The following is a 113,811-nucleotide window of genomic DNA, read 5'->3' as shown; positions in this document are numbered from 1 at the left end:
GAAATACAAGCTTAGACCAGGATCTACAGAGTGTTATGCCAGCAGGGGATGCCGCTTCGTCTATTATCTATTTATAACTCCCACTTAAGGAATACTATGCATATTCGAAAAGGATTAAGTACAGACCTCGCCCGCCTTGAATGTTGTGATTTTTCTTTCAAGGTTGATGAGATTGCCAGAGAGCCATTTCTCAATGGTGATTTGCATATCGAGGCGCTGACCGAACCTTATCTTAAAACCTATGAACTTGATCTCCAGACGCTGGAAAATCATTGCGTTAATCCGGATTCAATATTTCTTATCGCCGAAACGGATGACGGTGAAATCGCCGGTTTTATTACCGCGTCCTGCAACTGGAATAAATTTATTTCGGTGGATTACATTGCCGTGGAGCGTTCAAAACGCCGTACGGGCGCGGCGCACAAGCTGATGTCCGCCACCCACGTCTGGGCGCGAAGCCTCAATGCGCCCGGCTTACGGCTGGAGACGCAGAACGTTAATGTTTCTGCCTGTCAGTTCTATCGTCACTATGGATTTATTCTGGGCGGTTACGATCGCTATCTTTACAACGCCCTGCCGGAAAAAGATGAGGTCGCCCTTTTCTGGTATTACATGCTGGCTTGAGAAAATATTTTATATCCGCTACCGGAAGATAGATTTGTCTGAATTTGTCAATTTTGCCCGCTTACGTTTAATTAACGACTAATCTTGGAATTCACTATTAAGGAGGCCGGTATGTCTACAGGAAATAATCACACGCTGCATTACCCTCGTCCACCGTTTGCTGAACAACCGCAAAGGGCCCCCGGGCTGGCATCGGAAATGAAGCCAATACCGGATCATGGTGAAACAAGTTATATCGGGTCAGGAAAACTGGCAGGAAAAAAAGCGCTGATTACCGGCGGTGATTCCGGAATTGGTCGCGCGGTAGCGATCGCCTATGCCCGTGAAGGTGCAGATGTGGCTATTGGCTATCTCCCGGAAGAGGAGTCCGATGCGGCATCGGTCATTGCGCTGATTCGGGCCGAAGGCCGTAAAGCGGTCGCCATTCCCGGCGACATTCGCGTGGAGTCGTTCTGCGATACGCTGGTGGAAAAAGCCGTCGCGGAACTGGGTGGCCTGGATATCCTGGTGAACAACGCTGGACGCCAGCAGTACTGCGAATCGATCGACGATCTCACCACGGCAGATTTCGACGCGACGTTTAAAACCAACGTCTATGCCCCCTTCTGGATCACTAAAGCTGCGCTGCGCCATTTGCAGGAAGGCGCCGTGATCATCAACACCACTTCCGTTCAGGCGTTTAAACCGAGCGCGATCCTGGTGGACTATGCGCAGACCAAAGCCTGTAACGTGGCCTTTACCAAGTCTCTGGCTCAGCAGCTGGGGCCGCGTGGCATTCGGGTGAATGCCGTCGCGCCAGGTCCATACTGGACGCCTCTTCAGTCCAGCGGCGGTCAGCCGCAGTCCAAAGTTCAGAAGTTCGGGGAAGATACGCCCCTGGGCCGACCGGGCCAGCCGGTTGAAATCGCACCGCTGTATGTGCTTTTTGCCTCAGATACCTGCTCATACGCCTCCGGACAAGTATGGTGCTCTGACGGCGGTACCGGCGTGCTGTAAAGCATCCTCTCAGACCTATCCATTTCATGGATAGGTCACATTCACTTCCCTGCTGTTCTCAAAAATCTCAGTTGAACTATGATGAACTTACTATTGAGGAGCCCATCATGTTTACTGTGAAAAAACTTGCGTTATCAACCCTGTTGACCGGTTCGGTTTTATTCTTTCCCGCGATCCACGCGGTGGCCAGCGTTCCGCAGCATGTGGTGAAACAGCAGGCCGGCGGCTACAGCGTTCAGGTTGGCGATACGATTGTCACCGCCTTTACGGACGGCAGCGTGCCGCAGGACCTGCACGCCTTACTGCGCCGGACGACGGCGGAAAATACCGATGCGTTACTGGCCAAAAACTTCCAGGCCAATCCGGTGGAAGCATCGATTAACGCGTTCTATATCGCTATGCCCGGCCACAAAATTCTGGTGGACACCGGCTCCGGTCAGCTCTTTGGCCCCGGCAAAGGCGGGCGGCTGATTGAAAGCCTGGCGACGCAGGGTATCAGGCCGCAGGACATCACCGATATCCTGATCACCCACGCGCACTCCGATCATGCAGGCGGCCTGGTCAAAGACGGTCAGCGCGTATTTACCCGCGCACAGGTGTATGTCGGCAAACCGGATATCGATTTCTTCTTTAACGACGAGAACCAGAAAAAATCTGGCTATGACCAGAACTACTTCGACGTCGCGCACAAGACCTTAAAGCCCTATCTGGATGCCGGAAAAGTGAAGACTTTCTCCGGGACGGAACAGCTTCTGCCGGGCATCAGCGGTACGGTTCACCCGGGCCACACCCCAGGGTCCGCGTTCTACACGCTGGAGAGCAAAGGTGAAAAAATTACCTTTGTCGGCGACATCATTCACGTTGCCGCGGTTCAGTTCCCACAGCCCAACGTGACGATTGCTTACGATGAGGATCAGGACGGAGCCGCCCGGGTACGCAACGCAGCGTTCGCTGAGTTTGTGAAAAACAAAGATCTGATTGCGGCGCCACATCTGCCTTTCCCCGGGATCGGGTATGTGAAGAAAGGTGAGCGGGAAGGCTACGCGTGGGTTCCGGTGACCTATACCAACCGGGACGCCCAATAAGAGAGTCTCTGCGTCCCAGGCTAAATATTTCAGCCTGGGACCGCTATCTCACGCCCAGGGCCCCGCGGCCGGGTATTAACCAGCCGGCGAAATCTGTTCGGCCCTGCGCTCAACCTGTCAGACAGCCAGCCATTTTTTTGCGTTCGCTTTCATATTCGCTTCTAGTTCACTGTCACGCGTGGCAAATACGCGGCCGAGGGGAAAACCGCTTTGTTCCAGCAGATAAGCTAGCGCGGCATATTCCCGCGGATAGTTGGCAGCAATTTTTGAATCAATCTCAACCGGGCCCAGCGGAAAGGTGAAAATACCCATGTCGTAGATGCTCTGACGATGGAACAGCTTCCATACGCCCTCTCTCTTTTCTGCCAGATCGTAGAAACGATTGTGGCATTCGCATCCAATATTAAGTTTTATATTTTCAGCGATGATCATCGCATTGGTTTCAAGAATCGCTTTGTCGCCGCGGTCGTTAAAAGTGACGACGGGCGAGCCAATCATATGTTTTGTGCGCAAATCTGAAGCGCCCATACGCATGGAACCCTCGACAAAATCGCTCGCGAGCCCTTCGAACCAGGTAATTTCGATTGTGCCGTCCGGATGAAAAAGATTACGCAGCTGCTCCCATTCGCCCAGGTCGCGGTGCATCCAGCCATTCATGAGGTCGTTAAGATCCTGACGGTCTTGCAGTTGGTGAGTTTGCATTGTTTGGTTCCTGTTTGAGTTGATGCGTTCAGTTTGGCCGTGAAGCGGTTTATACTCAAATATATATATTTTACTAAACAATCATTTTTAATGATGAATCAGGGTGGCAATGGAACTCCGGCACTTACGCTATTTTTTGGCTGTTGCAGAAGAAGAGCATTTTGGACGCGCGGCTGAGCGACTCAATATTGTTCAGCCTGCGCTCAGCATGCAGATTAAAGCCCTTGAAACCGAGTTAGGCGGTCCGCTGTTTATCCGCACCAGCCGTCGTGTGGAACTTACTGAGGCCGGATCGCTTCTTCTCAGCGAAGCCAGACTGATGCTGGAACAGATGGAACACACGCGTCTGGCAGTCCAGCGTGCGATACGGGGAGAGACAGGGCGTGTACGGGTCGGTTTTGCCGGTAACGCCATTTTTAGTGGCAAAATGATTACCGATGTACGTCGCTTCCGTAAAACCCATCCGGATGCAGAAGTCACCATTCAGGAAATCGCTCCCCAGAAACAGGTAGCTGCGATCCTCGCAGGGCATATTGATGTCGGTTATACACCGGATAACAGTACGACAGCCGATCCGCAGATCAGGGTGCAGAAAACCGGAAATTGGGAGATGATAATCGCAATGTGTGACGATCATCCCTTAGCCATCCATCCGCACCTCTCCGTTGAAATGCTCGCCGGTCATCCCCTGGTCCTGTACGACGCGCATGACGCCAATGAAAATCTGACTGTGCTGCTGGCGCAGCAGCTCGGGGATGGTTTTTGCGTGGCACATCGTTCAAGCAGTACGCTAAGCGTTCTGGCATTTGCCGCAGCCGGGCTCGGTCTGGCGCTGGTTCCCGCCCCCCTGCAACAGGTGCAAATACCCGGACTGATTTACCGCAACCTGAATGCTCAGGTGCTGACCGCAAATCTGGTCATGATCAGCCGCATGCAGGAGCCAGGTAATGCAGTGACTGCTTTTCTGGCAATGGCTAACCTTCCCTGTTGAACAACGGTAGCAAGCTATGACGCACAATAAGATGCCCTCCTCCGATATGGATATGGACCTGATCCTGACGCTGGATGCGTTACTCAGGGACCAGAATATCACCCATGCGGCCGCGCGGCTGGGCATCAGCCAGCCAGCGATGTCTGCCCGCCTTGCGCGCCTTCGCGTGTTGTTTGGTGAGCCGCTGTTTGTCCCTTCCCCACACGGACGTGGGGTGTTACCGACGCCGCGCGCCGAGGCGTTAAGGCCGCAGGTCGCGACGGTTTTGCAGGGGATATCGGCGATGCTTGAACCCACCACGTTCAACGCGCAGAACAGCAACCGCACCTTTGTGATTGCCCTGCACGAAAACCCGGCGCTGATGCTGGGGGCTGAATTGCAAAATCAGATTAGCAATGCGGCACCAGGCATCCGTCTGCGTTTTGCGCTTCCCGAAACCCCGCTGCTGCCAGCGCAGATGGAAAATGGCGATGTGGATATTTATGTCGGCGTTAATGCGGTAGCGCACGATGCATGGGTCAGACGTAAGCTGTTTGACGATGAATATGCCACCGCCCAGCGTAAAGGCCATCCACGCGGTACGGGGCCGATGGATCTGGAAAGCTATTGTAGCCTTTCCCACCTGGTGGTTTCATCCGAGGGCGACCCGTTCGCAGGCTTTGTCGATCAGCATCTGGCGGGGCTTGGCCACCAGCGTAACGTGGTGATGTCGACGCAAAGCTATGCGATGGCGCCTGCGATTGTTGCCGGTACCGATTTGCTCTGCACCCTACCCAGACGCATGTTGCTACGGTTCACGCAAACGCTTGATATTTTTCCGCCGCCGCTGGATCTCCCGCCGATCGTCATCGGTATGTACTGGCACCCGAAAAACAGCCAGGATCCGGCTAACCGCTGGCTGCGAGAACAGCTTCTTCAGGCCGCCGGACGTCAGGTACGATCGAGGATGCTCATCAATTTTTTCAGGACCTCAGATCGAATAATCCGGTGGCAAACCAGCGTCAGCTCGCTCTCCCGGAGTCGGTCAAGAATATCCACAAAGACGACGTTTTGTACGCATATCGCCTTCGCTGAAGCTGGCAGCATGGCGATGCCAAACCCTGCCGAGACGAGACTTATCACCGTGGGGACATCGGTGGCATTTTGCACAACGTCAGGCTGTATGCCCGCGCTGTGGCAGGCATCATAGAAATATTGCTCCAGCCCCATCCCCTCCGGGTCGCGCAGGGCGATCCACTTCTCCTCTTTCACCGACGCAAGCGTCAGCGCGGCGGAGCCCGCCAGGCTATGTTGACGAGGTAAGGCCAGCACGGCCTTTTCCGTTGTAAATGGACGGCTTTGCAGATCGTCAGGCAATAGCGGTAACGGGGCACGAATAATGGCCACATCCAGCTGGTTGCTTTGCACGCCGGTATAAAGGGTTTGCACGTTACCCGTCATCATGGAAAGGCTGATGGCGGGCCATTTCTCATGTAAAAGCCGCAGCGCGGCGGGCAGCTTACTGTCGAATATCGCACTTGAAACACATCCGAGATTCAGCACGCCCTGTTCCCCTCTGGCCGTCTGTCTGGCATCCAGAATCGCCTGATCGGTCATTAAAATCGCGACTCTGGCTTTACTGAGAAATGCCTCACCGGCTGGCGTCAGCGTCAGGCGACGATTCGCCCGGCTAAAGAGCAAGACCCCAAGACGATCTTCAAGCGTTTTTATCTGCTGGCTCAGCGCTGGCTGCGCCATGTTAAGGCGCTCCGCCGCCCGATGCATGTGAAGCTCTTCCGCCACCACGATGAAATTGCGCATCAGTCGAAACTGCATACCATGCCTTTATTATTGATAATAAAATTCATATTAAAATAGCATAAATGATGCAATTGATAGCCCTCTTCGTCCGGTTAAGAATGGAAGCCTTCATCCGAGGAGGGAAATATGAAAAACCACATCAACGATCTCAGAAGTGCTATCGAACTGCTCAAACGCCATGAAGGTCAATACCTTGAAACCAGCCATCCGGTCGATCCTGACGCGGAGCTGGCGGGTGTGTACCGGCATATTGGTGCTGGCGGCACGGTAAAACGTCCGACGCGCATTGGCCCGGCGATGATGTTTAACGCTATTAAGGGATATCCCGACTCGCGTATTCTGGTCGGAATGCACGCCAGCCGCGAGCGGGCGGCGCTCCTGTTGGGCTGCGAGCCCTCTGAACTGGCAAAACATGTCGGCCAGGCCGTGAAAAACCCGATTGCTCCCGTTGTGGTTCCGGCGGCACAGGCGCCGTGTCAGGAACAGGTATTTTATGCCGACGATCCGGACTTCGATCTGCGTAAATTACTTCCGGCACCGACCAACACGCCGATAGATGCCGGTCCGTTCTTCTGTCTGGGGCTGGTGCTGGCAAGCGATCCGGAAGATGCCTCACTGACCGATGTCACTATTCACCGTCTCTGCGTGCAGGAGCGCGATGAGCTCTCCATGTTTCTTGCCGCGGGCCGCCATATTGAAGTGTTCCGTAAGAAAGCCGAGGAGGCGGGCAAACCGTTGCCGGTCACGATCAATATGGGTCTCGATCCCGCTATCTATATTGGCGCCTGTTTCGAAGCCCCTACCACGCCCTTCGGCTACAACGAGCTGGGTGTCGCCGGCGCGTTACGTCAGACCCCCGTCGAGCTGGTGCAGGGTGTGGCCGTAAATGAAAAAGCGATAGCGCGTGCGGAAATTATCATCGAAGGCGAACTGCTGCCGGGCGTGCGTGTAGAAGAAGATCAGCATACCCACACCGGGCACGCGATGCCGGAATTTCCCGGCTACTGCGGGGAGGCTAACCCCTCCTTACCGGTAATCAAAGTGAAGGCCGTCACGATGCGTCATCAGGCGATCCTGCAAACCCTGGTAGGACCGGGCGAGGAGCACACCACGCTGGCCGGTTTGCCAACGGAGGCCAGCATCCGTAATGCGGTCGAAGAAGCCATCCCCGGTTTTCTGCAAAACGTCTATGCGCATACCGCTGGCGGCGGCAAGTTCCTTGGCGTATTGCAGGTGAAAAAACGCCAGCCCTCTGACGAAGGGCGTCAGGGTCAGGCGGCACTCATCGCGTTAGCCACCTATTCCGAGCTTAAAAACATTATTCTCGTCGACGAAGATGTGGATATTTTCGACAGCGACGACATCCTGTGGGCGATGACCACCCGTATGCAGGGCGATGTCAGCATCACCCATCTGCCGGGGATCCGCGGACACCAGCTCGATCCGTCTCAGGCCCCGGACTACAGCCCCTCCATTCGTGGCAACGGGATCACCTGCAAAACGATTTTCGACTGTACGGTGCCCTGGGCGCTTAAGTCCCGCTTTGAGCGTGCGCCCTTTATGGAGGTAGACCCGACGCCATGGGCGCCTGAACTGTTTAAAAAATAGCGTTAACCGGAAAATCTTCTTCACCCTTCACGGGCTGAGGGTTTCCCACAAAATAATGCCTGCACAGACGGCCCCCTCTCCCTTGAGGGAGAGGGCTGGGGTGAGGGGGAACATACGGCGCTGGTGGTCATTCCGTTCACTTAGGGCATCGCTGAAAGCCCTCAGTTTTTCTGAGGCAACGTTATAGCTTTTTCTTTCAAATTACTGGGTAACCCTCTCCTTCACGGGTGAAGAACCTCACGCTGAAATTGCCGCGTCCCCTGCTTTCTTGTAACCTTTGAGCGTTTATCACATCCCCATAAAAAATGAGACTACCGGACGCCTATGACAGCACATATTTCCAACGATCCTTTGCATGGCGTCACCCTCGAAATGCAGGTAAACGCGCTGGTTGCGCGATATGGCTGGAATGAACTGGGCAACCGAATCAAAATCAACTGTTTTCGCAAGGACCCGAGTGTTAAATCGAGTCTGAAGTTCCTGCGCCGCACCCCATGGGCGCGGGCGGAAGTTGAAGCCCTCTACCTCGACTCTCTTCACGATGACGGTAACGGGGAACAGGACGAACCGGCGTTTAATCCCTGGACGGATAGCCGGACACCCAGGAGCTAACACGCAAATGATGCGACACGTAAAACGGACTGGCGCGCTGCTTGGCTGCGCGCTTTTACTGGTAAGTTGCACTTCCAAACCACCCAAATCACTCGTTACCCCGCTGCCGCAGGCGAAACCTCTACAGCAGACTAACGAACCCATGCGCGGGATCTGGCTGGCGACCGTCTCCCGTCTCGACTGGCCTCCCGTGTCATCGGTGAATGGCCGTAGCGCGGACCAGCGTATCGCCCAGCAACAGCGGGCGCTGACGGACAAGCTCGATAAGCTGAAAAAACTTGGGATCAACACCGTCTTCTTTCAGGTAAAACCGGACAGTACGGCGCTGTGGGCCTCTAAAATACTGCCCTGGTCAGATACCCTGACGGGGACTATCGGGGAAGATCCCGGTTACGATCCGCTTCAGTTTATGCTGGATGAAGCGCACAAGCGCGGGATGAAGGTTCATGCCTGGTTTAACCCGTACCGCGTTTCCACCAACACGAAGCCGTCGACCATCGCCGCGCTTAATCGCACCTCGTCGCTTCATCCTTCCAGCGTGTACGTCCAGCATCCGGAGTGGATCCGCACCTCGGGGGATCGTTTTGTTCTCGACCCGGGCATTCCCGACGTGCGGGACTGGATAACCCAGGTGGTGATGGAAGTGGTAAATCACTACCCTGTCGACGGCGTTCAGTTCGATGACTATTTTTACACCGAGACGCCGGGGTCCACCCTGAATGATGCCTGGACCTTCAGGCGCTATGGCGAAGGATTTGCGTCAAAAGCGGACTGGCGTCGACACAATACGCAGCAGTTGATTGTGCAGGTTTCAAGGGCGATCAAGCAGGCTAAACCTGAGATCGAATTTGGCGTTAGCCCGGCGGGGGTCTGGCGCAATCGCTCCTTCGACCCGGCAGGCTCGGACACGCGCGGTGCCGCAGCCTATGATGAATCCTACGCTGACACGCGCAAATGGGTACAGCAGGGTTTACTGGATTACATTGCGCCGCAGATCTACTGGCCCTTCGCCCGCGACGCGGCACGTTACGATGTGCTGACAAAATGGTGGGCTGACGTGGTGAAACCGACCCATACCCGCCTGTATATCGGGATCGCGTTCTACAAAGTGGGCGCGCCTTCCAGAAACGAACCGGACTGGACGGTGAACGGCGGCGTACCGGAGCTGAAAAAACAGCTCGACCTCAACGATTCACTGCCAGACGTTAAGGGCACCATCCTGTTCCGTGAAGACTATCTTAACCAGCCGCAGACGCAGGAGGCAGTAAATTACCTCCGGGGACGCTGGGGTAGTTGACTGAAAAAAGGCAGAAACGACCTGTTTCTGCCTTTTTTTTACGGCTTCGGCCCGAACATCGCCTCAAGCTGTTTTGCGTCTGGCATACCCACGACCTGTTGCAGTTCGTTTTGCTCATTCAGGTAATAAATAGCCGGTGTGGCATTCGCGCCAAGACTGTCCATTAGCGTCTGGTGATTTTGCAGGATCTCAACGGTTTCCCGGGAAGCCGCAGCTTCAGGTTTCGGCAGCTTTTTCCCGCCGGACAGCTCGTACGTTTTCCAGGCCGACACCGGATCTTTCGCATTCAGGATCGCGGAGGCGTTACGCCCGCTGTTTGGGTTAAGAAATGCAACCAGCAGCGTATTGAGCTGAACCTTGCCAGCCTTCACCCACGGCTGCGCTTCAGCCCAGAACTGCTTGCAGTACGGGCAGAACGGGTCGGCAAAGACGAAGACTTTGCGCGGGGCACTCTCCGCGCCCTCTTTCAGGGGATGCGCCGCATTGAGCTTTTTCCACATCTCGCGGCCCATCGGGGCGTAGATCTCTTTCTGGAAAAAGGCCTCGCTGAGGTTGGTTCCTTTCTCATCATAAAGATAACCAGACACGACGTGCTTTCCGTCAGGGGTCAGAAAGAGCGTCACGCCCATGTCCTGATATTTCCCCAGCCACGCTGGCGCGCCGCCGGGGGCGTCAATTTTCTTGATGATTTTGATGTCCTGCTGTTCACTGAAGTGCTTCACCACATCCGGAAGCGACTCCTCTGCCCTGACCAGCCCTGAAACCATCAGAGCAGAGAGTAACAGCACCTTTTTCTTTGCTAACCGTTGAAGCATAACGACCCCTTTAAAATATTGTTTTTCAGAGTGGTCGAAGTTTATTGTCCTGTCAACGCTTCATAAATATCCTTGAGGCGACTACGCAAAAATCGCACGGCTTTGTGTTTGCGGGATAATAACGCCTGCACACTGTCGCCTGTTTCCTCTGCCAGCATCTTCATGCTGTAGCCCTCAAATTCCGTTTTTTCAAACACCTCGCGCTGAGGTGGCGGCAGTTCCGACAGGGCTTGCCCCAACTCTTCCCATAGCAGCATGTTGAGATACTCTTCCTCCGGCGTTTGCGGTACGCCGAATAACGTTTCTGCAATCTCCTGCTCCGGAAAGTCCTCGTCATCTGCTGTCAGGTACCCCGGCAGTGAAACCTCGTGCTTTTTTCGCGCCCGGTCGATCATCTCATTTCGTGCGGCGCGAAACAGCCAGGCGGCGACGTTCTCGACCGGTTGTTCCACTTTCATCAACTGCCAGGTCACTTCCTGAAGAATATCATCGACATCATCACGAACCGCAGTCCGTCCGCGAATGAAGGCTTTTAGCCGCGCGCGGCAGGCATTGAGTGCCGAGATCAGTAATGATTCCCCCGCCTCACCGGCTTTCATATCGCTCACTCGGCTTCCGGCGCTTTTGCACCGTTATCATCTCGCTTTTCATCCCGGCCATCGTGCCACCGGCAATGACCGTGGCGCCCAAATCCCGCCCGACGCTGCTGAATGAAGGCCTCACGTTGTTCGGGGCTCATATTCATCCATTGTTCGTGCATACGGCGGTGCGCACCGAACATGCCCGGACGGAAACCCAGCCCACCGAAAAGAATGCGGCTCAGCAGCAGGATCCCCAGCGCCTGCCAGAAGCCAATGGCTTTAACCCCCAGGATGGCCGGGAGCAACGCGTTCCACAGGGACATGACCAGCAGGCCAAGCACCACGAACAGGACTGCGCCAATCACGATGCCCTTACCCATACGATGGCGGCCCAAACCACGCCCGTGACCTTTTCCGTGCATATCAAAATTTCTCATGTGTACCTCGTTTATGTTGAATGATTATGGTCTCTGATGAGGTAGACGGATGAGGAGCAGAAATATTGCCGGGGAAAGATAAAATTTATGTGATAGCGGCTTTGTACGGATAACAGTAATGGCTGAAGGAGATTGTGCAGCGGCTACATGCAGACATTAAAAAGGCTCCCTCAGGAGCCTCTCTGAACATCACGCCGTAGCAGGCAAACTAAAGCTCGAGATACTCTGGGACAGCTGCTGCGCCTGCTCCTCCAGCGAGGCGGCGGCGGCGGCGGATTGCTGCACCAGCGCCGCGTTCTGCTGGGTCACACCGTCCATCTCCGTTACGGCCTGCCCAACCTGACCAATCCCGCGGCTCTGCTCTTCTGAGGCAACCGAAATCTGTTCCATCAGCGTATGCACTTTATTCACAGAGCTGATAATAGAATCAATCACCTCTCCCGAACGATTCACCAGTTGTGCACCGTTTTTCACGCTGGAAACAGACTGGGCGATAAGGCTTTCGATATCTTTCGCCGCCACCGCGCTTTTTTGTGCCAGGGTGCGCACTTCACTTGCTACCACGGCAAATCCTCGCCCCTGCGCGCCAGCACGCGCCGCTTCAACGGCCGCGTTTAGCGCCAGAATATTAGTCTGGAAAGCAATGCTGTTGATGACGCTGGTAATGTCTTCAATACGCTTCGAATTGGACGCGATAGTATTCATCGTTTCGATGACTTCACGGGTTACCGCTTCACCGGTATGGGCATTTTTCACGGCATCCTGCACCAGCTTACCGGCCTGGAAAACGTTGTCGGTGTTATTCGCCACCGTCGCGCTCAGCTCTTCCATGCTGGCGGCCGTCTGGGTCAGGGCCGAAGCCTGTTGCTCGGTACGGGAGGCCAGGTCGATATTGCCGGAGGCAATTTCCTGCGCCGCATGCGTCACAGTGTGGCTGGCATCGCGCACCTGAGAAATGGTGGAGAGCAGCGCCTGGCGCATCTGCTCCATCGAGGACATCAGGTGATCGATTTCATTCCCGGAATCACGCTTGATCGGTACCGGTACGTCCAGCTTCCCGGCCGCAATCTGGCGACAGTGCTCGCGCGCCAGGTTTACCGGCGCAAAGACCACGCGTTTCATCAGCAGGCTGACGGCGAAGATCACCACCACGAACAGCACCGCAATGCAGGCGATAATAACCAGACCCGACACGAAATTATGGCTCGCATCCTCGTTCAGCGTTTTGGCGTACTTCTGGTGAACGGAGAGAACCTGATCGAGCACAATTTCATATTGGCGATCGAGTCGAGACACCACGGGAATAAGAGCGTTGAACCGCGACACATCGTGAGCGGCGGCAGCGGCGATGAGAGGCGCCAGTCCCTGGTTACGGTAGTTTTGCCACGCCTCCTGGTAGGCAGTGACAAGCGGGGCTTCGTCCGGCAAACGCGGCGAGGCCATAAACGCCGAAAATGCACTATCGGCTTTGGTCAGCGCCTCTTTAACCGAGGCCAGTTTCGCAGACGGGTCGGTAGCGTCCCCCGCTTCCACCATTTTCACATACTCCATAACCCTGACGCGCAGGGTTCGGCTGTGGTTAATGGGATCAATAATGGACAGAACCACCTGAATTTCTTTGTTCACATTATCCAGCGAAGTATTACTTTTAATGATGAGCCCAACGCTGGTGATAGTGCTGGCCACAAAGAAGAAAAGCAGGGAAAACAGGATAATCAGGGATGATTTTTTCAACGACATAACACACCTCAGGGATATAATTTCCCTTTGGTTATCGGCTGAATCCAATCTTTAATTAATTAAAGTTATTGATGTCACCCTCAGACGTTACCCTGTCACTCTACGGCCTTGTATCGCCGTTGCAGGGTGGCATCCAGCTTACGCTGGATCGGCTCCGGCGTTTCCCCTTCAATCAGTTTGCCAATCAGATCAAAGCAGTGCCAGGCGAGCTGGCGGTTATCCTGACGAACGGTATCGACAGGAATGGTCAAAGAATCATAGAGATAGTGATCGTCAAAGCTGGCCAGACGCATATCGCTTTGCAGCAGATTATGTTGCCCCATATAGCGCAACACCCCTTCCAGCAGACCGCAGGCGGCGGTAAAAAGGGCTTTTGGCGGGCGGCCCAGGCGTGCGCAAAGCTCGGCAAACATTTCGTAGCCGGAGCTCGGATGGTAATTACCATGAATGATCCACTCCGGACGTAACTCGACGCCAGCGTCACGCAGCCCCTGCTTAAACCCTTCAAGACGGTCACGCGTCGGGGAAAGCCGCGGCTGACCGCCGAGGAAGTAGAACTCATCCGGATGCTGGCGCGCGATGTCGGCCACCAGCGTGGCGGTTGGGGTAATTGAATCGGTGAGAACCAGCGGCAGAGAACTGTCGTTCATATGACGATCAAAAAGCACAACGGGCAACTGTTCGCTCAGCTTTTGATAGTCCGCGTCGTTGAGCATGCTGGAGGCGACAATCAGCCCGTCCACCTGGCGGGCCACCATGTTATTGACCACCACCGTCTCCTGGCCCGGATTTTCATCGCTACAGGAGATCAGCAGCTGAACACCCGCCTCGCGGCAGAGGGTCTCCAGCTCATGAGAAAAAACGGCAAACCCGTAGTTGGTGATTTCCGGCACCACCAGACCAATGGTGTGGCTGCGGTTGTCCCGCAGCGAACGGGCGTGAATGCTGGGCTGATAATGATGTTCTTTGGCAATCGCCAGCACACGCTCGCGTGTCTCCTCCGCCACCCGAAGCTCTTTGCTGCGGCCGTTCAGAACCAGGCTGGCGGTGGCTTTTGATACCCCCGCGAGCTCCGCGATATCTTTAATGGTGACGCGTTTTGTTTTTCTCACAACGACTTAGATCCGGCTGCCAAAACCTCTATTCTATCATGCAGCTGCGCAGCGACCAGTAGCGTAATGTGATATCGGACGCACCTTCGAAGCGTACCTGGGCCGGATGGTCAGGAAAATAGCGGCTGCTCATGACGCCTTCACCGTGATTGATGAAAATTTCGACGCTGGAACAGTCGCACAGCACGCGTAAATGATGAACATTGCCCTGCCAGTAGCGGGTCAGCGTGTCTGTGGTTTTCAGACTGGCGCGTTCCAGACGGATCCCCTCATCATCCACAATCAGCCGCAACGCGCCGGCAAAATCCACGTTCACGCTCGATGCGCTCAGTTCGAACTCAAGACGCGCTCCCGCCAGCACCGGGGCATCGCTGGCGCGTCCCTGCCAGAGATGTTCATCCTCGCGCAGCGTTTCCAGCTCACGGACGGGGGTTTGCCAGAGCTTACCGTCGCGGTAGCGCAGCTCGCGAGGACAGGTCATCTGGTGGATCCAGCCGTGCGCCCGCGTAGGCTGGAGCATCTCTTCGCCGTCCGGCACGCCCATCCAGCCGATGAGGATGCGGCGGCCATCTTCTGCCACCGTGGTTTGCGGCGCGTAAAATTCGAAACCGGCGTCAAGCTCATGCAGCTCGCCGTGCGCAAATGCAGGCGTTTGATAATCAAATGCCCCACTCATCCAGACGGCCGGATAGGTATTGAGATAGCGATGCGGTTCGCGCGCCAGCCCCTGCGGGCAGCAGATCAAGACGTGTGTGCCATCAAGCTCAAACAGATCCGGGCACTCCCACATATAGCCCGCGTCCGTGAGTCCGTTGACGCCGTGACCGGCGATTTCGCTGCAGGACGCCCAGATGTGTAAATCGGCTGACGTAAACAGCAGCACCTTGCCGCGCTGCTGTCGATCCTGCGCGCCGAGCACCATGTACCACAGCCCGTCATGCCACCATACTTTCGGATCGCGGACGTGCCCGGTGTACCCGTCCGGCAGGGGCAACACCGGTCCCAGTTTGGCAAACGTGCCATCGTCATTTTGCACCGCCAGACACTGCCAGGCGGTGCGGCCGCCATCGTCAAACTTAACGTTGCCGGTATAGCACAGGGTCAGCACGCCGTTGTTATCCACGGCGCTGCCGGAGTAACAGCCATTGCGGTCATACTCTTCGTCAGGCATCAGCGCCATTGGCTCGTGCTGCCAGTGCACCAGATCTGCTGAGCTCCAGTGCCCCCAACACTTGTAGCGATGATCGCAGCCCAGCGGGTTCCACTGATAAAACAGATGGTAGCGCCCGGCAAACCAGATAAACCCGTTCGGATCGTTCATCAGCCCTGTCACCGGCGCGGGATGCCACTGCGGATAGTGGCTGTCCGCCAGCGCACGCGGCTGGCCTTGCATAACGGCCTGCAACACGGCAGGCCAGCGGGAAGATAAGGTCATTATTCAGAGTCCGTTTTATATTTCAGCAGCAGAGAGACGGTGAACGCCACACCAAAGGCAATCACCATGCCGATAATATAGTTGAGCAGCGAGCTGGCCTGGACAATCGCCATGCCGGGAAGCGCCGTCAGGCCAACGGCGGTCATGTAGACATGCACCGACACCACCCAGGCACCGCCCGCCGCACCACCGATCAGCGCCGCGATAAACGGCTTCACAAAACGCAGGTTGATGCCAAAAATTGCCGCTTCGGTGATGCCCAGCATCGCGGAAAACGCCGACGGTAAGGTAATGGCTTTGATTTTGGCATCGCGGGTTTTGAACCACACCGCCAGACACGCCCCGCCCTGCGCCACGTTCGCCATCGCCCAGATCGGCAGCAGGAAGTTAACGCCAATCGACGGATTACCCAGCAGCCCGGCCTCAATGGCGTGGAAGCTGTGGTGAATGCCGGTAATGACAATCACCGAATAGAGCCCACCAAACAGCAGCCCGGCCAGCCAGCCCGCGTGGGCAATCAGAGTGCTAAGAATGAAGGAGATCCCGTCGCCCAGCGCGCGTCCCGCCGGGCCAATAATCAACAGCGCAATGAAGCCGGAGATAATGACGGTCAGGAACGGCGTCAGGATCAGATCTAACGCATCCGGGATCGCCCGGCGCAGCTGTTTTTCCACAATGCTCATAAACCACACCGCCAGCAGCACCGGGAAGACGGTTCCCTGATAGCCAATCATGGCGATTTCAAGACCGAAGAAGTTCATGGTGTGGAAGCCGGACGCTACGCCCCAGGCGTTGGTCAGCGCCGGATGAGTCAGGATGCCGCCGAGCGTTGCCCCCAGATACGGGTTGCCGCCAAACTCCCGCGCGGCGGTGAAGCCAATCAGGATCGGCAGAATAATAAACGCCGCCGAGCTGCACATATCCAGCATGATATAGAGCGCGTTATCCGGATTAACCCAGCCGTAGGTTTTAACCATCCCCAGCAGGCCCATCAGCAGACCCGAGGCCACGATCGCCGGGATAATTGGCACGAAGATGTTGGAGAGCAGACGCGCGATACGCTGGAACGGGTTCAGCTTGCGGGCCGCAATATCCGCCGCTTCCGATTTACTGGACTCGCTAATCCCTGCCGCCTGAATAAACGCGGCGTAAACCTTATTCACCACCCCGGTGCCGAAGATTACCTGCATCTGCCCGGCGTTTCGAAAACAGCCTTTCACGCCTTCAACCTTGCCGATAGCCTGCTGGTCGGCAAGCGCATCATCGACCAGCACCAGACGAAGGCGCGTGGCGCAATGTGCCGCGCTGGCAATGTTCTCTTTGCCACCGAGCAGCGGAATAAGCTCGCGCGCAATATGATTAAAATCCATAGATACCTCTTCCTGACCTCTTTTTATGGTGTTCGAAACGCCCCCGCGATGCGGGAGCGTGAAGGGTTAAAACCAGGTTTCCATCTGCACCCCAAAGTTCCATTCCCCGCCCGCGTTGAAGCCGCTGCTGCCAAAGGCGTCATCGCTGGCGTAGTTATCCAGCCTGCTGCTCCAGTCCATCCAGGTGGCGAACAGGCGCAGCTCCGGACGGCTGAAGAAATCGCCAATTTTGCCCGCCTTTAACGTCGGGGCGAAGGTCAGCTTGTAGAAGCTACCGTTAACCGCATTGCGATCCTTGTAGCCTTCCGGGCTTAAATCCATGTACTGATAGCTGCCTTCGAACGCGAGGGAGAAATTCTGGGTCACCTCTTTGATCAGACGCGTATTGAGCGTGACCCACTCGTAGCTGTCGCCCTTCACGTAGCGGTCCTTACTGCTTTGCGCCAGCACGGCGGGCGCAATGTGCCAGCCACCGCCCAGCGGCGTGACACCGTAACTTGCAAAACGCCAGGTATCGGCTTCTGACAGCAGCGCGCCGTCTGAACCAATGCTTTTCACCTCGGCGCCCAGACCGTGGCCGTAAAGCAGCGCCGTTTTGGCGGAACCTTCCCGCAGGCCGTAGAAGCTCTCGTTATGCAGACCAACCAGCGCATGTACCCCGTTATTGGCCGCGTCGGTTTTAATCGGATCGCCGTTGCTGTCCTTACGGTCGTCATTATCTTTTGCCCGTAAGCCGCTGACCATCATCTGCACCGGCCCGGCGAAGTGATTCATGCTGAGGATGTAGTTCTGAACGTTGTTGTCGATCTCCTCTTCGCTGCCGAAGTTACGGCCATAAAGGGAGAAGTTACTGCGCAGCGTATCGTTCCACTTCACGTCGTAGACGCCGCCGCCGGTCCCGGCGAGAAACACCACGTCGGAATCCAGCCAGTGAATGTCGAAGTTGTCGCGGTCAAAACGCTTACCCGCCCAGAAGGTACTGCCCTTCAGCGCACCGGTAAAGTCCGGCAAATTGCCCAGCTCGGCAAAGGCCTGACGAATGTTCAGGTCGCTGCTGTCTGCCGACCAGTCGTTATAGGTTTTCTGACCGTCGGCCAGCATCGCCTTAAAGCGCGTCGTCGCACCATTCTCCAGCGTCTGTTTGTGCTCAACATTCAGCTCAACGTAGGTATCCGCTTCGTTCCCCAGACGCCCGATGGCCCCGCCGGTTTCCCCGGCGGGCGTCAGATAAGGGCCGCTTTTGCTGCTGGAGGCCGCGTCGTTCATCAGCAGGCCGGAACGGGCGTAACCGTGAAATTCAAAACCGCCTGTCCGGTCGGCTTTTTCTTCCAGCACCGTAGTACGTTGCGCCACCGCCTGTGTGGAGGTCTGCGCTTCCTGCTGCGCAGCCACCAGCTGCTGTGTTTTCTGTTCCGCTGCCGTGGCGCGCTTTTCAGCAACCTGCGCGCGGGTTTCCGCCTCCTGCAAACGCTGCTCCAGCGCTGCCAGGCGCGCTTCGATACGTGTCATATCCGTCTGGGCAAAAACAGAGGTACTCCCGGCCAGCATGCCTATCATCACGGCAAGTCTGCGTTTTTTATACATTTTGTCGCATCCCTAATAACTATCGGTGAAAGTGCTAAATTGCTAAACCGGTTTAGGCTGATGATACTAAACCGTTGAATTTTGGATCGGCAACGTTTTTTGCTAAACCGTTTTAGTAAGTGTGATCGAGGCGACAATTCAGGCCGCCGACCGGAGGCCTGGAGAGGTGAATTACAGTTCGTGATGATAAGGCAGCGCGGTCATTGCCCCTTTTGCGGTTGTTGCCAGCGCCCCACAGCGCTGCGCCAGCGTGATGACCTCTGAGAGACGGGCCTGGCCATCACGAGCCAGACCGAACAGCAGCCCGGCGACGAAAGCATCCCCCGCGCCGGTGGTATCAATGCATTCCACGGGTGATGCAGGATAGTGCGTCAACGCGCCTTTCTGCCAGGCGGTTACGCCCTCTTTTCCCTGCGTCACCAGCACCAGCCTGGCCGGACAGGTGCGCATCAGCGCCGCCAGCCCCTCATGGACCTGCGCATTTCCGGTTAAGAACGCCAGCTCTTCCACCGAAATTTTCACCACATCTGCACAGGCTAATGCCCGCTCAAGACACTGACGCAGCTCGACTTCATCATGCCAGAGATCGGCGCGGATATTGGGGTCAAAGCTGACAAATCCCCCCGCCATTCTGATAGCGGACATCGCCTGAAACGTCGCGGAACGGCTGGGTTCGGCGCTGAGCGCGATAGAGCAGACGTGCAGCCACTCCCCGGCGCGGAATGGCGGGAGATCGGCAGAGTCGAGGAATAAATCAGCGCTCGGGCGAACCATAAAGGTAAAGGAACGTTCACCGTCGTTATCGAGATCCACCACCACCGTGGAGGTGCGATGCTGCGGGTCCAGGCGCAGCCATTCTGTATTAACCTGCTCATCCGCAAGCGTTTTTTGCATAAAACGCCCGAAGGGGTCGTCGCCCACCCGGCCTATAAAGGCGCTTCTGCCGCCCAGACGTGCAACCCCTACCGCGACATTGGCCGGTGCGCCGCCAGGACATTGCAGCAGTTTGCCCTCTCCGTCGGGCAACAGATCCACCACGGCATCGCCAAGTACCCAGATCGTCTCCATATCACCTTCTTAGCTAAATCATGTTAAACCGGTTTAGCTATTTAAGCACAGGCAGGGTGTCGGGGAAATATGGCGAGGGAAAATTTGCTTAACCCACCCGATGGGGCCAGTGGATATCACCTACGCCATTGAGCTGCGGGCGGGCGAACAAAAAGCCCTGGAAGCGGCGAATACCGACGGATTCAAGCCAGCACCACTCTTCTATCTTCTCAATGCCTTCTGCGACCAGCGTAATCTCCAGATCGGTGCAGCAGCTGATTATCGACTTCACAATCGCCTGCTTGGGCCCGCTCAGGTGGATATCGCTGACGATCTCTCTGTCGATTTTGAGCTTATCCGGTTGAAACCGGGTGAGCAGTGAAAGACCAGCATAGCCGGAACCAAAATCATCTATCGCCAGCCCAACCCCTTCCGCGCGCAGCTGTTTAATGGCGCTGTTAAACTGGTTAAAGCCGGAAATCATCTCGCTCTCAGTGACTTCAATGACCACCTGCTCAGGCTGTAGATTGTACTTTTTGATCTGCGTTACCAGGAACTCTACCGCGCCCGGCACGTTAACCAGCGACATTGGCAGCAGGTTCACCGCCAGTTTGTGGCTGCCGATGCCGAGCTTTTGCGCCAGGGCAAAGGTCCAGGCTTTGGTTTGCAGGTCGACTTCGTAAATCTGTTCACGATCGAGACTACGGAAGAAATGCTCCGGGCTGCCGCCGTCGTTTCCGCGTATAAGCGCTTCGAGAGAACTGATTTTGCCTTCGGACGGCTCGACAATGGGTTGCAGCGCAAACTGGCAGGGCTGTCCCGCCAGCAGACCTAACCCTTTACCAAACGGCGCGCGCTCTCGCGAAAGCGTCCATTTATCAGGCTCATAGTCCGAAGCGGGTGGGATAGCGGTTTTGCCGGTGATAAAGGTCTGAATAAATTTGAAGACCCGATCCTCAGAAGTCAGATAGCTTTCCAGCTTGCTGTAATGCAGAACCGACGCCAGAACCGCTTTCGGGGTCTGAACGTCCAGGTCAAACAGCAGCATTCCCACGTCTTCGAAACGTCTGCGCGGGCCGTAATCGCGCATCAGCTCCACCACGCCGGTATGCCGGTCATCCGCACGGATGGTGTTAAAAAGCGCGACGACGCTCTGTTCCGTGCCTTCGAGAATTTGCAGAACGTCACGTCCACGGGAGAGAAGAATGCCTGAGATGCCCTGCTCCGTATTACGGATCCTGGCCTGTTCAACCAGCGCGCTTAACGCTGCGGAGGTGCAGGTTAAGCTCAGCTGGCTTCGATAAATAAGAGTTGTCAGCACAGAAACGGGGTCCGGTATGGGGTATACGCCTGAACGGTACTGTTTAACACAGTTCCCCGGTGTGACCTAATCTATTCCACGTCGGGCTTAATTCTCCCCGATACGGCTGTCGATCCGCGTCTGCATATAATCGTAGAACGGATTCGACGTCACCCGCATCAGCGCATCTTTGCCGACGCTCAGAACCGATGTTTCTCCCCACAGGGCTATCGTCCCCAGGCTGATACCGTAGTGGTTTTTCACCTCAGGATAGCGGCCATACAGATCGTCATCAGGCGGGAACGGAATAGCAACATGCGACAGGGAATAAACCTCCTGCGGATACGCGACAGACAGCGGCATCACCGTTTCCCGGGTGCTACCCGCTGGCGTTGTCTTTGCCACCATATCAAACCTGTCGGGGCTGGCATTGGTCACAATTGTGACACTGTAACGCCTTTTTGCCTCGGGCAGCAGGTCAGCCACCGCCGTCCAGGATGATGGCCTGAACAGTGGACGGAAACTCCCGGCCTGGTTGATATCAAAAACTACCAGTTCGCTGCCGTTTGCCGGAAGCTGGTCAAACAGCCCGCTAACCACGGCGCGGGTACTGACCGTTGAATCCATGACCGACTGAAACGCCAGTACCGGCGGAAGCTGCGCCAGTTTGTGATCATGAACATCGCGGTTTATCTGCTCATGCAGCGCCTGGGTAAGCAGCCAGGACTGACGTGCTGCATTCACCGGGAACGAATTGTATTTATAAGGATTATATTCCGGCGAAATATTGAGCCACGCGGCTTTGGCAAACGCCGGTAACATGGCCGGTAGCCCGGCGAATCCGGCAAAGCGCGCAAACGCCGTGACGCCAATCATCGGTGAGAGCAAAACGATCTGCTGAGGTTTACGCAGTTCAGGCGCATCAAGAGCGTCGAGGGCGTATTTCATCGCCAGCGCCCCGCCGTTGGAGTAGCCCACCAGATGCAGGGGGAGATCGTTCCCCGTCAGGCGTGTCGCTTCACGAACCGCAAGGCGCGATGCGGCCAGCCACGCCTCCCAGTCAACGTCTGTCAGGGCACCCGGCGCCGTGCCGTGTCCGGGCAAACGAGGCACTACGGCCACAAAGCCGTGCTGTTGATAATTCTCTGCCAGATGCCTGACGCTGTAGGGCGAGTCCGTCAGACCGTGCAGCAATACCACCGCCCCGCGCGGCTTTCCGGCAGGCATCAGCACGAATGACCGGTTTGCATCCGGGGAAAAGTGTCCTGGCCACACCAGGCTCTGGCGGTAATAACGGTTCAGCGGCGTGCGCTCTGCGGGGGTGACTTTCGCCGTCACCTCAGCATCGAGAGCGGTGAAGATGGCGTTTTCCCGCGCGACATACGCTGCGAAGGTCGCGTTATCCATCTCCTGCACGGACATTTCGTCAGCCCGCCAGGTGTGCCAGTGATGCAGGGCCGGCCCCTGCTGCGAAAGATAAACCCGCACCGCCAGCAGCACGAGCACAATGATCCCGATGACCATCGCTATTTTTTTTGCGAGAGCCATCAGGCGCACGCTGACCCGCCAGGGCAAATTCGCCATGTGAGGCTCCCTCCCTTATCCACAGAGCGTTTATCTTACCAAAAAATGTGAAGAGGCTGACGTATTCACCAAATAGATACCGCTCAGGCCGGACACTGCACCAAAAGTGAACTACGCTGCACAAATGTTGAGCATCTGTTAAACAAATATTGCATTAACTTTGCTGCACAGCGCGTTTTCGCCGCAATGTGAACATGGCACGCGTCCTGCATTGTTAATCCGGTAACAGAAACCCGGCCTTTGACAGCCAGTTAACAGCGAGGCGGTATGACGACCAAACCTGAGGTGTTGAGCCGTATCGAAGCGACCTTTAGCCAGCTCACCCCGAGCGAAAAGCGGGTGGCAAGCTGGATGCTGGCGCACGTCGGGCAGATCCCCTTTGAAACGGCAGAGAGCGTGGCACTGGCCACGGCAACCAGCGGGATCACCGTCGGACGCTTTCTGCGCAAGCTGGGCTATCGCAACCTGGACGACGCCAAAAAAAGCCTGCGCGATCCCCACCAGCCCTGGGGCATTAACGAGCGTCTCGACTCCTGGAAGCAGCAACAGCCGCTGTCGGGTCGCCTTCAGCACTCCCTGTCGCTGGAGGTGGACGCCATTGCCCATGTCTACCAGCTGGCGCAAAGCGAAACGTTCAGGCAGGTGGTCCAGCAACTTACCCATGCCGACGCCGTCTTCGTGCTGGGGATCCAGTCCACGCGCGGGATCGCCAATGCGTTCTTCAGCCATCTGGAGTATCTGCGCCCGCGTGTGAGCTATTCCGAAGGGCTCTCCGGTAGCTGGGTGGAGTCTCTTAACTCCGGCTTTGCGAACCCGTATATCGTGCTGACGGATACCCGCGCCTACTCCGCCATTGCCCGCCAGTACTGCCGCGTGGCGAGCGAAAAAGGCCTGGCGATGGCGCTGATCACCGATATCTGGTGCCCGTGGGCGCGGGATTATCCGATTGATTTACTCCAGGTGAAGACCGATACCGGCCATTTCTGGGATTCGCTGGCGCCGGTGAGCTGTCTCTTCAACCTGCTGCTGTCGGGCGTTGTGGAGGCGCTGGGCGATGCGCTGCCGGAACGTCTGGCAATCAACCGACAACTACAACAAGAGTTTGGTCAATTTGAACGCTAAAGGAGCGGAGCTATGCCTGAAGAGAGTCAACTGATTGATGTGGCGAAAACCTTTCCCACGCTGCATATCGATCTGAAATACGCGACCGCCGATAACATCACTGGCCGCCCGATCTACCAGCACGCCGCGTGCCTGTTGCATACGGATGCCGCCACCGCGCTGGCGAAAGCGATCAGCATCGCCGCGCTGGCCGGTCTGAAGCTGGTGGTTTACGACGCCTACCGCCCCCAGCAGGCGCAGTCGCAACTCTGGGATGCCTGCCCCAATCCGGAATACGTGGTGGATGTCGCAATTGGCTCTAACCACAGCCGGGGCACCGCCATTGACGTCACGCTGATGGATGAACACGACAACGTGCTGGATATGGGCGCCGGGTTTGACGAAATGCACGACCGTTCTCATGCCTGGCACCCTTCCGTTCCGCCCGAGGCGCAGCGAAATCGTCTGCTCCTGAACGCCGTGATGTACGGCGGCGGTTTTGTGGGCATCAGCAGCGAGTGGTGGCATTTCGAACTGCCGAACGCCGCCAGCTACCCGCTGTTAGATGACCAGTTCGCCTGTTATCCGACCACACACTCACTCTAATTCTGGAGCCCGGCCATGAAAACTACGCTGCTTACAACCCTGATTGCCGCTACGCTCGCCCTGAGCGCCCCTCTCGCGCTGGCGGCGGTGCCAAAAGATATGCTGGTGATTGGGAAAGCTGCCGATCCGCAAACGCTGGATCCGGCGGTCACTATCGATAACAACGACTGGACGGTGACCTACCCCTCGTACCAGCGTCTGGTGAAATACAAGCCAGGCACCACGGAGGTGGAAGGCGATCTGTCGACGGGCTGGAAGGCGTCAGACGACCAGAAAGAGTGGACGTTCACCCTGGCAGATAATGCAAAATTCTCCGACGGCACGCCGGTGACCGCCGAAGCGGTCAAGCTGTCGTTTGAACGTCTGCTGAAAATCAACCAGGGACCTTCCGAAGCGTTCCCGAAAGATTTGAAAGTGGACGCGGTGGATGAGCATACGGTGAAATTCACCCTCAGCCAGCCGTTCGCCCCGTTCCTCTACACGCTGGCCAATGACGGCGCGTCGATCGTAAACCCGGCGGTGCTGAAAGCCAATGCCGCCGACGATGCGCGCGGTTTCCTGGCGCAAAACACCGCGGGTTCCGGACCGTTTATGCTGAAAAGCTGGCGGAAAGGTCAGCAGCTGGTGATGGTGCCCAACCCACACTGGCCGGGTGAAAAGCCGCACTTCAAGCGCGTCTCGGTGAAGATTATCGGTGAAAGCGCCTCGCGTCGCCTGCAACTTTCCCGTGGCGATCTGGATATCGCCGACGCCCTGCCGGTGGATCAGCTTGCTGCCCTGAAGCAGGAAGGCAAAGTGGCCGTGGCGGAATACCCGTCCCTGCGGGTGACCTACCTCTATCTGAACAACAGTAAGCCTCCGATGAATCAGGTGGATTTGCGCCGCGCGGTCTCCTGGGCCACCGATTATCAGGGGATGGTGAAAGGCATTCTCAGCGGGAACGGCAAGCAGATGCGCGGCCCGATCCCGGAGGGCATGTGGGGCTTCGATGCGAACGCCATGCAGTACAGCTTTGACGAGGCTAAGGCCAAAGCGGCGCTGGAGAAAGTCACCGATAAACCGGCCAGCCTGACGTTCCTCTACTCCGATAACGACCCGAACTGGGAGCCTATCGCCCTCTCCACGCAGGCGAGCCTGGGCAAGCTGGGGATTAACGTCAAGCTCGAGAAACTGGCGAACGCCACCATGCGCGACCGCGTCGGCAAAGGTGATTATGACATTGCGATTGGTAACTGGAGCCCGGACTTCGCTGACCCGTACATGTTCATGAACTACTGGTTCGAATCGGACAAAAAAGGGCTGCCGGGTAACCGCTCATTCTATGAGAACAAAGAGGTCGATGCATTGTTGCAGGCGGCACTGAAAACCACCGATCAGGCGGAACGCACCAAAGATTACCAGCAGGCGCAGAAAGTGGTGATTGACGAGGCGGCTTACGTTTATCTGTTCCAGAAGAACTACCAGCTGGCGATGAACAAAGAGGTCAAAGGCTTCACCTTTAATCCGATGCTTGAGCAGGTCTTTAACATCGCCACCATGAGTAAGTAACGGCCCACGCCGGGGGGAAGTGTATGACGTTCTGGAGCATCGTGCGCCAGCGCTGCTGGGGGTTAATCCTGGTGGTGGCCGGTGTCTGTATTATTACTTTTATTATTTCACACCTGATCCCCGGCGATCCGGCCCGCCTGCTGGCCGGTGACCGCGCCAGCGATGAAATCGTGCAGGGCATCCGCCAGCAGCTGGGGCTGGATCAACCGCTCTATATTCAGTTTGGCCGCTATGTAGAGGCGCTGGCGCACGGCGATCTGGGCACCTCCATTCGCACCGGTCGCCCCGTTGCGGAAGATTTGAAAGCCTTTTTCCCCGCCACGCTGGAGCTGGCCTTCTGCTCATTGCTGCTGGCGCTGGTGATTGGCGTGCCGCTGGGCATTTTATCGGCGGTGTACCGTAACCGCTGGCTGGATCACCTGGCGCGACTGATGGCGATGACGGGCATCTCGACGCCTGCCTTCTGGCTGGGACTGGGGGTAATCGTTCTGTTCTACGGGCAACTGCAAATTCTGCCTGGCGGCGGCAGGCTGGACGACTGGCTCGATCCGCCTGCCCACGTTACCGGCTTTTATCTGCTGGACGCCCTGCTGGAAGGCAACGGCGAGGTGTTTTTCAACGCCCTACAGCACCTGATTCTACCCTCCCTGACCCTGGCCTTTGTGCATCTGGGTATTGTGGCGCGTCAGGTGCGTTCCGCGATGCTGGAGCAGCTGAGCGAGGATTATATTCGTACCGCCCGCGCGAGCGGGTTGCCGGGCTGGTACATCGTGCTGCGCTACGCCTTACCCAATGCCATGATCCCCTCCATTACCGTGCTCGGGCTGGCGCTGGGCGATCTGCTGTATGGGGCAGTCCTTACCGAAACCGTGTTTGCCTGGCCGGGAATGGGAGCCTGGGTGGTGACCTCCATTCAGGCGCTGGACTTCCCTGCCGTCATGGGCTTCGCGGTCGTGGTATCGCTGGCCTATGTCTTCGTCAATCTGGTGGTGGATCTGCTGTATCTGTGGATCGACCCGCGAATCGGGCGCGGAGGTGCCGAATGATGTTAACTCAGGAAACGCCCGTCCCCGTCAGCACCGCCAAACAGCGCATCAACTGGGCAAAGCTGTTCTGGATGTTACGCAAAAGCCCGCTCACGTTGATCGGCGGGGTGATTATGATCGTGATGCTGCTGATGATGGTGGTCTCGCCGTGGATAGTCCCGCACGATCCGAACGCGCTGGATCTGACCGCGCGATTGCAGGCGCCTTCTGCCCAGCACTGGTTTGGCACCGATGAGGTGGGCCGGGATCTGTTCAGCCGCGTGCTGGTGGGCAGCCAGCAGTCCATCACGGCGGGGCTGGCGGTGGTGGTGATTGCGGGCGGCATCGGTTCTCTGCTCGGCTGTTTGTCCGGCGTACTCGGCGGACGCGGCGACGCCATCATTATGCGTATCATGGACATTATGCTCTCCATCCCCTCGCTGGTGCTGACGATGGCGCTGGCCGCCGCGCTCGGCCCAAGCCTGTTTAACGCGATGCTGGCGATTGCGATTGTACGCATTCCGTTTTACGTGCGGCTGGCACGCGGGCAAACGCTGGTGGTGCGCCAGTTTACCTACGTACAGGCCGCCCGCACCTTTGGCGCGTCGCGCTGGCACCTGATCAGCTGGCATATCCTGCGTAACGCCCTGCCGCCGCTGATCGTACAGGCGTCGCTGGATATCGGCAGCGCCATTCTGATGGCCGCCACGCTGGGCTTTATTGGATTAGGCGCGCAGCAACCCACCGCCGAATGGGGCGCGATGGTGGCCGTGGGGCGTAACTACGTGCTTGACCAGTGGTGGTACTGCGCGTTTCCGGGGGCGGCAATTCTGATCACGGCAGTTGGGTTTAATCTGTTTGGCGATGGTCTTCGCGACCTGCTGGATCCCAAATCAGGAGGGAAGCAGTCATGAGTGATTCCGTATTATCAATTGAAGATTTGCACCTGAGCTTCCCCATTTTTCGCGGTGACGTCCACGCGCTCAACCACGTTTCGCTGGAGATTGGCCGGGGTGAAATTGTCGGCGTGGTGGGCGAATCCGGCTCGGGAAAATCGGTCACCGCGATGCTGGCGATGCGCCTGCTGCCGGAAGGCAGTTACCATATTCACCATGGACGGGTCACGCTCCTCGGGGAAGATGTCCTGAACGCGTCGGAAAAACAGCTTCGTCAGTGGCGCGGCGCCAGGGTGGCGATGATTTTTCAGGAGCCGATGACGGCGCTCAACCCCACGCGCCGGATTGGCAGGCAAATGGTGGAGGTGATCCGCCAGCATCAGTCGCTTTCCCGCCGCGACGCGCAGCAGAAGGCGATCGCCCTGCTGGGCGAGATGCAAATCCCGGATGCGGCACAGGTGATGGATCGCTATCCGTTTGAGCTTTCCGGCGGCATGCGCCAGCGGGTGATGATCGCCCTTGCCTTCTCCTGCGAGCCGGAGCTGATCATTGCCGATGAGCCGACCACCGCGCTGGACGTGACCGTTCAGCGTCAGGTGCTGCGTCTGCTGAAACACAAAGCGCGCGCCAGCGGGACGTCGGTGCTGTTTATCAGTCACGATATGGCGGTGGTGTCGCAGCTTTGTGACCGGATGTACGTTATGTACGCGGGCAGCGTGATCGAAAGCGGCAGCACGCAGACCTTGATCCACCATCCTGTGCATCCCTATTCGATTGGCCTGCTGCGGTGTGCCCCGGAAAATGGTGAACCGCGCGAGATCCTTCCGGCCATTCCCGGCACGGTGCCTAACCTCAGCCACCTCCCGCGCGGATGTGCTTTTCGCGAGCGCTGTTTTGCTGCCGGAGCGAAATGCAGCGAAACGCCGCGCTTAATTTCCACGGGTGCAGAAGGCCAGCAGGCTGCCTGCTGGTACCCACAACAGGAGACACGCCATGTCTGAGGTACTGCTGGAACTGGATAGCGTGCATGTGAATTTTCCTGCGCGCAAAAACTGGCTGGGGCGCGTGACGGAGCAGGTACACGCCCTCAACGGCATGGATCTCCGGATCCATCGCGGCGAAACGCTGGGCGTTGTGGGGGAATCTGGTTGCGGAAAGAGCACGCTGGCGCAGCTGCTGATGGGCATGCTCAAACCGAGTACCGGTGCCTGTCAGCGCGCGAATGCGGCAGGCGGTATGCAGATGGTATTTCAGGACCCGCTCTCGTCCCTCGACCCGCGTTTACCCGTCTGGCTCATCATTACCGAGCCGGTGTGGATACAGCAACGCCGCAGCGAACGGGAGCGTCGTCAGCTGGCTGAGACGCTGGCGCAGCAGGTGGGCATTCGGGCGGAATATCTTGATCGCCTGCCGCATGCGTTTTCGGGTGGACAGCGCCAGCGCATCGCTATTGCCCGGGCGCTCTCTTCGGATCCGGACATCATCGTGCTGGATGAACCCACCAGCGCGCTGGATATTTCCGTCCAGGCGCAGATCCTCAATTTGCTGGTTGCCCTGCAACAGCAGCGAAATCTGACCTACGTGCTGATCTCGCACAACGTCTCGGTGGTCCGTCACATGAGCGACCGGGTGGCGGTAATGTATCTGGGGCAGATCGTGGAGCTGGGTCCGGCGGACCAGGTGCTGGGCAAGCCACGGCATCCGTATACGCAGCTGCTGCTTGACTCCGTTCCCCGTACCGGAGAACCGCTGGACGAAGATCTGGCATTACGCAAAACCGATCTCCCCGGTAATCGCCGCCTGCCCGATGGCTGCTACTTCCGCGACCGCTGCCCGCTGGCAGATGAAGGATGCGAACGGCCGCAGCCGCTTCAGCCCGCAGCCGGAGACCGAAGCGTACGCTGCTGGCGTAACCGCTAGATTTGCGCCATCCCGCCATCGACAAACAGCTCCGTGGCGTTTATAAAGCTGGCGGCATCGGACGCCAGAAACGCCACGGCTTTTCCGACTTCGCCCGGCGCGCCCAGGCGACCCAGCGGCACCTGGGCCGCCAGCGCATCGTATAATCCCTGACGCTGTTCTTCGGGAACCAGATCGCCAAGACCGGGCGTTTTCACGGGGCCAGGGCTGACGACGTTGACGCGTATCCCGCGGCCCTGTAAGTCCAGCGCCCAGGAGCGGGCAAAGTTACGCACGGCGGCTTTACTGGCGCTGTAGACGCTAAAATTCGCCGTCCCCTTAATTGAAACCGTCGATCCGGTGAGGATAATGGATGAACCAGAGGAGAGTAGCGGCAGCGCTTTCTGGACGGTAAACAGCACGCCGCGCACGTTGGTGGCAAAAATCCGGTCAAACTGCTCCTCGGTGATGGCGCCCAGCGGCAGCATGTCGCCGCCCCCGGCGTTGGCGAACAGAATATCGAGTCGTCCCTCTTCTTTAGCAATCTGCGCGTAAACCGCATCCAGATCGGCCATTCTGGAGACGTCCGCGCGGATAGCTACCGCCGCCGCGCCAATGTCTGCCCGCGCGGCATCCAGTTCGGCCTGACGACGTCCGGTGATATAGACCTTCGCTCCCTGCGCCGCCAGCTCCTGTGCCGTTGCGAGACCAATACCGGTGCTGCCGCCGGTCACCAGAGCGATTTTTCCTGCAAGCGTTGTATTCATACTCATAACCTTCTGTTGTGATGTAAAAGAGGAGCGTTTGCCCGCGTCAGGCAGACTTTAGATCTTGCGGGATTCGTGATAAACGGGCAAAAATGAAAATGAATTTTCACAGCAGGAAATAATCAGAGGAGATCTGTGTGGATCAGCTAATGGCAATGCGCGCCTTTACGCGGGTGGTTGAATCCGGAAGCTTTACCCGAGCGGCAGACTCCCTGAACATGCCGATAGCTACGCTGAGTAAGCTGGTAAAATCACTTGAAGCGCACCTGGAAACACGGCTGCTGCATCGTACTACGCGCCGGGTGGTCACGACGGCAGAAGGCATGGAATACTACGAGAAAGCGCTGCGGGTATTAATCGATATAGAGGACATTGATACCGCCTTTCGCGCATCGTGCTGCACGCCTAAAGGCCATTTGCGTATCGACGTGGGGGGGTCAACCGCCCGGGACGTGTTGATCCCCCTGCTGCCGGATTTTTTTCAGCGCTACCCGGACCTGCGCATCAACCTGGGGGTAGCCGACCGTCCGGTAGACTTAATCAGTGGAAACGTAGACTGCGTGATCCGCGGCGGCCCGCTGGATGACTCTTCGCTTATCGCCCGGCATATCGGTGACGCCCGGATGATAGCCTGCGCGACGCCGGGCTATCTTAAGACTCACGGCATCCCTGCCTATCCGCAGGAGCTGCGCAACGGCCATAAGCTGATTAGCTACCTTTCCCCCGTTACCGGACGCGCATTCCCGTTTCGGTTCCTCGATCGGGGTGAACCGCTGGAGATCAGCGTTCCGCACCATCTTGGAGTCAATGAAAGCAACGCACACCTGGCCGCGGCGCTGGCGGGTTTAGGGATTATTCAGACGTTTGGCTATGCTGCGAGAACGCATCTGGAAACGGGCGCGCTGGTAGAGGTCCTGAGCGACTGGCGTCCTAAGGCGTATCCTTTTCACGTAGTCTATCCACAGAGTCGGCATTTAACACATCGCCTGAGAGTGTTTATTGCGTGGCTTGCCGAGGTCTTCCCTGCGGCGGTGAAAGGTTAGCCGGGCATTTGCCCGGCCAGATATCAGTTCAGTTTGTAATCCAGCGTGATTTCGGCTTTCAACAGCTGCGACACCGGACAACCCGCCTTCGCTTTCTGAATAATGCCGTCAAACTGCTGCGGATCGATACCCGGGACCGTCACCTTGCTTTGCAGCGCCACTTTGCTGATGGCAAAACCACTGTCGGTTTTATCCAGCGAGACATCCGCCGTGGTATCGATGGAATCGGCGGTATAACCCGCTTCGCCCAACATTAGCGACAGGGCCATAGAGAAACAGGCCGCGTGCGCTGCGCCAATCAGCTCTTCCGGGTTGGTCCCTTTTTCGCCCTCGAAGCGGGTGTTAAAGCCGTAAGGTTGCTGGTTAAGGACGCCACTTTCTGTTGAGACCGTCCCTTTGCCGCGTTTGATGTCGCCAGACCAGTGTGCTGAACCGTGCTTATGAATCGTCATTCTTGCTCTCCTTTTGGCTTACAAAGGGATAAGTATAGGACGCATAATCCATTTTGCAGGGAAGACAGATTAGTCCGAGCGCGTGGCAAGGTGGTTTGCCAGCGCGTCGAGGAACACACGCTGCGCCGCAGGCTGATAGTCTCGCGACTGATAAATACCAAAAATACCGATTGGTTTTGGCGTAAAGGCGCTGAGCACCGGCACCAGGCTGCCCTGCCGTAGCGCCGCGTCAGCCTCGCGCTCGGGCAGCATGGCAATACCACAGTGGTTTATCGCCGCCTCCATCAGCAGTGACGAGATGCTGGCGCTGAGATTGCCGCTGACCGCTGTCGTGATCGGCTCCCCTTCGGGCGTCAAAAAACGCCACGACTGACCGGCAAAAAAGCTGTAATGCAGGCAGTTGTGCCGGGCTAAATCCTCCAGCTGCTCTGGAACGCCCCGGCTGGCAAGGTAGTGCGGCGAAGCGCAAAGTACGGACCGACACTCTCCCAGTCGGCGGGCGATCATGCCCGGTTCGGGGTTATCGGTGATGCGGATCGCCACGTCAATTCGCTCGCCCACCAGGCTTACCGGATGGTTATTAACATCCAGCTCAATGCGCAGCTGAGGGTAACGCTGCAACAGATCGGGCAGCACCGGAGCGATAATCTGCATCGCGGTGAAATGCGCGCAGGCGACGCGAAGCGTGCCTGAGGGTAAATCCTTCACTGACTGATCTTCAATTTCCTGAGAAATTTGCGAGAGCGTACGCGTCTTTTGCAGGACCTTCTCTCCCGCCGCCGTCAGCGTCAGCTTGCGGGTGGAGCGGTTCACCAGCCGCGCCCCGGCCCACTTCTCCATCTGCTCCAGATAACGGCTCACCATCGGACGGGAGATCCCCAGCGCCCGCGCCGCCGCGCTTAAACTCCCCAGCTCACAGATGCGGTTGTACACCTGGGCGGCAATAACGCGATCCATTTTGACCTCCATTTGCTCGATTTATGAAACTAAGCATCTCCTGTTTCAGGAATTCTGGCAAATGAAGAGATCCGTACAATAGAGACTTTCCTGAAGAACAGAGAGATGACCATGACCATCGCCCGCCTTGCTTTGCTGACAACCCTTTTCACTCCGGCCGTCTTTGCCGCGCCGTTGACCGTTGATACGTACAACCCGCAGGAAAAAGGCATTTTTGCCGTTTCTTCCACCCTGGTGTCTGGCCCGAAAGAGGCGGTACTGTTTGACGCCCAGTTCAGCGTGAAAGATGGCGAAGCGCTGGTAGAAAAAATTCGCCACAGCGGTAAAACGCTGAACAAAATCGTGATCACTTCCGGCGATCCGGATTTCTATTTCGGCCTGCAACCGCTGGTGAAAGCCTTCCCTAATGCCAAAGTTGTCGCCACGCAACAGGTGGTGGACCATATCAAGGCCACAAAAGACGCGAAGCTCGCCTTCTGGGGGCCACAGATGAAAGACGGCGCGCCGACGCAGCTCTACGTGCCGCAAGTGCTTGCCTCAACCACCTTTATGATTGACGGTGAGAGAGTGAATATTGAAGAGCCTGAGAGCTATGCGGCGTATGTCTGGATCCCATCCGCAAAAACCATCCTCGGCGGCACGGGCGTCTCATGGGGCATTCACGTCTGGACGGCAGATACCCAAACGCCGGAAAACCGCAAACAGTGGCAGCAGACGCTGGATAGCATGGCAGCCCTTAAGCCCGAACACGTTATTCCGGGCCACTACCTGGGGACACCGCCAGCAGGTACCGGCGCTATCGACTTTACCCGTCGCTATCTACAGCAGTTTGAACAGGCCCTCACGGCAGATAAAGCGTCAACCGGCGTCATCAACACAATGAAAAAACAGTGGCCGAATCTGGCGGAAGCCAGTTCGCTGGAACTGAGTGCCAAAGTGAATACCGGCGAAATGAAGTGGTAATAGCCTGATTATCTCCTGCTATATTTAAATTTTTTATAGCAGGAGTTAACTATGCCATCTTCAGTAAGGGGCATCGACCATATCGGTATTACGGTGCCCGACATTGAAAAAGCCACCCTATTTTTTGAACGCGCTTTCGACGCCCAGGTTTTATATCATTCTGTCGATGCGCAAACCGATAATATTGATCAGCCCGCCCAGCAGCACACCTTAAAATTATTTCCCGGCACAAAAATTCACGCCATTCGCATGCTCGTCATGCCCCACGGACCCGGCATAGAACTTTTCGAAATGCATGGCCCTGAACAGGGAATGCCCGCCCGCGCCAGCGACTTTGGCCTCCAGCATTTTGCTGTTTATGTTGATGATTTTGATAAGGCGATAGCCGCTTTCACCGCTGCTGGCGGGGAGATGTTTACCGCGCCAAAGCCGCTCACGTTTCCGGATGAGCAAGGTGAAGGTAATGCTTTCTGCTATGGGCAAACCCCCTGGGGCAGCATTGTAGAGTTGATTTCCTGGCCAACGCCCATGCCTTATGAAAAAACGACAAATTTACGCCGCTGGAAACCCTGAATTTTATTTCTGTGCTACGGGAGATGATATTTTTATTTCCAGGACGAATCTGAACCACAACGGCGAAAATATTTGCCAATCTGAATGCGAATTACGATTTTGCACGCCGTAACATTAAACAGACAACGACACGGAGGCAGCATGTTTACTTATTACCCGGCACATACCACAGCAGCACAACCCGAACTCGTTAACGCGATTGCGCAGGGTCTCCAGGTGGAGCACGGTGTTGTTACCGAAGATGACATTTTGATGGAACTGACCAGGTGGGTGGAAGCCACAGACAATGACATCCTCAGTGACATCTACCAGCAAACCATCAACTATGTGGTCAGCGGGCAAAATGCACCTTTGTAAAAACCTGCTAAGCTGGATCTGCAACCTAAGGGGTTACATTTCGTTTGCGTGAGCAAACTTGTCCTTAAAACTATCAACGGGATTGAGGAGTTAATATGAAATCGAACCGTCAGGCACGCCACATTCTGGGACTGAACTACAAGCTCTCTAACCAGCGCAAAGTGGTTATTGAAGAGGGGAGCGAAACGCAAGTGACCCACGCCACCGGCAGGAAACGTCAGGCAGGCAAGTAAGTTCCAGTACGAAATCCACAACACCATCGGTTACCCCGGTGGTGTTTTTGTTTATGTGTTGCGGTAATTAATATTTAGCTCCTTTATAATACCGCCCGACCGCACCCCGTAGCACAGGCCAGAAAGATGACAAACAGCAGTGTCAGGGACGGATCTTCTTAAAAAGAGTGAGTGACATGGACAACAAACTGAAAAAACATCGTTCCCTTTATATTCCTTACGCCGGTCCGGTTTTACTGGAGTTTCCCCTTCTGAACAAAGGCAGCGCCTTTAGCATGGAAGAGCGCAGCAGCTTTAACCTGCTGGGTCTGCTGCCTGAAGTGGTTGAAACCATTGAAGAACAGGCGGAACGCGCCTGGATCCAGTATCAGGGCTTTAAAACCGAAATCGATAAGCACATCTACCTGCGTAATATCCAGGACACGAACGAAACCCTCTTCTACCGCCTGGTGCAGAACCATCTCGAAGAGATGATGCCCGTCATTTACACCCCAACCGTCGGCGCGGCGTGTGAACGCTTCTCAGAGATCTACCGACGTTCCCGCGGCGTGTTCATCTCCTATCAGAACCGTCACAACATGGACGACATTCTGCAAAACGTGCCTAATCACAACATCAAGGTGATCGTGGTAACCGATGGCGAACGTATTCTGGGCCTTGGCGACCAGGGCATTGGCGGGATGGGGATCCCCATCGGTAAGCTCTCGCTGTATACCGCCTGCGGCGGGATCAGTCCGGCCTACACCCTGCCGGTGGTGCTGGACGTAGGGACCAACAACCAACAGCTGTTGAACGATCCGCTGTACATGGGCTGGCGTCACCCGCGCATTACCGACGACGAGTACTATCAGTTTGTTGATGATTTCATCCAGGCCGTGAAGCACCGCTGGCCGGACGTGCTGTTGCAGTTCGAAGACTTCGCACAGAAAAACGCCATGCCGCTGCTGAACCGCTACCGCGATGAGATCTGCTCGTTCAACGATGACATTCAGGGCACTGCGGCAGTGACCGTGGGGACGCTGATTGCCGCGAGCCGTGCGGCAGGCAGCCAGCTCAGCTATCAGAAAATTGTCTTCCTGGGTGCAGGCTCCGCAGGCTGCGGCATCGCCGAGCAAATTATTGCCCAGACCCAGCGCGAAGGCTTAAGCGAAGAGCTGGCTCGCTCCCGCGTCTTTATGGTGGACCGTTTTGGCCTGCTGACCGACGGTATGCCAAACCTGCTCCCGTTCCAGACCAAACTGGTGCAGAAGCGTGAAAACCTGAAAAACTGGGATACGGATAACGAAGTGCTCTCGCTTCTTGACGTGGTGCGCAACGTGAAGCCGGACATTCTGATCGGCGTATCCGGGCAGACCGGCCTCTTCACGGAAGAGATTATTCGCGAGATGCACAAGCACTGCGAACGCCCTATCGTGATGCCGCTGTCTAACCCGACTTCACGCGTGGAGGCAACGCCGCAGGATATCATCGCCTGGACAGAAGGTAAGGCACTGGTCGCGACCGGCAGCCCGTTTGATCCGGTGCTGTGGAAGGACAAACTCTATCCCATCGCACAGTGCAATAACTCCTATATCTTCCCGGGTATTGGTCTGGGGGTTATCGCCTCCGGCGCGTCACGCATCACCGACGAAATGCTGATGTCCGCGAGCGAAACGCTGGCAGGTCACTCACCGCTGGTGAATAACGGTGAAGGCCTGGTACTGCCGGAGCTGAAAGACATTCATAAAGTGTCCCGCGCAATTGCCTTCGCGGTAGGCAAAATGGCGCAGCAGCAAGGCGTCGCGGTGAAAACCTCTGCCGATGCGTTGCAGCAGGCGATTGACGATAACTTCTGGATGCCGGAATACCGTAGCTATCGTCGTACTTCTATTTAAGCATTGCCCCTCACCCAGCCCTCTCCTCAAAGGGGAGAGGGCTGGGTGAGGGGAATATACGGCACCTCCCACTAGCCAAACCCATTTTCCCCCGCTACACTCCCTTCATCCATTAACCTACTGAATATATAAGGAGGCCAATTATGCTGTACTGTGAAATTTTCAATGTTTCACATACATTTGGTGATCGCACCAGCTCAAGCGTTATCGGTATCGTGCTGCGATAACTTCTGCTTGAGCGAAGACACCAACCCCTGAAATCCCTTCTCTCGGGCTTACTGAGTTATCGTCAGCGATGTTTGACGAGGCATAAACATGCCTGTAACTCCTGGGTAAGCAACAATGAGCACTTTACTCACTGCACATTCTTTACGCGTTGATACAGCGTTCGGCACGCTCTTCGACTCTCTCTCCTTTACGTTGAAAAAAGGCGATCGCATCGGCCTGCTGGGTGATAACGGCTGCGGAAAAAGTACGCTGCTGAAAATCCTCGACGGGACGCAGTCCCCTGCTGCCGGAACCGTTTCACTGGCGGGGCATTGCCTGCTGGCGCGCGTGGAACAACATCTGCCGGAGACTCTTGATCCCCTGACCATGCTGGATGCGGTGCTGGCGCAGCTGCCGATCGGTGAGCGCGACAGTTTGCGCTGGAAAGCCGAGTCGCTGCTGGCCGGAATGGGCTTCACGACGCAGGAAACGGCGTTAACCTCCGCCACGCTGAGCGGCGGCCAGCATACGCGGTTGCTGCTGGCACGAGCGTTGATAAGCGATCCGGATCTGCTGCTTCTGGACGAACCGAGCAACCACCTTGACCTGCCGACCCTGCTGTGGCTGGAGCAGTTTCTACAAAACTGGTCCGGCAGCTTTGTGCTGGTCTCACACGACAGGCAACTGCTGGACGCGGTAACCAACGGCAGCTGGATCCTGCGCGATAAAACGCTGCACGCCTTTGCCCTTCCCTGCACTGCCGCCCGTCTGGCGCTCGACGCAAAAGACGAAAGCGATGCGTTGCGCCATAAGGCAGAGCAAAAAGAGATCGACCGCGTCACGGCCAGCGCACGGCGTCTCGCGAACTGGGGCAAGGTCTATGACAACGAAGATCTCTCCCGTAAGGCTAAGCAGATGGAAAAACAGGTCGAACGCCTGAAAGAGACCCAGACGGAACTGACGGCGGGAAGCCCGTGGACCTTAACCCTGCGCGGGGACGCGCTTCGGGCCGACCGCCTGCTGGAAATGACTCACCTCGGCGTCCCCCCGGCGCCGGGTCTGCCAGACCTGTTTACTCTCGACAGCGCGCGGCTGAAGAGCGGCGATCGCGTGGCGATTGTGGGTCGTAACGGCTGCGGAAAATCGTCGCTGCTGAAGCTTATCTGGCGACATTTTCGCGACGAGATCGCGGACGAGCGGCTTAAGCGTCATCCGCGCGTCTCACCCGGCTACTACGACCAGACGCTGCACCAGTTGCCAGACGATGCGGCGCTGCTTGATGCGCTGGAGCCTTTCGCGCCAGATCCGCAGACCCGTAAAATGGCGCTCATCAGTGCCGGGTTCCCGTGGGCGCGTCACGGGCAAAAAGTCAGTACGCTGAGCGGCGGGGAACGTTCGCGCCTGCTGTTCGTCGGCCTGACGCTTGCCCGTTATAGCCTGCTGATGCTGGATGAACCGACCAATCATCTGGACATGGAAGGCAAAGAGGCGCTGGCGGAAACGCTGCAACAGTTTGAAGGCGGAGTGCTGCTGGTGAGCCACGATCGTCAGTTAATTAGCCAGAGCTGTAACCGCTTCTGGCTGATTGAGGACGGCAGGCTGAGCGAATGGCACGATGCGGAGGCGGTGTTTGAGCGTCTGCGTGAGGACACCGGTCCGGTTGTACCTGAAGCGTCGAAGGCCGCATCGAAGGCACCCTCTTCAGCGTCTGACGATCTGCTCGAACGCCTGGTTGCCCTGGAAACGCTGCTGGAAGAGGATTTGGCGCGTAAGCCAAAACACCAAAAACCGCAGTTACAGGCGCAATGGCGAAAAGAGATTAAGGTCATAGAAGCGCAACTGTAAATCTGAGCCCGGCGGTGGCGTCGCCGGGCCAGTGTTTTTCACCCCAATTTATGAGGGGTACAGCCTTTTCTTAATCCGAAAATGCATCAAATAATGACATTATGTTGCGGTTGCCTTGCATTACAGCGCCAAAGTATTAATCCTTAATGGGTAATCAGACCTGCTATGCAGATACTCATCATGAAAGGAGAAACACATGAAGGCTGCTGTTGTCACTCAGGATCATCAGGTTAATGTCACAGAAAAAACCTTACGCGCGCTCAAACATGGTGAAGCGCTGCTGAAGATGGAGTGCTGTGGCGTTTGCCATACCGATCTCCATGTTAAGAATGGCGATTTTGGCGACAAAATCGGGGTGATCCTCGGCCATGAAGGGATTGGTATCGTCAAAGAGATTGGTCCTGGCGTCACGTCGCTAAAAGTAGGCGATCGTGCAAGCGTGGCGTGGTTCTTCGAAGGCTGTGGCCACTGCGAATATTGTAATACCGGCAACGAAACGCTGTGCCGTGACGTGAAAAACGCGGGTTACTCCGTTGACGGCGGCATGGCGGAAGAGTGCATCGTAACCGCGGATTACGCGGTTAAAGTTCCGGACGGACTGGACTCTGCGGCGGCCAGCAGCATCACCTGCGCCGGGGTCACCACCTACAAAGCGGTAAAAGTCTCTGACATCAAACCCGGCCAGTGGATTGCGATCTATGGCCTGGGCGGTCTGGGCAACCTCGCGCTGCAATACGCCAAAAATGTCTTCAATGCGAAGGTTATCGCCATTGACGTGAATGACGAGCAGCTGAAGCTCGCTGCCAGCATGGGCGCAGACTTAACCGTGAACTCCCGCAGTGAAGATGCGGCAAAAGTGATTCAGGAGAAAACCGGCGGTGCACATGCGGCGGTGGTGACGGCGGTAGCGAAAGCGGCCTTCAACTCTGCCGTTGACGCAGTACGCGCCGGTGGCCGCGTGGTGGCTGTTGGCCTGCCGCCGGAAGCGATGAGCCTGGATATTCCACGTCTGGTCCTGGATGGGATTCAGGTAGTGGGTTCCCTGGTGGGTACCCGTCAGGATCTGCTCGAAGCCTTCCAGTTTGCGGCTGAAGGTAAGGTGAAACCGAAAGTTACAATGCGCCCACTGGAAGATATCAACGCCATCTTCAAAGAGATGGAACAGGGCCAGATCCGTGGCCGTATGGTGATTGATTTACGTTCTTAACCGCGGTGGCCGGGTAGCGGCTTTGCCCTGCCCGGCTTTTCACGTGGACGAACGGCGATCGGAAATCCATTCCTGAACCTCGATCTGGAACGTGTCCGGCGCTTTTCGATACATCTTCCGCGCAAGATCCAGGATGGTATGACGTCCTAACTCCTCTTCCATCCGCTGCTGCGCACTGTCCATGACCGAGCGCACCCCACACGGGCCGTTACAGACCCAGGCAGGTGGCGTTTCATCAAACACCGCCAGGCGCTGACGCACTTCCCGACACTCAAACATATTCTTCTCGCCGTCAATGGCATGCGCCACTTCCAGCACGCTGATCAGCTCTGCCGGACGCGCCAGCCGGAAGCCTCCCCCTTTGCCTTCGGTGCTGATGACCAGCCCCGCGCGTGATAAACGGGTGAAGATTTTTCCAAGATAGTCGTACGGCACGCCCTGCAAGGCCGCCATCTCCCGGACGCTCATCTCACGTTCATTGCCTTTTGCATCCACCATACACATCAGGCTATGAATGCCATATTCCACACCAGAACTGTAAAACGCCATGGCTCACTCCGGGTCATTGTTCGCTGCATTATAACGATTTTTAACTCAGAAAGAAGTTGTCGCAGTTAACTCCGACAAGTATAGTGGCAGTTATGTCAGACATACAGCCTGACGCACTAAAGGATCGAGTATGAAAAAGCAGATTTTAATTGTGGGTAGTGGGTTTTCCGGTATGTGGGCTGCGGTCAGCGCCGCGCGCCTTTCTGCTCTGGCGGGTAACAATAGCCTCAGCATTGCCGTGCTGGCCCCTGTTGCGGAGCTACGCGTTCGCCCACGCTTTTATGAAGAGAACGTGTCGACGATGGTCGCGCCGCTGACCGAACTGTTTGCTGAGCTGGGTATCGCCTTTATTGCGGGCGAAGCACAACGTATTGATACCTCGTCTAAAACCGTTTTGTATCGCGATTCAAACGGCGCGATTGCTGACGTCGCCTGGGAACGTCTGATCCTCGCAACCGGTAGCCAGACTAAACGTCCTCCTGTTGCCGGTCTGGCTGAATACGCCTTTGATATCGACCAACTCGACTCCGCCAGATTATTCGAGCAGCATCTTGATTCGCTGGTTTCGCGCCCCTCCACCCCGGAGCGTAATACCGTGGTCGTGTGTGGCGGCGGCTTTACCGGCATCGAACTGGCAACGGAACTCCCTGCCCGACTCCGTACTCGCTTCGGCGCTGATACAAAGACTAAAGTAATCGTAGTTGAAAGAGGTGCAACCATCGGCGGGCGTTATAGCGAGGCGCTGCGTAACACAATTGAAGAAGCAAGCAACGCGCTCGGCGTTGAATGGCGTTTAAACAGTGAAATTGAAGCCATCGATGCCAGCGGCGTAACGCTGAAAAACGGAGAGCGGATTGCCAGCGCCACTGTAGTGTGGACGGCAGGGGTAGAAGCTAACCTCCTCAGCCTGCAAATTGACGGGGAACGCGATACTCAGGGACGGCTGATCGTCAACGACACGTTGCAGGTTCCTGCGCATCCTGAGGTTTACGCGACGGGTGATATGGCGCACGCCAAAACGGACGATGCGGGCAACACGGCGCTGATGACCTGCCAGCACGCGATCCAGCTGGGGAAATTCGCCGGACACAACGCGGCGGCCAGCCTGTTAAATCTGGAGCCGTACCCTTACCGTCAGGTGAACTACGTCACCTGTCTGGATTTAGGTGGCTGGGGCGCGGTATACACCGAGGGCTGGGAACAGCGCGTTAAATCCGTGCGCGAGGAAGGCAAAAAGATCAAAGTCGCCATCACCAACGAACTGATTTACCCGCCAGCAGCAGACAAAGCGGTCGCTTTTGCCGCCGCTGACCCGCTGGCGAAATTCGTTTAGTCCCCTCCTGCGCCCGCGACCAGCGGGCAAAGTGTGCAATCAGGCCAGCGCACCTGCGTTGGCCTGACGCTTTTTGGCACATAAATAACCATACATCAGCAGAGAGGTCATCGCAGAGAAGGATAAAATCGCGGCCGGCAGCGTGACATAGCTCCAGCTAAAGCCGAGCGTAATCATCAATCCACCGAAATACGCGCCAATTGCGCTGCCGAGGTTAAACGCCATTTGCCCGCCTGCGGCCCCCAGCATCTCGCCGCCTTTCGCATTTTGCAGCAGCAGAATTTGCAGCGGCGCAGAGAGCGCAAACAGCCCGGCGCAGCAGACAAATCCCATGACCAGTGAAGCTGTTTTAAGCTCGCCAAAGGCAAACAACGCCAGCAGCGAAGCCACAATCACCAGGTCGGTGGTGGCAGCAATGCGCAGCGGGCTAAAGCGTGACGACAGCTTGCCGCTGAAGACATTTCCCAGCACCATGCCCAGCCCCATCAGCATCATGATCGCGGTCATGACGCCCTCAGAAAAGCCTGACACGTTGACCATAAACGGCTTCACGAAGCTAAACCAGGCAAACACCCCGGCATTGCCAAACATCGTAGCGGCAAAAATCAGCCACGGTTCCGGTTTCTTCAGGAAGTGGAATTGTTCTGCCAGCCGGGTGGTTGTCGTGTCGTGAATGTCAGGCACCCACAGCAGAACAGACAGGATCACCAGCGCGTCAAAGACCGCAATCAAAAAGAAGGTGTAACGCCAGTTAAATTCATGTCCCAGCCACGTCCCGAGCGGCACGCCAAGCAGGTTGGCAACGGTCATCCCGGCAATCATCCCGGCCACAGCGACCGTCACTTTACCCGGCGGCGCGATTTTTGACAGGATTATCGCCCCCACTCCGAAAATCGCGCCATGCGGAAAACCAGAGATTAAGCGCCCCGCCGCCAGCCCTACATAGGAGTCAGAGAAGGTAAAGAGTGTGTTACCGACGACGCACATCGCCACCAGAAACAGCAGCGTTGTTTTCAGCGAAAATTTGCTGGAGAACAGCGCCACAATCGGCGCGCCGATCACCACGCCAAAAGCGTAAAACGAAATCATATTTCCGGCGGAGGGAATCGAAATGCCCGTATCATGAGCCAGCTCGGTCAGCACGCCCATAATGCCAAACTCAGCCATCCCCAGGCCAAAGGTACCCAGTGCTAACGAAAAAATTGTCTTTTTCATACCGCGACCACTGTTAAAAAATATGCAGCGTGCATTATTGATTAAACTTGTATGGTGAACCAGTTCAAATCAGATTTCTGACACATTAATCCATTCATTCAGGCCGATTACACTCTTAGTACGGCCTCGATCCCACGACCGGATACAAAGGGAGACCCACCATGGTCAGTAAGAAGAAAACCCATGTTGTTGATGATGTCGTTAAAAACGCGCCGCTCAAAACCAAAGCGTACGAGCAAGAGCTTCGCCGCCTCCATGTTGAACTGGTTAAGCTCCAGCAATGGGTAGTCGCCAAAGGGTTAAAGGTCTGTATTGTTTTTGAAGGGCGAGACGGCGCCGGTAAAGGCGGCGTCATCAAAGCCATCACCGAACGCGTCAGCCCTCGGGTGTTTCGCGTTGTTGCGTTACCGGCCCCCACCGATAAAGAGAAAAGTCAGCTCTATTTTCAGCGTTACGTTCCCCATCTGCCCTCTGCCGGGGAAATCGTTATTTTTGACCGCAGCTGGTACAACCGCGCGGGCGTGGAAAGAGTCATGGGTTTCTGTACCGAAGAGCAGGCCGAAAAATTTCTTGATGGAACGCCGGTAATGGAAAAAGCGATGGTCGATGCCGGGATCATTTTGTTGAAATACTGGCTTGAAGTAACGCCAAAAGAGCAGGAGCGACGCCTGCGCGATCGCATTAATGATGGTCGCAAGATCTGGAAGCTGTCTCCAATGGATATTAAATCTTTCAATCTGTGGGATGAATATACCCTCGCCCGCGACGCGATGTTTAAAGCGACCGACACCGCCTGGGCGCCGTGGTTTGTGGCGCGCTCAGAAGATAAAAAAAGGGTGCGGCTGAATATTATTTCGCATCTGCTTTCCCAGATCCCCTATAAAGAAATTCACGTAGACAAGGTGGATTTACCGAAACGCAAGATCGGCAAAGTGAAGCCTACATAATATCCCTTCCGGTATATTGCAGAGCAATTTTGATATTACTGGAAGACGGCTCGCATAATGTTGATTACCAGGGGAAACAGTATTGTTTTTTGTTGGCTGCGGTTGATAATGACCGCACCAACAAAGGAGAAAACATGAAATCGAACCGCACAGAAAGATGTGTTACAACAAAGCCTTTTACGGGGAAAAAGCCTCGCCCACTCTCTACAACAGCAGAGCACAAGCGACAGCATCAACAGGATCAGGGATTTATTAAAGCGATGAATGAATTAACGGCCAAAGCAGGGCTATTATCGGATGACCCTCATTTTGGAGGGCTTTGATGTGTTTTCAGTTTGACGTTTATCGCAACCCATCAGACAGAACGCGTGAATATCAGCCCTATTTTATGATTATTCAGCACGATTTTTATGACGACTTATCAACGAGACTTATTGTACCGTTAAGCTATCACAATCATTTAAGAGGACATTCAAACGCTGCAACGCCACTGGTGAACATTGAATTCCAGACATATTTCCTTAATACAGCCAACATCACACACGTGGAGACAAAGAAACTTAATAATAAGAATTATGTATGTAATCTGCGCAGTGCAAGAAGTAGTGTTCTTGCAGGAATTGATGCGTTAATTACCAATACGTAGCTCAGAGCCGCGCAAGTGCAGCGCCGCCGGACAATGCCGACGGCGCGAGGTTTACTTCAACCCTTCCGAACTCTCTTTTTGCGCTTCAAGACGCTCGACGTCCCGATACCAGCGCGGATGGTGTTTTTGCGCCCAGCGGCGGCTCACCTTCCCTTCAATCATGCCTTTAATCGATCCTTTCACCCAGAAGGCCATATACATATGGATCAGGATGGCGTGGATCAGAATAATGGCCGAGGTCGCGTGGATCAGCAGTGCGTAGCGCACCACCTGGATCGGGAAATATTGGGCAAAATACGGACGCCAGATAATCACTCCGGTCACCAGCAGCACGAAAATCATACTCATGATGGTCCAGAACATCATCTTCTGCCCGGCGTTGTATTTGCCCACCTTCGCGACTTTATGCTCGTTGCCTTTCAGAACCTCAACAATCCCTTTAATCCAGGGAATATCCTGCTTGTCAGGGATGTTGTGATGAACGAAACGCACGAACATAAACATCAGCACCACGAAAATCAGCACGCCGAAGAACGGATGCAGAATGCGCCCCATCTGCGGTGTCCCGAAGGTTTCCGTGAGCCACTGTAGCGTCGGGAAGAAGAACGATATGCCGGATACCGCCACCAGGAAGAAGCAGATGACCACCGTCCAGTGACAGGCGCGATCGACAAATTTTGTGCGCACTATCATTTTCGACTTACTCATGATGCTCCTCCTCGTCGTCATCCACCTCTTTATTCGGCCCGATACCGATGTAGTGATAAATCAGCCCGGCAAAGGTGGCGATAAAGCCCGCCGCTGAGAGCGGCTTAAGCGCCCCTTTCCAGAGGTTGATCGAGGTATCGATCGCCGGATCTTTCGGCAGATTGTGATACAGCTCCGGCTGGTCATTGTGGTGCAGAACATACATGACGTGCGTACCGCCCACGCCCTGCGGGTTATAAATCCCGGCCTTGTCATAGCCGCGCGCTTTGAGCTTATCCACCCGCTGCTGCGCCACTTCCAGCATCTCTTTTTTGGTGCCGAAGTGGATCGCCCCGGTAGGACAGGTCTTCACGCAGGCAGGCTCCTGGCCGACGCTGACGCGATCGACGCACAGCGTGCATTTATAGACCCGGTTATCCTCATTATTGAGGCGCGGGATATTAAACGGACAACCTGCAATACAGTAACCGCAGCCGATGCAGTTATCCTGCTGGAAGTCGACGATCCCGTTGGCGTACTGAATGATTGCCCCGGCAGACGGGCATGCCTTCAGGCAGCCCGGATCTTCACAGTGCATACAGCCGTCTTTACGGATCAGCCACTCCAGCTTGCCATTCTGGTCGGTTTCGCTAAAGCGCATCACCGTCCAGGACTTGGCGCTCAGATCAGCAGGATTGTCATAGACACCAACGCAGTGCCCCACCTCGTCGCGAATATCGTTCCACTCCGAGCAGGCCACCTGGCAGGCCTTACAGCCCACGCAGGAGGAGACATCGATCAGCTTGGCGACTTCTGCCTTGTAATCCCGCGCACGAGGCGCGGGCGTTATCGGGTTGGTCGCGGAGCGTTTAATAATGTCTTGTGTTTCCATCGCCATTTAATCGCTCCTTACGCTTTCTCGATGTTGACCAGAAACGCTTTATACTCCGGCGTTTGCGAGTTTGAATCGCCGACGTTTGGCGTCAGGGTATTGGCGATGTAGCCTTTCTGCGCTACACCTTCAAAGCCCCAGTGCAGCGGTATACCGACGGTTTCCACCTGCTGGCCATGCACGTTCAGCGTTTGCAGACGACGGGTGACCACCGCCACCGCGCGAATAAAGCCGCGCTTGCTGCTGACCTTCACGCGATCGCCGTTGGCAATGCCTTTCGCCTTCGCCAGGGTTTCGCTTATCTCCACAAACTGTTCCGGCTGCGCGATGGCGTTAAGCCGCGCGTGCTTGGTCCAGGTATGGAAATGCTCGGTCAGGCGGTAGGTGGTGCCGACATACGGGAACTTGTCCTTTTTACCTAAACGCAGCACGTCGTCTTCATAGATGCGTACCACCGGACTGGAGACCACATTCGGGTGCAGCGGGTTAGTGCCGAGCGGCGTTTCCATCGGCTCGTAGTGTTCCGGGAACGGCCCTTCCGCCAGTTTGTCGATAGCAAACAGACGTCCCAGCCCTTCCGGCTGCATGATAAACGGCCCGGTGTTGCTGCCCGGCGCGGCGGTGTTGAAGTCCGGGATATCGTTCCCCGTCCACTTCGTGCCGTTCCACTCGATCAGCATGCGTTTCGGATCCCACGGCTTACCGTTCACGTCTGCGGAGGCACGGTTGTACAGTACGCGGCGGTTTAACGGCCACGCCCATGCCCAGCCCAGGGTATTGCCCAGGCCTGACGGATCGGCGTTATCGCGATTGGCCATCTGGTTACCCTGCTCCGTCCAGCTGCCGGTGTAGATCCAGCAGGAAGAGGCCGTGGTACCGTCGTCACGCAACAGCGCGAAGCTATTGAGCAGCTGTCCTTTCTTCGCCACCAGATTACCGTTGGCATCGTACAGGTCGGCCAGCGCCACGCCGTTGTTCTCTTTTGCCACCTCTTCGGACTCAGGATGATCCGGCTGCTTGTAGTTCCAGCTCATCTTCAGCAGCGGCTCAGCGCCTTTGCCGCCTTCGGCGCGGTACATCTCGCGCAGACGATGGTAAATCCCGGCCAGAATTTCGCCGTCATTACGCGCTTCGCCGGGCGCATCCTGACCTTTCCAGTGCCACTGTAGCCAGCGGCCAGAGTTGGCAATTGAACCGTCCTCTTCCGCAAAGCAGGTCGACGGCAGGCGGAACACCTCGGTCTGAATCGCTGCCGGATCGACATCGTTTGATTCACCGTGGTTCTGCCAGAACGTAGACGTTTCGGTGACCAGCGGATCGATAACCACCATGTACTTCAGCTTGCTCAGGCTGCGAACGACTTTGTTTTTATCCGGGAATGACGCTACCGGGTTAAAGCCCTGGCAGATGTAACCCGTGACGTCGCCCTTATCCATCATGTTGAAATACTTGATGACATCGTAAGCCTGGTCCCATTTCGGCAACCACTCAAAGCCCCAGTCATTCTCTTTCTGCGCCGCGTCGCCGTAGAACGATTTCATCAGACTGACGGCAAACTTCGGATAGTTACTCCAGTAGTTCACCTGGTCCGGACGCGTCGCTTTTGGCGTGTTGGCGTCAAGCCAGCTTTGCCAGTCGGTCTGCTTCTCGGACGGCAGGGTCAGGTAACCCGGCAGGCTGGTCGACAGCAGGCCGAGGTCGGTTAAGCCCTGAATGTTAGAGTGCCCGCGCAGGGCGTTCACGCCGCCACCGGCCATCCCCATGTTGCCGAGCAGCAGCTGGATCATCGCCATGGTACGGATGTTCTGCGCGCCCACGGTATGCTGCGTCCAGCCCAGCGCGTACAGGAATGTAGTGGTTCTGTCGGCGGCACTGGTGGAAGCCAGCACTTCACATACTTTCAGGAAGTCCGCTTTCGGCGTACCGCAGATGTTTTCCACCACGTCCGGCGTATAGCGGGAAACGTGCTGTTTCAGCAAGTTCCACACGCAGCGCGGATCGCTCAGGGTCTCATCGCGTTTCGCGTAGCCGTTTTCGTCGAACTGATAGTTCCAGGACGATTTATCGTACTGACGTTTCCCGGCGTCATAGCCGCTGAAGAGGCCATCTTCGAAGGCGAAATCTTCCCTTACCAGCAGGCCGGCATTGGTGTAATGCTTAACGTATTCCGCGTTAATTTTGTTATTTTCGATCAGGTACAACAGCACGCCGGACAGGAACGTGATGTCCGTACCGGAGCGGATCGGCGCATAGATATCAGCCACCGATGCCGTACGCGTAAAGCGTGGATCGACGACAATCAGCGTCGCATCGTTGTTGTTTTTCGCTTCCATCGCCCAGCGGAATCCCACCGGATGGGCTTCAGCGGCGTTACCGCCCATTACCACCACGACGTTAGCGTTTTTGATATCAACCCAGTGGTTGGTCATCGCACCGCGACCAAATGTTGGAGCAAGACTTGCTACCGTTGGTCCGTGTCAGACGCGCGCCTGGTTATCAACCGCCAGCATGCCGAGGGAGCGCACAAATTTTTGCGTCAGCATGCCGGTCTCATTACTTGCCGCAGAGGCACACAGCATCCCGGTGGAGGTCCAGCGGTTTACCGTGATGCCCTGCTCGTTCTTCTCAATAAAGTTGGCGTCGCGATCCGCTTTCATCAGTTTTGCAATTCGGGAGAAGGCTTCGTCCCAGGAGATACGCTGCCAATTGTCAGAGCCCGGCGCACGATATTCCGGGTAGCGCAGACGGTTTTCACTGTGGACGTAGTCCAGCAGCCCCGCCCCTTTCGGGCAAAGCGCCCCGCGGCTCACCGGATGGTCCGGGTCCCCTTCAATATGATAAATCGCTTCTTTGGCGTTCTTTGCGCCATCACCCAGGCTATACATTAATAGCCCACAACCCACGGAGCAGTATGTGCAGGTGTTACGGATCTCTTTCGCGCGCAGCAGTTTATAGTTGCGTGCCTGAGCCAGCGCCATTTTGGGAGCGAATCCCAGCATTGCGGCTGTTGTTCCGGCCATACCGCCCGCGCAGATTTTAAAAAATTGTCTGCGGCTGACGTCCATTGCTGTCCTCGTTATCTGATAAGACTTCGCGCCGCAAACTAACAGCAAAGCCCCTGTTTTTTTTGCGTCAAATCAAGGTCGCCAGACTTCGCCCCCTTAATAGTCACTGCCGGTACGATTTGCTAATCCTTTTGGGTTAACAGGCTCTTTGAAAATTCGCCAGGTGAAGCAAATAGATGCTATAAGTTTTCCCTTTGATTTTTAGAAGACTGGCAGGGTAATGGACAGAAAAAGAGCAACGCTGACAGGCCTGGCGGCCATATTGTTGTGGAGCACCATGGTGGGTCTCATCCGCAGCGTCAGTGAAGGACTGGGCCCGGTGGGCGGCGCGGCGATGATTTACACCGTCAGCGGGCTGTTGTGTCTGGTGACGGTGGGTTTTCCCGATCTTCGGCGTTTTTCCACGCGCTATCTCATTGCGGGCAGCATCCTGTTTGTCAGCTATGAGATGTGCCTGGCCCTGTCGCTAGGATATGCCGCGACGCGTTCACAGGCGATTGAAGTCGGTATGGTCAATTATCTGTGGCCAAGCCTGACGATTGCGTTCGCGATTTTGTTCAACGGGCAAAAAACCACCCTGTGGGTGATCCCTGGGCTTCTCATCTCGCTGTTGGGGGTGTGCTGGGTTTTAGGTGGCGAAAACGGTCTGCAACTGAATGACATCATGCAGAACGTCGTTTCCAGTCCGCTAAGTTATGGGCTGGCGTTTGCTGGCGCTTTTATCTGGGCCGCCTACTGCACCGTCACCAGCAAGTATGCCAAAGGGCAAAATGGCATTACCCTTTTCGTCCTGCTGACCGCCCTGAGCCTGTGGGTCAAATATGCCGTCAGCGATCAGCCTGAAATGGTGTTCAGCGTCCCGGTTGTGGTGAAGCTATTGATGTGTGGGGTTGCGCTTGGCTTTGGCTACGCCGCCTGGAATATCGGTATTCTTCACGGTAACGTCACGGTGCTTGCGGCTGTCTCTTATTTCACGCCAGTTCTTTCCGCCGCACTGGCGGCTATTCTGCTGAGTTCTCCGCTTTCACTCTCATTCTGGCAAGGGGCATTGATGGTGTGCGCCGGATCGTTACTGTGCTGGTATGCCACCCGCAAATAGCATTTTTATTTTTGCCGGGTACCGAATATGCCCGGCAAAATATTAACAATATTTTAATATGTGATCACACCCTCGAATATAATTCGTAACATTAGAGAGTAATTAAATTTCTGTATAGAGTGCTGTCAAAAAGCCAGAGTTGTTGTGGAAATTGACATAAACTGACAACGCAGGTAATTAATTCAGCGCAAATATTCCCGCGCTATATAGCACTAAGTGCAATAGTTTATTTCTGAATATTTCTCTTAAAAAACAGGTTCTGGTTTCCCGAGAAGTTTATAATCAACTGTTTTAAAAAAGGTTATCCTGCCACATGCTTTGACATTCCCTGCCAAACCCTTTTAATCCCACCAAAAAACTAAAACGTCCGACAACTATTTACAGCCATATTATCTTGATTGGTTAATAATCACTTTATGTCTATATATTAACCTGATTGGCCGATTTAAGGGCAATTTATCCGATCAGGATCACACTAATTGAAATTATCTTTAATATTTTGAAACTTATTATTGAAAGCAGTCTACGGAATTTTAAAAATAGTCTGCCATTGACGATAAGCCTCGTTTAAAAATCGCTCAGGTGGCTTAGGAAATACCTAAATAAAATTATAAGGATTATTTAAGATGAAACTTAAATTAGTTGCAGTGGCAGTGACTTCCATGTTGGCAGCTGGCGTTGTTAACGCGGCTGAAGTTTTTAACAAAGACGGTAACAAACTGGATCTGTACGGCAAAGTTACTGGTCTGCACTATTTTTCTGATGATGCTGGTAGCGACGGCGACAAAACGTATGTTCGTCTGGGCTTCAAAGGTGAAACTCAGATCAACGATCAGCTGACCGGATACGGTCAGTGGGAATATGAGTTCAAGGGCAATCGCTCTGAAGCTCAAGGTTCCGACGGCAACAAAACCCGTCTGGCGTACGCTGGTCTGAAATTCGATGAATTCGGTTCCTTCGACTACGGTCGTAACTACGGTGTGGCTTATGACATCGGCGCGTGGACTGACGTTCTGCCAGAGTTCGGTGGCGATACCTGGACGCAGACTGACGGCTTCATGACCGGCCGTACCACTGGCGTTGCAACCTACCGTAACACCGACTTCTTTGGTCTGGTTGACGGCCTGAACGTGGCTGCTCAGTACCAGGGTAAAAACGACCGTGACGATATCACCGAATCCAACGGTGACGGCTGGGGTCTGTCTTCTACCTATGAATTCGACGGCTTCGGTGTGGGTGCGACCTACGCGAAATCTGACCGTACCGACCGTCAGGTTCGTGCTGCAAGCAACCTGAACGCCGGTGGCGAAAACGCAGAAGTCTGGGCTGCTGGCCTGAAGTACGATGCGAACAACATCTACCTGGCAACCACCTACTCTGAAACCCGCAACATGACGGCGTTCGGTAACGGTCACGTTGCCAACAAAGCGCAGAACTTCGAAGTTGTGGCTCAGTACCAGTTCGACTTCGGTCTGCGTCCGTCCATCGCTTACCTGAAATCCAAAGGTAAAGACATCGGTTCTTATGGCGACCAGGACCTGGTTGAATACGTTGACGTTGGCGCGAGCTACTACTTCAACAAAAACATGTCCACCTATGTTGATTACAAAATCAACCTCGTGGATGACAGCCAGTTCACCAAAGATGCCAAAGTGGCTACCGACAACATCGTAGCTGTAGGTCTGACCTACCAGTTCTAAGATCTGTTAGTTCAAAAGGCCAGCCCTCGCGGCTGGCCTTTTTTATTACTGCTGCCCTCCGACCTTCGCCAGACTAAACCAGATCCCGACCGCCAGAATCAGCAGCATGCCTCCCGCACTGCCCAGGGCCACGCTGTGCGAGGTGATGAACGCGGTTTTCGCCGCCGTCATCACCGGCTCGGCCAGCGACGGCGTCAGCTCCTGCGCCACCTTCATCGCTTCACCGATGGACGACGAGGCTTTATCGGTCAGCGACGCGCTCAGCCCCTGCGGCAGTACAATAGACGCCGAAAAGCTGCGGGTTAACAGCAGACCGAAAATGGCGATACCCAGACCAGCACCCAGCTCGTAGGACATGGTTTCGATCGCGCCTGCGGCGGCCGCTTTCTCTTTCGGCGCGGCAGCCATGATCGCTGACGTCGATGCCAGCAGTGCGCTGGCGGCACTGAAACCCAACAGCACCATCAGGCTCCACGCCTGCCACTGTTGGGTGCTGAAATCGAGCGTCGACAGGCCGATAAAACTGACCGCGCTAAGCCCCATGCCTCCGGCCGCGACAATGCGCAGCCCCAGACGCCCGACCAGCACGCCCGCGATCGGCCCGCTAAATCCGCTCGCCACCATCACCGGCAGCATAAATATCCCTGCTTCAAACGGCGTAAAACCATGCACGAACTGCAACTCCTGCGCCATCAGCAGTTCAAAGCCCACCAGCGCAATCATGGCGGTCATCGCCATGACCACGCCGCTTAAAATAATGCGATGGCAAAACAGGCGCATGTCGATCATCGGCACGCGCGCGCGTAGCTGGATACGGACGAAGATAAACAGCATTACCGCTCCGGTAAGCAGCGTACAGGCCACCATCCACGGCGACAGCACCCCTTTCAGGGCGGTTTTGGCGCTATAGACCAGCAGTAAAATCGCCACAATCAGCATAATGGCATGGCTCATATTGAGCGGCTGCTCGGGCCGCCCCTGCTGAGCAGGCACCAGGCGCGCAGCAAGCGAAACCACGATCAGCACGATCGGCACGTTAATCAGGAACACCGACCCCCAGTAAAAGTGCTCCAGCAGCATGCCGCCAATCAGCGGGCCAAACGCCGCGCCGCCCGACCCAACGGCAGCCCAGACGCCGAGGGCGATATTACGGTGCCGCACGTCAATAAACAGGGTGCGGATCCCTGCAAGCGTAGCCGGAATGATCATCGCCGCGCCAATCGCCAGCGACGCGCGGGCGGCAATCAGCCAGCCCGCGGACGGCGCAAAAGCCGCCGCTAACGATGACAGGCCAAACAGCACGCTGCCGATCATCAGCAGGCGCTTAAAACCTATGCGATCGCCCAGCGCGCCCATCGGCAGCACCATTCCCGCCATCACCAGCGAGTAAATATCAATAATCCACAGCAATTCGTTGCCGCTGGCACCCAGCGTCATGCTCAATGTTGGCGCCGCCACGTGCAGCACCGTCGCGTCAATCGCCACCGGGATATACACCAGCACGATAATCACTAACGCTAACCACTGACGAAACATAAATTTCCTTTTCAGTTAAAAACTGGACGCATGTCCAGAATGCGATCCTACGTAAAGTTGAACACTTGTCCAGCTCTTTGTTACACTCGTTTCGTTGCCATTGAGAGTGAGAAATTATGCGTTATCTGAGCAAGGACGAGCGGCGGGAAGAGATCCTCCAGGCCGCGATGCGCGTGGCGCTGACCGAAGGATTCGCGGCAATGACCGTGCGCCGCATCGCCACCGAAGCGGGCGTCGCCACCGGGCAGGTGCATCACCACTTTGCGTCGGCGGGCGAGCTAAAATCGCTGGCGTTTGTCCGGCTGATCCGCGATTTGCTGGATGCTGAAATCGTTGGCGAAAACGCTGGCTGGCGCGAGCGCCTGCATGCCATGCTCGGCAGCGATGACGGCGGGTTTGAGCCCTACATTCGACTGTGGCGGGAGGCGCAAATTCTCGCCAGCCGGGATAGCGATATCAAAGGCGCCTACGTTTTGACTATGGAGATGTGGCACCAGGAAACGGTCGCGATTATCCGCGCTGGGGCGGAGGCCAACGCCTTTACGCTTGCTGACCAGCCGGAAAATATCGCCTGGCGTTTAATTGGTCTGGTATGTGGCCTGGATGGCATATACGTATTAAATATGCCTGAAATGGACGACGCGGCATTTAATAAGCATCTGGATAAACTTATCTCCCTCGAATTGTTTTAATACTCCCATCGGGGTATTAATTTCCGCAAATAGTTACAATTAGTAACACATAAAGCGAACCCTGATTCCCATTCCAAACTCAGGGATTCGCTTTTTTATCTATCCTTTCAGATGTATCCCATAACATCCAAAAATTTCTACAAACTGCCGAAAGGTATCTTTCTGTTTTCACTTCTTTTTTCTCTCCATTTGGGTAAGCAAGAGGGTGATATGTCACATCAAAGCGAGAAGAGTAATCAGCATCTGTTGAGTAACTGGAAACCGGAAAACGCGCAATTTTGGGAGAATAAAGGGAAACATATCGCACGTAGAAACCTGTGGATTTCCGTGGCGTGTTTGCTTCTCGCGTTTTGTGTATGGATGTTGTTTAGCGCTATTGCGGTAAATCTTAATAAGGTCGGATTTAATTTCAGCACCGATCAGCTTTTTATGCTAACGGCATTACCTTCTCTTTCCGGCGCGATATTACGTGTCCCCTACTCTTTTATGGTGCCGATATTTGGCGGACGTTACTGGACCGTGTTAAGTACCGTTATCCTGGTCGTACCCTGTGTCTGGCTTGGGATCGCCATCCAGAATACCGCCACGCCTTACTGGGTCTTTATCATCATCGCACTGCTGTGCGGTTTTGCCGGCGCCAACTTCGCTTCCAGCATGGGAAACATCAGCTTCTTCTTCCCGAAAGCCAGACAGGGCAGCGCGCTGGGCATTAACGGCGGGCTGGGTAACCTGGGCGTGAGCGTGATGCAGCTGGTTGCGCCGCTGGTGATTTTTCTGCCGATGTTTACCTTCCTCGGCGTTCACGGCGTCCCCCAGGAGGATGGCTCGACGATGTGGCTGGCGAACGCGGCGTGGATCTGGGCGCCGCTGCTGATTCTTGCTACCCTTGCGGCGTTTTTTGGCATGAACGACATCGCCAGCTCGAAAGCGTCCATTGCCAGCCAGCTTCCGGTGCTTAAGCGCTTTCACCTCTGGCTGCTGAGCCTGCTTTATCTGGCAACCTTCGGCTCGTTTATCGGTTTCTCGGCAGGCTTTGCTATGCTGTCGAAAACCCAGTTTCCGGACGTAAATATCCTCCACCTCGCCTTCTTTGGCCCGCTGATCGGCGCTCTGGCGCGTTCGGCTGGCGGAATGATTTCAGACAGGCTGGGCGGCGTACGGGTGACGCTGATCAACTTCGTTTTTATGGCCATCTTTAGCGCCCTGATTTTCCTGACGCTCCCCGGGTCTGGTTCAGGCAGTTTTATGGCCTTCTATCTGGTCTTTATGGGCCTGTTCCTCACCGCAGGCCTGGGCAGCGGCTCGACCTTCCAGATGATCGCGATTATCTTTCGCCAAATCACCCTCGACCGCGTGAAAAAACAGGGCGGGAGCGACGAACAGGCACAGCATGAAGCGGTGACCGAAACGGCTGCCGCGCTGGGCTTTATCTCTGCCATCGGTGCGGTAGGCGGGTTCTTTATTCCCAAAGCCTTTGGCACATCCCTGGCGATGACCGGTTCCCCGGTGGGCGCCATGAAAGTCTTCCTCGTGTTTTACATCGTCTGCGTGCTCGTCACCTGGCTGGTGTACGGCCGCAAATCCTCACAAAAATAATAACTACCTCTTCGCCGGAGCGTGATGTCTCACCCTCCGGCCATGCTATCGAAGCAGGAGAAATGTCATGAGCAAACTGTTGGACCGCTTCCGTTACTTCAAAACAAAAGGCGACAGTTTCGCCGATGGGCACGGGCAGGTGTACCACACCAACCGCGACTGGGAGGACAGCTACCGTCAGCGCTGGCAGTTCGATAAAATTGTGCGATCCACCCACGGCGTTAACTGCACCGGCTCCTGTAGCTGGAAAATTTATGTCAAAAATGGCCTGGTAACCTGGGAAACCCAGCAGACCGACTACCCGCGCACCCGCCCTGACCTGCCTAACCACGAACCGCGCGGCTGCCCGCGTGGCGCAAGCTACTCCTGGTATCTCTACAGCGCCAACCGTCTCAAGTACCCGCTGGTACGCCGCAGGCTGATCGAACTCTGGCGCGAGGCGCTGGCGCAGCATACCGATCCGGTGCTGGCCTGGGATGCCATTCAAAACGATCCGCAGAAAGCGCAGAGCTACAGGAAAGCGCGCGGAAAAGGCGGTTTTATCCGCTCAAACTGGAAAGAGCTTAACCAGCTGATTGCTGCCGCCAACGTCTGGACCATCAAAAACTACGGCCCGGATCGGGTAGCCGGTTTTTCCCCCATCCCGGCGATGTCGATGGTCTCTTATGCCGCCGGTACGCGCTATCTCTCCCTGCTCGGCGGCACCTGCCTGAGCTTCTATGACTGGTATTGCGATCTGCCTCCGGCGTCGCCGATGACCTGGGGCGAACAGACCGACGTGCCGGAATCGGCGGACTGGTACAACTCCAGCTATATCATTGCCTGGGGGTCGAACGTGCCGCAGACGCGCACCCCGGACGCCCACTTCTTTACCGAAGTGCGTTACAAGGGCACCAAGACCGTCGCCATTACGCCGGACTTCTCGGAGGTGGCGAAGCTCAGCGACCAGTGGCTGGCCCCCAAACAGGGTACCGACAGCGCCCTTGCCATGGCGATGGGCCATGTGATCCTTAAAGAGTTCCACCTTGATAATCCGAGTGATTACTTCCTTAACTATTGCCGCCGCTACACCGACATGCCGATGCTGGTCCTGCTGGATGAACAGGCTGACGGTCGCGTGGTGCCGGGCCGCATGCTGCGCGCGTCGGATCTGGCCGACGGGCTGGGTGAAACCAATAATCCGGAGTGGAAAACCATCGCCTTTGACGTGGCCGGTAATCTGGTGGCGCCGAATGGTTCCATCGGCTTCCGCTGGGGTGAAAAAGGCAAATGGAACCTGGAGTCGCTGGCTGCGGGACAGGAAACCGAGCTGACGCTTTCCCTGCTCATCACCCACGACAGCGTGGCAGACGTGGCCTTCCCTTACTTCGGGGGCAACGAGAATCCGCATTTCCGCAGCGTGAAGCAGGAGCCGGTGCTGACGCGCCGCGTACCGAGTAAAACCCTGACGCTGGCCGACGGCAGCCAGAGACGCGTGGTTAGCGTGTACGATCTGGTGCTCGCAAACTACGGCCTCGATCGCGGTCTGGAAGACAGTAACGCGGCGACAAACTACGCCGAGATAAAAGCCTATACCCCGGCCTGGGGCGAACAAATTACCGGCGTCCCCGCTTATCTGATAGAAAAAATCGCCCGTGAATTTGCCGACACGGCGCACAAAACTCACGGTCGTTCGATGATCATCCTCGGGGCCGGTGTGAACCACTGGTACCACATGGACATGAACTACCGCGGGATGATCAACATGCTGGTCTTCTGCGGCTGCGTCGGGCAGAGCGGCGGCGGCTGGTCGCACTATGTCGGCCAGGAAAAGCTGCGCCCGCAAACCGGCTGGCTGCCGCTGGCCTTCGCGCTGGACTGGAACCGTCCGCCGCGCCAGATGAACAGCACATCGTACTTCTACAACCACGCCAGCCAGTGGCGCTATGAGAAGCTCACCGCACAGGAACTGCTTTCTCCCCTTGCAGACGCATCGAAGTTTACCGGTCACCTGATTGATTTCAATGTCCGCGCCGAGCGCATGGGCTGGCTGCCGTCGGCTCCACAGCTTAATCTCAACCCGCTGCACGTTAAGGCCCGGGCGGACGCCGCCGGCATGTCGCCGCAGGACTACACCGTTCAGGCGTTAAAATCGGGCGATATCCGCTTCGCCTGCGAACAGCCGGATAACGGTAAGAACCACCCGCGCAACCTGTTTGTCTGGCGTTCTAACCTGCTTGGCTCGTCCGGGAAAGGCCATGAATACATGCTGAAATACCTGCTTGGCACCGAGAGCGGTATTCAGGGTGAGGATTTAGGCTCAACGGACGACGTGAAACCTGAAGAGGTGGAATGGCAAACCGCCGCCATTGAGGGCAAGCTGGATCTGCTGGTGACGCTCGATTTCCGTATGTCCAGCACCTGCCTGTTCTCGGATATCGTCCTGCCCACCGCCACCTGGTATGAAAAAGACGATATGAATACCTCGGACATGCATCCGTTTATTCACCCGCTTTCCGCAGCCGTTGACCCGGCGTGGGAGTCCCGCAGCGACTGGGAGATTTACAAGGGCATCGCCAAAGTCTTCTCTGAGGTGTGCGTCGGACATCTCGGCACCGAAACTGACGTGGTGCTACAGCCGCTTCAGCATGACTCCCCGGGGGAGCTGTCGCAGCCTTTTGATATTCTGGACTGGCGCAAAGGCGAGTGCGATCTGATCCCCGGCAAAACGGCACCGAACATCGCCGTGGTCGAGCGTAACTACCCGGAAACCTACGAGCGCTTTACGGCCCTTGGGCCGCTGCTGGACAAGCTCGGTAACGGCGGAAAAGGCATATCGTGGAACACCCAGAACGAGGTCGATTTCCTCGGCAAGCTCAACTACGTCAAGCTCGACGGCCCGGCGAAAGGTCGCCCGCGCATCGAGACCGCCATTGACGCTTCAGAGGTGATCCTCGCCCTTGCGCCGGAAACTAACGGTCAGGTCGCGGTCAAAGCCTGGGAAGCCCTCGGCGAACTGACCGGACGCGATCACACTCATCTGGCGCTGAACAAAGAAGATGAGAAAATCCGCTTCCGCGATATTCAGGCGCAGCCGCGCAAAATCATCTCCAGCCCGACGTGGTCCGGCCTTGAGAGCGAGCACGTCTCCTATAACGCAGGCTATACCAACGTTCACGAGCTGATCCCGTGGCGCACGATTTCGGGCCGCCAGCAGCTGTATCAGGATCATGCCTGGATGCGCGCCTTCGGGGAGAGTCTGGTGGCTTATCGTCCACCGATTGACACCCGCAGCGTTACCCATATGCGCGAAATCCCGCCGAACGGATTCCCGGAAAAAGCGCTTAACTTCCTGACGCCGCACCAGAAATGGGGCATTCACTCCACCTACAGCGAAAACCTGCTGATGCAGACCCTGTCGCGCGGAGGGCCAATCGTCTGGATCAGCGAAACCGACGCGCGCGAGCTGGGCATAGAGGACAACGACTGGATCGAAGCTTTTAACGCAAACGGCGCCCTCACCGCCCGCGCGGTGGTCAGCCAGCGCGTGCCGCCGGGCATGACCATGATGTACCACGCTCAGGAGCGCATCCTGAACATTCCGGGGTCAGAAGTAACCGGACGGCGCGGCGGGATCCACAACTCGGTCACCCGCGTCTGCCCGAAACCGACCCACATGATCGGTGGCTACGCGCAGCTGGCGTACAGCTTCAACTATTACGGCACCGTCGGCTCGAACCGCGACGAGTTCATCATGATCCGCAAAATGAAAAACATTAACTGGCTGGACGGCGAAGGTCGGGATCAGGTACAGGAGGCGAAAAAATGAAAATACGCTCACAGGTTGGCATGGTTCTGAATCTCGATAAATGCATTGGCTGCCACACCTGCTCGGTCACCTGTAAGAACGTCTGGACCGGGCGCGAAGGGATGGAATACGCGTGGTTCAACAACGTCGAAACCAAACCGGGTATCGGCTATCCGAAAAACTGGGAAGATCAGGATGAGTGGCAAGGCGGCTGGATCCGCGGTATTCACGGCAAGCTGACCCCGCGCCTCGGCGGCAAAATGGGCGTGCTGTCGAAGATTTTCGCTAACCCCGTCCTGCCGCAGATTGACGATTACTATGAACCCTTCACCTTCGATTACCAGGATCTGCACCGCGCGCCAGAGGGCGATCACCTCCCTACCGCCCGCCCGCGCTCGCTGATTGACGGCAAGCGAATGGATAAAATCGAATGGGGGCCCAACTGGGAAGAGCTGCTGGGCGGCGAGTTCGAAAAACGCGCCCGCGACCGCAATTTCCAGAAGATCCAGAAGGAGATGTACGGCCAGTTTGAAAACACCTTCATGATGTACCTGCCGCGCCTGTGCGAGCACTGTCTGAACCCCAGTTGCGTCGCCACCTGCCCGAGCGGCGCGATTTACAAGCGTGAAGAGGACGGCATTGTGCTGATCGACCAGGACAAATGCCGCGGCTGGCGTCTGTGCATCAGCGGCTGCCCGTACAAGAAAATCTACTTCAACTGGAAGAGCGGCAAGTCAGAGAAGTGCATCTTCTGCTACCCGCGCATTGAGTCCGGTCAGCCGACCGTCTGTTCGGAAACCTGCGTCGGGCGCATCCGCTACCTTGGCGTGCTGCTGTATGACGCGGACCGTATCGAGGAGGCCGCCAGCACCGAGCATGAGACCGACCTGTACGAGCGCCAGTGCGACGTGTTCCTTAACCCGAACGATCCGGCGGTGATTGAGGAAGCGCTGAAACAGGGTATTCCGCAGAACGTCATCGACGCGGCACAGCGTTCCCCGGTTTACAAAATGGCGATGGACTGGAAGCTTGCCCTGCCGCTGCATCCGGAATACCGCACCCTGCCGATGGTCTGGTATGTGCCGCCGCTGTCACCGATTCAGTCCTACGCGGACGCGGGTGGTTTGCCGCAGAGCGACGGCGTGCTGCCTGCTGTCGAAAGCCTGCGCATTCCGGTGCAGTACCTGGCAAACATGCTCAGCGCGGGCGATACCGGTCCGGTGCTGCGTGCCCTGAAGCGCATGATGGCGATGCGCCACTACAAGCGTTCCCAGACCGTGGAAGGCGTGACCGACACCCGCGCCATCGAAGAGGTCGGCCTGACGGAAGACCAAGTAGAAGAGATGTATCGCTACCTGGCGATTGCCAACTACGAAGACCGCTTCGTGATCCCGACCAGCCACCGCGAAATGGCGCGCGACGCCTTCCCGGAGAAAAACGGCTGCGGCTTCACCTTTGGCGACGGCTGCCACGGTTCCGACACCAAATTCAACCTCTTCAACAGCAGCCGCATCGACGCGATCAACATCACCGAAGTGCGCGAACACGGGGAGGGAGAGTAATGCAGATCCTCAAAATCATCGCGCTGCTCATTGAGTATCCCGATGAGTTGCTGTGGGAAAACCGTGACGAAGCGCTTTCCCTGGTGGAACAGGACGCGCCCATGCTGCTGCCGTTTGCGCAGCAGCACCTGAGCGCCCCGCTGCTGGATAAGCAGGCCGAATGGTGCGAAGTGTTTGAACGGGGGCGCGCAACCTCGCTACTGCTGTTCGAACACGTTCACGCCGAGTCCCGCGATCGCGGTCAGGCGATGGTCGACCTGATGAGCCAGTATGAGAAAGCCGGGCTCCAGCTGGACTGCCGCGAGCTGCCGGACTATCTGCCGCTCTATCTGGAATATCTCAGTATCGTCAGCGATGACGAGGCGCGTGAAGGGCTGCAAAACGTCGCGCCGATCCTGGCGCTGATTGGCGGCCGGCTGAAACAGCGCGAGGTGGCACATTACCAGCTGTTTGACGCCCTGCTGACGATGGCCGGTACACGGCTTTCCAGCGACAGCGTGGCGAAGCAGGTGTCTGGTGAAAAACGGGATGATACCCGTCAGGCGCTGGACGCCGTGTGGGAAGAGGAACAGGTGAAGTTTATCGAAGACAACGCCACATCGTGCGACAGCTCGCCGATGCAGCAATATCAACGACGCTTTAGCCAGGACGTCGCGCCGCAGTACGTGGACGTCAGCGCCGGAGGCCCAAAATGACACATTACCTGAACGTGTTTTTCTATGACATTTATCCGTACATCTGCGCCACCGTGTTTTTCCTTGGCAGCTGGTTGCGCTACGACTACGGGCAGTACACCTGGCGCGCCTCGTCGAGCCAGATGCTCAGCAAGCGCGGTATGAACTGGGGCTCTAACCTGTTTCATATCGGGATTTTGGGGATCTTCTTCGGGCATTTGTTCGGCATGTTAACTCCGCACTGGATGTACGCCTGGTTTTTACCCATCGCGGTTAAACAGCAGTTAGCCATGATTGCGGGGGGTATTTGCGGGGTGCTGACGCTGGTTGGCGGGTCGATGCTGCTGATCCGCCGCTTGTTCAACCAGCGGGTGCGTGCCACATCCACCACGCCGGATATTATCATCATGAGTATCCTGCTGCTTCAGTGCATCCTTGGGCTGTCGACCATTCCTTTCTCCGCCCAGTATCCTGACGGAAGCGAAATGATGAAGCTGGTCGGCTGGGCGCAGGGGATCGTGACGTTTAAGGGAGGCTCGTCAGAAATGCTGAGCGGCGTCGCACCGATCTTCCGCGTGCATCTGGTGCTGGGGATGACGATCTTCCTTATCTTCCCGTTCACCCGTCTGGTGCACGTGTGGAGCGCGCCGTTTGAGTACTTCACCCGTCGCTATCAGGTAGTGAGATCGCGCCGTTGATTTTGTCGGGTGGCGGCTTCGCCTTACCCGACCTACGTTTCAAGCCGCTGTAGGCCCGGTAAGGCGTAGCCGCCACCGGGCTATTTCCCTGCCTGTGGATGCGTATCAAACCCCGCCATCACGGCCGTCAGCTCGGCCAGGGTAAAGCCGTGCTTCGGGTCATCAACGCCCAGGCCAAACCGCGCCTGCATCAGCTTATACAGCGCCTCCGCATCCGGCAAATGGATCTGCTCCTCCACATGCCCGTTCTGCCAGTGGGTAAAATTAAAGTTGGTCAGCGTCAGCTTGCCCCCGTCCGGCAGGTGGCGACACATCAGCAGGTGATGACGGAAATGGGACTGCGGCCAGTGCGCCGACCAGAAGTTTCCCATCACGTAATCGTTGAAGTATTGGGTCGCCAGGTCGAAGTGGTACATCGACTGCCAGTGCTCGTGATGGCGGAATTGCAGTACCCAGTCGTTACCCTCGCTCAGCAAACGATAACTCCCGTGCGGGGTTTCCTGTTCCTCGTTGGCGATCAAACGAATCGGCGCCGTCAGCGTTTGTCCGCCAAATCCCACATCGGCGATCCAGCGCTCGCCGTTCAGCTCAACCAGCAGCAACCGGTGCGTACGCGGCGGCATCTGCGACGGATTGGCCAGCACAACCCGCCCCAGCACGCTGCGCACCGTAAAACCGACTTCGCGCAACACCCGCTCAAACAGGCCGTTTTGCTCGAAGCAATACCCCCCCCGACGCGCGGTGACCAGTTTATCCACCAGACACCCGTCGTCCAGATGGATTTCCCGCGGCAAAACAACATCGACATTTTCGAAAGGGATTGCGCAGTTATGGTGTAAATGCAGCCCCTGCAGGGTATCGATATCAACCTGTACGGGCTGCTGCCAGCCCGTGCGGGCGAAATAAGCACTCAGAAATGGGGACATGATTTGCTCCAGGATGTGATATTCCCTGTTTATAAACTATTTTCCCTTATGCATATGCGCAAAAGTGCTTTTTCGTCATACTCATCGTGTACATGAGGAGATCCTATGAACCACTTTCGCCCTGTTGAATTACGCCATGCCAGCCGTCTTCTGAATCACGGTCCAACCGTGCTCATAACCAGCCGGGATGAGACCATCGATCGTCGCAACGTCATGGCCGCCGCATGGTCTATGCCGGTGGAATTTGAGCCCCCGCGTATCGCGATTGTGGTAGACAAAAGCGCGTGGTCACGGGAGTTGATCGAACGCAGCGGGAAATTCGGCATTGTGATCCCCGGCGTGGCGGCAGCCAACTGGACCTGGGCGGTCGGCAGCGTCAGCGGGCGCGACGAGGATAAATTTAACTGCTACGGGATCCCGGTTATTTATGGCCCTGAGCTTGGCCTGCCGGTTATAGAAGAGAAATGTCTGGCGTGGATGGAGTGCCGGTTATTACCTGTAACCTCTGCGGCCGAGAAATATGACACTCTGTTTGGCGAAGTGGTTTCCGCCGCGGCGGATGAACGCGCATTTGTCGCCGGACGCTGGCAGTTTGACGGGGATAAGCTGAATACGCTGCATCATCTGGGTGCGGGTACGTTTGTCGCGAGCGGGAAAATGGTCAAGGCGCTGGAATGATTTTTTAATTATACCCATCTGAATTATATAAAATTTCTATGGCATTTTATGTTTACCACTGCGTTGTAGAACGGAGGATATTTCTTGAGTTGCTGAGTTAGCAATTCCCCGTTAAGGAAATATTAATGTCCTGGATAGATATGGCGAAATTTTATATTCCAAATAAAATGCTCAAGCAAAAAGCATCGGTAATTAGGCACATTATGTCATCGAAGCCACTCTTCTTTTTACTTTTCATCCTGTCTTCCTTAGCGGGCGCGGAAACCACCTATGCACCGGGGCTAGTGGCGCTTAAATTCAATCAATGGTATATAGCGCAGTTAGATCAGAACAAACCACCCGTACTCAATCCAGACATTATGAACGAGTACGTAGCCTCAGGGACCATTGCAGCAATTAAAGAAATGTACTCTGGCGACAGTAACGACAAAGATATGCCCGATGCGGATATGTTTATCAAAGCGCAGGACTGGGATGATGACTGGAATCAGATAACCGTCTTACATTCTGATTTTGACGCCGTTTGCACAAACGTCTATGTCGCATTTGGTAAGAAGCAAGATCATGTTATTGCAGATTGTCTCGTTGAAGAGCAAGGAAAATGGAAAGTGCGATCGGCGACGCTAATTAAGTAACAGGCATAAACTCCCTGTCGTAATAATAAAGGCACATGGTAGCCAAATGACTACCATGTGCAATTAATTAACTCTTCACACGCTTCGTAATAATCTCATCCGCCACATTCCGCGGAGCTTCCGCAAAATGATGGAATTCCATCGTATACGTCGCGCGCCCCTGGGACATCGAGCGCAGCGTGGTGGCGTAGCCAAACATCTCAGCCAGCGGGACGTCAGCGCGAATAATCTGGCTGCCGTACTGCTCTGCCATCCCCTGCACCAGGCCGCGACGGGAGGAGAGATCGCCCATAATGTTCCCGGCGTACTCTTCCGGCGTTTCCACCTCAACGTGCATGACCGGCTCAAGAATAACCGGATCCGCCCGCCGTGCGCCCTCTTTGAAGCCGAGGATCGCCGCCATGCGGAAGGCCATCTCCGAGGAGTCAACGTCATGGTAGGAACCAAACGTCAGGGTCGCTTTCACATCCACCACCGGATAGCCCGCCAGCACTCCCGTATTCATGGCTTCTCGCAAGCCTTTTTCCACCGACGGGATGTACTCCCGCGGCACCACCCCGCCTTTGGTGGCATCTTCAAACACAAAACCACTCCCGGCGGCTAACGGCTCAAGGCTCAGGACCACATGACCGTACTGCCCTTTCCCGCCGGACTGTCGGACAAATTTACCTTCAATATCCTTCACCGCTTTACGCAGAGTTTCACGGTAGGTGACCTGCGGACGACCAATGTTCGCCTCAACGCCAAACTCGCGCTTCATGCGGTCGACGATGATCTCCAGATGCAGCTCGCCCATCCCGGAGATAATCGTCTGTCCGGACTCTTCGTCCGTGTGCAGGCGGAACGACGGATCTTCCGCCGCCAGGCGCTGTAGGGCGATCCCCATTTTCTCCTGATCGGCCTTGGTTTTCGGCTCAATCGCCAGCGAAATAACCGGGTCCGGGAACTCCATCCGTTCAAGGGTGATCACCGCATTCGGATCGGTCAGCGTGTCACCGGTGGTGACGTCTTTCAGCCCGACACAGGCCGCGATATCCCCTGCGCGCAGCTCGTCCACCTCATGGCGATCGTTGGCATGCATCAGCACGATGCGCCCGATACGTTCTTTCTTACCCTTCACCGGGTTGTACACCGCGTCGCCTTTACGCAGTATGCCGGAATAGACGCGGATAAAGGTCAGCTGGCCGACGTACGGATCGCTCATCAGCTTGAAGGCCAGCGCCGAGAACGGTTCATCATCGCTTGGGTGGCGCTCGGCGTGCTGTCCGTCTTCGTCTACCCCATCAATAGCGGGCACGTCCAGTGGAGACGGCATCAATTCAATCACCGCGTCGAGCATGCGCTGCACGCCCTTGTTCTTGAAGGCGCTGCCGCACAGCATGGGCTGTATTTCGCCGGAGATAGTCCGGATCCGCAGCCCTTTGATGATTTCCGCTTCATCCAGTTCGCCCGTCTCAAGGTACTTATCCATAAGCTCATCGCTGGCTTCTGCCGCAGCCGAAACCATTTTTTCTCGCCACGCCTGGGCGGTGCTCAGCAGATCGTCAGGCACTGGCGCATAGCTAAACGCCATGCCCTGCGTCGCATCATCCCACAGAATGGTGCGCATCCTGATGAGATCCACCACGCCGGTGAAGTGTTCTTCTGCCCCCACGGGGATCACAATCGGGACCGGATTGGCTTTCAGCCGCTCCTGCATCATCCGCACCACGCGGAAGAAATCCGCACCCGGGCGGTCCATTTTATTGACGAACGCCAGACGCGGAACGTGATATTTATTCGCCTGACGCCAGACGGTCTCCGACTGCGGCTGCACGCCACCGACGGAGTCATAGACCATCACCGCACCGTCGAGCACACGCATGGAACGTTCCACCTCAATGGTGAAATCCACGTGCCCGGGGGTGTCGATAATATTGATGCGGTGCGGTTAAAAGCCTCTGTCCATACCGGGCCAGAAACAGCTTACCGCCGCCGACGTAATGGTGATCCCGCGCTCCTGCTCCTGCGCCATCCAGTCGGTGGTTGCCGCGCCATCGTGTACTTCACCCAGCTTGTGGCTCATCCCGGTGTAAAACAGGATGCGCTCAGTGGTGGTTGTTTTGCCGGCATCGATATGCGCGGAGATACCGATGTTGCGATAACGTTCGAGTGGAATGGGTCGGGGCATGATATTTCCTTAAGTCTTCATGACTGGTTTGTGACGACCGGGATGGTCGCGTGTTCGTTCGTTTGTTATAATAGTCCTATTGTACGAGTATTATCGAACTATTTTTTAACGGTTGACCTATTGTTGATATAGCTCAATCTCACGCGAGACGCAGGAAAACGATGATCCCAAACCACCCGGAACCTGAACAAATAGTGTTGGAAAATGTGCTGTTCGCCCTCGGCAACCCGCTGCGATTAGCGATTATCCGCAGGCTGGCCGACGGCAGCGAACTGAGCTGTAACGCGCTGCGCCCGGAAGAGGTGGTGAAATCTACTATGACTCACCACTGGCGCGTGCTGCGCGACAGCGGCGTGATCTGGCAGCGCCCGCAGGGGCGCGAGAATATGATCTCACTGAGAAGAGAGGATCTGGACGCCCGCTTTCCTGGGCTGCTGGCGATCCTGCTCCAGGCTAAGTAGCGGCAGCGTCCTCAAGACGATAAACCGGAATGCGCCGTGTTGTTCCGGTAAGGGTGTCGAACACCTCCGTATCGGACGTCACTATTCTCATCCCGGTCTTCCTTAACCGCTGCACCTCGGCGGCTATGCGCTGGAGGCCAAACCAGAAAAGCCCGTCAAGCGCGGTGACCGTAAGCCCCTGCTCCAGCGCCAGCTGGAGGCGCTCGCGGGGGGCTTTCACCTGCTGAGCGATTTGCCGGTAAGGCACTTCCGAAGCGCCGGACGCATCGATTCGCTGAATACGGGTCTTCAGGTGGTAGGTAAATTCATCGGGAATGCCGTTCAAATCCTGTTTAAGGCTGTAGACGCAGCCAAACCGCTTGCCGTTGAACAGGACATTTTTTTGACTAAGCTGAAACTCATTTCTGATGCCATCAATCAGCTGCGGTGCGCGGGTAAGAAGTAACCGGAAGGGAAGCTCAAAGCTGGTCACGTAATCCACATTCAGCAGCGCAAGACGCAGCCGCTCTTCTGCCCCGGATTTCTGGTCATGACACTCGCGCATCACCTCCGCCCACTGGCGCGTCAGGCGTTCCGGCTCACCGGCTTCGGTGAGGAGGTATTTTTCAAGATGATAATCGACTCTTCCGGTCATGTGGGGCATCCCGTCAATGTGGATGCGGTAATTCTATCCAGCGCGGCAGGATTTATAAAGGGCGGAGCGCACCGGCATCCGCCCTGCCGGGCTACTGCTGGATACTCGACCGGTCCGAAATATCGCTGGCAGAAAAGGTTCTTGCAGTAGACGCGACCTGTTTTTTGCGTTTATACCGGTCCGGCTGGCCTTCAGGGCGGGTTTTGAACCGGCGATGCAGCCACATATATTGCTCAGGCGCCATCATCACGGCGCGCTCAATCGCTCTGTTCATTTGCGTGGCCACCGACGCTTTGTCGCCTCCCTGCAAGGTATCGCTAATATCTTCCAGAATAATCAGCTCATACCCTGTGCCATCTGCTTTTCTGCGCGGTACAAACGGGATCACGGCCGGTCTGGCACTTTTCACCAGCATGTAGCTCCCGGCAGTTGTCGCGGCGTCCGGGACGGCAAAAAACGGCACAAACACGCTATTCGTTTTGCCATAGTCGTGGTCCGGGGCATACCACAGGATCTCGTTTTGCTTCAGCGCGCGGATCATGCCCTTCAGGTCATAGCGGTCAAGCATGGTTTTATTGGAACGCAGACGACCGCGCGTTTGCAGCCAGTCGAGCAACGCATTATTGTTGGGACGATACACACCAATACCCGCGTTGAGCATCCCAAAGATGCGTGCGCCTAATTCCAGCGTGAGAAAATGCATGCCAATGAGCACCACTCCCCTTCCTTGCGCCCGCGCCTGTTCCATATGTTCGTAGCCGGTTACGCTGAAGTGTTTCCGTACGCGCCAGTCTGGCCAGAACCACGCTATCCCCGTTTCGATGACGCCCATTCCAACCGATTCAAAATTACGCTCAAGTAAACGCTCGCGCTCGTCCTCTTTCATATCAGGAAAGCAAAGCTCAAGATTTCGTCTGGCGATCTCCACGCGGCGTGGAAGCAGGCGCATAGCCAGACGCCCAAGCCCGTGACCTGTTTTCAACAGCAGCGGGTACGGAAGCTGAACCGTGCACCAGAGCGCGGCAATGCCTGCCCAGCTGAGCCAGTAACGAGGATGAATAAAGGCGAGTGAAAACTGAGGTAATTTTGTCATGGAAAAATTATCCTTTTACTAATTTGTACTTAATCTGGTGCAGTTGCAGTGCTTACCTGCTGATTTAACGAATATTGTTCGGAAGGATGAATTGTAGCGGAATCGTTATGGTTTTTATTATCGATTTTTGCGAAAGGGAATAAAAGCGAGGAGCGCCGGGTGATATTGCACCACCCGGCAGGCAAGTTACATCGAATAACCGGGCTTCTTAATCAGTTCATCCAGTTTCGGGCCGATCTCGGTATCCCAGACCTGCGCCTTCCAGTCAGCTTCCTGAACCTCCTGAAGCGCCACGGAGATTGAGCGATCTTTGCTGTTCAGATGACGGGCGATCGCTTCGGCGATATCCGCCGCCAGGGCCGTTTTTTGTTCGTCAGTCAGATCGCGTGGAAAACATTTGATATCAACGTGTGGCATGGGCAGGGCTCCTTTTATAGGTGAGCGTTCCACGTTATCAGATTATATCGTTAGCTTTTAGCACCTTGTGCAGTTCCGGCAGCGCGCAGACGGCATCCGCGACGGCGGTAATATTAGGCGTGTTAGTGGCAAACCACTCATGACGTGGCCCCCAGGTACGCGCAACGGCAATATAGACGTCAAGCAGCGTCAGCTGTTTGCCAAACGCAAACGGCGAGGCGCTGAGCTGGCTGTCGAACCACAGATAGAGCGATTTTCGGTACTCAATGCAATTTTTCTTCAGCTGTTCCGGGGCATCAGGCACCCAGCGTTCCGGGTAATCTGCATACGTAAAGGTGGGATAGACGTTCGCCACAAACCAGATGAGCAGGCGCTGAAACTGCTGGCGCTCGGCCTGCCCTACGGGCGGCGCGAGGTCGGGACGTCTGTCGAGCACCATCAGGGCGATCGCTGCGGTTTCCGTCACGATCGCCCCATTTTCCAGCTCCAGCGTCGGCACCTGGCACAGCGGGTTCAGTTTCAACAGCAATTCGCGCTGCGGGCCGGGCTGGTCAAACCCGTCCACGTTGACGAACTGATACGGGATGTCTGCCAGAGTCAGCATCACTTCACTGATTGCCGATCCCCAGCCGGGTACGCCATAGAGTTTGATCATGTTGCCCCCTCAGGGATGAAAACCCTAAGTGTAGAGCACCATTAGTAGGTTATCCCGGGCGGATTAACATCTGAAGACGTCACCGCTTCGCCCGCTTCCCCCCAGCGCGCCAGCACCTTTTGATACTCCCCGCGCTTAATCGCACCGTCCAGCGCAGCCTGCAACGCATACACCAGCCCATTACCTTTTTTGGTTGTGGTGGCGACATAAGCTTTCTTCGGGCCTAATCCCACGACGCGGGTTTTTCCGGTTAACGCGGCTTTGTAGGCCGAAACGGACTGCGGTCCAAAGAACACATCCGCCCTGCCGGACTGAATATAGAGATTGCCTGAGGCGTCGTCGGTCAGATAAACCGGCAACGCAGGCTCGCGCCCGGCCTTTTTATTCTCTTCGTTCCAGCCCAGCAGAATACGCTCCTGATTGGTGCCTGACCCGACAATCACCTTTTTACCGGCCAGATCTTTCGCACGGGTGATCGACTGTACGTTGCTGGTGGATTTCACCGAGAAGGCCAGGGAATCGACGCGATAGGTCGCAAAATCGAACTTCTCCTTACGTTGCTCGGTGACGGCGATATTAACCAACGCCACGTCATAGCGCCCGGAAGTGATCCCCAGCGGCCAGTCTTCCCACGCCGTTGGCACCAGTTTCAGCTTCAGCCCCAGGCTGCCCGCCAGCAACCGGGCGATATCCGGGTCGCTGCCAATACGGGTGCGGTTATCACTGGCCAGCAGCGCCAGCGGCGGAGAATTCAGGGCTGAAATTGCTACCGTGAGGGTCCCCGGCTCAACAAATTTATAGTTCGCCGGGATTTTCGCCACCGCCTGTTGATCAACCGTCACCGGCAGCGGCTGTTCGTTGGCCTTTAAATCAATGCTGGCGTGGCTCGCCGTCGTGAAGACCAGCCCCGCCAGGATTCCATATTTCATCTGCGCTCCTTACAGCACTTTTGAGAGGAACTGGCGCGTTCGCGGATGCGACGGTCGGTTTAACACGTCGTCGCTGCTGCCCTGCTCCACAATTTTACCGTCGACCATAAATACCACCTGGTCCGCCACTTCCCGGGCAAAACCGATCTCATGGGTGACCACCACCAGCGTCGTGCCGGAACGGGCGAGCTTTTTAATCACGTCCAGCACTTCGCCAACCAGTTCCGGATCCAGCGCCGAGGTGGGTTCATCAAACAGCATCACGCGGGGGCGCAGCGCCAGCGCGCGGGCAATGGCGATACGCTGCTGCTGGCCGCCGGAGAGGTGACGTGACCAGGCATCGGCTTTATCGCGCAGTCCTACCACATCCAGCAGGCTGTAGGCGTTTTCAACAGCCTCTTTTTTACTGAACTTTTTATGCGCGATGGGTGCTTCAATCAGGTTTTCCAGCACCGTGAGATGCGGAAAAAGATTGAAGTTCTGAAACACGTACCCAACGTTGACGCGCTGTTTGAGGATCTCTTTCTCTTTGAGCTCGTAGAGTTTGTCACCCTGACGGCGATAGCCGATGTAATCCCCGTCAATTTGAATAAAGCCTTCGTCTACGCGCTCAAGATGGTTAATGGTGCGCAGCAGCGTCGATTTTCCCGATCCTGAGGGGCCGAGGATCACCGTCACGGAGCCCGGCGGGATCTCAAGCGTGACGTTATCGAGCGCTTTATGTCGGCCAAAATACTTACTGACGCCGGTAATGGAAATATGTCCTTCAGGAGAGGCTTGCATGAACAAGCTCCTGTGCTGGCGAAGTGGTGACGGAACGCGCGCGACTGGCCGCCCGGTTGTGGTTAACGGCGGAGCGGCGCTCGCTGCGGGCGAGTCCACGCTCAATAACATGCTGGATGGCAGACAGTACGGTGGTGATCACCAGATACCAGACGGCCCCCACCATCAACAGCGGGATCACCTCCTGGGTGCGGTTGTAGATCATCTGGATCGTGTAGAACAGTTCCGGCATCGCCAGCACGTAAACCATCGCCGTCCCTTTGGCGAGACTGATGATTTCGTTAAACCCGGACGGCAGGATGGTGCGCAGCGCCTGCGGGAGAATTATGCGCACCGTGCGACGCCACGCCGGCAGACCCAGCGCAGCGGCCGCCTCATACTGACCGTGGTCGACCCCAAGGAAGCCCCCGCGAATGATCTCCGCAGTATAGGCGCTCTGCACCAGCGTCAGCCCCACGATGGCGGTAGAAAATTGCCCGAGAACGTTGATGGTTTCAAAGCTGCCCCAGGTAATGCCGGTAAAAGGCACGCCGAGAGAGAGCGTGTCGTAGAGATAGGAGAAGTTATAGAGGATAATCAGCACCACGATCAGCGGCAGGGAACGGAACAGCCAGATGTAACCCCACGCCATGCTGCTCAACAGCCATGATGACGAGAGCCGCGCCAGCGCCAGCATGCCGCCAATCACCACGCTCAGTACGGTGCTGATCAACGTCAGCAGCAGCGTCTGACCGACGCCTTCGAGGATCACCGGGTCGAAGAACCAGCGGGCAAATACCGCCCATTCCCAGCGCGGATTAAAGGCCACGGACTGGATCACGACCGCCAGCACAAACAGCGCCACCACGGCGCCAGCAGCGCGCAGCGGATAACGTGCCGGGACCACTTTTATGGTTTCAACGTTGCTCATCGTCGCTCCTTATGCGGTTTTGCTGAGCGCTTCGCGGATCAGCGTCTTGGTGAAACGCAGCCGACCGTCGAACGGCGGCTGGCTATACTCTTCCGGATCACGGTTAAGATCGAACTGCGGCTGGTACCCCTGGCTGAGATAGAGCCGCACTGCCTCCGGCTGGCGAAACCCCGTGGTCAGGTAGATGTGGCTGTAGCCCGCCACCACCGCCCGGCGCTCCAGCTCCTGTACCACGCGCGCGGCCAGCCCCTGCTGGCGCAGCGTTTTATTCGTCCAGATGCGTTTGATCTCTGCGGTATGTTCGTCGAAGGGCTTGTACGCACCGGTGGCGATGATCTCGCCATCGCGCTCCAGGACGATAAAGAGCCCCTGCGGCGCCAGGTACCACTCTGTCAGCTCGACTTCCGCATCCTTTGAAAAGTAGTCGCCGTAACGAGCGGCGTACTCACCGAAAAGCCCCTCGATAATGGGCTGAAGATCGGCATCTTCCGGCGAAACGTCACGAAATTGTTCCCGCATAGCGCCTCCTTAATCGCCCAGACCCGCCGGGTTAACTTCGGAACTGGGGATACGCTCCACACCTTCCCCCCAGCGGTTCAGCACTTTGTCGTAATCTCCGTTCTTGATCGCGCCGTTCAGCGCGGTTTGAACCGGTTCGACCAGGCCGCTGCCTTTTTTCAGCGTCACCGCGATATGCGCCGCCTTCGGCCAGCCGCCGTCGACGCTGCCGACCAGTTTGGTTTTACCGTTAAGCGCCGCTTTCCAGGCACCGATCACGTTCGGGCCAAAGTAGGCGTCCGCGCGTCCGGACTGAAGCGCCAGCGTTTGGGCCGCGTCGTCTTTGGTGTAGATCGGCGTAAAGGGTTTAAGCCCTTTTTTGAGGTTCTCTTCGTTCCATGCCAGCAGGATGGCCTCCTGGTTGGTGCCGGAACCCACGATGATGCGCAGCCCGGCGATATCCTCTGCCTTCACAAGCGAGTTGATCGGACTGGTGGATTTCACGTAGAAGCCAAGTGAATCCTTGCGGTAGGTGGCGAAGTCGAACTTCTCTTTGCGCGCTTTAGTGACGGTGATGTTGCTGATAGCCGCGTCGTATTTCCCGGAGGCAACCCCCAACGGCCAGTCCTCCCAGGAGGTGGGCACCACGTTCAGCTCCAGTCCGAGGCTGTCCGCCACCAGACGCGCAATGTCGACCTCACTTCCCAGCAGAGTTTTGTTGTCGTCGGAAAAGACCGTCAGTGGCGGTTGATTCAGTCCCGCCACCGCCACGGTAAATTTCCCCGGCACGGCAAAACGATAGTCTTTCGGCAGTTGCGCGATCGCATCGCTGTTTTTGGCGGTATTGATCGGCGTTTTATTGGCCTCAATGCTCACGCCGGTGCCGTTAATATTGACGTTCTCTGCCCAGACGGCAGGGGTAAAGGCCAGCGCAAGCGCCAGAATAAGCGATGATTTCTGCATAGCGTTTTTCTCTTTTATTGTTGTGTGAACTGATTTTTGGGCTCGTCTAAGCCCAGACTTTCGCGCAGCGTGGTGCCGGGATAGTCGGTGCGGAACAGGCCGCGCGCCTGTAAAACGGGCACCACCTGGTCAACAAAGCGCGGGAAGGTGTCCGGCGTGCCGCCCTGAATGATGAAGCCATCCGCCGCCTTCTCTTCGAACCAGGCCTGTAAACCATCGGCCACCTGCTCCGGTGTGCCGGAAAAACGCGGGCGCGGCGATGCGGCTTCCAGCGCGACCTGACGCAGAGTTAAGTTGCGCTCACGGGCGTTACGCTTGATTTCATCGGTGGTGCTGCGGAAGCTGTTTTTGCCCAAATCGCCAATATCCGGGAACGGCGCGTCGAGGGGATACTGGCTGAAGTCGTGATGCTCGAAATAACGTCCGAGGTAATTCAGCGCATCATTAATTGAGACCAGTGCCGCCGTAGTTTGATACTGGTTTTCTACGTCATCGGCGTCGTTTCCAACAATCACGCTGACGCCCTGGAATATATGTAAATCCTCTGCGCGGCGGCCGTGACTTTCCAGCTGCTGTTTAACATCGCGGTAAAAAGCCTGGGCTTCTTCCCGCGTGTCATGGTGGGTAAAGATGGCGTCAGCGTGTTTTGCCGCCAGCTTTTTACCGTCGTCGGACGCGCCAGCCTGAAAGACAATCGGATGTCCCTGCGGCGTGCGGCCAATATTCAGCGGGCCGGAAACCTGGAAGAAATCACCGTGGTGATCAAGAGTATGCAGTTTCGACGCATCAAAGAACTGTCCGCTCTCTTTATTGCGGATAAAGGCATCCCCTTCCCAGGAATCCCACAGCCCCTTCACCACGTCGAGATACTCATCGGCAATGCGGTAGCGCAGCGCATGCTCCGGGTGTTTTTCGCGGGAGAAGTTCCTGGCTGACCCTTCCAGCGGTGACGTCACCACGTTCCAGCCCGCGCGTCCGTTGCTCAGGTGATCGAGGCTGGCGAACTGGCGTGCAACGGTGAAAGGCTCGCTGTAGGAGGTGGATAACGTGCCGACCAGCCCCAGACGCGAGGTGATACTCGCCAGCGCGGACAACACCGTCAGCGGCTCAAAGCGGTTTAAAAAATGCGGAATGGATTTCTCGTTAATATAAAGACCGTCGGCCACAAATATAAAGTCGAGCTTGCCCTCTTCTGCTTTTAAAGCCGTTTCTTTAACAAAATCAAAATTAATGCTGGCATCCGCGACCGCCGCCGGATGGCGCCAGGCAGACATATTTCCGGATGCACCATGCAAAATGGTCCCCAGCCGCAATTGACGATGTGCAGACATATTCACCTCAAATTAATTAAACGTGTTGCAGGGCTTTTTCCGCGAGCTGAGCAAAATAGCGGGCAGCGGGTTCAATTAATGCTTCGTCCGGGTTAAATGCCGGGTGATGTAACCCAAACGGACTGTTGCTGCCAATGCTGACAAACGCGCCGGGTATGTTTTGCAGATAGACCGCGAAATCCTCCCCGCCCATGTGCAGTTCCGCATGCCGGGTTTCATATCCCGCTTCGCGCGCGACCGAGGTGGCAAACCCGGCCCAGTGCTCATCGTTCACCAGCGCGGTGGGCCCGGCGTACCAGGTGATGTTGATTTGCGCGCTAAAGGCGCTGGCAAATCCGGCGGCGATTTCACCGACGCGCGCTTTCACGTTCTGCTGCACTTCCGTGCGGTGCGTGCGCAGCGTGCCCTCCAGCTCAACGCTTTCCGGCAGCACGTTCCAGGTATTCCCCCCGGCGATGCGCGTCACGCTCAGAACAACCGAATCCAGCGTGTTGACGTTACGGCTGGCTACGCTTTGCAGCGCGGTTACCAGCTGGCTTGCCAGCACGATGGCGTCGTTGCCTTCATGGGGACGTGCGGCATGCGCGCCTTTGCCGGTCACGTGAATAACGAAGCGATCAACGTTGGCATAGAACGGGCCGCCGCGCGTGGCAAACTCGCCGACCGGCAGTGACGGCTCGTTATGCATCCCAAAAATCGCGCGTACGTCGCGTAACGCCCCGGCCCGCACCATGCTTTTCGCTCCGCCGAAATTCTCTTCCGCTGGCTGGAACAGGATCCGCACGCGACCGTTGAGCGAGGCTTCCCGCTCTTTCAGCTTTAGCGCGGCGCCGAGGATCACGCTGGTGTGAATGTCGTGTCCGCAGGCATGCATCACCCCGGCGCGCCGGGAGCTAAACGGCACCCCGCTGCGCTCGTCGATGGGTAACGCGTCGATATCGGCGCGCAGCGCAACCAGTGCGTTGCCCGTGCCGATCTCCGCAACCAGCCCGGTCTGGAGATCGTAAGGCAGCGGGGCAATCCCGGCTGCCGTCAGCCACTCGCGCAGGCGCGCCGTTGTTTCGACCTCCTGACCAGAGAGTTCAGGGTTCTGGTGCAGCTCACGGCGCCAGGCAATCAGTTGTTCGCTAAAGCTCATACGGTCACCTCCCTGTTAAGACGCGCCTCGGCCAGCAGTCGCAGGGACTGCACGCGCGTTGCGCCATCAGCGACCGGCGTGTCGATGATAAATTCGTCAATCCCCCACTGCTGATGCAGCGCGTTGAGCTGTTCAAGCACCGACGCCGCCGTTCCGGCCAGCAGAGACTGCGCCCGACGCGCGATGCGCACCGGTTCACTCCCCGCCTGCCGCGCAAAGGCGTAGGCCTGTTCTTCGCTGGCGACGGTGACGCGCTGTCCGTTTGCCAGCTCCACGCCCCACACTTCAACCTTCTGCGCCAGCGCATCGGCCTCAGCCTGGGTTGGGGCAACAATGGCCTGCACGGCCACAATCACCTCCCGGACGCTGTGTTGACGCCAGGCTGTGACGACCTCGCGTAGCAGCTCAGGATCACCGTTCAGATGGGCGGCAAAGACAAAATGCCAGTCAAGGGAGGCAGCCAGCAGCGCGCTTTCTGTGCTGGCGCCCAGCAGAAACCCCCGGGCAGGCACCGGCGGCAGCGGCGTGGCGCGAACGTCCTCCTCCGCTGACTGATTTTCAGGGCGGATCCAGCGATCGAGCTGCGTCAGTTGTTCAGCAAAGCGGCCTTTTTCCTGCGGATTAAGGCCGTGCTGCAAGGCGCGGGTAGAGAGCGGCAGACCGCCGGGCGCTTTGCCAACGCCCAGATCAACCCGGCCCGGCGCAATGGCGGCCAGTACGTTAAAATTTTCGGCGACTTTATAGGGGCTGTAATGTTGCAGCATGACGCCGCCTGAGCCCACGCGAATACGTTTTGTTTGCCCGAGGATCCAGGCAATCAGCAGCTCCGGCGAGGGGCTGGCAAGCTGCGGGGTATTGTGGTGTTCGGCAATCCAGAAGCGGTGATAACCCAGCGTTTCTGCCTGTTGCGCCAGTGCTAAGGTTCGCGCCAGCGCATCGGCGGCTGTTTCGTGTTCTGCGACGGGGCTTTTATCCAGAATGCTGATTCGCCATGACATGTTGCGTTCTCGTTTGACTTAACATGTCGTCATTATTAAAGGTGGATTTCACCTCTGAGAAACAATTAATTTACATTTGGATTGCCGGAAAACGGCAATAGAGCGTCTGTCATCGGCGTGATTTGAGCGATGTAATGAGTCTTTCCGCATCCTGCCGTCGGGTAATGCGGAGAAAGCGAATGTGTGCGTACTGCGGGTTTTGCATATCCGCCTCATATCGTTTGCGGTTGCTGCGCCAGGTTTTGATCGTCCAGATGATAATAGAGTCCTTGCTAAGGAACGACCGACGAAAGCTTTCGCGGTTCCCCGTGCCGGGCCAGAGCTCCTGTTTGTGCCAGGCGCGTCTGGAGGCCCGCGTCACCGCCTGCCAGAGCGTGCGGATAAACCCACGATCTATCCACACCACCAGATCGACGTCGCGCCACTTAACGTCGCGTGTGCGGTTGTAATTCCCGTCCAGGACCCAGTCAGGCGAGGCGGCGAGCGCTTTTTCCAGGGTTGCAAGAAACTCATCATCCGGTGTTCCCTGCCAGTTCGCTCGCCAGTAAAGCCTGTCCATCTCAATGTAAGGGATAGCCAGCGCCTCCGCGATTCGCCTGCCAAACGTGCTTTTCCCACTTCCGCTGGTGCCTATGATATTGATTTTCACCGTTCCGCCTGCACATACTGAAGAAAACGGATCGAATCATAACGTTAATAATTTGTTTACGAAACGCCAGACTACTCGTTCGGATACTGCTCGTCGGTGACCTTCTCCAGCCATGCCACCGGGCTCCCGTCGACAGCTTCTGCGATGGCGATATGGGTCATGGCCGTCTGCGCGCTTGCGCCGTGCCAGTGCTTCACGCCGGGTGGGATCCAGGCGATATCACCCTGATTCAGCGGTTCCGCCTCTTTCCCCCACTCCTGTAACCAGCCGCGCCCCTGCGTCACGATCAGCGTTTGTCCAAGAGGATGCGTATGCCAGGCGGTACGTGCGCCGGGTTCAAAGGTGACGGTCGCGCCGCCGACTTTTGCCGGTTCAGTCGCCTGGAAAGGCGCGTCAATGCGCACGCAGCCGGTAAACCAGGCCTCTGGCCCCTGAACGGAAGGTAACGAACCGCTACGGATAATTTTCATGATTAACTCCTCGTTTGCTGTTGCGTTAACAGTAGCGTAAAGCCATGGGGAGCATTAGAGTGCATAATCAGAAAGGAACCATGAATTCATTTCATAAATCGAGTAAACCGCCATGTTAAAAGACAACTTCAACGATCTGCTTTCCTTTATGGTCGTCGCCCGGGAGCGCAGCTTTACCCGCGCCGCGGCGCAGCTTGGGGTATCTCAGTCGGCGCTCAGCCACGCAATGCGCAATCTGGAAACGAGGCTGGAAGTCCGTCTGTTAACCCGCACCACCCGTAGCGTGGCCCCTACCGAGGCCGGCGAGCAACTCCTCATGCGCTTAAGCCCCCATCTGCTGGAGATCGAGCAGGAACTCACCGCGCTGCGTGATACCCGCGACAGACCTGCCGGGAATATTCGCCTTACCGCCGGGGAGCACGCCATGTCTGCGGTGCTGTGGCCTGTGCTTAAACCCTTTATGGCGCAGTATCCTGATATCAACGTTGAAGTCACGGTGGACAATGGGCTGACTGATATTGTCGATGGCCGCTTTGACGCGGGGGTGCGTCTGGGTGAGCAGGTGGCGAAAGATATGATTGCCGTTCGTATTGCGCCGGACATGCGCATGGCGGTCGTCGGGTCGGCAGAGTATTTGCAACGTTTCGGCGTACCGGAAACGCCGGAGCAGCTTGATCAGCACCGCTGCATTAATATGCGCCTGCCCACACGCGGCGGATTATATGCCTGGGAATTTGAACGGGACGGACGTGAGCTGCGCGTGCGGGTTGACGGCCAGCTGATCCTCAACAGCCTGCCGCAACGCATCGATGCCGCCGAAAATGGTCTGGGGCTGGCGTACGTCCCGGAAGATGCGGTTCAGGACGCCCTTGCTGAGAGCCGGTTAGTGCGTGTGCTTGAAGCCTGGTGCCCGGCTTTTACGGGATACCATCTGTACTATCCGAGCCGCCGCCAGCACACTACCGCGTTTGCATTACTTATTGCAGCCCTGCGGCATTCATAAGCTCTACCTATAAGTAACTATTAAGTAAACCTGATGATTAAATCAGCATTCGCAGACCTTTTTGCCTAAAAAAACGTCACGATTCAGCGCGTTGTGATCGCCGTCTGCTCTGACCACACGATTTCCTTCGACGAGCATCACTTTCGACACGGTTATATTTTGCGTCACTTAACAATTGCGGGTAGGATGCCTCGCCATGTTTTGCCTTATCCATACACAGAATGACTGGAAAGGCGGCATGTGTCTGCGCAGAAGCAATCGTTTGTTTCGGCTTCTGCCAGGCAGGACTATCACGTTAATGGTTCAGACAGGCAAACAGGTAACTCAATGAAAACAAGCAATAAAAGCGCAGCCGATCATCATGCTGCGAAACGTCGCTGGTTGAACTCTCATGAAGAGGGCTATCACAAGGCGATGGGCAACCGTCAGGTGCAGATGATCGCCATCGGCGGCGCTATCGGTACAGGTCTGTTTTTAGGTGCAGGCGCACGTCTGCAAATGGCTGGCCCCGCTCTCGCCCTGGTCTATCTGGTGTGCGGGATCTTCTCTTTCTTCATCCTTCGCGCCCTCGGCGAACTGGTACTCCACCGCCCTTCCAGCGGCAGCTTTGTCTCTTACGCCCGCGAGTTTCTTGGTGAAAAAGCCGCGTATGTCGCGGGCTGGATGTACTTCGTTAACTGGGCGATGACCGGTATCGTCGATATCACCGCCGTTGCGCTGTACATGCACTACTGGGGCGCGTTTGGCGATGTGCCGCAGTGGGTGTTCGCCCTTGGGGCGCTGGCAATTGTCGGGACCATGAACATGATCGGCGTGAAATGGTTCGCCGAGATGGAGTTCTGGTTCGCACTGGTGAAGGTGCTGGCCATTGTGATCTTCCTGGTGGTCGGAACCGTATTCCTCGGTACCGGTAAACCACTGGACGGTAACGCAACCGGCTTCCACCTGATTACCGATAACGGTGGTTTCTTCCCGCACGGCCTGCTGCCAGCGCTGGTGCTGGTGCAGGGGGTGGTGTTCGCCTTTGCTTCCATCGAACTGGTCGGTACGGCGGCAGGCGAATGTAAAGATCCGCAGACGATGGTGCCAAAAGCCATCAACAGCGTGATCTGGCGTATCGGTCTGTTCTATGTGGGTTCCGTGGTGCTGCTGGTGCTGCTGCTGCCGTGGAATGCATACCAGGCGGGGCAAAGCCCGTTTGTAACCTTCTTCTCTAAGCTGGGCGTGCCGTACGTGGGCAGCATCATGAACATCGTGGTACTGACCGCCGCGCTCTCCAGCCTGAACTCCGGGCTCTATTCGACGGGCCGTATCCTGCGCTCCATGTCGATGGGAGGCTCTGCGCCGAAGTTTATGTCGAAGATGAGCAGGCAGCAGGTTCCTTATGCGGGGATTCTGGCCACGCTGGTGGTTTACGTCTTTGGCGTGTTCCTGAACTATCTGGTGCCGTCCCGCGTATTTGAGATCGTTCTGAACGTGGCTGCACTGGGGATTATCGCCTCCTGGGCCTTTATTGTGGTCTGCCAGATGCGTCTGCGCAAAGCGATCAAAGAAGGCAAAGCGGCTGATGTGTGCTTCAAGATGCCGGGCGCACCGGTGACCTCCTGGCTCACCCTGCTGTTCCTGTTCAGCGTGCTGGTACTGATGGCGTTTGACTACCCGAACGGTACTTACACCATCGCGACGATCCCACTGCTGGCGGTTCTGCTGATTGCTGGCTGGTTCGGCGTGCGTAAGCGCGTTCACGAGATCCACAGCACCGCGCCGCTTCATCACGACGATGAAAAGCACGACGCACCGCTGGTAGAAGAAACCTCGCGTTAATAAAAAAGCCGGGTGGCGGCTTCGCCTTACCCGGCCTACATCTCATGGTTTTGTAGGCCCGGTAAGCGCAGCGCCACCGGGCAATTCCACCATCACAGCGCGATACGAATCACATCGTCAGGCTGGGTCGCTTCCTGCTGACGGGTTGATTTCTGTTTCACCGTTACGTACAGCGTTTTACCGTCCGCAGACAGCGCCAGGCTGTTCGGGTAAACCGGGGTATCGTAGGTCCTGGTCACTTTGTAGGTTTTGGCGTCAATCACGCTCACCTTGCCCGCCTCGCGGTGCGTCACATAGGCTTCGTTACGCGCCGGGTTAAACAGTACGGCCAGCGATGCTGGCGCGGCGATTTTCTGCATCACGCTGCCATCTTTCAGATTCACCACCAGCACTTCTGGCTGTTTTGAATCCGTCACAAACGCACGCTGGCCGGCAGTGTCCAGGCTCAGGTTCAGGTAGAAGTGCTCTTTTCCGTCATCCTGCACTTTTTTACGACTGAGGATTTTGTTGGTTGCCGTATCAATGGTCACCAGCTCGCCGTCCGCATTGGTGGTATACAGGCGTTTTGCCTTCGCATCCAGGGCCAGACCGGTGCTGAACGTGCCGGTGTTGGTGATGGTGTCCTTCAGCTTCAGCGTTGCGCCATCAACAACCCAGATCACGCTCTCCTTGCCGATACCGGTAATGTACACCGTATTGGTCGTGTCATCGGCCACCAGCTGGCGCGGCTGAAGCGGCTTCACCGTGTCGCTACGCTTGCGATCGTCCAGCACCAGGCGCCCTTTCACCTCGCTCGTTTTGGCGTCAATCGCCGTCACGGTGCTGTTGACGGTGTTACCGAACCACAGCGTCTGGGTGGCGTTATCGATCGTGGCGCCAAACGGCTTGAGATCGTTATGAATCGCCTGCGTCACTTCCAGCGTGACCGGATCCAGACGATAGACCACGCCGCCCTTATCGGTTTTGCGGCTTTGTGACGTCGCAACCCACAGCGCGTTTTCCTGCTGGCTGACGGCCATTTCATACGCGCCCTTGCCGACCGCTTTGCGCAGCATCTCTTCAGCGGCATGAACCTGGAACGTACCGGCAAACAGTAAAGAGCCCAACAGCAGAGACCCACGCAGGCGCGGCGAGCACAGATGACGTAAAGACATAACAATTCCTTTTTAAATGAGGAGATTTACCGCTGACATCACTTCCGGTGGGCAAAGTCATCGCTTTGCCGTTATTTTAATGAGAATAGTAATCATTAATCAGTTGAATGTGGAGTATTTCTTTCCTTCAAAACCTTACATTCACGAAATGTGCGGTTATAGTTTTCATAACATTTACAAAGGATTTAACATATATACACAGGTTCCAGTTGATTTGGTTCGATTTTTCTTAACCGGTTTACTCCATGAAAATTATTACTGCCCGTAAGGCATCACTACCACTGCTCTTCGTTCCCGTCATTTTTAGCCCGCTGAGTGCGATGGCCGCGGATGAACAGACCCTGATCGTCAGCGCCACGCCGCAAACCGTCTCCGAACTGGACACCCCGGCCGCAGTCAGCGTGGTGAGCGGCGAGGATATGCGACATGCCACACCGCGCATCAACCTTTCTGAATCCCTTGGGAGCGTACCAGGCCTGCAAATCCAGAACCGCCAGAACTATGCTCAGGATCTGCAACTTTCCGTTCGCGGATTCGGCGCGCGTTCGACCTTCGGCGTACGCGGGATCCGCATGTACGTGGACGGCATTCCGGCAACCATGCCCGACGGCCAGGGGCAGACGTCTAACATTGACCTCAACAGCATTGAGAGCGTCGACGTGCTGCGCGGCCCCTTCTCTGCCCTGTACGGCAATGCCTCCGGCGGCGTGATCAACATCAACACCCAGACCGGACAACAGCCAGCCACAATTGAAGCCAGCAGCTATTACGGCAGCTACGGCACCTGGCGTTACGGCATGAAGGCCACCGGTGCGGTGGGCGACGGGACTCAGGCGGGGGATGTGGACTATGCGGTATCCACCACCCGTTTCACCACCCATGGCTATCGCGACCACAGCGGCGCACGGAAAAACCTCGCCAATGCGAAACTGGGCGTGCGCATTGATGATGTCAGCAAGCTAACGCTGATTTTTAACAGCGTGGACATGAAAGCCAACGATCCGGGCGGACTGAGTTATCAGGAGTGGCAGAACAACCCGCGCCAGTCACCCCGTGGCGATCAGTACAATACGCGTAAAACCATTAAGCAGACCCAGGCCGGGATCCGCTACGACCGTCAGTTGAGCGAACAGGACGACCTCAGCGTGATGATGTATGCCGGTGAGCGTGAAATGACCCAGTACCAGTCCATTCCGGCGTCCACTCAGCGTGACAATCCTGCGCATTCGGGCGGCGTAATTGATATGCAGCGCCATTATCAGGGTATTGATACCCGCTGGACCCACCGCGGCGAGCTGCTGGTGCCGGTAACGTTTACCACCGGCCTTAACTACGAAAATATGAGTGAAAATCGCCGCGGGTATGAAAACTTCGTGATGAACAATGGCGTGCCGGATTTTGGCGTGAAGGGTAACAAACGCCGTGACGAACGTAACCTGATGTGGAACCTTGATCCCTACCTGCAAACCCAGTGGCAGCTCACGCAAAAGCTGTCCGTTGAGGCGGGCGTGCGTTACAGCTCCGTCTGGTTTGACTCCAACGATCATTACATTACCCCGCAAAACGGCGATGACAGCGGTGACGCCAGCTACCATAAATGGCTCCCGGCTGGTGCGGTGAAATACGCCGTGACCGACGCCTGGAACCTGTATGCCGCGGCGGGACGTGGATTTGAGACCCCGACCATCAACGAACTCTCCTACCGTTCTGATGGCAAAGGCGGCCTCAATATTAATCTGCAACCGTCAACCAACAACACCTATGAGATTGGCAGCAAAACCCGCATCGGCAATGGCATCCTGACGGCGGCGCTGTTCCGCACGGATACCGACAATGAGATCGTGGTAGATAAAGACAATGAACGCCGTACCAGCTATAAAAATGCCGGTAAAACGCGCCGTCAGGGTATGGAAATTGCGCTCGATCAGCAGTTTGCCGAGAACTGGAAGCTGAAAATGGCGTGGACCTACCTTGACGCGACCTACCGTACCAACGTCTGTGATAAATCAGATTGTAGCGGCAACCGAATGCCGGGTATTGCCCGTAACATGGGGTATGCGTCGTTTGGCTGGGAGCCTGAGGAAGGCTGGTACGCGGGGGCAGATGCCCGCTACATGAGCGACGTGATGACAAACGACACCAATACCGCCAAAGCGCCCTCTTATACCGTGGTCGGTCTGAATACCGGGTATAAACTCAATTACGGCAAATGGGGAATGGACATCTTTGGTCGCGTCGATAACCTGTTTGATAAAGAGTACGTCGGTTCAGAGATTGTTAACGCTGGCTACAATCGCTATTACGAACCCGCCCCTGGCCGTAACTATGGCGTGGGCCTGTCGGTCTCTTATCGCTTTGAGTAAAACATTTTCCGGCAGCGCACGTTGCCGGTAAAAAATAACATCATTCCCGGTAGCCTTAAGCGCCGGGAATATACTCAGGGAAGTTTAAAACGAATAAAAAAATAAGTGCGCCAGTGCGATCCTTAACTGTAGTATTGCCGTTGCAGGAGGATATTAGCTTCATCAATGGCTCGGTCGATCGCTTCCCGACTGGCCGTCACGTCCCTTTGCTCAAGCGCAGAAAGCAGATCGGCATAATGGTAAGTCGTTGCAGGGATATCTTTCATCTCTTCGTGCAGGTAGTTGATACACGGACCAATCCGTACCCAGAGCTGCTCAATCAGCGAGTTCAGGGTCGGCATTTCGGCATACTGATAAAGCGTAAACCGGAACACGCGGTTGGCATGGATCGCCTTCTGCACGTCGCCCTGATGCATGGCGGTGCTGAAGTTATCTGACAGCGCGCGTAATGCATCCAGTTTGGTCTCGGTCATATTCTGACACGCCGCCGCAACGGCCATCGGCTCAAGCTGTTTTCGAATGGCGTTAATTTCGTTATAACGCTCCAGCGTAACCTCTGGCACCAAAAACGCCTGAGCAGGCGTGGCCTGTAATGCGCCTGCCGACACCAGGCGCAGCAGGGCTTCGCGCACCGGTGTGATGCTGGTGCCTAATTTATCCGCAATCTCTTTCGTGATGAGTCGAGCCCCAGGTTTTAATGAGCCCGTAATTAACGCTCCCTTTAAACTGTTCTCAACTTGCATCGTCAGACTGATTCTTTGTGCTTTTTCCAGATTTTCCAAATCAAGCATGTTTAATTCCCGTAGCCAAAACAAAATGCCATTTTCAGCGACTGTTTAAAAAAACATCGCCGGTTTGATATATCCTGTATCGTCATGCCTGGTATGAAGGGCGCGCGTTAAAATAAAAATTGTTCAATTAATATTACGTTTACCACTTCTGGCTCAGCTGGGCCGATGGCGCGCAATGCTTATGGATTAATTAAAGACAATATATCGTATCTTCACAAATAATTATGGCGGACTTTGCCCGCCATAACCGATGCTCTGTTTAGTCCGCCGCCACGCGGATCATGACCTTGCCGAAGTTTTTCCCTTCCAGCAGCCCAATCAGCGCCTCCGGCGCCGCGTCCAGCCCTTCGGTGACCTGCTCGCGATAGTGAATTTTGCCTTCCTTCACCCAGCGTCCCATTTCCTGCTGGAACTCGTCGATACGATGACCATAGTCCTGAGCGATGATAAAGCCCTGCATGCGGATGCGTTTTTTGAGGATGGTCCCCATCAGCAGCGGCAAGCGATCCGGACCATCCGGCAGGTTGGTCGCGTTGTAGCCGCTGACCAGTCCGCAAACAGGTACGCGCGCGGAGGTATTCAGGAGCGGCAGTACGGCGTCAAAGACTTTACCGCCGACGTTTTCATAATACACGTCAATGCCCTGCGGGCAGGCTTTCGCCAGCTGTTCGGAAAAATTATCCGCATGGTGATCCAGACAGGCGTCGAAACCGAGCACGTCGACCGCATGACGGCATTTCTCCTCCCCGCCAGCCACGCCGATAACCCGGCACCCCTTGATTTTACCGATCTGCCCCACCGTTGCGCCGACCGGCCCCGTGGCTGCCGCCACGACAAGCGTTTCTCCCGCCTGAGGCTGGCCGATATCAAGCAGCCCCATATACGCGGTGAAGCCCGGCATTCCCAGCACGCCGAGTGCCCATGAAGGGTGCGACGGGTTTTCGCCCAGCCTGACCAGCCCTTTCCCGTCGGAAAGTTCATACTCCTGCCAGCCGCTGTAGCCCAGAACCCACTCGCCCTCTTTATAATCCGGATGGCGGGAGGTCTCGACGCGGCTTACCGTGCCGCCCACCATCACCGCGCCAATCTCGACAGGAGGTGAATAGGATGGGGCATCGCTCATACGGCCCCGCATGTACGGATCAAGCGAGAGCCATACGGTGCGTAATAACACCTGCCCCTCTGCGGGCGTGGGGATCGGCTGCTCTTCCAGGCGGAAATTTTCGGCAACCGGTGCGCCGTGTGGACGGGAAGCCAGTACCCAGCGTCGGTTTTGCGTAGTTGATTGACTCATTCATCGCTCCTTACAGCTGAAAATGTCATTCAAGTCTGGCACGTTATCCTGCGGATCGCCTTTGCATTATGAGCCGGACTGATTAAGCCGCACGACCAGATAAAGGCACGATTCATCCGTTTCGTTAATAAACCGGCAGTCGTTCGGCGGCCCGAGTTCCAGACAATCTCCGGCCTTCATTTCATGGCGGGTGTCCCCCTCCAGAAAGACCAGTTCACCTGCCTGCAACCAAATCAGCTGTCGCGCCAGCGCATAAGAGGAGGCGGGCATCGGCACATCGCTGCCCGCGGGCAGTTCCACCTGGACGAGGTCAATAGGCATATCGCTGCGCGGCGACACATGACGACGTAAATAGTGGGTTTGCGGATCGCGCCAGACGGGCTGGTTCGCCAGACGTAACAGTTTGCCCTCCTGCATTTCCGCGCGCGCAATGAGCGTAGACATGCTAATACCGAAGGCACCGGATAACCGGGCAAGCAGCGTCGCCGTTGGGCTACTGTCCCCCCGTTCAATCTTATGGATCATGGCGCGTGAAATACCTGCCCGTTCGGCCAGTTCGCTTAATGACCAGCCCCGCGACTCGCGTTCAAGGCGTATGCGGGCGCTAATGCGTTGATTCATATTGTCTGTCATTGTGTTCATGACGTCATACTATAGTGTACGGATGGTTTTTCGGGGCAGTTTGGTGACAAAAAAATAGGGATTTTGTCGTAGCGATGCAACACAAGAACTGTGTAATATTGTGAGTGAATCGTACTACTATAGTAAACAACACAGCCAGAGGTTAACCATGATCGTTCGTCATGCCTGCAAAGAAGATTGTGCCGCTATCGGTGAAATTTATAACCATGCGGTGCTGCACACCGCCGCTATCTGGAACGATACAACTGTCGACACCGATAACCGTATTGCATGGTTTGAGGCGCGCACGCTGTTGGGTTATCCGGTGCTGGTCAGTGAAGAAGAAGGTGTTGTGACGGGATACGCCTCATTTGGCGACTGGCGAGCGTTCGACGGTTTTCGCCATACGGTGGAGCACTCGGTTTACGTTCATCCCGATCATCAGGGCAAAGGCATCGGTCGGCTGCTGATGACGGAATTAATCAAGGAAGCCCGCCAGATTGGTAAACATGTGATGGTTGCCGGTATTGAGGCGCAGAATCAGGCGTCGATTCATCTGCACAAAACCCTGGGCTTTATTACCACCGGAAATATGCCGCAGGTGGGAACCAAATTCGGTCGCTGGCTGGATTTAACCTTTATGCAACTCCAGCTCGATGAGCGCAGCGATCCGGATGCTCTGCCATGAATCAATCGTTGACGTTAGCGTTTCTGGTGGCCGCCGGGATTGGGCTGGTGGTGCAAAACACCCTGATGGTGCGCATTACGCAATCCTCTTCCACTATTCTTATCGCCATGCTGCTGAACTCGCTGGTGGGGATTGTGCTGTTTGTCAGCATTTTGCTGGTGAAAAATGGCCTGGCGGGGTTTAGCGAACTGGCGTCAACGGTGCGCTGGTGGACGTTGATCCCCGGCCTGCTGGGGTCATTTTTTGTCTTTGCCAGTATTAGCGGGTATCAGAATGTGGGCGCGGCAACGACCATTGCCGTGCTGGTAGCAAGCCAGCTGATTGGCGGCCTGGTGATGGACATCCTCAAGAGCAACGGTGTCCCCCTGAGGGCGCTGGTTGGCCCGGTCTGCGGCGCAGTGATGCTGGTGGTCGGCGCCTGGCTGGTGGCACGGCGCCAGTTTTAACCCTTACAGGATAGTCCCACCCTGCGTGAGGTGGGCATGGCGCGCCTCCGCCTCTTCTTTATGCTGCTTACCATGATGCGCAATCGCGGTACGCAGGCGCTGCTGCTGGGTATAGCGATCTTCACGGCTGAGCTCTGCATCGTCGCTTAATTCGATCAGCAGTTCGTTCATGTGGGTAATTATGCTCTCTTCGATGGCGGCATCGACGCGGGCGATAACATCGTTTAAATGTGACATTGTCACTCCTTTCCAAATGCCCGGTGGCGCTACGCTTACCGGGCCTACGGGTGGTAACTGTAGGCCGGGTAAGGCATAGCCGCCACCCGGCAAGAATACGATCAGTTCAGCTTCGCTTTCGAGAAGTCACTGCCCATCAGACTCACGCTGTACCCGGTCACGTTGCTGCGGGTCGCGTAGAACGTTTTGCCGTTAGCTAACGCAATCCACGGTGCCTGCTGGTAGAAAATCTCCTGTGCCCGGCCATACAGCTTCGCACGTTCGTCCGGGTTGCTGGTCAGTTTGGCCTTTTGCACCAGCTCATCATACCCCTTATCACACCAGCGCGCGGCGTTAGATCCGGTTTTGATGCTGTTACAACCCAGCAGCACATCGGCGAAGTTGTCCGGATCGCCGTTATCAGACATCCAGCCGAACAGCGCGGAATCATGCTCGCCTTTACGCATGCCGGAGAGATATTCCCCCCACTCGTATGAGACGATTTTCGCCTTCACGCCCACTTTCGCCCAGTCAGCCTGGATCATCTCCGCAATGCGTCGCGAGTTCGGGTTGTACGGACGCTGAACCGGCATGGACCAGAGGGTCACTTCCGCGCCCTTATCCAGACCCGCCTGCTTCAGCAGCGCTTTCGCTTTTTCCGGATCGTAGCCGTAATCCTTCAGGTCTTTGTTAAAGCCGAGCATGTTCGGCGGGATCGGCGATTTAGCGACCGTACCAGACCCCATAAAGACCGCGTTAACAATGGCCTTTTTGTCCGTTGCGTAATTCAGAGCCTGGCGCACCAGCACGTTATCAAACGGTTTTTTCTCCGTGTTGAACGCCAGGTACCCCACGTTCAGCGCATCCACCGAGTGCAGGGTCAGGTCTTTGTTTTTCTTGATCGCTTCAAACTGCACCGGCGACGGCGCAGGAATGATCTGACACTCGTTCGTTTGCAGCTTCGCCAGACGCGTCTCAACGTTTGGCGTGATGGAGAAGATCAGGTGTTTGGTCGGCACCTCACCCTCCCAGTAGTTCGGATTGGCGACGTAGCGGATCAGCGAATCCACCTTGTACTGCTGAAGCACATACGGGCCGGTGCCGATTGGCCAGGTGTCCACATATTCAGGTGTCCCCTTTTTCAGCATCGCGTCCGCGTACTCGGCAGAGAGGATCGAGGCGAAGTCCATTCCCCAGTCGGCGAGGAACGCCGCGTTGGGTTCACTCAGCGTGAACTGAACGTGATAATCGTCGATCTTTTTCACATCCTGAATGAGCTTGTCGAGGCCCACGTCATTAAAGTATTCGTAATTACCCTGGGAAACATTGTGATAGGGATGCTTAGGGTCTTTCTGACGCATAACGGAGAAAATAACGTCATCAGCGTTAAAATCACGGGTCGGTTTGAAGTATTTATTGCTGTTGAACTTTACCCCTTTACGCAGGGTAAACGTGTATGTTTTGCCGTCTGGCGAAATGGTCCACGACTCGGCCAGAGAAGGCACCGGCGTGTTTTTTACCGGGTCGAAGTTAATCAGACGGTTATACAGCGTTTGCGAGCTGGCGACAAATGAGGGCCCAGAGCTGGCGATCTGCGGGTTAAACGACTCCGGCGACGCCTCGGAGCAGTAGATAATGGTGTCTTTGTTTTCCGCCCATGCGGCGCTTGCCGGTAGCAGCGCGCTCAGCGCGAGGGCCAGCACGGTTTTCCCTGTAGACATGGTTATTACCCTTTCGGTTTTATTATAGTGAACAGTAATAACAGCACAGACGTTTTGGCCTGACAAATAACGAATCACTATCAGGTTATTCTAAAGCCGTACATTTCGCTGGTTTTAGCATCAGCCCGCAGAAACCGATTTGCCTTAAGGTCCATTATTCGTCAAGCACAACCGTCACGATCAATGCCGCAAGAAATCGTCCCTTTTGCCGTCTCCTCAGCCGTTTGCTTGCTTACCTGATTCGCTAAAGTAATGGCGTGAAAAAGTCTACAGGACCAAATCGTGGCAAAAACACTTTTACGCAGCGGTAATCTGGATGATTTTCAGGCCGTTGGCGGCGGCGGACAGGCCGTTTTTGAATCAGCGCTGCAAATCCGCGAAGCGCTTCGGTTGCGCAAACAGCAGGCTATCGTTGATTGCCTGGCCATCCCCCAGGTCAACGACGGCGGCGATCGCGTTGACTGGTACTCCCCGGTTGAGGGAACCGTCTCCAGCTGGAAGGCGGCGGATGAAGATGATCGTTATCGCGCCCTGCGCTATCTGGAAAACACGCTCGCCAGCGTGGAGTCGCTGAGTAAAAAATGCCTTCAGTCACCGAAAACGGCGCAGCAACTGTTTGGCTCTCTGCTCTCAAAAGCCTTTCAGTATCCCGGTGAAAACTTTGTTTTCCTGGTGGATGGCAAGCCGGTGATCTGCTTCTGGGGTTTCGTCAACCTTAACGAAAACGCGCGCGATGACGTGCTGGACTGCCTGCGCGAATCGTTGGTCACTGAACCTGAGCCAGTGGTGATTAACGAGCCTGAACCTGAACCGGAGCCAGAACCGGCCCCGGTGGTGACCTTTGAGCAGGCCGACGCGCCGCTTATCACGCCTGTGACTACAGTCCGTATCACCGACGATGAACTGTATACGCCAGAGCCGGTGCGCATGAACGCCGCGCCGCCAGAGCCCGCACCGGCGGCCATACAGAAAAAACGTCGCTCCCCCCTGTGGTTGCTGCCGGTTGCCGCCGTCATTATTGCAGCCATCGCCACCCCGCTGCTCTGGCCAAAACAGGCCCCAATCGCAGCGCCTGTTGCCACACCAGCGCCAGTACCCGTCGCCATTGCTCCGGCCCCCATAAAGTCGGTTGAGCCGCTTGAACTGAAACTCCCGCTGCACCAGGCCGAAGTGGTAGAGCCGAAGGTGAAAACGCCTGCCCCGGCAGCCGAACCGGTGGTCATTACCGCGATACCGAAAGATGCGATGGTGATGGAGGCAAACCAGGTCAAAGCGGGGTTAACGCGCTTCCTGAACGGCACCTGGCGCGCGTTTCTCGATGTGCAGGATCCGCTCACCGGCAAACCGCCGTCGCTGCGCTACCAGATCCAGAACAATAAAGGTTTCGCCCGGGTCGTGCATGGCGACAACATTGTCTGCCGGGTAGACGTCTTTTCCGGATTACACAGCAACGGCGAGCTGTTGATCAAAACGCGCGGAAACGCGCGTTGCACCGACGGTTCACGCTATCCGATGCCGGAAGTGACCTGTAAGGCAGGTGCCAGCGATGTGGCGGAATGCACCGCACGTTACGATGCCAACACCGTCGTTCCTCTGACGTTCAAGAAAGCAGGTGTCTGATCCTATGCTGGTTAATCTTTGCGACTATAAACAGAGCGTGACGCTGATTGCTAACAGCGGCGTGCAGTTTCTCGATTTTGGCCTGACTCCGCAGGACACCGCCAGCAACGGGCGTTTCGTGCGTAAAACGGCAAATGGCCCGCTGCTGCGTCTGGATTTTGACCTGGTTAACGGCCGGTACACGCTCCCTGCCACCGATGGCGGGCAGCCGGAAGTGGTCAAGCCTGAAAGCACCATTCCACTGCATGACTCCCTGACCGTGCTGGACGGCGTCTGGCTGCCGATCCCTTTCCTGCGCTTTAACCCGCCGCGGACGTTTGTTGAAGGCCCGGATAACTGGGCGCGCGTCCAGGTACGAAAGCTTTCCACGCCCGACGCAGCTGGCAATACGCACCGGGTCACCGTCGCGCTCGACAGCCAGATTGCAGAGCATGCGACGTCTGCCCTGTCGCCGGTTGAAAACGATATCCTGAACGGCACACGTTTCGCGCTCGCCTGGCGCGACAGTGAGGTTGAAAGTTTCCTCGACCAGACCTGGATTGACGGCTGGCTCCGTGAAGCCTTCACGCAGTTTGCCGACGGGGTTGAAAAACGCTCCGAGCGCGAGCTGCATCAGGCCATGCGCAGCTTTGAATATCAGGCGCACTGGCTCAACCTGCTCTCCATGCTCGGTGAACAACTCACCGTGCCGGAAGTGAAGTTTGTCACCCATACCCTGAGCACCCCTGCTATTCCTGTCGATTTGATCCTTGACGTAGGCAACACCCACACCTGCGGCGTGATTATTGAAGATCATGGTGATGCCAACGACGGCCTGCGTCAGACGGCTGAACTTCAGGTACGATCGCTGAGTGAGCCGCAGTTCCTGAATGAGCCGCTGTTTACCAGCCGTCTTGAGTTTTCCGAAGCGCGTTTTGGCAAGCAACACTTCTCGGTGGAAAGCGGCCGGGAGGATGCATTCGTCTGGCCGTCGATTGTCCGCGTGGGTGATGAAGCGCGTAAGCTGGCAATGCAGCGTCTGGGCACCGAAGGCAACAGCGGCATTTCCAGCCCGCGTCGCTATCTGTGGGACGAGACGCCGGTGGTGCAGGACTGGCGCTTTAGCCAGATGAACAGCAAAACCCAGCGCGAACCGCTGGCAACTGCGTTTCCGCTGATGAACCTGATGAACGACGACGGGGAACCGCTCTTTACGCTGCCGCAGGATGAGCGCCTGCCGGTGTTCTCTCCGCAGTACAGCCGCAGCACCCTGATGACGCACATGCTCTGCGAGCTGCTGGCTCAGGCGCTTGGCCAGATTAACAGCGTGGCCACCCGCCTGCGGCTCGGCTTCCCGGCCTCTCCCCGCCAGTTGCGGACGCTGATCCTCACCCTGCCGTCGGCGATGCCGAAACAGGAGCGCGAGATTTTCCGTCGCCGCATGTTCGAAGCCATCGCCATCGTCTGGAAAGCGATGGGCTGGCACCCGCAGGATGAAGATTTTGCCAGCCGCAAGCAGCAGGAAAAAAGCGTGGTGCCGGTCCCTGAGATCCAGATGGAGTGGGACGAGGCCAGCTGCGGCCAGCTGGTGTGGCTGTATAACGAAGCCATTTCCCATTTTGGTGGCCAGACCGAGGCCTTTTTCGCCTCCCTCGCCCGTCCGGATCGCGCGCCTGAGCCTGGCGTCCAGCCGGGGCGTGCGCTGCGCGTGGCCTCGATTGATATCGGCGGCGGCACGACGGATATGGCCATCACGCACTATCAGTTAGATGATGGTTCCGGGAATAACGTCAAAATCACCCCGCAGCTGCTGTTCCGCGAAGGGTTTAAGGTAGCCGGTGACGACACGCTGCTGGACGTGATCCAGCGCTACGTTCTGCCCGCCCTGCAAACCCAGCTTCAGAAATCCGGCATAGCCGATGCCTCCCAGCTGATGGCATCCCTGTTCGGTGACTCCGGGCGGATCGATACCCAGGCGGTCCTGCGCCAGCAGACGGCGCTTCAGCTCTTTATGCCGATCGGTCACGCGATCCTGGCGGCGTGGGAATCGAGCGATGTTGACGATCCGCTGGCCGGGCTGCATGCCACCTTTGGCGATCTGCTTGCGCAAAAACCGACGCGCAACGTGATGAATTATCTCCAGCAGGCGATCGACCATGCGTTGCCTGCCGGCTCAGAACACTTTGATCTGTTCAGCGTACCGCTGCACGTCAGCTTCCGGGAGATGCGGGACGCCATGCTGGCGGGTCAGTTCACGCTTGCCGCCCCGCTTCATGCGGTATGTGAGGCGATCTCTCATTACAGCTGCGATATCCTGCTGATCACGGGACGGCCGGGCTGTCTGCCGGGCGTTCAGGCCTTGATTCGCCACCTGCAACCGGTGCCCGTCAACCGCATCGTCTGGCTGGATAAATACCAGGTTCATGAATGGTATCCGTTCAGCCAGCAGGGACGGATCGGCAACCCGAAATCCACCGCTGCGGTGGGAGCGATGCTCTGTAGCCTGGCGCTGGATCTTCGTCTGCCGCGCTTTAACTTTAAAGCAGCGGATATCGGCGCGTATTCTACGGTGCGCTATCTGGGCGTGCTGGATAACACGATCAATACCCTGCGGGACGAGAACGTCTGGTATCACGATATCGACCTCGATAAACCCGGCGCGAAACTGGACGCCCGTCTGCACTTCCCGCTGCGCGGCAACGTTACGCTCGGCTTCCGGCAGTTGGCCAATGCCCGCTGGCCCGCGACGCCGCTCTATACCCTGAGCATCAACTCAGCCGAGCTGGCGAAAGCCATTGCGGGCGACGGCGTACTGAACGTGCGCCTGAAGCTGCGTGGCGGCACTAAGCAGGAAGGCCCGGAATCTTTCGAGCTGAGTGATGCCTGGCTACAGGACGGCACGCCCGTGCCGCCGGATGCCCTGACCTTTAAACTGAATACTCTGGCCGATCGCCGACACAGCGGCAGCCACTACTGGATCGACAGCGGGAGCGTATACCTCAAATGACTGCGACGACTGCCACCACTCAGGCCTTAATCGGGTGGATCAACGAGACGCGACAGCACGCCCCGATGCTTGATAACGAAGCCGACGCCCTGCTTGCCCGCCTTAACGCAGTAAGCGCGCGTGAAGAGGCGCTCGATCGCGCCCTTGTCAGCCAAGGCAGTATCGGCTTATATGGCCACTCGCAGGCCGCGAAAGCGCACCTGCTGGCTGCTCTTTGCGGCAGCGGGGACGAACGGCTGAACGTTACGCCGGGTCAACGCACGTTTGATTACTTCTCGCATATTAACCCCGGGCATGCACCGACCAACATGGCCGTGCGTTTCAGCAGAGCGTCCCGCGAGGTCGCAGACGACGCGTTTCCCCTGCGCCTGCGCCTGGTAACGGAGGCCGAGCTGGTGCAGCTGTTTATCGCGCGCACCACGCTGGATCCGCAGATCCGCGCGGTGGATAAATTGGTGATTGAAGCCCGGCTTGAGAAGTGGCGTGCACTGCGTCAACCGCAGAGCGTGCCGGGAATGACGGCGCGGGAAGTCGCGACCATTGCCCGGTTCTGGCAAAGCGTAGTACCCGGCGCTAAGCAGCATATTGATGATGCCCTGTGGCACCAGTTTGCCCTGCTGGTTCCGTCGCTTGATCTCAGCACCCGCGCCAGCGTCTGGTCTCTGCTGTGGGGTGAGCAGCAGGAGTTAACCCAGCAGTGGCTTAAATTCGCCCAGGTGCTGCATCAAACCAGCCATGCCAGCGCGCTTGCGGCGCCGTTGAGTCTGCTGGTGGACAGCTTTGGTCTGCCCTGCGAAGGCTTCCTTACGCACGGGGCGTTTACCGTGCCGGAAGCACAGGAAACACTGCTTCATCCGGTAAAAAACGGCGAGCTGCTTAACGCCATTAGCCTGCCCGTCGATGTACTGGCATCTCTGACCCGCGAAGTGGTGCTGCCCGTTGAGAACTGCGTGCTGGATAACGTTGACGTCATTGATATCCCTGCCATTTCTGAGGAAAACACGCCGCTGATAATGCAGGCAAAATGCCTGTGGTTGCTGGAGCATTATCGTCAGCACATTCAGCCGGATGTCCTGGTTATCTGCAATGCGACGGCGCACCACCAGCAGACCGCGAAAACGGCAAGGCTCCTGCAAAACTGGGTCAAAGAGACGCAGCCGGTTGAAGAATCCGCATTGCCGGGGCTGGTCTGGGCCATTACCCCTCATGATGCGCGGTTTACCACAAAGCAGAATCTGGACGAAGCGGTGCAGCAATTGCTGGGCCAGCCGGGCCTGCGCTGGGGCACGCTCCAGGCGCTCGATACCCACAGCATGCAGCGGGTGATTGAGTGGCTGTCGCAGGCTACCCTGCCGGCACAGCGCCAGAAGCGTCTCCGCGCGCTGAAAAGGCTGTTACAAGAGTCGCTGTCGACGCTGATTCGCCCATATGTCGCGCCTCTCACTCAGGAGCCTGGCGCAGGGCGGGCAATGGCCGAAAAAATGGTCCGAACGCTGCAAGGCAGTGCCGCTCGTCATGGTGAACTGCTTGAGGGACTTCTGCCGCCGTTAAACGCGTTTGAGACGCTGCTGACCGTTCACCAGCCTCGTGAGGAACAGGTCAACGGCCTGTTTAACGATGTTATCGATCTGTTTGCGGAAGAGACGCAGGAAAATCCAGGCGCGTTGCAGACCAAAGACAAGGCGCGGCTGGCCCATAACGTGTGGGTTAACCATCTTCGTCAGTGGAGTCGCAACGACGCGGCGGCTGCCCGTCTGGGCCTGGACGCAGAGGTATTACAGCAGATTGCGGATGTGCTGATCGTTACCAGCTACCGGCTGGATCTGCCGCTGCAACTGCAACGCATTGCAGAAAAAGATAAAAGCAGTGCCGCGCAGCTGCATGCCGCGACAGGCAATTTCATTAGCTGGCTTGGCTATGAAATGACGCCCGTTTCTGAACGGCCTGCAAGCCGGATCCGCAAAGGTCAGCCAATTTTTGTGACGCCAGTTGTGAGCAGCGCTTCTCCCCGTCTTACCCGACTTGGCGAGCAGCCTGTCCATGCGGCGACAGCCTATGTTTATGACTGGCTGGTTGCGCTCTACACCCGCGCGATTGAAAACATGGATTATCAGTGCCCGTATGACGTTCAGCCTGCTGCGCGGAAAGCCTTGTCTGCCCTGCTGTCTTAATCATTGCAGCCCGCAGCAATGCGGGCTACCCCTTCATGAGCCGTTTATGAAGCCAGATAAAGCCTGAGCCAACGCTGACGGGTTTTCCCAGGACATTGAATGGCCCGCATCAGGGATAATTTTTACAGCAACACCGTTTTGTTGCAGGCGATTAAAATCATCATCAGGCAGGGATCGCTCACCAAAAACTAACATTACCGGGCAGCTCAATGACAAGAACAGGTGTGCCCAGTCAGGTTTAACGCCCTCGACCAGGCTTGTTGCGCCGCGCCAGACGGCCCAGGGGGCATTGCTTTGAAGGCTTCCAGCCCACGGCGACGTTTCCGACCGCAGCATGTCATCATAGCCCTGAGCCAGAAAATGTTGTTCCGTTTGGGCCGCAATTGCTCGGCTGAACATCCCGCCACCCGCATGAAAATTGGGTTCAGATACTATCAGGCCCTTAACGCGCGACGTTAACAGTGCTGCCGTTTCGATCGCGATACTCCCCCCCATGCTATGACCATACAGCCAGAGACTATCCAGGGCGAGATGGTTTAACAGTTCAACCACCACCTGCGCCTGTTCGCTCGTGCGATAACGGTAGTTGTCAGGTTTGTCACTGTAACCGCTACCGGGAAGATCGATCAGAATGGCTCTGCGCCCCCCGAAACGGGTATCACAGACAATACGAGGATATTCATACGACGATGCACAGCCCAACCCGTGGATAAACACAACCGGGTCACCGAAACCGGGAAGATCCTGCCAGCGCACAGTGCAGCCTGCTTGCTGCGAATAGAAACTGTTCATAAGCACTCCATGTATGACGAACTGTATATTTATACAGCCTCAATGTATGGAATGCTATGGCTGGATGCCGATTCTGGAAGCGTGCTTCAGAAAAGAGAGATCAACAGGGCAACAGGAAAGCTCATCGGCCAGGTGGAACCCACCAGGAATGCGCTCAACAGGCGAATACGTTTACGATCTTTAGACAGGAACCAGGTGATTAATGCGCAGATGGAGGCCATGATTGCGTAGAACACCAACATCTTTTGATACAACGTCATTCTGTTTACCTGAGCCGAAAAATAACCGCACGCAATATGCGTCATATGTTGACACAGATCAAGTTTTTTCGTTACATCATAACCACTTAAATACTAAGGATAATAACAACTGAGTACCTTGTGTAACAACGCCGGGTAAAGAAAAACGGTTATTATTGATAAGATGCATATTAAATGCACTTTTTGATAAATCCACCCCCTCAGAAAGCAGTTTAATACCAGCAGGCTTTTAAGGGAGGAAACATGCTACGCATTCCGCAGAGTTGCATTCACACCCGTTCCACGCCTTTCTGGAACAAAGAAACGGCCCCCGCCGGCATTTTTAAACGTCACCTTGATACGGGCACGCGTCCGGGCGTTTACCCTCGCCTGTCGGTGATGCGTGGCGCAGTGCGTTATCTGGGCTATGCTGATGAATTTACACCTGAGCCTGACAGCGAGCTCGTCATTGAAGCGGGTCGTTTCGGCGTTTTCCCGCCAGAGAGATGGCACCACATTGAGGTGATGACCGACGACACCCTGTTCAATATTGAATTCTTTGTTGAACCTGAGGTGCTTAAGTCCCTTTAAGCGCCCGCCAACATGAAGGAAACTATGATGTTACGTATTCCTGAAAACTTTGTTCATACCCGCTCGACGCCGTTCTGGAATAAAGAGACCGCCCCAAAAGCGCTTTTTACCCATCACAACACCAAAGCCGGCGTGTACGGTCGGTTGTCCGTCATGCAGGGTGCGGTGCGTTACTTTGGCTTTGCCGATGGCGACGCCACCGAGCCCGATCTGGAAGTGGTCATTGAGGCCGGTTCTTTTGGCATCTCCCCACCACAAAAATGGCACCGCATTGAGCTACTGACCGACGACACCTATTTTAATATCGACTTTTTCGCGGATCCTGCCGTCACGCTCAGCGGTGCGGGCATCGGTAAAGTGGTCAACACGCATAAGGAGTAAATAATGGGTAAGGCTACCTATACCGTGACCGTCACCAACAACAGCAACGGCGTGTCGGTGGATTATGAAACAGAAGCGCCAATGGAGCTGTTGATCCCGGACGTCGCGGCAGATGTCGTGAAGGATCTGGTGAACACCGTTCGCGCCTACGATACGGAAAATGAACACGAGGTCTGTGGCTGGTAAGCTGAATCGCCCGGCACTGCGCCGGGCATGAGGGTTTAGTGTTTGATCATTACATGCCGGACTACCGTGTAATCCTCAAGTCCGTAGACCGACATATCTTTGCCATAACCGGATAACTTCATCCCGCCGTGCGGCATTTCGCTCACCAGCATAAAATGGGTATTGACCCAGGTGCAGCCATACTGCAACCGTGCGCTGAGGCGATGGGCGCGTCCGACGTCTTTTGTCCAGACGGACGAGGCCAGGCCGTATTGCGAATCGTTGGCCCAGTTCAGCACCTGCGCTTCATCCTCAAATTCTGTCACGCTGACCACCGGGCCAAACACTTCTCGCTGGACGATCGCATCTTCCTGCTTCGCCCCGGCCAGCAGCGTTGGCTGGAAGTAATATCCTGCCCCCTCTCTTTTACTGCCACCGGTGACGACGCGGATATGTCCAAGGGTTTTGGCTTCGTCCACGGCAGCACAAACGCGGGAAAGATGCGCTGCGGAGCTGAGCGGGCCCAGCTCGGTTGACGCATCGTCCGGCGCGCCCATTTTCAGGCTGGCAACGGCTGCGCCCAGCTTTTCGACCAGCGCGGGGTAAATCCCCTTCTGGGCATAGATACGACAGGCTGCGGTACAATCCTGACCAGCATTGTAGAAACCAAACGTACGCACGCCTTCAACCACGGCATCCAAATCTGCATCGTCAAAGACAATGACCGGGGCTTTTCCGCCCAATTCCATATGGGTACGTTTAACTGAAGATGCGGTATGCCCGATAATATGTTCTCCGGTAGCAATAGAGCCGGTGAGAGAAACCATACGGACTTTTTCGTGGCCGGTCAGCGGATCTCCTACGGTTTTTCCGCGACCAAACAGCACGTTCAGCACACCTGGCGGGAAGATATCTTTCGCCAGTTCCGCCAGCTTCAGCGCCGTCAACGGGGTAATTTCAGACGGCTTGATGACGACACAGTTTCCCGCCGCCAGCGCGGGCGCCAGCTTCCACGCCGCCATCATCAGAGGGTAGTTCCAGGGCGCAATAGAGGCGACAACGCCAACCGGGTCGCGGCGGATCATTGAGGTATGTCCTTCGAGGTATTCTCCGGCAGCCAGCCCGTTCAGGCAGCGGGCGGCCCCGGCAAAGAAGCGAAACACATCGACTACGGCCGGGATCTCATCCCCCTGAACACAGTGCAGCGGTTTCCCGCAGTTAAGGGACTCCACTTTTGCGAACGCGTCAGCGTTGGCTTCTATCACATCAGCCAGTTTCAACAGACAATCGGCGCGCGTTTTCGGCGTCGTTTGTCCCCACTCTGTGAACGCGCGATCGGCAGCCTGGACGGCAGCGTCCACCTGTGCTGCCGACGCTTCAGCAATCTCCAGCAGCACTTCACCCGTGGCAGGATTATAAACCGCCTGCTTCTCACCTTCGCCGGTCACCAGTTCACCATTAATCAGCAATTGATTTTGCATAGCATCGTCCTGTTGAAATCGACATTGTTTTCGCTGTCAGCACACGTTCTGGCGGGCAGAAACGTGACAACGTCACGTTACCAATCCGCGCTCCCTTACTAAAGGTAGACTGCGCGTTATGTCGCTTCAGGAATTTTCATCAAGGTGTGACTGGGTGCAGCATCATTTCGCGGATTAACCCCGCCAGCTGGACGACCGCCTGCTCCTCCCGCTCGCCCCAGCCCCATGAGGTATTGAAGCGGAAAAACGGTGTCCAGATATTAGAGGTGGAAAACATCTTGCCGGGCGCAATGCTGATTTGATGGGTTAACGCCTTCTCACTCAACCGCCCCGCATCCAGCTGTTCAGGCAGTTCCAGCCATAAAAAGTAGCCGCTGTCGTTATGATGGATTTTGACGCCGGCAGGCATATGGCGCAGAAGCGATTGCCAGGCCTGCTGTTTGCGTTCAGCAAGCGTGCGTCGCAGACGGCGAAGGTGGGCGTCGTAACGTTTGGTCGCCAGGTAATCCACCAGCGCCAGTTGCATGGGAGAGCTGGTGGACAACGTACTCATCAGCTGCAACTGCTGAATACGGCGCGCATGTTTTCCCGCCGCCACCCAGCCAATACGGAAACCGGCCACCAGACACTTGGAGAATGATGAGCAGTGCAACGTCATATCCTGCTTATCCCAGGCCTTTGCCGGAAGCGGCTTTTCGCGGCCAAAGTATAGTTCGCTGTAAACATCGTCTTCAATCAGCGTGACGTTATGCCGGGTGAGTAAGGCCACCAGCTGAGCTTTCTTCTCTGCACTCAGCGTGAAGCCGAGCGGGTTCTGACTGTTGGTCATCAGCCAGCAGGCTTTCACCGGATAATCATTTAACGCCTGCTCAAGGGCACTGAGATCGATGCCCTCACGCACGTCAGTGGCAACCGACAGCGCTTTCAGTTTCAGACGTTCAAGCGCCTGGAGTGCGCCATAAAAACAGGGGTTTTCAACGATAACCCAGTCCCCTGGTTCAGTCACAGCCTGCAAACTGAGGTTAAGCGCCTCAAGCGCGCCCGCGGTGATCACAATTTCATCCGGGGAGATATTCATTCCCTGCTGAGCGTAGCGACGGGCAATGGCATGACGTAAGTCGACGTTACCCGGCGGCAGGTTTTCAATCACGCTCATGGCGGTAGCCGTTTTGCTGACGTTAGCCAGCGATCGGTTGAGTTGCTGAAGCGGGAAAAGGCGCGGATCGGGAAACGCCGAGGCAAAAGGGACAACAGAGGGGTCGCGGCTGGCCTGTAGCACGTCGAAGATATAGGTGTTGATGTCGACCACTTCATCGCGCATCACCTGCGCGGGCGGTGCAGGCTGGTGTGTGGTCGGGCGGGCGGCAACGTAATAGCCTGACTGCGGTCTGGCAACAATGCGCCCCTGACTTTCCAGCATCTGATACGCGTGGCCCACGGTCATAAAACTCATGCCGCTGCTTGCCACCTGCTCTCGCAGAGAAGGCAGCTTATCGCCCGGCAACCATACGCCAAGCTCAATCTGCAAGATAATTTGTTGCGCCAGACGCTGGTATTTTTTCATCAGATTCTCCTTATTGCTGACAGTGTATATCAGCAGGAGAAAAAGAGAAGATTTTGCTAACTGTTATAGGAAACGCGGCAGATTACTTGCGGTACTCTGTAATGTGATTCTGAGCAGAACTCGCTGCGGCCAGGTGGTCGAGCGTGATCATCGACGATTTGCAGAAAATGCATTTCGCGCCGAACGGATTTTTGTCAGACACATCAAAAGCTGAGGTGCGGTACTGCGAGCCATGACAGCATGGGCAGCGGAAATGGATATAAGAAGTCATAGGATTCTCCTGTAAACGTAAAAACGTAAATTACTCATGAGCCGATCAGGCAATAAATGGTTCGATACAAAACTAATCGGAATGTAGATAAAGACCCAAGAGAGGCTGCGGAGAGGCACAACGTGATGAGAACTGCTTTATAAAACTACGTCAGATATTTATTTGGATTCAAAACCAGAAATCCATTAACGCATGTTGCTGGCGACAAAGCAAGCTGTTTAATGCGTAAAAATCATAAAAAGAAATTTTTTATTCTTCCTTGTTACCTATATCAGCCAGATAAAGTTCAGCTTTTCCCACAACTGTTATAGATAAATTATCGATTTCTGCTTCTGATATCTCATTTGCCGCCTCTCTATCATAACAGTACACCGTTTAACATTGAGGCAGTGCATGTTTGGTTTAGATGCGTTTCATCTTGCGCGAATACAGTTCGCCTTTACCGTATCCTTTCATATTATTTTTCCGGCGATAACCATTGGCCTGGCGAGCTATCTCGCCGTGCTGGAAGGGCTGTGGTTGAAAACAAAAAATCCCGTCTGGCGCTCGCTGTACCATTTCTGGTCGAAGATCTTCGCCGTCAACTTTGGGATGGGCGTGGTCTCCGGCCTGGTGATGGCTTATCAGTTTGGCACTAACTGGAGTGGGTTTTCCCAGTTCGCGGGCAGTATTACCGGCCCCCTGCTGACCTATGAAGTGCTTACCGCATTCTTCCTTGAGGCGGGGTTCCTCGGGGTAATGTTGTTTGGCTGGAATAAGGTCGGGCCAGGGCTGCACTTCTTTTCGACCTGCATGGTCGCACTGGGGACCCTCATGTCTACGTTCTGGATCCTCTCGTCAAACAGCTGGATGCAGACACCGCAAGGGTATGAAATCATCAACGGTCAGGTCGTTCCGGTGGACTGGTTTGCCGTGGTGTTTAACCCCTCCTTCCCTTACCGCCTGCTGCACATGTCGATAGCGGCATTTCTCAGCAGCGCGCTGTTTGTCGGTGCTTCCGCGGCCTGGCATTTGCTGCGCGGAAACAATACGCCCGCTATTCGCACCATGTTTTCCATGGCGTTGTGGATGACGTTGATCGTGGCCCCAGTCCAGGCGCTGGTGGGGGATATGCACGGGCTTAACACCTTAAAACACCAGCCAGCGAAAATAGCCGCCATAGAAGGCCACTGGGAGAATCCGCCGGGTGAGCCTACCCCACTGCTGCTATTTGGCTGGCCGGATATGGAGCAGGAACGGACCCGTTTTGGCCTGGAAATTCCCGCTCTCGGCAGCCTGATCCTGACCCACAGTCTCGATAAACAGGTTCCGGCATTGAAGGAGTTCCCAAAAGAAGATCGCCCGAACGCCACCATTGTCTTCTGGTCTTTCCGCATCATGGCCGGCCTGGGAATATTGATGCTGCTCCTGGGCGTGACGGCAATCTGGCTGCGTTATAAACAGCGCCTTTATACCTCACGTTCCTTCCTGTGGTTTGCCCTGCTGATGGGGCCGTCCGGGCTGATCGCGATCCTCGCCGGATGGGTAACAACGGAGGTCGGCCGCCAGCCCTGGGTCGTCTATGGTCTACAGCGTACAAAGGATGCGGTTTCCGCGCATGGCGATCTGCACATGAGCGTCAGTTTGCTGGCCTTCTTCGTGGTTTACACCGCGGTATTCGGCGTGGGTTACAGCTATATGGTGCGTCTGATTAAAAAAGGGCCGCAGCCCCATGAATCCTTCGCGACTGAATCCGATGGCCGCCCTGCTCGTCCGCTTTCTGCCGTCACCACTGAATTTAAGGAGTAACCGTAATGGGTATCGATCTTTCCATTATCTGGTTCGTGATTATCGTTTTCGCCACGTTGATGTATATCGTGATGGACGGTTTTGATCTGGGGATAGGCATCCTGTTTCCGGCAACGCCGAATGCGGACGACCGCGACGTGATGGTCAATAGCGTGGCTCCCGTCTGGGATGGCAACGAAACCTGGCTGGTGCTTGGCGGTGCGGCCCTGTTTGGCGCCTTTCCTCTCGCCTATGCGGTTATCATCGACGCGCTAACCATTCCACTGACAATAATGCTGATCGGGCTTATATTTCGTGGCGTCGCCTTCGAATTTCGCTTCAAAGCCACTCCGGCGCACCGCCCGTTCTGGGATAAGGCCTTTATTGGCGGATCAATTGTGGCGACCTTCAGCCAGGGCATCACCGTCGGCGCGGTCATCCATGGGTTCAGCGTCACTGGTCGCGCTTACAGCGGTGGTCCGTTTGACTGGTTTACCGCGTTCAATTTTTTCTGCGGTGCGGGTCTTGTGGTGGCTTACGCGCTGTTAGGTTCAACGTGGCTGGTAATGAAAAGCGAAAATGCCCTGCAACAGCGGATGCGTCAGGTATCGAAAGTGCTTCTGCTCCTGCTTCTGGTATTCATTGCAGTAATCAGTATCTGGACCCCTCTCGCCCAACCAGCTATTGCTGCGCGCTGGTTTACGCTGCCGAATCTGTTTTATCTGCTGCCCGTTCCTGCGCTGGTTGCGATCCTGAGTCTGTGCCAGTGGCGTTGCCTGAACGAACCTGCAAGCCATACTCTTCCATTTATCATGACGTTAGGGCTAATTTTTCTTGGCTTTAGCGGGCTTGGGATCAGCATCTGGCCGCATATTATCCCGCCGGACATTACCCTGTGGCAGGCCGCTGCGCCAGCCCAAAGCCAGGGCTTTATGTTAGTGGGTGCACTGTTGATCATTCCCGTGATTCTGGTCTACACCTTCTGGAGTTATTACGTTTTTCGCGGAAAAGTACAGCATGGGGAGGGTTATCACTGATGCAACAACCTGTATGGAAACGTTTGATGTGGCTTGCCATCATCTGGGGCGGCAGCGTTCTGGCGCTGGCCTGCGTAAGTATGCTCTTTAAAATGCTGATGACCGCAGCCGGATTTAAATCGCACTAACTCACTGACCGGGTGCGCCGACGCCCGGTCCCTTCCCGCACTTTCAGATAAACCCCATTAACACCCAGGAGGGTATGGTTACACTGAAAAAATATTTACAGCATTGATAGTTTGAGAAGAAAGATGAAAAAGCTCGCGGCAGTAAGTTTAATCAGCCTCGCACTGGCTGGATGCGTTAATCCTGGTAAAGCCTCCGTTCAGACCGAACAGCTAGAGAATCATCGTTTCGTTCTGGAAAATGTGGATGGCAAAGCAGTTAAAAGCGGGAAAACCCAGCCTGAAATTCGCTTCAGTGCGCAACCCAATATCAGCCTGATTAACAACATTGTCGTCTCCGGCACAATGTGCAACGGCTTCAACGGCCAGGGGAAACTGTCCGAAGGAGAGTTGACGGTCAAAACGCTGGCAATGACGCGGAAACTCTGCACCGAGCCGCAGCTAAATGAACTGGATCAGACCATCGCCGATATGCTACGCACAGGCGCACAGGTAGACCTGACCGAAGACCAGTTAACCCTGGCGACAGCCAATAAGACATTGATGTTTAAGCGAGTTGAATAACTCAGTAACTTCCGCACGAACCTACGGCAAGCGACTGCTCACTACAGCGTTTGCCATTTGGCAATGCGCACATGCCGATGGCGGAGCCGTCGAGCTGACGGGCAACGGAGAGTGAACCGCCGATCATTGCGCAGTTGGCCTGACCTGAACTGGACATCGCCGCTCGCATACCTGGCGTAACGTGTGCCGCTGTCGCCTGCTGTACAGGTTCATTGCTGCATGCCGACAACAGTAACGCGGCACATCCGACCCAAAATGCTGAACGCATACCTTCCTCCCCATAATTAAAGCGAAACCTATGCATAATAGGCATCACGCGCCGCATCGTCGAGAGCGGATGTGCGTATTTATGCGCCCTGGTAACAATTTCTCGCAATTTTTTAACGCGAGTAGCCATCGAGTCATTGATACAGCGCATACCAAGGACACAAAAGCGAAAATCGTAAAACCTGAGCTTTGCTAAAATACACAGATAATATTCAGGGTCTGTCGTCGTTTTTCAGGCCCCTCTTTTTGCGCAATGTAAGGGTGTTGTCCTATGCAAACTATTGACGGCAATGGTGCAGTCGCGTCTGTTGCGTTTCGTACCAGCGAAGTGATCGCCATCTACCCCATCACTCCCAGCTCCACGATGGCTGAACAGGCTGACGCCTGGGCTGGTAATGGGATAAAAAACGTCTGGGGCGATGTCCCGCGGGTTGTAGAGATGCAGTCCGAAGCCGGTGCCATTGCCACCGTGCATGGTGCGTTGCAGACCGGTGCCCTGTCGACCTCGTTCACGTCGTCTCAGGGGCTGCTGTTGATGATCCCCACGCTTTACAAGCTGGCAGGGCAATTAACGCCGTTTGTGTTGCACGTTGCCGCACGCACCGTAGCCACTCACGCTCTCTCTATTTTTGGCGACCACTCAGATGTGATGGCCGTGCGTCAGACCGGCTGCGCTATGCTCTGCGCCAGCAGCGTGCAGGAAGCGCAGGACTTCGCGCTGATTTCGCATATCGCCACGCTGAAAAGCCGAGTGCCATTTATTCATTTCTTCGATGGTTTTCGAACGTCCCACGAGATCAATAAAATCGTTCCGCTGCCGGACGACACCATTCTTAATCTGCTGCCGCAGGCTGACATCGATGCGCATCGCGCTCGCGCCCTCAATCCGGAGCATCCGGTGATCCGGGGTACCTCTGCGAACCCGGATACCTATTTCCAGTCCCGCGAGGCGACAAACCCGTGGTACAACGCGGTCTATGAGCACGTTGAACAGGCGATGGACGATTTTGCCGCTGCGACGGGCCGCGAATATAAGCCGTTTGAATATTACGGTCATCCGCAGGCCGAGCGCGTGATCGTCCTGATGGGCTCCGCCATTGGCACCTGTGAAGAGGTGGTTGATGAGCTATTGACGCGTGGTGAAAAAGTTGGCGTGCTCAAAGTTCGCCTCTACCGTCCCTTCTCAGCGAAACACCTGCTCGCAGCCCTGCCGGACAGCGCGCGTGCAGTGGCGGTACTGGACCGCACCAAAGAGCCTGGCGCACAGGCTGAGCCACTTTATCTGGATGTGATGACCGCTCTGGCTGAGGCGTTTAACCGCGGTGAGCGCGAAACGCTGCCGCGCGTCATTGGCGGGCGTTATGGATTGTCTTCCAAAGAGTTCGGACCGGAGTGCGTCCTGGCGGTATTTGCTGAACTCCGCGAGGCAAAACCGAAGCCGCGCTTTACGGTCGGCATTTATGATGACGTGACTAACCTTTCTCTGCCCTTGCCGGAAAACACCCTGCCCTCGACTGCGAAACTGGAAGCGCTGTTCTACGGTCTGGGTAGCGACGGCAGCGTCTCGGCGACCAAGAACAACATCAAAATTATCGGCAACTCTACGCCGTGGTATGCGCAAGGATATTTCGTCTACGACTCCAAAAAAGCGGGCGGACTGACCGTTTCCCACCTGCGCGTCAGCGAACACCCGATCCGTTCGGCATACCTGATTTCTCAGGCAGATTTTGTTGGCTGTCACCAGCTCCAGTTCATTGATAAATATCAGATGGCCGAGCGCCTGAAGCCCGGCGGTATTTTCCTGATCAACACCCCTTACAGCGCCGATGAGGTCTGGGCACGCCTGCCCCAGGAAGTGCAGGCGGTGCTTAACCAGAAACAGGCGCGCCTGTATGTCATTAACGCCGCGAAGATCGCCCGCGAATGCGGCCTGGCGGCGCGCATCAATACGGTTATGCAGATGGCGTTCTTCCACCTGACCAATATTCTGCCGGGCGACAGCGCGCTGATGGAGCTTCAGGGTGCAATCGCCAAAAGCTACAGCAGCAAAGGTCAGGAACTGGTTGAGCGCAACTGGCAGGCGCTGGCGCTGGCCCGCGAATCGCTGTTCGCGGTGCCGATGCAGCCGGTCAATGCCAGCAGTCCGAACCGGCCGCCAGTGGTGTCTGACGCCGCCCCGGATTTCGTCAAAACCGTCACGGCGGCGATGCTTGCCGGACTGGGCGACACCCTTCCCGTCTCTGCGCTTCCGCCTGACGGCACCTGGCCGATGGGCACGACCCGCTGGGAAAAACGCAACATTGCCGAAGCGATCCCTATCTGGAAAGAAGAGCTGTGCACCCAGTGCAACCACTGCGTGGCGGCCTGCCCGCACTCGGCCATTCGCGCCAAAGTGGTGTCGCCAGAAGCGTTAGATGGCGCGCCGGAAAGTTTGCACTCGCTGGATGTAAAATCCCGCGATATGCGTGGTCAGAAATATGTCCTACAGGTGGCGCCGGAAGACTGTACCGGCTGTAACCTGTGCGTCGAGGTGTGCCCGGCGAAAGATCGTCAGGACCCGTCAATCAAAGCCATCAATATGATGTCGCGTCTTGAACATGTTGAAGAAGAGAAAGTGAATTATGATTTCTTCCTCGACCTGCCTGAAATCGATCGCAACAAGCTGGAACGCATTGACATTCGTACCTCGCAGCTCATCACCCCGCTCTTCGAGTACTCCGGGGCGTGCTCCGGCTGCGGCGAAACACCGTATATCAAACTGCTCACTCAGCTTTACGGTGACCGAATGCTGATTGCCAACGCGACGGGCTGCTCGTCGATCTACGGGGGTAACCTGCCGTCCACGCCATACACCACCGACGCGAACGGTCGCGGCCCGGCGTGGGCAAACTCGCTTTTTGAGGACAACGCAGAATTTGGTCTGGGATTCCGTCTGACGGTCGATCAGCACCGCGCCCGCGTAATGCGTCTGCTGGCACACTTTGCCGATAAGATCCCGGCAGAACTGAATGATGCCCTGCATGCGGAGGCCACACCTGACGTTCGTCGCGCGCAGGTTGCTGAACTGCGCAACGCGCTTCAGGGTGTTGAAGGGGCTGAACAACTCCTGACTGATGCTGACGCGCTGGTTGAAAAATCTGTCTGGCTGATCGGCGGCGACGGGTGGGCCTACGATATTGGTTTCGGCGGTCTTGATCATGTCCTGAGCCTGACCGAAAACGTCAATATTCTGGTGCTTGATACTCAGTGCTATTCCAACACCGGCGGACAGGCCTCGAAAGCAACGCCATTGGGAGCGGTCACGAAATTTGGTGAGCACGGCAAGCGCAAGGCGCGTAAAGATTTGGGCGTCAGCATGATGATGTATGGACACGTCTACGTCGCGCAGATTTCGCTGGGGGCGCAGCTCAACCAGACGGTGAAAGCCATTCAGGAAGCGGAAGCGTATCCAGGCCCGTCGCTGATTATCGCCTACAGTCCGTGTGAGGAGCATGGCTACGATCTGGCGCTCAGCCACGACCAGATGCGTCAGCTCACCGCAACCGGCTTCTGGCCACTGTACCGCTTCGACCCGCGCCGTGCCGATGAAGGGAAATTGCCGCTGGCGCTGGATTCGCGTCCGCCGTCAGACGCCCTTGCCGAAACCTTACTTCAGGAGCAGCGTTTCCGCAGGCTGAACGCTCAACAGCCAGAAGTGGCAGAGCAGCTATGGAAGGATGCGGCAGCGGATCTACAGAAGCGTTATGACTTCCTGGCGCAACTGGCGGGGAAAGCCGAAAAATCGACCAGTGAATAACTTTATGCCCGGCTTGTCCGGGCATTTTTTTGCCAAAAAAAGCCCGATGCACGTGCACCGGGCGAATCCAGAAGATCGGTGAAAATTGCCTCAATGTTCTGAACAATATTCACGGGAATTATGGATGAAAAAATCTTAAAGGCATATAACGGCGTGGAGGTTACCTTGTTTTCCACGTAATTAATAATTTTTATTTTGTATTGATTATAATAATTCATTCATGGCATCAATCGTTATTTCTACCGCATCATTTAGTTTAGATTTTACTTAACCCGTAACAATTATATTTTATTCATCCGCCGTCAGAGTGATTTAGCATGGGACAGCTTTCCAGCCCGGAAAGTTCACGAAGTAATAAAAAAATAACTGCAAAGGAATAATCAAAATGCAAAGAAAAGTACTGGCACTGATGATCCCCGCTTTGTTAATGGCTGGCGCCGCTCACGCAGCTGAAATTTATAATAAAGACGGCAATAAACTGGATCTGTATGGCAAAGTAGATGGTCTGCATTATTTCTCTGACGACGCGTCTAAAGATGGCGATCAAACCTATATGCGACTGGGCTTCAAAGGTGAAACCCAAATCAACGACATGATGACCGGCTTCGCACAATGGGAATACAACATTCAGGCAAACAACACCGAAGGGTCTGACAATCAGTCCTGGACGCGTCTGGCCTTCGCGGGTGTGAAGGTGGGCGATTACGGCTCCTTCGATTACGGCCGTAACTATGGCGTCCTGTACGACGTTGAAGGCTGGACCGATATGCTGCCAGAATTTGGTGGCGACTCTTATACTTATGCCGATAACTTTATGACCGGTCGTGCAAACGGCGTGGCGACCTACCGTAATACCGACTTCTTTGGTCTGGTGCAGGGTCTGAACTTCGCGGTGCAGTATCAGGGTAATAATGAAGGTAATAACTGCGACGAGAATTTCTGCTCTACCAATGAAGGGACCAACAACGGTCGTGATACACGTCATGAAAATGGTGACGGTTACGGTATATCCGCAACCTACGATTTCGGCATGGGCTTCAGCGCAGGTGCGGCATATACTTCATCTGACCGTACCAACGATCAGGTAAATTACACTACTGCGGGCGGCGATACTGCGGATGCATGGACCGCAGGTCTGAAATACGATGCCAACAACATTTATCTGGCGGCAATGTATTCCGAAACCCGCAATATGACGCCGTACGGCGACAATGCAGATGCGGTGGCAAACAAAACCCAGAACTTTGAAGTGACCGCACAATATCAGTTCGATTTCGGTCTGCGTCCGGCTATTTCCTATTTACAGTCCAAAGGTAAAGACCTGGGCAATGGCCAGGATGATAAAGATCTGGTGAAATATGCTGACGTCGGTGCTACCTACTATTTCAACAAAAATATGTCCACCTATGTTGATTATAAAATCAACCTGCTGGATGAAGATGATTCATTCTACAAAAACAATGGCATCGGTACGGATGACATTGTAGCGTTAGGTCTGGTTTACCAGTTCTAATCCCGTTAGCCCGCAGCGATCTGCGGGCTAATTTTTATCGCTGTTTCGCCTGTTCTTTGCGGAAAGAGAGATAGCCAAATACTCCGCTGCCGCCATCCATAGGGTGATTAACTCCATCCATTACCACCACTTCCGGGAAGTCGAATGGCGTGACATTTTCCAGACAGGCAACATTCACACCATATTCATTGGGATTGGAACGTCGTTGATGGAACGTGTAAATACCGCAAATCGAACAGAAGAAATGGCGCGCCGTGCCGGTGTTGAAACGGTACTCTGTGAGCGTGTCCGCGCCCTGCGTCACCTTAATGCCCGTCAAAGGCGCAGAAACCACTACCGCCCCACGCATCCTGCAAAACGAGCAGCTACATCGACGTGCGGTATTCAGGCCGTCCGACAGCTCAACCGTAAATTTCACCGCCCCACAATGACACTGTGCATGACGAATGTCAGCCATCGTTATACTCCTTTTCTCACTAACTCAGCCGCTTTTAAAAAGACCTCATCTTCGACACCATCCCCCTTCTGCCTGCCGAGCCTTACCAGCTCAGCGACAATACTTTCACGGTTGATGATCTTCTGGGATGAAACCAGCCCGATAACGGCGGCACCAATCGCCAGCCCAACTAATCCTGTCTGCTCGTCTTTATTTTTCATAGAAGCGCTCCCTTGTCCCCCTCAAAAGCGTAGCAGGAGAAATGTAAAACGCGCTGGTACGCGGGAATGAGATCCGTGCTTTATCTCAGCTGTTCGCCAGGCAAAACAGTAGGGGTTCTGAGCGGTTATCAGACAACGTTGAAGAGGACAACATGAATAGCGGTGCGCGTAGAGAGGCCGAATGGGTGTTAAAACCGCCTTCGAAAAGGCGGCAGGTCATTACTCTGGATCTTTATCGCCTGATTCAGGCGCTGAGCCAGGATCATCTTTCGGTTTTTTTCCATCCTTGTCCGGGTTATCCGGGCTGGGATTATAATCAGGATGGTCACCATTAACGGGACGGTCAGTCATTTTCACCTCCGTTTTTACTGCGTAAGCTGTAAGTGTAGACAACCCTTCAGTCTTAACCAAACT

Annotated in this window: 105 protein-coding genes and 3 pseudogenes; 55 read left to right on the top strand and 53 right to left on the bottom strand. The window is 56.0% G+C overall.

Annotation, left to right across the window (positions count from 1 at the left end; genetic code table 11):
• The first annotated feature begins 96 nt into the window (after positions 1-96).
• From ACWKXX_RS09895 to ACWKXX_RS09885, 3 genes are all read left to right on the top strand, one after another.
• Positions 97-624 (top strand): GNAT family N-acetyltransferase, encoded by a 528-nt coding sequence (locus tag ACWKXX_RS09895; RefSeq protein ID WP_032653615.1) that lies wholly within the window; start codon positions 97-99, stop codon positions 622-624.
• 111 nt (positions 625-735) lie between these two features.
• Positions 736-1,620, top strand: a complete 885-nt coding sequence (locus ACWKXX_RS09890) for an SDR family oxidoreductase (RefSeq protein ID WP_017382335.1) — start codon at positions 736-738, stop codon at positions 1,618-1,620.
• A gap of 107 nt (positions 1,621-1,727) precedes the next feature.
• Complete coding sequence (locus tag ACWKXX_RS09885) at positions 1,728-2,705, top strand: MBL fold metallo-hydrolase (protein ID WP_017382334.1); 978 nt, start codon at positions 1,728-1,730, stop codon at positions 2,703-2,705.
• 117 nt (positions 2,706-2,822) lie between these two features.
• Here the strand turns inward: ACWKXX_RS09885 and ACWKXX_RS09880 are convergent, their stop codons facing one another.
• The gene (locus tag ACWKXX_RS09880; protein WP_015570507.1) at positions 2,823-3,407 is read right to left on the bottom strand and encodes a nuclear transport factor 2 family protein; all 585 of its coding nucleotides are present in this window, start codon (positions 3,405-3,407) and stop codon (positions 2,823-2,825) included.
• Positions 3,408-3,516: 109 nt separating this feature from the next.
• On the opposite strand from ACWKXX_RS09880, the gene ACWKXX_RS09875 reads away from it, so the two are divergent.
• Both ACWKXX_RS09875 and ACWKXX_RS09870 read left to right on the top strand, forming a co-directional pair.
• Positions 3,517-4,398 (top strand): LysR substrate-binding domain-containing protein, encoded by an 882-nt coding sequence (locus ACWKXX_RS09875; RefSeq protein WP_047056802.1) that lies wholly within the window; start codon positions 3,517-3,519, stop codon positions 4,396-4,398.
• Between the two features lie 16 nt (positions 4,399-4,414).
• Positions 4,415-5,335: pseudogene (locus tag ACWKXX_RS09870) on the top strand (LysR family transcriptional regulator); the annotation flags it as partial.
• On the opposite strand, the gene ACWKXX_RS09865 reads toward ACWKXX_RS09870, so the two are convergent.
• On the bottom strand, positions 5,329-6,213 hold the full coding sequence (locus ACWKXX_RS09865) for a LysR substrate-binding domain-containing protein (RefSeq protein WP_261666229.1): 885 nt from the start codon (positions 6,211-6,213) through the stop codon (positions 5,329-5,331). The pseudogene ACWKXX_RS09870 and the gene ACWKXX_RS09865 overlap by 7 nt on opposite strands.
• A gap of 111 nt (positions 6,214-6,324) precedes the next feature.
• Here ACWKXX_RS09865 and ACWKXX_RS09860 point away from each other — a divergent pair, with 111 nt between their 5' ends.
• The 3 genes from ACWKXX_RS09860 to ACWKXX_RS09850 all read left to right on the top strand — a co-directional run bounded on the left by ACWKXX_RS09860 (position 6,325) and on the right by ACWKXX_RS09850 (position 9,715).
• Entirely contained in the window at positions 6,325-7,806 is a 1,482-nt protein-coding gene (locus tag ACWKXX_RS09860) for a UbiD family decarboxylase (RefSeq protein ID WP_017382330.1), read from the top strand.
• 324 nt (positions 7,807-8,130) lie between these two features.
• Entirely contained in the window at positions 8,131-8,418 is a 288-nt protein-coding gene (locus tag ACWKXX_RS09855) for a VF530 family protein (RefSeq protein WP_000123965.1), read from the top strand.
• 7 nt (positions 8,419-8,425) lie between these two features.
• The gene (locus tag ACWKXX_RS09850; protein ID WP_058700701.1) at positions 8,426-9,715 is read left to right on the top strand and encodes a glycoside hydrolase family 10 protein; all 1,290 of its coding nucleotides are present in this window, start codon (positions 8,426-8,428) and stop codon (positions 9,713-9,715) included.
• Between the two features lie 38 nt (positions 9,716-9,753).
• Here the strand turns inward: ACWKXX_RS09850 and dsbG are convergent, their stop codons facing one another.
• The 11 genes from dsbG to ACWKXX_RS09795 all read right to left on the bottom strand — a co-directional run bounded on the left by dsbG (position 9,754) and on the right by ACWKXX_RS09795 (position 22,720).
• A complete protein-coding gene (gene dsbG, locus ACWKXX_RS09845; protein ID WP_015570501.1) occupies positions 9,754-10,530 on the bottom strand; it encodes a thiol:disulfide interchange protein DsbG in 777 nt (258 codons plus the stop codon).
• Between the two features lie 41 nt (positions 10,531-10,571).
• Positions 10,572-11,129, bottom strand: coding sequence for an RNA polymerase sigma factor (locus ACWKXX_RS09840; protein ID WP_023296645.1), 558 nt, complete (start codon positions 11,127-11,129; stop codon positions 10,572-10,574).
• Positions 11,130-11,134: 5 nt separating this feature from the next.
• Positions 11,135-11,548, bottom strand: coding sequence for a hypothetical protein (locus ACWKXX_RS09835; RefSeq protein WP_015570500.1), 414 nt, complete (start codon positions 11,546-11,548; stop codon positions 11,135-11,137).
• A gap of 189 nt (positions 11,549-11,737) precedes the next feature.
• On the bottom strand, positions 11,738-13,288 hold the full coding sequence (locus ACWKXX_RS09830) for a methyl-accepting chemotaxis protein (RefSeq protein WP_032671157.1): 1,551 nt from the start codon (positions 13,286-13,288) through the stop codon (positions 11,738-11,740).
• A gap of 95 nt (positions 13,289-13,383) precedes the next feature.
• Positions 13,384-14,400 (bottom strand): LacI family DNA-binding transcriptional regulator, encoded by a 1,017-nt coding sequence (locus tag ACWKXX_RS09825; protein WP_017693400.1) that lies wholly within the window; start codon positions 14,398-14,400, stop codon positions 13,384-13,386.
• Between the two features lie 28 nt (positions 14,401-14,428).
• Complete coding sequence (locus tag ACWKXX_RS09820) at positions 14,429-15,835, bottom strand: sucrose-6-phosphate hydrolase (protein ID WP_261666228.1); 1,407 nt, start codon at positions 15,833-15,835, stop codon at positions 14,429-14,431.
• Positions 15,835-17,205 (bottom strand): sucrose-specific PTS transporter subunit IIBC, encoded by a 1,371-nt coding sequence (locus tag ACWKXX_RS09815; protein ID WP_003857085.1) that lies wholly within the window; start codon positions 17,203-17,205, stop codon positions 15,835-15,837. The genes ACWKXX_RS09820 and ACWKXX_RS09815 overlap by 1 nt, the downstream gene beginning before the upstream one ends.
• A gap of 66 nt (positions 17,206-17,271) precedes the next feature.
• Positions 17,272-18,789 carry a carbohydrate porin gene (locus ACWKXX_RS09810; protein WP_261666227.1) on the bottom strand — a complete coding sequence of 506 codons (1,518 nt, stop codon included), beginning with the start codon at positions 18,787-18,789 and terminating at the stop codon, positions 17,272-17,274.
• Positions 18,790-18,960: 171 nt separating this feature from the next.
• A complete protein-coding gene (locus tag ACWKXX_RS09805) occupies positions 18,961-19,857 on the bottom strand; it encodes an aminoimidazole riboside kinase (RefSeq protein ID WP_032671161.1) in 897 nt (298 codons plus the stop codon).
• Between the two features lie 88 nt (positions 19,858-19,945).
• Complete coding sequence (locus ACWKXX_RS09800) at positions 19,946-21,157, bottom strand: diguanylate phosphodiesterase (protein ID WP_063413299.1); 1,212 nt, start codon at positions 21,155-21,157, stop codon at positions 19,946-19,948.
• An 87-nt stretch (positions 21,158-21,244) separates the two neighbouring features.
• Positions 21,245-22,720, bottom strand: coding sequence for an alpha/beta hydrolase (locus ACWKXX_RS09795; RefSeq protein WP_261666226.1), 1,476 nt, complete (start codon positions 22,718-22,720; stop codon positions 21,245-21,247).
• A 267-nt stretch (positions 22,721-22,987) separates the two neighbouring features.
• Here ACWKXX_RS09795 and ACWKXX_RS09790 point away from each other — a divergent pair, with 267 nt between their 5' ends.
• The 7 genes from ACWKXX_RS09790 to ACWKXX_RS09760 are packed head-to-tail and all read left to right on the top strand — an operon-like array spanning position 22,988 to position 29,816.
• Positions 22,988-23,842, top strand: coding sequence for a MurR/RpiR family transcriptional regulator (locus tag ACWKXX_RS09790; protein WP_023303764.1), 855 nt, complete (start codon positions 22,988-22,990; stop codon positions 23,840-23,842).
• A gap of 12 nt (positions 23,843-23,854) precedes the next feature.
• The gene (gene ddpX / locus ACWKXX_RS09785; RefSeq protein WP_017382319.1) at positions 23,855-24,427 is read left to right on the top strand and encodes a D-alanyl-D-alanine dipeptidase; all 573 of its coding nucleotides are present in this window, start codon (positions 23,855-23,857) and stop codon (positions 24,425-24,427) included.
• A 15-nt stretch (positions 24,428-24,442) separates the two neighbouring features.
• Entirely contained in the window at positions 24,443-25,975 is a 1,533-nt protein-coding gene (locus tag ACWKXX_RS09780; protein WP_193360851.1) for an ABC transporter substrate-binding protein, read from the top strand.
• 23 nt (positions 25,976-25,998) lie between these two features.
• Entirely contained in the window at positions 25,999-27,021 is a 1,023-nt protein-coding gene (locus tag ACWKXX_RS09775; protein ID WP_261666225.1) for an ABC transporter permease, read from the top strand.
• On the top strand, positions 27,018-27,914 hold the full coding sequence (gene ddpC, locus ACWKXX_RS09770) for a D,D-dipeptide ABC transporter permease (protein WP_006810694.1): 897 nt from the start codon (positions 27,018-27,020) through the stop codon (positions 27,912-27,914). The genes ACWKXX_RS09775 and ddpC overlap by 4 nt, the downstream gene beginning before the upstream one ends.
• Entirely contained in the window at positions 27,911-28,897 is a 987-nt protein-coding gene (locus tag ACWKXX_RS09765) for an ABC transporter ATP-binding protein (protein WP_032648372.1), read from the top strand. Before ddpC ends, ACWKXX_RS09765 begins: the two co-directional genes overlap by 4 nt.
• Entirely contained in the window at positions 28,890-29,816 is a 927-nt protein-coding gene (locus ACWKXX_RS09760; protein ID WP_261666224.1) for an oligopeptide/dipeptide ABC transporter ATP-binding protein, read from the top strand. Before ACWKXX_RS09765 ends, ACWKXX_RS09760 begins: the two co-directional genes overlap by 8 nt.
• On the opposite strand, the gene ACWKXX_RS09755 is transcribed toward ACWKXX_RS09760, so the two are convergent.
• Positions 29,813-30,562 (bottom strand): SDR family oxidoreductase, encoded by a 750-nt coding sequence (locus ACWKXX_RS09755; RefSeq protein ID WP_003857073.1) that lies wholly within the window; start codon positions 30,560-30,562, stop codon positions 29,813-29,815. The genes ACWKXX_RS09760 and ACWKXX_RS09755 overlap by 4 nt on opposite strands.
• 137 nt (positions 30,563-30,699) lie before the next feature.
• On the opposite strand from ACWKXX_RS09755, the gene ACWKXX_RS09750 reads away from it, so the two are divergent.
• On the top strand, positions 30,700-31,605 hold the full coding sequence (locus ACWKXX_RS09750; protein ID WP_023296658.1) for a LysR family transcriptional regulator: 906 nt from the start codon (positions 30,700-30,702) through the stop codon (positions 31,603-31,605).
• A gap of 23 nt (positions 31,606-31,628) precedes the next feature.
• On the opposite strand, the gene ACWKXX_RS09745 is transcribed toward ACWKXX_RS09750, so the two are convergent.
• Positions 31,629-32,057, bottom strand: a complete 429-nt coding sequence (locus ACWKXX_RS09745) for an OsmC family protein (protein WP_003857069.1) — start codon at positions 32,055-32,057, stop codon at positions 31,629-31,631.
• Between the two features lie 69 nt (positions 32,058-32,126).
• A complete protein-coding gene (locus ACWKXX_RS09740; protein ID WP_023303768.1) occupies positions 32,127-33,014 on the bottom strand; it encodes a LysR family transcriptional regulator in 888 nt (295 codons plus the stop codon).
• Positions 33,015-33,125: 111 nt separating this feature from the next.
• Between ACWKXX_RS09740 and ACWKXX_RS09735 the strand changes: the two genes are divergently transcribed.
• From ACWKXX_RS09735 to adhP, 7 genes are all read left to right on the top strand, one after another.
• Entirely contained in the window at positions 33,126-33,977 is an 852-nt protein-coding gene (locus ACWKXX_RS09735; RefSeq protein WP_023303769.1) for a Vmh family MBL fold metallo-hydrolase, read from the top strand.
• Positions 33,978-34,028: 51 nt separating this feature from the next.
• Positions 34,029-34,550 (top strand): VOC family protein, encoded by a 522-nt coding sequence (locus ACWKXX_RS09730; RefSeq protein ID WP_017693390.1) that lies wholly within the window; start codon positions 34,029-34,031, stop codon positions 34,548-34,550.
• A 141-nt stretch (positions 34,551-34,691) separates the two neighbouring features.
• Positions 34,692-34,907, top strand: a complete 216-nt coding sequence (gene bdm, locus ACWKXX_RS09725; protein WP_454540807.1) for a biofilm-dependent modulation protein — start codon at positions 34,692-34,694, stop codon at positions 34,905-34,907.
• 95 nt (positions 34,908-35,002) lie between these two features.
• Positions 35,003-35,140, top strand: a complete 138-nt coding sequence (gene sra, locus ACWKXX_RS09720; protein ID WP_000841561.1) for a stationary-phase-induced ribosome-associated protein — start codon at positions 35,003-35,005, stop codon at positions 35,138-35,140.
• A gap of 176 nt (positions 35,141-35,316) precedes the next feature.
• Entirely contained in the window at positions 35,317-37,014 is a 1,698-nt protein-coding gene (locus tag ACWKXX_RS09715; protein WP_006810704.1) for an NAD-dependent malic enzyme, read from the top strand.
• 342 nt (positions 37,015-37,356) lie between these two features.
• A complete protein-coding gene (locus ACWKXX_RS09710; RefSeq protein ID WP_023296662.1) occupies positions 37,357-39,066 on the top strand; it encodes an ABC-F family ATP-binding cassette domain-containing protein in 1,710 nt (569 codons plus the stop codon).
• 196 nt (positions 39,067-39,262) lie between these two features.
• Positions 39,263-40,273: an alcohol dehydrogenase AdhP gene (gene adhP / locus ACWKXX_RS09705; protein ID WP_261666223.1), complete on the top strand. Its 1,011-nt coding sequence runs from the start codon at positions 39,263-39,265 to the stop codon at positions 40,271-40,273.
• Between the two features lie 39 nt (positions 40,274-40,312).
• Here the strand turns inward: adhP and ACWKXX_RS09700 are convergent, their stop codons facing one another.
• Positions 40,313-40,822 (bottom strand): RrF2 family transcriptional regulator, encoded by a 510-nt coding sequence (locus ACWKXX_RS09700; RefSeq protein WP_261666222.1) that lies wholly within the window; start codon positions 40,820-40,822, stop codon positions 40,313-40,315.
• A gap of 130 nt (positions 40,823-40,952) precedes the next feature.
• On the opposite strand from ACWKXX_RS09700, the gene ACWKXX_RS09695 reads away from it, so the two are divergent.
• Positions 40,953-42,155, top strand: a complete 1,203-nt coding sequence (locus ACWKXX_RS09695; protein WP_017382309.1) for an NAD(P)/FAD-dependent oxidoreductase — start codon at positions 40,953-40,955, stop codon at positions 42,153-42,155.
• A gap of 39 nt (positions 42,156-42,194) precedes the next feature.
• Here the strand turns inward: ACWKXX_RS09695 and araJ are convergent, their stop codons facing one another.
• On the bottom strand, positions 42,195-43,370 hold the full coding sequence (araJ, locus tag ACWKXX_RS09690) for an MFS transporter AraJ (protein WP_032669846.1): 1,176 nt from the start codon (positions 43,368-43,370) through the stop codon (positions 42,195-42,197).
• 161 nt (positions 43,371-43,531) lie between these two features.
• Between araJ and ppk2 the strand changes: the two genes are divergently transcribed.
• The 3 genes from ppk2 (at position 43,532) to ACWKXX_RS09675 (ending at position 44,963) form a co-directional block, all read left to right on the top strand.
• Positions 43,532-44,317 (top strand): polyphosphate kinase 2, encoded by a 786-nt coding sequence (ppk2, locus tag ACWKXX_RS09685; RefSeq protein ID WP_261666221.1) that lies wholly within the window; start codon positions 43,532-43,534, stop codon positions 44,315-44,317.
• 134 nt (positions 44,318-44,451) lie between these two features.
• Positions 44,452-44,640, top strand: a complete 189-nt coding sequence (locus tag ACWKXX_RS09680) for a hypothetical protein (protein WP_164084130.1) — start codon at positions 44,452-44,454, stop codon at positions 44,638-44,640.
• Entirely contained in the window at positions 44,640-44,963 is a 324-nt protein-coding gene (locus tag ACWKXX_RS09675; RefSeq protein ID WP_017382305.1) for a CcdB family protein, read from the top strand. Before ACWKXX_RS09680 ends, ACWKXX_RS09675 begins: the two co-directional genes overlap by 1 nt.
• A 51-nt stretch (positions 44,964-45,014) precedes the next feature.
• On the opposite strand, the gene fdnI is transcribed toward ACWKXX_RS09675, so the two are convergent.
• Genes fdnI through fdnG form a run of 3 tightly spaced genes read right to left on the bottom strand, consistent with a single transcriptional unit; the run spans position 45,015 to position 49,607 of the window.
• Entirely contained in the window at positions 45,015-45,671 is a 657-nt protein-coding gene (gene fdnI, locus ACWKXX_RS09670; RefSeq protein WP_015570477.1) for a formate dehydrogenase-N subunit gamma, read from the bottom strand.
• On the bottom strand, positions 45,664-46,548 hold the full coding sequence (fdxH, locus tag ACWKXX_RS09665; protein ID WP_017382304.1) for a formate dehydrogenase subunit beta: 885 nt from the start codon (positions 46,546-46,548) through the stop codon (positions 45,664-45,666). The genes fdnI and fdxH overlap by 8 nt, the downstream gene beginning before the upstream one ends.
• A gap of 11 nt (positions 46,549-46,559) precedes the next feature.
• The gene (gene fdnG, locus ACWKXX_RS09660) at positions 46,560-49,607 is read right to left on the bottom strand and encodes a formate dehydrogenase-N subunit alpha (RefSeq protein WP_252051051.1); all 3,048 of its coding nucleotides are present in this window, start codon (positions 49,605-49,607) and stop codon (positions 46,560-46,562) included.
• A gap of 220 nt (positions 49,608-49,827) precedes the next feature.
• On the opposite strand from fdnG, the gene yddG reads away from it, so the two are divergent.
• On the top strand, positions 49,828-50,706 hold the full coding sequence (yddG, locus tag ACWKXX_RS09655; RefSeq protein ID WP_032102980.1) for an aromatic amino acid DMT transporter YddG: 879 nt from the start codon (positions 49,828-49,830) through the stop codon (positions 50,704-50,706).
• A gap of 626 nt (positions 50,707-51,332) precedes the next feature.
• Positions 51,333-52,406, top strand: coding sequence for a porin OmpC (ompC, locus tag ACWKXX_RS09650; RefSeq protein WP_017382300.1), 1,074 nt, complete (start codon positions 51,333-51,335; stop codon positions 52,404-52,406).
• Positions 52,407-52,451: 45 nt separating this feature from the next.
• Here the strand turns inward: ompC (ACWKXX_RS09650) and ACWKXX_RS09645 are convergent, their stop codons facing one another.
• Positions 52,452-53,942: an MFS transporter gene (locus ACWKXX_RS09645; RefSeq protein WP_063945886.1), complete on the bottom strand. Its 1,491-nt coding sequence runs from the start codon at positions 53,940-53,942 to the stop codon at positions 52,452-52,454.
• 116 nt (positions 53,943-54,058) lie between these two features.
• Here ACWKXX_RS09645 and ACWKXX_RS09640 point away from each other — a divergent pair, with 116 nt between their 5' ends.
• Positions 54,059-54,634 carry a TetR family transcriptional regulator gene (locus tag ACWKXX_RS09640; protein ID WP_015570471.1) on the top strand — a complete coding sequence of 192 codons (576 nt, stop codon included), beginning with the start codon at positions 54,059-54,061 and terminating at the stop codon, positions 54,632-54,634.
• Positions 54,635-54,713: 79 nt separating this feature from the next.
• On the opposite strand, the gene ACWKXX_RS09635 is transcribed toward ACWKXX_RS09640, so the two are convergent.
• The gene (locus ACWKXX_RS09635; RefSeq protein WP_162184634.1) at positions 54,714-54,941 is read right to left on the bottom strand and encodes a hypothetical protein; all 228 of its coding nucleotides are present in this window, start codon (positions 54,939-54,941) and stop codon (positions 54,714-54,716) included.
• On the opposite strand from ACWKXX_RS09635, the gene ACWKXX_RS09630 reads away from it, so the two are divergent.
• The 5 genes from ACWKXX_RS09630 to narI all read left to right on the top strand — a co-directional run bounded on the left by ACWKXX_RS09630 (position 54,845) and on the right by narI (position 62,951).
• Positions 54,845-56,230: a NarK family nitrate/nitrite MFS transporter gene (locus ACWKXX_RS09630; protein ID WP_026094300.1), complete on the top strand. Its 1,386-nt coding sequence runs from the start codon at positions 54,845-54,847 to the stop codon at positions 56,228-56,230. The two genes, ACWKXX_RS09635 and ACWKXX_RS09630, sit on opposite strands and share 97 nt — an antisense overlap.
• Before the next feature lie 67 nt (positions 56,231-56,297).
• Positions 56,298-60,038, top strand: coding sequence for a nitrate reductase subunit alpha (locus ACWKXX_RS09625; protein ID WP_110292936.1), 3,741 nt, complete (start codon positions 56,298-56,300; stop codon positions 60,036-60,038).
• A complete protein-coding gene (gene narH, locus ACWKXX_RS09620) occupies positions 60,035-61,579 on the top strand; it encodes a nitrate reductase subunit beta (protein WP_261666219.1) in 1,545 nt (514 codons plus the stop codon). Before ACWKXX_RS09625 ends, narH begins: the two co-directional genes overlap by 4 nt.
• On the top strand, positions 61,579-62,274 hold the full coding sequence (gene narW / locus ACWKXX_RS09615) for a nitrate reductase molybdenum cofactor assembly chaperone (protein WP_032102973.1): 696 nt from the start codon (positions 61,579-61,581) through the stop codon (positions 62,272-62,274). Before narH ends, narW begins: the two co-directional genes overlap by 1 nt.
• Positions 62,271-62,951 (top strand): respiratory nitrate reductase subunit gamma, encoded by a 681-nt coding sequence (gene narI / locus ACWKXX_RS09610; protein WP_047365083.1) that lies wholly within the window; start codon positions 62,271-62,273, stop codon positions 62,949-62,951. The genes narW and narI overlap by 4 nt, the downstream gene beginning before the upstream one ends.
• A gap of 80 nt (positions 62,952-63,031) precedes the next feature.
• Here narI and nhoA read toward each other — a convergent pair whose 3' ends face one another.
• On the bottom strand, positions 63,032-63,877 hold the full coding sequence (gene nhoA / locus ACWKXX_RS09605; protein ID WP_284329610.1) for an N-hydroxyarylamine O-acetyltransferase: 846 nt from the start codon (positions 63,875-63,877) through the stop codon (positions 63,032-63,034).
• Positions 63,878-63,982: 105 nt separating this feature from the next.
• Here nhoA and ACWKXX_RS09600 point away from each other — a divergent pair, with 105 nt between their 5' ends.
• Together ACWKXX_RS09600 and ACWKXX_RS09595 are read left to right on the top strand one after the other, a co-directional pair.
• Complete coding sequence (locus tag ACWKXX_RS09600) at positions 63,983-64,555, top strand: flavin reductase family protein (RefSeq protein WP_039270701.1); 573 nt, start codon at positions 63,983-63,985, stop codon at positions 64,553-64,555.
• A gap of 203 nt (positions 64,556-64,758) precedes the next feature.
• Positions 64,759-65,190 carry a DUF3828 domain-containing protein gene (locus tag ACWKXX_RS09595; RefSeq protein WP_032620331.1) on the top strand — a complete coding sequence of 144 codons (432 nt, stop codon included), beginning with the start codon at positions 64,759-64,761 and terminating at the stop codon, positions 65,188-65,190.
• Between the two features lie 67 nt (positions 65,191-65,257).
• Here ACWKXX_RS09595 and fusA read toward each other — a convergent pair.
• Positions 65,258-67,360, bottom strand: a pseudogene (gene fusA, locus ACWKXX_RS09590) (elongation factor G).
• A 161-nt stretch (positions 67,361-67,521) separates the two neighbouring features.
• Between fusA and ACWKXX_RS09585 the strand changes: the two are divergent.
• Positions 67,522-67,821 carry an ArsR/SmtB family transcription factor gene (locus ACWKXX_RS09585; RefSeq protein ID WP_000612740.1) on the top strand — a complete coding sequence of 100 codons (300 nt, stop codon included), beginning with the start codon at positions 67,522-67,524 and terminating at the stop codon, positions 67,819-67,821.
• On the opposite strand, the gene ACWKXX_RS09580 is transcribed toward ACWKXX_RS09585, so the two are convergent.
• From ACWKXX_RS09580 to ACWKXX_RS09520, 13 genes and pseudogenes are all read right to left on the bottom strand, one after another.
• Positions 67,814-68,455 carry an ECs1377 family protein gene (locus tag ACWKXX_RS09580; RefSeq protein ID WP_063863949.1) on the bottom strand — a complete coding sequence of 214 codons (642 nt, stop codon included), beginning with the start codon at positions 68,453-68,455 and terminating at the stop codon, positions 67,814-67,816. The genes ACWKXX_RS09585 and ACWKXX_RS09580 overlap by 8 nt on opposite strands.
• A gap of 91 nt (positions 68,456-68,546) precedes the next feature.
• Positions 68,547-69,548, bottom strand: a complete 1,002-nt coding sequence (locus ACWKXX_RS09575; protein ID WP_032648397.1) for a Kdo(2)-lipid IV(A) acyltransferase — start codon at positions 69,546-69,548, stop codon at positions 68,547-68,549.
• A 186-nt stretch (positions 69,549-69,734) separates the two neighbouring features.
• Positions 69,735-69,965: a tautomerase PptA gene (pptA, locus tag ACWKXX_RS09570; protein WP_003857012.1), complete on the bottom strand. Its 231-nt coding sequence runs from the start codon at positions 69,963-69,965 to the stop codon at positions 69,735-69,737.
• A gap of 37 nt (positions 69,966-70,002) precedes the next feature.
• On the bottom strand, positions 70,003-70,620 hold the full coding sequence (locus ACWKXX_RS09565; RefSeq protein WP_006810732.1) for a glutathione S-transferase family protein: 618 nt from the start codon (positions 70,618-70,620) through the stop codon (positions 70,003-70,005).
• Between the two features lie 41 nt (positions 70,621-70,661).
• Positions 70,662-71,549: a transporter substrate-binding domain-containing protein gene (locus ACWKXX_RS09560; RefSeq protein ID WP_163294189.1), complete on the bottom strand. Its 888-nt coding sequence runs from the start codon at positions 71,547-71,549 to the stop codon at positions 70,662-70,664.
• A 9-nt stretch (positions 71,550-71,558) separates the two neighbouring features.
• Positions 71,559-72,332, bottom strand: a complete 774-nt coding sequence (locus ACWKXX_RS09555; protein ID WP_040117688.1) for an amino acid ABC transporter ATP-binding protein — start codon at positions 72,330-72,332, stop codon at positions 71,559-71,561.
• Entirely contained in the window at positions 72,316-73,242 is a 927-nt protein-coding gene (locus ACWKXX_RS09550) for an amino acid ABC transporter permease (protein WP_454540806.1), read from the bottom strand. Before ACWKXX_RS09550 ends, ACWKXX_RS09555 begins: the two co-directional genes overlap by 17 nt.
• Before the next feature lie 9 nt (positions 73,243-73,251).
• A complete protein-coding gene (locus tag ACWKXX_RS09545) occupies positions 73,252-73,761 on the bottom strand; it encodes a GNAT family N-acetyltransferase (RefSeq protein WP_045334933.1) in 510 nt (169 codons plus the stop codon).
• Between the two features lie 9 nt (positions 73,762-73,770).
• Positions 73,771-76,034, bottom strand: a pseudogene (locus ACWKXX_RS09540) (NtaA/DmoA family FMN-dependent monooxygenase).
• A gap of 16 nt (positions 76,035-76,050) precedes the next feature.
• Positions 76,051-77,172 carry an amidohydrolase gene (locus tag ACWKXX_RS09535; protein WP_017382285.1) on the bottom strand — a complete coding sequence of 374 codons (1,122 nt, stop codon included), beginning with the start codon at positions 77,170-77,172 and terminating at the stop codon, positions 76,051-76,053.
• Complete coding sequence (locus ACWKXX_RS09530) at positions 77,169-78,170, bottom strand: LLM class flavin-dependent oxidoreductase (protein ID WP_214595822.1); 1,002 nt, start codon at positions 78,168-78,170, stop codon at positions 77,169-77,171. The genes ACWKXX_RS09535 and ACWKXX_RS09530 overlap by 4 nt, the downstream gene beginning before the upstream one ends.
• Positions 78,171-78,279: 109 nt before the next feature.
• On the bottom strand, positions 78,280-78,819 hold the full coding sequence (locus tag ACWKXX_RS09525) for a shikimate kinase (RefSeq protein WP_017693371.1): 540 nt from the start codon (positions 78,817-78,819) through the stop codon (positions 78,280-78,282).
• 71 nt (positions 78,820-78,890) lie between these two features.
• Positions 78,891-79,289, bottom strand: a complete 399-nt coding sequence (locus ACWKXX_RS09520) for a (R)-mandelonitrile lyase (protein ID WP_015570456.1) — start codon at positions 79,287-79,289, stop codon at positions 78,891-78,893.
• Between the two features lie 112 nt (positions 79,290-79,401).
• On the opposite strand from ACWKXX_RS09520, the gene ACWKXX_RS09515 reads away from it, so the two are divergent.
• A complete protein-coding gene (locus tag ACWKXX_RS09515; RefSeq protein WP_045334941.1) occupies positions 79,402-80,292 on the top strand; it encodes a LysR family transcriptional regulator in 891 nt (296 codons plus the stop codon).
• A gap of 327 nt (positions 80,293-80,619) precedes the next feature.
• Positions 80,620-82,116: an L-asparagine permease gene (gene ansP, locus ACWKXX_RS09510; protein ID WP_015570454.1), complete on the top strand. Its 1,497-nt coding sequence runs from the start codon at positions 80,620-80,622 to the stop codon at positions 82,114-82,116.
• Between the two features lie 92 nt (positions 82,117-82,208).
• On the opposite strand, the gene yncE is transcribed toward ansP, so the two are convergent.
• Positions 82,209-83,270 carry a 7-bladed beta-propeller protein YncE gene (yncE, locus tag ACWKXX_RS09505; protein ID WP_023303790.1) on the bottom strand — a complete coding sequence of 354 codons (1,062 nt, stop codon included), beginning with the start codon at positions 83,268-83,270 and terminating at the stop codon, positions 82,209-82,211.
• A gap of 245 nt (positions 83,271-83,515) precedes the next feature.
• On the opposite strand from yncE, the gene pqqU reads away from it, so the two are divergent.
• Entirely contained in the window at positions 83,516-85,633 is a 2,118-nt protein-coding gene (pqqU, locus tag ACWKXX_RS09500) for a TonB-dependent receptor PqqU (protein WP_023303791.1), read from the top strand.
• Between the two features lie 122 nt (positions 85,634-85,755).
• Here the strand turns inward: pqqU and ACWKXX_RS09495 are convergent, their stop codons facing one another.
• The 3 genes from ACWKXX_RS09495 to ACWKXX_RS09485 form a co-directional block, all read right to left on the bottom strand.
• On the bottom strand, positions 85,756-86,424 hold the full coding sequence (locus ACWKXX_RS09495; protein ID WP_003856981.1) for a GntR family transcriptional regulator: 669 nt from the start codon (positions 86,422-86,424) through the stop codon (positions 85,756-85,758).
• Positions 86,425-86,683: 259 nt separating this feature from the next.
• On the bottom strand, positions 86,684-87,718 hold the full coding sequence (locus ACWKXX_RS09490; protein WP_261666217.1) for an NADP-dependent oxidoreductase: 1,035 nt from the start codon (positions 87,716-87,718) through the stop codon (positions 86,684-86,686).
• Positions 87,719-87,784: 66 nt separating this feature from the next.
• A complete protein-coding gene (locus ACWKXX_RS09485) occupies positions 87,785-88,360 on the bottom strand; it encodes a helix-turn-helix domain-containing protein (RefSeq protein ID WP_017382277.1) in 576 nt (191 codons plus the stop codon).
• Positions 88,361-88,508: 148 nt separating this feature from the next.
• Between ACWKXX_RS09485 and ACWKXX_RS09480 the strand changes: the two genes are divergently transcribed.
• Positions 88,509-89,027 carry a GNAT family N-acetyltransferase gene (locus tag ACWKXX_RS09480; protein WP_032619622.1) on the top strand — a complete coding sequence of 173 codons (519 nt, stop codon included), beginning with the start codon at positions 88,509-88,511 and terminating at the stop codon, positions 89,025-89,027.
• Positions 89,024-89,473 (top strand): DMT family transporter, encoded by a 450-nt coding sequence (locus tag ACWKXX_RS09475; RefSeq protein WP_015570448.1) that lies wholly within the window; start codon positions 89,024-89,026, stop codon positions 89,471-89,473. Before ACWKXX_RS09480 ends, ACWKXX_RS09475 begins: the two co-directional genes overlap by 4 nt.
• Before the next feature lie 3 nt (positions 89,474-89,476).
• Here the strand turns inward: ACWKXX_RS09475 and ACWKXX_RS09470 are convergent, their stop codons facing one another.
• Positions 89,477-89,710: a YdcY family protein gene (locus tag ACWKXX_RS09470; RefSeq protein ID WP_017382275.1), complete on the bottom strand. Its 234-nt coding sequence runs from the start codon at positions 89,708-89,710 to the stop codon at positions 89,477-89,479.
• A 101-nt stretch (positions 89,711-89,811) separates the two neighbouring features.
• Positions 89,812-91,410, bottom strand: a complete 1,599-nt coding sequence (locus ACWKXX_RS09465) for an ABC transporter substrate-binding protein (RefSeq protein WP_023303794.1) — start codon at positions 91,408-91,410, stop codon at positions 89,812-89,814.
• A gap of 282 nt (positions 91,411-91,692) precedes the next feature.
• Between ACWKXX_RS09465 and ACWKXX_RS09460 the strand changes: the two genes are divergently transcribed.
• Genes ACWKXX_RS09460 through ACWKXX_RS09450 form a run of 3 tightly spaced genes read left to right on the top strand, consistent with a single transcriptional unit; the run spans position 91,693 to position 98,187 of the window.
• Positions 91,693-93,030, top strand: coding sequence for an SrfA family protein (locus ACWKXX_RS09460; protein ID WP_023303795.1), 1,338 nt, complete (start codon positions 91,693-91,695; stop codon positions 93,028-93,030).
• A 4-nt stretch (positions 93,031-93,034) separates the two neighbouring features.
• Complete coding sequence (locus ACWKXX_RS09455) at positions 93,035-96,016, top strand: virulence factor SrfB (protein ID WP_032619621.1); 2,982 nt, start codon at positions 93,035-93,037, stop codon at positions 96,014-96,016.
• Positions 96,013-98,187, top strand: a complete 2,175-nt coding sequence (locus ACWKXX_RS09450) for a virulence factor SrfC family protein (protein WP_284329611.1) — start codon at positions 96,013-96,015, stop codon at positions 98,185-98,187. Before ACWKXX_RS09455 ends, ACWKXX_RS09450 begins: the two co-directional genes overlap by 4 nt.
• 33 nt (positions 98,188-98,220) lie before the next feature.
• Here ACWKXX_RS09450 and ACWKXX_RS09445 read toward each other — a convergent pair whose 3' ends face one another.
• Positions 98,221-98,979 (bottom strand): alpha/beta fold hydrolase, encoded by a 759-nt coding sequence (locus tag ACWKXX_RS09445; RefSeq protein ID WP_284329612.1) that lies wholly within the window; start codon positions 98,977-98,979, stop codon positions 98,221-98,223.
• A gap of 86 nt (positions 98,980-99,065) precedes the next feature.
• Positions 99,066-99,239 carry a GhoT/OrtT family toxin gene (locus tag ACWKXX_RS09440; RefSeq protein WP_003856960.1) on the bottom strand — a complete coding sequence of 58 codons (174 nt, stop codon included), beginning with the start codon at positions 99,237-99,239 and terminating at the stop codon, positions 99,066-99,068.
• Between the two features lie 243 nt (positions 99,240-99,482).
• Between ACWKXX_RS09440 and ACWKXX_RS09435 the strand changes: the two genes are divergently transcribed.
• The 3 genes from ACWKXX_RS09435 to ACWKXX_RS09425 are packed head-to-tail and all read left to right on the top strand — an operon-like array spanning position 99,483 to position 100,376.
• Positions 99,483-99,809 (top strand): DUF1971 domain-containing protein, encoded by a 327-nt coding sequence (locus tag ACWKXX_RS09435; RefSeq protein ID WP_015570441.1) that lies wholly within the window; start codon positions 99,483-99,485, stop codon positions 99,807-99,809.
• A 27-nt stretch (positions 99,810-99,836) separates the two neighbouring features.
• Positions 99,837-100,190 (top strand): DUF1971 domain-containing protein, encoded by a 354-nt coding sequence (locus ACWKXX_RS09430; RefSeq protein WP_003856958.1) that lies wholly within the window; start codon positions 99,837-99,839, stop codon positions 100,188-100,190.
• A 3-nt stretch (positions 100,191-100,193) separates the two neighbouring features.
• Complete coding sequence (locus ACWKXX_RS09425) at positions 100,194-100,376, top strand: DUF1869 domain-containing protein (RefSeq protein WP_003856955.1); 183 nt, start codon at positions 100,194-100,196, stop codon at positions 100,374-100,376.
• Positions 100,377-100,411: 35 nt separating this feature from the next.
• Here the strand turns inward: ACWKXX_RS09425 and patD are convergent, their stop codons facing one another.
• From patD to ymcF, 3 genes are all read right to left on the bottom strand, one after another.
• A complete protein-coding gene (gene patD, locus ACWKXX_RS09420) occupies positions 100,412-101,836 on the bottom strand; it encodes an aminobutyraldehyde dehydrogenase (RefSeq protein WP_033487823.1) in 1,425 nt (474 codons plus the stop codon).
• Between the two features lie 139 nt (positions 101,837-101,975).
• The gene (locus ACWKXX_RS09415) at positions 101,976-103,400 is read right to left on the bottom strand and encodes an aminotransferase-like domain-containing protein (RefSeq protein ID WP_261666216.1); all 1,425 of its coding nucleotides are present in this window, start codon (positions 103,398-103,400) and stop codon (positions 101,976-101,978) included.
• Between the two features lie 82 nt (positions 103,401-103,482).
• On the bottom strand, positions 103,483-103,671 hold the full coding sequence (ymcF, locus tag ACWKXX_RS09410) for a cold shock small protein YmcF (RefSeq protein ID WP_454540805.1): 189 nt from the start codon (positions 103,669-103,671) through the stop codon (positions 103,483-103,485).
• A gap of 393 nt (positions 103,672-104,064) precedes the next feature.
• On the opposite strand from ymcF, the gene ACWKXX_RS09405 reads away from it, so the two are divergent.
• The 4 genes from ACWKXX_RS09405 (at position 104,065) to hslJ (ending at position 107,164) form a co-directional block, all read left to right on the top strand.
• Positions 104,065-105,459 (top strand): cytochrome ubiquinol oxidase subunit I, encoded by a 1,395-nt coding sequence (locus ACWKXX_RS09405; protein ID WP_252064814.1) that lies wholly within the window; start codon positions 104,065-104,067, stop codon positions 105,457-105,459.
• 5 nt (positions 105,460-105,464) lie between these two features.
• Positions 105,465-106,475, top strand: coding sequence for a cytochrome d ubiquinol oxidase subunit II (gene cydB / locus ACWKXX_RS09400; RefSeq protein WP_058686352.1), 1,011 nt, complete (start codon positions 105,465-105,467; stop codon positions 106,473-106,475).
• Positions 106,475-106,603, top strand: a complete 129-nt coding sequence (locus ACWKXX_RS09395; protein WP_017382264.1) for a DUF2474 domain-containing protein — start codon at positions 106,475-106,477, stop codon at positions 106,601-106,603. Before cydB ends, ACWKXX_RS09395 begins: the two co-directional genes overlap by 1 nt.
• A gap of 123 nt (positions 106,604-106,726) precedes the next feature.
• The gene (gene hslJ / locus ACWKXX_RS09390; RefSeq protein WP_261666214.1) at positions 106,727-107,164 is read left to right on the top strand and encodes a heat shock protein HslJ; all 438 of its coding nucleotides are present in this window, start codon (positions 106,727-106,729) and stop codon (positions 107,162-107,164) included.
• 1 nt (position 107,165) lies between these two features.
• Here the strand turns inward: hslJ and ACWKXX_RS09385 are convergent, their stop codons facing one another.
• Positions 107,166-107,432, bottom strand: coding sequence for a putative hemolysin (locus tag ACWKXX_RS09385; protein ID WP_003856935.1), 267 nt, complete (start codon positions 107,430-107,432; stop codon positions 107,166-107,168).
• Between the two features lie 270 nt (positions 107,433-107,702).
• Between ACWKXX_RS09385 and nifJ the strand changes: the two genes are divergently transcribed.
• Together nifJ and ompC (ACWKXX_RS09375) are read left to right on the top strand one after the other, a co-directional pair.
• Positions 107,703-111,227 carry a pyruvate:ferredoxin (flavodoxin) oxidoreductase gene (gene nifJ / locus ACWKXX_RS09380; protein ID WP_261666213.1) on the top strand — a complete coding sequence of 1,175 codons (3,525 nt, stop codon included), beginning with the start codon at positions 107,703-107,705 and terminating at the stop codon, positions 111,225-111,227.
• A gap of 385 nt (positions 111,228-111,612) precedes the next feature.
• Positions 111,613-112,740 (top strand): porin OmpC, encoded by a 1,128-nt coding sequence (gene ompC, locus ACWKXX_RS09375; RefSeq protein ID WP_017382260.1) that lies wholly within the window; start codon positions 111,613-111,615, stop codon positions 112,738-112,740.
• Positions 112,741-112,774: 34 nt separating this feature from the next.
• Here ompC (ACWKXX_RS09375) and ACWKXX_RS09370 read toward each other — a convergent pair whose 3' ends face one another.
• The 3 genes from ACWKXX_RS09370 to ACWKXX_RS09360 all read right to left on the bottom strand — a co-directional run bounded on the left by ACWKXX_RS09370 (position 112,775) and on the right by ACWKXX_RS09360 (position 113,748).
• Positions 112,775-113,197 carry a GFA family protein gene (locus ACWKXX_RS09370; RefSeq protein ID WP_261666212.1) on the bottom strand — a complete coding sequence of 141 codons (423 nt, stop codon included), beginning with the start codon at positions 113,195-113,197 and terminating at the stop codon, positions 112,775-112,777.
• Positions 113,198-113,199: 2 nt separating this feature from the next.
• Positions 113,200-113,397 (bottom strand): hypothetical protein, encoded by a 198-nt coding sequence (locus ACWKXX_RS09365; protein WP_000790642.1) that lies wholly within the window; start codon positions 113,395-113,397, stop codon positions 113,200-113,202.
• A 219-nt stretch (positions 113,398-113,616) separates the two neighbouring features.
• Positions 113,617-113,748: a hypothetical protein gene (locus ACWKXX_RS09360; RefSeq protein WP_017693355.1), complete on the bottom strand. Its 132-nt coding sequence runs from the start codon at positions 113,746-113,748 to the stop codon at positions 113,617-113,619.
• Positions 113,749-113,811: the final 63 nt, after the last annotated feature.

The sequence above is a fragment of the Enterobacter sp. UPMP2061 genome (assembly GCF_053709615.1).
Note: the sequence above shows the minus strand (reverse complement) of the source record. Positions and strands in the feature narration are given on the sequence as shown.

Excerpts from the sequence above, each read along its gene's own strand:
- ACWKXX_RS09895 (WP_032653615.1), top strand. The coding sequence starts at position 97 with ATGCATATTCGAAAAGGATTAAGTACAGACCTCGCCCGCCTTGAATGT.
- ACWKXX_RS09890 (WP_017382335.1), top strand. The coding sequence starts at position 736 with ATGTCTACAGGAAATAATCACACGCTGCATTACCCTCGTCCACCGTTT.
- ACWKXX_RS09885 (WP_017382334.1), top strand. The coding sequence starts at position 1,728 with ATGTTTACTGTGAAAAAACTTGCGTTATCAACCCTGTTGACCGGTTCG.
- ACWKXX_RS09880 (WP_015570507.1), bottom strand. The coding sequence starts at position 3,407 with ATGCAAACTCACCAACTGCAAGACCGTCAGGATCTTAACGACCTCATG.
- ACWKXX_RS09875 (WP_047056802.1), top strand. The coding sequence starts at position 3,517 with ATGGAACTCCGGCACTTACGCTATTTTTTGGCTGTTGCAGAAGAAGAG.
- ACWKXX_RS09865 (WP_261666229.1), bottom strand. The coding sequence starts at position 6,213 with ATGCAGTTTCGACTGATGCGCAATTTCATCGTGGTGGCGGAAGAGCTT.
- ACWKXX_RS09860 (WP_017382330.1), top strand. The coding sequence starts at position 6,325 with ATGAAAAACCACATCAACGATCTCAGAAGTGCTATCGAACTGCTCAAA.
- ACWKXX_RS09855 (WP_000123965.1), top strand. The coding sequence starts at position 8,131 with ATGACAGCACATATTTCCAACGATCCTTTGCATGGCGTCACCCTCGAA.
- ACWKXX_RS09850 (WP_058700701.1), top strand. The coding sequence starts at position 8,426 with ATGATGCGACACGTAAAACGGACTGGCGCGCTGCTTGGCTGCGCGCTT.
- dsbG (WP_015570501.1), bottom strand. The coding sequence starts at position 10,530 with ATGCTTCAACGGTTAGCAAAGAAAAAGGTGCTGTTACTCTCTGCTCTG.
- ACWKXX_RS09840 (WP_023296645.1), bottom strand. The coding sequence starts at position 11,129 with ATGAAAGCCGGTGAGGCGGGGGAATCATTACTGATCTCGGCACTCAAT.
- ACWKXX_RS09835 (WP_015570500.1), bottom strand. The coding sequence starts at position 11,548 with ATGAGAAATTTTGATATGCACGGAAAAGGTCACGGGCGTGGTTTGGGC.
- ACWKXX_RS09830 (WP_032671157.1), bottom strand. The coding sequence starts at position 13,288 with ATGTCGTTGAAAAAATCATCCCTGATTATCCTGTTTTCCCTGCTTTTC.
- ACWKXX_RS09820 (WP_261666228.1), bottom strand. The coding sequence starts at position 15,835 with ATGACCTTATCTTCCCGCTGGCCTGCCGTGTTGCAGGCCGTTATGCAA.
- ACWKXX_RS09815 (WP_003857085.1), bottom strand. The coding sequence starts at position 17,205 with ATGGATTTTAATCATATTGCGCGCGAGCTTATTCCGCTGCTCGGTGGC.
- ACWKXX_RS09810 (WP_261666227.1), bottom strand. The coding sequence starts at position 18,789 with ATGTATAAAAAACGCAGACTTGCCGTGATGATAGGCATGCTGGCCGGG.
- ACWKXX_RS09805 (WP_032671161.1), bottom strand. The coding sequence starts at position 19,857 with ATGGAGACGATCTGGGTACTTGGCGATGCCGTGGTGGATCTGTTGCCC.
- ACWKXX_RS09795 (WP_261666226.1), bottom strand. The coding sequence starts at position 22,720 with ATGGCGAATTTGCCCTGGCGGGTCAGCGTGCGCCTGATGGCTCTCGCA.
- ACWKXX_RS09790 (WP_023303764.1), top strand. The coding sequence starts at position 22,988 with ATGACGACCAAACCTGAGGTGTTGAGCCGTATCGAAGCGACCTTTAGC.
- ddpX (WP_017382319.1), top strand. The coding sequence starts at position 23,855 with ATGCCTGAAGAGAGTCAACTGATTGATGTGGCGAAAACCTTTCCCACG.
- ACWKXX_RS09780 (WP_193360851.1), top strand. The coding sequence starts at position 24,443 with ATGAAAACTACGCTGCTTACAACCCTGATTGCCGCTACGCTCGCCCTG.
- ACWKXX_RS09775 (WP_261666225.1), top strand. The coding sequence starts at position 25,999 with ATGACGTTCTGGAGCATCGTGCGCCAGCGCTGCTGGGGGTTAATCCTG.
- ddpC (WP_006810694.1), top strand. The coding sequence starts at position 27,018 with ATGATGTTAACTCAGGAAACGCCCGTCCCCGTCAGCACCGCCAAACAG.
- ACWKXX_RS09765 (WP_032648372.1), top strand. The coding sequence starts at position 27,911 with ATGAGTGATTCCGTATTATCAATTGAAGATTTGCACCTGAGCTTCCCC.
- ACWKXX_RS09760 (WP_261666224.1), top strand. The coding sequence starts at position 28,890 with ATGTCTGAGGTACTGCTGGAACTGGATAGCGTGCATGTGAATTTTCCT.
- ACWKXX_RS09755 (WP_003857073.1), bottom strand. The coding sequence starts at position 30,562 with ATGAATACAACGCTTGCAGGAAAAATCGCTCTGGTGACCGGCGGCAGC.
- ACWKXX_RS09745 (WP_003857069.1), bottom strand. The coding sequence starts at position 32,057 with ATGACGATTCATAAGCACGGTTCAGCACACTGGTCTGGCGACATCAAA.
- ACWKXX_RS09740 (WP_023303768.1), bottom strand. The coding sequence starts at position 33,014 with ATGGATCGCGTTATTGCCGCCCAGGTGTACAACCGCATCTGTGAGCTG.
- ACWKXX_RS09735 (WP_023303769.1), top strand. The coding sequence starts at position 33,126 with ATGACCATCGCCCGCCTTGCTTTGCTGACAACCCTTTTCACTCCGGCC.
- ACWKXX_RS09730 (WP_017693390.1), top strand. The coding sequence starts at position 34,029 with ATGCCATCTTCAGTAAGGGGCATCGACCATATCGGTATTACGGTGCCC.
- bdm (WP_454540807.1), top strand. The coding sequence starts at position 34,692 with ATGTTTACTTATTACCCGGCACATACCACAGCAGCACAACCCGAACTC.
- sra (WP_000841561.1), top strand. The coding sequence starts at position 35,003 with ATGAAATCGAACCGTCAGGCACGCCACATTCTGGGACTGAACTACAAG.
- ACWKXX_RS09715 (WP_006810704.1), top strand. The coding sequence starts at position 35,317 with ATGGACAACAAACTGAAAAAACATCGTTCCCTTTATATTCCTTACGCC.
- ACWKXX_RS09710 (WP_023296662.1), top strand. The coding sequence starts at position 37,357 with ATGAGCACTTTACTCACTGCACATTCTTTACGCGTTGATACAGCGTTC.
- adhP (WP_261666223.1), top strand. The coding sequence starts at position 39,263 with ATGAAGGCTGCTGTTGTCACTCAGGATCATCAGGTTAATGTCACAGAA.
- ACWKXX_RS09700 (WP_261666222.1), bottom strand. The coding sequence starts at position 40,822 with ATGGCGTTTTACAGTTCTGGTGTGGAATATGGCATTCATAGCCTGATG.
- ACWKXX_RS09695 (WP_017382309.1), top strand. The coding sequence starts at position 40,953 with ATGAAAAAGCAGATTTTAATTGTGGGTAGTGGGTTTTCCGGTATGTGG.
- araJ (WP_032669846.1), bottom strand. The coding sequence starts at position 43,370 with ATGAAAAAGACAATTTTTTCGTTAGCACTGGGTACCTTTGGCCTGGGG.
- ppk2 (WP_261666221.1), top strand. The coding sequence starts at position 43,532 with ATGGTCAGTAAGAAGAAAACCCATGTTGTTGATGATGTCGTTAAAAAC.
- ACWKXX_RS09680 (WP_164084130.1), top strand. The coding sequence starts at position 44,452 with ATGAAATCGAACCGCACAGAAAGATGTGTTACAACAAAGCCTTTTACG.
- ACWKXX_RS09675 (WP_017382305.1), top strand. The coding sequence starts at position 44,640 with ATGTGTTTTCAGTTTGACGTTTATCGCAACCCATCAGACAGAACGCGT.
- fdnI (WP_015570477.1), bottom strand. The coding sequence starts at position 45,671 with ATGAGTAAGTCGAAAATGATAGTGCGCACAAAATTTGTCGATCGCGCC.
- fdxH (WP_017382304.1), bottom strand. The coding sequence starts at position 46,548 with ATGGCGATGGAAACACAAGACATTATTAAACGCTCCGCGACCAACCCG.
- yddG (WP_032102980.1), top strand. The coding sequence starts at position 49,828 with ATGGACAGAAAAAGAGCAACGCTGACAGGCCTGGCGGCCATATTGTTG.
- ompC (WP_017382300.1), top strand. The coding sequence starts at position 51,333 with ATGAAACTTAAATTAGTTGCAGTGGCAGTGACTTCCATGTTGGCAGCT.
- ACWKXX_RS09645 (WP_063945886.1), bottom strand. The coding sequence starts at position 53,942 with ATGTTTCGTCAGTGGTTAGCGTTAGTGATTATCGTGCTGGTGTATATC.
- ACWKXX_RS09640 (WP_015570471.1), top strand. The coding sequence starts at position 54,059 with ATGCGTTATCTGAGCAAGGACGAGCGGCGGGAAGAGATCCTCCAGGCC.
- ACWKXX_RS09630 (WP_026094300.1), top strand. The coding sequence starts at position 54,845 with ATGTCACATCAAAGCGAGAAGAGTAATCAGCATCTGTTGAGTAACTGG.
- ACWKXX_RS09625 (WP_110292936.1), top strand. The coding sequence starts at position 56,298 with ATGAGCAAACTGTTGGACCGCTTCCGTTACTTCAAAACAAAAGGCGAC.
- narH (WP_261666219.1), top strand. The coding sequence starts at position 60,035 with ATGAAAATACGCTCACAGGTTGGCATGGTTCTGAATCTCGATAAATGC.
- narW (WP_032102973.1), top strand. The coding sequence starts at position 61,579 with ATGCAGATCCTCAAAATCATCGCGCTGCTCATTGAGTATCCCGATGAG.
- narI (WP_047365083.1), top strand. The coding sequence starts at position 62,271 with ATGACACATTACCTGAACGTGTTTTTCTATGACATTTATCCGTACATC.
- nhoA (WP_284329610.1), bottom strand. The coding sequence starts at position 63,877 with ATGTCCCCATTTCTGAGTGCTTATTTCGCCCGCACGGGCTGGCAGCAG.
- ACWKXX_RS09600 (WP_039270701.1), top strand. The coding sequence starts at position 63,983 with ATGAACCACTTTCGCCCTGTTGAATTACGCCATGCCAGCCGTCTTCTG.
- ACWKXX_RS09595 (WP_032620331.1), top strand. The coding sequence starts at position 64,759 with ATGTCATCGAAGCCACTCTTCTTTTTACTTTTCATCCTGTCTTCCTTA.
- ACWKXX_RS09585 (WP_000612740.1), top strand. The coding sequence starts at position 67,522 with ATGATCCCAAACCACCCGGAACCTGAACAAATAGTGTTGGAAAATGTG.
- ACWKXX_RS09580 (WP_063863949.1), bottom strand. The coding sequence starts at position 68,455 with ATGACCGGAAGAGTCGATTATCATCTTGAAAAATACCTCCTCACCGAA.
- ACWKXX_RS09575 (WP_032648397.1), bottom strand. The coding sequence starts at position 69,548 with ATGACAAAATTACCTCAGTTTTCACTCGCCTTTATTCATCCTCGTTAC.
- pptA (WP_003857012.1), bottom strand. The coding sequence starts at position 69,965 with ATGCCACACGTTGATATCAAATGTTTTCCACGCGATCTGACTGACGAA.
- ACWKXX_RS09565 (WP_006810732.1), bottom strand. The coding sequence starts at position 70,620 with ATGATCAAACTCTATGGCGTACCCGGCTGGGGATCGGCAATCAGTGAA.
- ACWKXX_RS09560 (WP_163294189.1), bottom strand. The coding sequence starts at position 71,549 with ATGAAATATGGAATCCTGGCGGGGCTGGTCTTCACGACGGCGAGCCAC.
- ACWKXX_RS09555 (WP_040117688.1), bottom strand. The coding sequence starts at position 72,332 with ATGCAAGCCTCTCCTGAAGGACATATTTCCATTACCGGCGTCAGTAAG.
- ACWKXX_RS09550 (WP_454540806.1), bottom strand. The coding sequence starts at position 73,242 with ATGAGCAACGTTGAAACCATAAAAGTGGTCCCGGCACGTTATCCGCTG.
- ACWKXX_RS09545 (WP_045334933.1), bottom strand. The coding sequence starts at position 73,761 with ATGCGGGAACAATTTCGTGACGTTTCGCCGGAAGATGCCGATCTTCAG.
- ACWKXX_RS09535 (WP_017382285.1), bottom strand. The coding sequence starts at position 77,172 with ATGAGCTTTAGCGAACAACTGATTGCCTGGCGCCGTGAGCTGCACCAG.
- ACWKXX_RS09530 (WP_214595822.1), bottom strand. The coding sequence starts at position 78,170 with ATGTCATGGCGAATCAGCATTCTGGATAAAAGCCCCGTCGCAGAACAC.
- ACWKXX_RS09520 (WP_015570456.1), bottom strand. The coding sequence starts at position 79,289 with ATGAAAATTATCCGTAGCGGTTCGTTACCTTCCGTTCAGGGGCCAGAG.
- ACWKXX_RS09515 (WP_045334941.1), top strand. The coding sequence starts at position 79,402 with ATGTTAAAAGACAACTTCAACGATCTGCTTTCCTTTATGGTCGTCGCC.
- ansP (WP_015570454.1), top strand. The coding sequence starts at position 80,620 with ATGAAAACAAGCAATAAAAGCGCAGCCGATCATCATGCTGCGAAACGT.
- yncE (WP_023303790.1), bottom strand. The coding sequence starts at position 83,270 with ATGTCTTTACGTCATCTGTGCTCGCCGCGCCTGCGTGGGTCTCTGCTG.
- pqqU (WP_023303791.1), top strand. The coding sequence starts at position 83,516 with ATGAAAATTATTACTGCCCGTAAGGCATCACTACCACTGCTCTTCGTT.
- ACWKXX_RS09495 (WP_003856981.1), bottom strand. The coding sequence starts at position 86,424 with ATGCTTGATTTGGAAAATCTGGAAAAAGCACAAAGAATCAGTCTGACG.
- ACWKXX_RS09490 (WP_261666217.1), bottom strand. The coding sequence starts at position 87,718 with ATGAGTCAATCAACTACGCAAAACCGACGCTGGGTACTGGCTTCCCGT.
- ACWKXX_RS09485 (WP_017382277.1), bottom strand. The coding sequence starts at position 88,360 with ATGAACACAATGACAGACAATATGAATCAACGCATTAGCGCCCGCATA.
- ACWKXX_RS09480 (WP_032619622.1), top strand. The coding sequence starts at position 88,509 with ATGATCGTTCGTCATGCCTGCAAAGAAGATTGTGCCGCTATCGGTGAA.
- ACWKXX_RS09475 (WP_015570448.1), top strand. The coding sequence starts at position 89,024 with ATGAATCAATCGTTGACGTTAGCGTTTCTGGTGGCCGCCGGGATTGGG.
- ACWKXX_RS09470 (WP_017382275.1), bottom strand. The coding sequence starts at position 89,710 with ATGTCACATTTAAACGATGTTATCGCCCGCGTCGATGCCGCCATCGAA.
- ACWKXX_RS09465 (WP_023303794.1), bottom strand. The coding sequence starts at position 91,410 with ATGTCTACAGGGAAAACCGTGCTGGCCCTCGCGCTGAGCGCGCTGCTA.
- ACWKXX_RS09455 (WP_032619621.1), top strand. The coding sequence starts at position 93,035 with ATGCTGGTTAATCTTTGCGACTATAAACAGAGCGTGACGCTGATTGCT.
- ACWKXX_RS09450 (WP_284329611.1), top strand. The coding sequence starts at position 96,013 with ATGACTGCGACGACTGCCACCACTCAGGCCTTAATCGGGTGGATCAAC.
- ACWKXX_RS09445 (WP_284329612.1), bottom strand. The coding sequence starts at position 98,979 with ATGAACAGTTTCTATTCGCAGCAAGCAGGCTGCACTGTGCGCTGGCAG.
- ACWKXX_RS09440 (WP_003856960.1), bottom strand. The coding sequence starts at position 99,239 with ATGACGTTGTATCAAAAGATGTTGGTGTTCTACGCAATCATGGCCTCC.
- ACWKXX_RS09435 (WP_015570441.1), top strand. The coding sequence starts at position 99,483 with ATGCTACGCATTCCGCAGAGTTGCATTCACACCCGTTCCACGCCTTTC.
- ACWKXX_RS09430 (WP_003856958.1), top strand. The coding sequence starts at position 99,837 with ATGTTACGTATTCCTGAAAACTTTGTTCATACCCGCTCGACGCCGTTC.
- ACWKXX_RS09425 (WP_003856955.1), top strand. The coding sequence starts at position 100,194 with ATGGGTAAGGCTACCTATACCGTGACCGTCACCAACAACAGCAACGGC.
- patD (WP_033487823.1), bottom strand. The coding sequence starts at position 101,836 with ATGCAAAATCAATTGCTGATTAATGGTGAACTGGTGACCGGCGAAGGT.
- ACWKXX_RS09415 (WP_261666216.1), bottom strand. The coding sequence starts at position 103,400 with ATGAAAAAATACCAGCGTCTGGCGCAACAAATTATCTTGCAGATTGAG.
- ymcF (WP_454540805.1), bottom strand. The coding sequence starts at position 103,671 with ATGACTTCTTATATCCATTTCCGCTGCCCATGCTGTCATGGCTCGCAG.
- ACWKXX_RS09405 (WP_252064814.1), top strand. The coding sequence starts at position 104,065 with ATGTTTGGTTTAGATGCGTTTCATCTTGCGCGAATACAGTTCGCCTTT.
- cydB (WP_058686352.1), top strand. The coding sequence starts at position 105,465 with ATGGGTATCGATCTTTCCATTATCTGGTTCGTGATTATCGTTTTCGCC.
- ACWKXX_RS09395 (WP_017382264.1), top strand. The coding sequence starts at position 106,475 with ATGCAACAACCTGTATGGAAACGTTTGATGTGGCTTGCCATCATCTGG.
- hslJ (WP_261666214.1), top strand. The coding sequence starts at position 106,727 with ATGAAAAAGCTCGCGGCAGTAAGTTTAATCAGCCTCGCACTGGCTGGA.
- ACWKXX_RS09385 (WP_003856935.1), bottom strand. The coding sequence starts at position 107,432 with ATGCGTTCAGCATTTTGGGTCGGATGTGCCGCGTTACTGTTGTCGGCA.
- nifJ (WP_261666213.1), top strand. The coding sequence starts at position 107,703 with ATGCAAACTATTGACGGCAATGGTGCAGTCGCGTCTGTTGCGTTTCGT.
- ompC (WP_017382260.1), top strand. The coding sequence starts at position 111,613 with ATGCAAAGAAAAGTACTGGCACTGATGATCCCCGCTTTGTTAATGGCT.
- ACWKXX_RS09370 (WP_261666212.1), bottom strand. The coding sequence starts at position 113,197 with ATGGCTGACATTCGTCATGCACAGTGTCATTGTGGGGCGGTGAAATTT.
- ACWKXX_RS09365 (WP_000790642.1), bottom strand. The coding sequence starts at position 113,397 with ATGAAAAATAAAGACGAGCAGACAGGATTAGTTGGGCTGGCGATTGGT.
- ACWKXX_RS09360 (WP_017693355.1), bottom strand. The coding sequence starts at position 113,748 with ATGACTGACCGTCCCGTTAATGGTGACCATCCTGATTATAATCCCAGC.